This window comes from Planococcus chinensis (assembly GCF_020071995.1).
Taxonomy (GTDB): domain Bacteria; phylum Bacillota; class Bacilli; order Bacillales_A; family Planococcaceae; genus Planococcus; species Planococcus chinensis_A.
Map to the genome: position 1 here is coordinate 57,672 of NZ_JABWTK010000007.1, position 115,343 is coordinate 173,014.

Below are 115,343 nucleotides of genomic sequence, written 5' to 3' on the forward strand. Positions count from 1 at the left end.
GCCGATCAGCATATCTCGGAACAAACGCCAAGAAAGGCGGGATCCTCCAATCAGCAGTAAGTGCAGCATCCAAGTTATGGCTAATGCTCTGAGAAGAACGTCTCCTCTCACTAGCAATTGCACCGCTCCCACAGCAATGATTGAAAATGTAACTGCTTTAAAGATAGATGTGAGTTCTCCAATTGATGCATATTCCCATACTTTCCGATACAATCCATAAGCGAGCGCGAATGCATGGTGAGCAACGAAAATCGTCAATGCGCTCGCCAGCAGAAACTTGTCCTCAAATGGATTAACCAACGGATGCAACAGGAAGTAGCCGACAAAAATTGAAAAGAACACGATAAATGAATCCACCAGGATTAGTAAAGATATCCGGTTTTTTAATGACAAAGCGAGTCAGCCCTTTCCTGCACATTACTTTTCTCCTTATTCCACATTATAATATTCATGGATTGGAAATTTCTGTTCTAATTCTAACATACTACTTTTTGGAAAGAATAGTCTTTTATTATCATTTTTATACTTTTTTTGTAACTTTACAAAAATAAGTTCCACAATTTTCCTTTATTAATTTTCAAAGGCTCCAATATAGTCATCGTTTTGTCCTGAATGATGCATTCATTGTTGAAAAGCAGAATCTCAATCATCTCGTACTGCTTCTTTTTCTCCAGTACAGCGAGCCCTTCTTTAAAAACGAACGGCCGTTTCGACATATTGTGGACATCGGAACCGTAAACGTGGATCAAGTTGGCATTAATGAGTGAAAAAGCCGTCTTTTGGATTGCTTTGCCGAAACAGCCGACGAGAGACCCTGACGTTACTTGGGCTAATGCACCGTGGCGCAGCAGTCCTTCCAGCCTTTCCGGCTTTTCGATGACTCCTTGGTTGCGCTCGGCGTGGGCGATGATTGGCACATAATCTTTAGCAATAAGCTGCTGGATGATTGGGACAGTGTAGGCCGGGACACCGGATGAAGGCAATTCCAACAACACGTAGCGAGAATCGGCGAGCGTCAGAGCTTGTCCTGTTGCTAACCGTTCCGGCAGTTTGTCGGATAAGCGGCACTCATTGCCGCTGTACAATTGGATCGGCAAGTTCTGTTCGTTTATATATTCTTTCGTAAGAGCCAGTTGTGCTTTGGTTTTTTCTATGTCGGTTGGAAAGCTGGGGTGATGGGCATGAGGGGTAGCGATGATGCCGGTCAGGCCTTCTTCCAGAGCTTTATCGAGAAGCCGTTTGGTTTCTTCCATCGTTTCGGCGCCGTCGTCGATACCGGCTAGGATATGCGAATGAGTGTCGATCATTGTTTTTCCTCCTTAACAGAAAAGCGTAAACACCTATCTATCCCCGACAAGCGCTGGAAGGTGTGCCAGTAATGGGACTTTTCCATTATTGGCGCACCTGAAGCGACCTCAAGGGACTGGGCGTTGGAGTCTAGACATACGTCAAAGAAAAAAGTAAAAAGGGAAAACCTTTTTACTTTTCGGAACCGTAGTATTGGTAGTAGTAGCTGTCTTTCGGTGGAACGAAGTTGTTCAAGACAGCACCAATTATGCGACTGTTTGACGTGACAATCGCTTCTTTTGCTTTTGCTGCCTGCTCTTTCTCTGTTTTTCCAGAGTTGACGACAAGGATCGTGCCTTCGCATTTGTTGGCAAGGATTTGGCCATCGGCGACTGATAGGACTGGAGGTGCATCAAAGATGACGAGGTCATACATGCCTTTCAACGAATCCAACATATTATTCATTTGCTGGGAAGCAAGCAGTTCTGCCGGATTGGGTGGAATCGGACCGCAAGTTAGTAGGTCAAGGCGCTCCACTTCTGTCGGACGGACTGCATCTTCGATTCGTGCCTGGCGAGTCAAGACGTTGGATAAGCCAGTGACATTGTTCATATGGAAGGTATGGTGCGTTGTCGGCTTGCGCATATCGCCGTCGATCAACAAGACTTTTTTGCCTTCCTGGGCGAAAACGACAGCGAGGTTCGCTGCTGCAGTAGACTTGCCTTCTTCCGGCGCGGCAGAAGTTACGACGATTGAGCGGATATCCGCATCAGGCGACGAGAAGTTGATATTCGTCCGTAGCGTCCGGAATTGTTCCACAACAAATGAGCGCGGATTGGTATGAGCAACCAGTTTTCTGGCGGTTTGCTGCAATTTTATTCTTTTATTTTTTTTGCGGTTCTTTAGTTTTTCAAACATGCTTAACCCGCCTTTCTGCCAGAATCGGTCTGAGATGCTGTGTCTTCTTTAATAGGAGAAATGACACCAAGCAATGGAATGCCAAGAACGTCTTCAATGTCCTGTTCGTTTTTCAGGCTTGTGTCCAAATACTCTAATAGGAATGCAATTCCGACTCCAAGCATCAAGCCGACGACAGCGGCGATTGCCATATTGAGCATCGGGTTCGGTGCGACCGGTGACGGATTTTCTTTTACGACTGCTGGAGAAAGAATGGATACGTTATCGACTTTCATCAGTTCCTGGATTTCTTCTTGGAAGACGGCTGCAGTGGTGTTGGCGATATCTACCGCGATTGCCGGGTCCGGATCTTGAACTGAGATGTTGACGACTTGCGATTGTTCTGCGTTCGTGACAGTAATCTTATTGGTAAGCGCTTCTACAGAGAGACCTAAGTCGAGCTGTTCTGACACTTGGTCAAGAATAGCGGGGCTTTTAATGATGACGCTGTATGTGTTGATAAGTTGAAGATCGGTTTGGATATTTTGATTGGTCAGTTGAGAAATGTCCGTTTTTTCCTGGTTCACGAGAATCTGGGTGTTGGTTTGGTAAATTGGTGTCAGGAAATTATAGCTAACAACGCCAGCAATGAGAATCGCGATGACGGTTAATCCGATGATCAGGACCAACCTTTTCTTAAGCGTAGCGAACAGTTCCTGCAATGAGATGGTTTCTTCCATTTGATGAGTGGCTCCTTTGTCAGTAAATTGCTTTTTATAGTATAGCATGAAGTAATTCGGTAGATGAGGTTTTTATTGGAAAAAGTTTTTGGGTAATTTTGCATATGGAATATCAAAATTGCCAATGTAACTGGAAGTACTTGTGCTGAAAGATATCCGGAGTAGTCTTATAGTTCGGATTTTAAAGTTTTTTTACAAAATATTACTAAAAAGATTCCTTTTCGCTCTATTTTATGGTATTGTGATTAAAGCAATAGCAATCCTTTTATCGCCTCTGTCTTTTGTAAATTTTTATTTAGCTTTAAAAAAAGTGTACTGCATGTAATAAAGATATGATAATGTAAAAAGTAGGATTTTATTCAGGAGGAATGTAATGTGAAAAAGTATTGGAAACAAATAACACTCGGCTTGACTGTTGTATTGTTGGCGGTCGCAGGTTACCTGGTTTACGCTTTTGAATTCAAGGAATACGAAACAGCGGATAAAGAAGTGGATAAAGTGACGGAAGAGAAAATCGAAGTCGACTTGCCGGACGATTCGAAGATTGTTGTCGATGAAGAAGGCAATGTGACAGAAGAGAAAGACGAAGACAAGGAAGAAGATAAAGAAGCGGATACGACTGAAGATGCAACTGCTTCGACGAATGCTTCCACAACAGCTTCCAACAGCACTAGCGGAACAGTTCAAACTGCTGCCGCTTCTACAAACAGCCAGACTGCAGGCGCTTCTACTGAAGGGAAATCTTCCAACGGAAACAGCGATTTGAATAATGGCAATGCTTCAAATGGCAACAAAGGTACTAACAACGGAAACAACGGCAATAACGGTTCGAACAATGGCAACGGTGGTTCAAACAATGGAAACAACAATGGTGGAAACAACGGCAATAATGGATCTAACAATGGTAAGGAACGTGTAACCGTTACTCAGATCAAAGCTCGTTATGAAACTTCGTTAACTCGTCTTGAAGATACTGCGAATGACAGAATCGATGGATTGGTCAATGTGGCGAAGAAAGAATACTTGGCAGATTCTTCACCAAACTACGCTTACTACTACAATAAATATACTGGTGCTGCTTCGAAGCTTGAAAGCCAAATGGATGCTGCTTTCTACGGCGTGATTGGCGTGATGAAGAGAGACTTGAAAGCCAATGGCCTTGCTGAGTCTCACGTAAAATCCGTGATCAACGAGTATGAAAACACGAAAAAACAACGCCGCAACGCGTTGATGAAAAAAGCCGCTGGGCTTAAATAAGAAATATGCAAAAGACGCTTCCTTTTGGGAGCGTCTTTTTTTGGGTTTATTTTGATTAGCCGAAGCCGTCGTATGTATCATAGACGTCTTCCACTTCCCTTTCGGTCATTGGTTCCGCTGCCCAGCCGTTTAGCAATTCCATCATCGAATACATTGGAATGGAGAAGCCGATGGCATTTCCTTCATTTAAAAGAAGCGCGTTGATGCCGATGACTTTTCCGGAATGGGCGTCAATGAGCGGGCCGCCGCTTGAGCCCGGAGCAATCTGGGCATCGATCTGGTACATGTCCTTGTACAGGAACTGATGTTCAAAGTCGCGGTCAGTGCCGGTCAAATAGCCAATGGCCGCAGTGTTTTCCAAGCCGGACGGGCTGCCGAGTGCGATGACTTCTGTTCCGACTTCGGTTGGATTCGTTTCCACTTCAAGCGGTGCGATGCCGGCAAAGGCATCAACTTGGATAAGTGCGATGTCGTAAGTTTCCGAGATGCCGATGACTTTGCCGGGTTTCTCGACTCCGTCGGTTGTGCGTACGGAAACTTCAATGGTGCCGATAATCAGATGGGCGCTCGTCACAACGGTGCCGGTGTCGGTAAATAGGAAGCCGGAACCGTAGGCGGTATCGGTTTTAATCGTGAATACTTTTTGCTGGGTTTCCTTGATGATGTTAGTTTTGGGTTTGGTGCCGTCTTCGTTTGAAGCTTCGGTGTCTTGTGGCGGTGTGGTGGTTTCTGTGACGGTTTGTTCTAGTGGCGGATTCGTTTGAGGCTGGGTGGCGACTGCTTTTTCTACCGGTACGTTCGGTTGTTCACTTATAGGCTCTTGGAAAATCCGGGCTGAGCCGAATCCTGTTCCGAGAAAGAGAATGGCGACGACAAAGAAGTTCAGACGCTGGCGTCTTTTGTGTTTTTTGATCCGGGTGGTTCGATCCAGTGGCTGGCCGCAGTTGAGGCAGTTTTTGGTCGTTACGCTATTCATGCATCCGCATTTGGAACAGAACATAGCGGCTACCCCCTAGTCGGATTTGTTAGTTTTTGTATACCCGAATGTGTGAAAGCTAGTCTTTTGGGTTTAGGGAATTTTTATAGAGAATGAAATTGGCTTCGCACGGCGAGTCAACTCGGCGGGTTTATATGAAATAAGGGGTTTTGATGGGCCAGCCGTTCGTACTGCTGGCTTTTTTGCGGATTTTGAAGGATGAATTGAATGAGTTTCTTCTATAATATAGTGGTTTTGGGGGATGTATAGAGTTGCGACGAATGAGGGGTGAATTACAAGCCATAAGAAAAAGACATCTGCGTATATGCAAATGTCTTTTTACTCTTATTTCAAGTCGATGCCGTATTTGGCGAATCCGTCTGTGCCGGCACCGATGTAGGTGATGCCGCTGTCAGCCGGAATCAAGTTTTGGGCTGCCGGTGACGATTCGAATGTGGTATTCAAATCGCCCGTGACCGGAGCGAAATCCCAGTTGCCGTCGGCTGTTGGGTTGATGGTCTTTTCTTCTACCATGTAATCGATGATTGCTTGGCGGTTTTCGTAAGCGAAATCAAGCTTTTCTGTTGCGTTGACTACGCCCGGGAACGAGCCGCTTGCGCGGTAGTTGTTTGTAGCGACCAGGAATTCCTGGTTCAAATCGATCGGTGCGCCGTTGAACGTCAAGTTTTTGATGCGGCTGGCTGAAGCGTCAACCACTTTGCCGTCATTATCGTATTTCGCCGGCTGCGTCACGTCGATTTCGTATTCGACGCCGTCAATGACGTCAAAGTTATATGTGCGGTACTCAGTATCGATCAACGGCTGTTCGCCGGTTGCGGATGGGCCCACTTGCAGGAACTGCCCTGCAGACATTTCGAGCCATTCTTTTACGTCAGCGCCTTTCATTTTCAAGGCGAAGACGGTGTTGTCAAAGACATACAAGTCAGCCACATTTTTGATCGCCACTGTGCCTTTTTCGATGTTCGTGTAGTAGTTGCTGTCGCCGCGTGTACCTGCTTTAAACGGAGCTGCTGCTGACAGGAGCGGCAGGTCAGCGTTTGCTGTGCCGGCTACTTTGTTCTTCACGTACCAGGTTTGTGCGTTGTTGACGATTTGGACAGATGGATCGTCTTTCACAAGCGAGAAGTACGAGTTGATCGGAGCCGTCGTTTCAGCTACCGGCTGGCGGACGTACTCAATCGTTGCTTCGTGCGCTTCTTTTACCGCTTCTACCACTTCTTCAGACACTTCGTTTGTGTTTTTATCGATTTCACGGAGTGCTGCTTTTTCTTTGATAACGTTCCAGTCCTGGCCGTGCGGTGCCAGTTGAAGGTCAATAACGCCCAAGTGGCTGCCGAACTTGCCTGGCATGACGACCGGTGTACCGTTGATCGTGCCTTGTTCCTGGTCAACGTTTGGCAGGTCTTTGTAAGCGCCCGGGAAAGTCTGGTGGTTATGCCCGGTGATGATGGCATCGACGCCTTTTAGTTTTGTCAATTGATACGTGATGTCTTCTTCACCGACTTCATGTACCGCGTCCCCCATGCCGGAGTGCGAAAGAACGACGACGATGTCAGCGCCGTCTTTTTCCATTTTCGGCAGGAATTTTTCTACGGTTTGAACCGCATCTTCTGCATAGACTTTGCCTTCAAGGTTGGCGCGGTCCCATTTCATGATGTGCGGAGCCACAACGCCAATGACGCCGACTTGGACGGTGACTTTTTTGCCGCGGCCGTCGACGACTTCTTTGTCGATGATTTCATAGGGGGTGAAGCGGTTTTTCTTTGTTTTCGCGTCGTAGACGTTGGCGTTCAATACCGGGAATTCGGCATCGTCCATCACTTCATCCAAATAATCGAGGCCGTAGTTGAATTCGTGGTTGCCGAGCGTCGTGCCGTCAAAGTCGAGTGCCTCAAGCGCGGAATAGGCCGGGTGCTTTTCGCCTTCTTCCAATGGATCGACATTCGCCGAATAGCTGCCGAGCGGCGTGCCTTGGATCAAGTCGCCGTTGTCGAATAGTAACGTGTTTTGGCTTTCTTTGCGGGCCTGTTCAATGAGGACGCCTGTTTTGGCGAGTCCCAGGCTGTTGGAGATTTTATCCTGGTAATAATCGTAGTTGACGAAGTTCGTGTGCAAATCGGATGTTCCGAGAATGCGCAGCGACACTTGTTTCTTTTCCTGCCCTTTGTTTTGCTGCACCGCTTTGGCGCTGGTGTCATTTGCTGCCTCTGCTGGCACTGCCGACAAGCTGCTTGCTGTTAAAACAAGCGCTGCCAAAGTTATTGCCGCTTTGTTGTAAATGGTCATTGTTCCATCTCCTCTTCGGATGTTTAGGCTACGGGACTTATTATACGCTTCAAAAATGCGGAAATGTATGCGCTTTCTGAATTATTATTATTTAGATTTTTTAGTAAATATCTATCATTTTTACCTTTGATGGCGGAAATTAGAAGTGGAAAAGTTCTTTGCGGACGAGTTGAGGCTGGCGGTTGGGGCTTAAGGGGCTGTTGGATAAGAAAAAGGCATTCGCTTTGGAATGCCTTTTCGGATACTTCTCGTGTATTTATTTGGATTGTGAGACTTTTGCTTCGCCTTTATTGCCGGCTGCGTCGGTGACGATGATGGTTAAAGTCTCTTCTTCAGCGTTGAACTCTTCCAGTTCCACGCTGAATGTGCCGTCTTGTTCCAGGCCGAACGGCACGGCTTCCTGTTCCCCGTCGCTATGCGTTACCACATACGAGGCGTTCAGTTTCGCGTTGAGGTCAAACTGCAGGCCGTATTTTGTGAGTTCGGTGTTGTAGATAAGATACTTGTCCTCCACTTTGCCGCTGAGTTGATTGCCATCGCGGGCTGCAATGATCACCGGGTCGGTCGATTTGACGAATACCGGGAACACATTGGCGCCGACGAACGGCGGGATGGCGGATGCCGGCGTGCCCAGGAAGTCGAACGAGTACATGCCGTCCGGGATGGTCGTTTCCGGTGCGCCGGTCCACGGGCGGTATTTGCCGGTGATCGGGATGGTGATCTTGCCGGCTTTTAAGGAATCGGCGGAATGGATATAGCCGATATAGCCATCTTCAAAGCCGCCGCTTCTCGGGTTCATGATGTCCCAGATTTCAAGCGAGTTTTTTGCTAAAGCACCGGTCAAATTGAACGTGTACTCCGCTTTGTCGTTAAAGCCGTCGCCGTCAAACGACAAATCCAGTTCGCTCATTTGCGGCGTCTGGAGTTCGGTCAGGAATTCGCCGCTGAGGTCCGCTGCGAACGGCAAGGACATTGTCGTCGTGCCGTTGGAGATGCGGATCCAGCCGATGATCTCATCGCCGTAAGCGGCAGCGGCGTTTTTCGGAGCCGTCAAGGTCAGAATCAGCTCCTGCTGTTTCGATAAGGTGAACGCCGGTTTGTCGACGGTGAGTTTGGCGTTCCCCGCATTTTTCTTCACGTCGATCGCCACTTTGTAGTCGCCGCCTTTGCCGGTGATGTCTTTCACCAGGATTTTCTTGGTGGCGGAGATGTTCTTTTCCCGGATTGGCTGCGGACCGAATGTCACGGTGCCTTTCAGGTTGTCCACTTGGGTGCCGCTTTGGTTTTGCACGGCTTTGTCCTGGGAATACGCGAGCGCTTCCGGATGGGCAGCGTTATAGGCTTGGACGCGTCCTGCGCCTTGTGCAAAGACATCGTATTTCGCGGGATCGAGCACTTTCGCTGTGTTCGACAGCGCCACTTTGATGTCAAACGGCGTCCAGTCCGGATGCGCTTGTTTGATTAGCGCTGCGATGCCCGTGATGTGCGGTGCCGACATCGAAGTGCCGGATTCCCGGAAGTAGGCTTCTGTGTAGTCGGCATTCGGAAAATCGGTTTTATACATCGGTTTCACCGACAGGATGTTCATGCCGGGTGCCACGACGTCCGGTTTGATGTCGAAGTTCGGCGTTGACGGTCCGCTTGAACTGCTTTCAGCGATATCATCCCCTGCCGTTTGGGTTGTTTTGATATCGCCGAACGTGACTGTCCCTTTTTCCTTGGCAAGTGCCAGGCGCAGCGCTTCGCCGTCTGCGCGGGACAGATCAAATGCCGGGATAAAGTCGAACAGATCGCCGAAGTAGACGCCCATCGGCCCTTCGCCTTCAAAGGCGTTCCGGATGTTGTGGATCAGCACCGCTTTTGCGCCTTGTTTTTTTGCCTCTTTGATTTTATCCGGGAACGGAATTTCACCGCGCGCCACGACGACGACTTTTCCTTCGACCTCCAGGCCTTTGTAGTCAGCGGCGGCACCGGCGCCCGGAACGGCTGCAAGTTCAAATGTGCCTTTCAATTGTACGGCTGGGTCTTGTTCCAAGGTCGTCGCCATCATATTGTGGGTTTTGGCGAGTTTATAGGTGCCGACAGTGGCGTTGACCGTGCCGCTGTAATGCGTTTCCGGCAGAGTCGAGTTTCCGACGGCAATGCCGAGCCGCGACGTTGCGGGTGTGCCGATCGAGCCGCGGAACAGGCCGTTGTTGCCGGCAGCGGATACGGCAATCGTGCCGCCGAGCATGGCGTTGTTCAAGGCGAATGCCATGGCGTCCGCTTCAGATGCGTTAAAAGAGCCGAGCGACAAATTGATGATGTCCATGTCCTGGATGACCGCTTCTTCGATGCCGGCGAGGATGCTTGAGAATTCGCCGCCGGTATAGGCGCCGAGCACGCGGTACGCATACAAGTCGACTTTCGGCGCGATGCCTTTAAAGCCGAAATCGTTGGCGCCAGTAGCGGCAATGATGCCTGCGACGTGCGTGCCGTGCGTGGTCGCAAAGCTCATGCCGACTTCATTTTTCTCTGGGGTGGATTTTGGCCGTTCGGACGGCTTCGTTTCGGAAGCGTCATCTTTTGCCCGCGGTTTCGCGTATTTGGATGAATTCGGGACGAAATTCCGGCCGCCTTTGTAGATGCCTTTGAATTCCGGGTGGTCCGGGTCGATGCCGGTATCGAGCACCGCAATTTTGATGCCTTCGCCGTCGAGCCCTTCCGCCCATAAGCGTTCAACGCCAAGGAACGATGTGCTCGTGTTGAAGGCGGCTGTCGCTGGCAGCTCTGTCGGCGTTTCCGGAATGGTGTTGATGTGGACGTCCGGTTCGATCAATGTGACGCCTTGAATGGCGAGCAGCTTTTTCAATTCACCGGCTTTCACCGTTGCCGAAAAGCCGTTCAAGACGGTGTTGTAGGAAAAGCCTTGGGTGACCGACAGCTTCTGCGCTTGGATCGCTCCTTTCACCGATGCCTGCTGGGCGAGGACTGCCGCTTTCGCTTCGCCTACCTGTGCGGCGGAAAAGCCTTTTCCTTGCGCTGCCTGGACACCTTGCTCAAGTGCAACAGGGCGCTCCGACAAATGGACGATGACGTTGACGGTTTTGTCTGCCGGCAGGCCTTCCAGGTCTTTATGGAGCTTCGGCCCTCCTTGCAGCAGTTTCGTCTGTTCGGCGATCGCCGAGCGGATTTGGAACTGGCTTTCATTTAGCGCCGGTTTAAGCAGCCCTGTGTCTTTCGCGTAGCTGGATGATGGGAACGGGAATAACAAGGACAACACTAGGACAAGTGCGAGCAATGTGCTGAAAACTTTCCAAAACGTCTGTTTCTCCAAAATCAACTGCCTCCTTCGGTTTGCGTTATGTAGTAATCTGAAATATCAGATAGTTAGATTTTAGCACGTTTTTTTGCTAACGGACGTCTTTACGATAAATAATTACCATTTTTGTCAGGAAAATTTGTAGATAAGGTCGTGGCTTTATTCGGAGCAATAAAAAAAGCGGAGAAAAGGATTCTTTTCTCCGCTCTGTTGATTCATGGTGCTTGTTTTGTAATCGTGAAGTTGATCGGCGTCCGGTGGCCCGCAAGGTCTTCTGCGACGAGTGTGAAGTTATTCGCCCCGTCGTCCGGAACTTGGATTGTTTCGGTGATGGTTTCATCGAACGCGACTTGATCGTTCCGGCTGATCGGGTGGTGGTAGATTTCGCTGTCGATCAGGTAGACCCGGATCTGGTCGAAGTTGTCTTTCACCCGGAACGTGATTTCCGCTTCATCGCTTCCGGCGGGTATGCTCGTCGGCACGTCAATCAGCTCGATAGTTGGACCGACCGTGTCGACAAAGATTTGACGGCGAATTTCCAAGTCGTTGCCGGCTTCATCGACGGCTTTCACGGTGATGTGCCGGGAGCCGTCTTCGAATGTGACCGTGTGTTTGAACACCGAGCCGTTGAATTCTCTCGGGGTTTGTCCATTGACGGTAAGTGACGTGACTTTGGAGGCGTCTTCTACGCGTCCCGTCACTTCGACGGCTTTCGTTTTATGGATGGACAGGACGGCTGGCGTATCGATGAAGATGACCGGTTCGGTTTCATCGGCTACGGGCGCCGGTGTTGCCGTAACTGCGAGCGCCACTTCGGTTTTATTGCCCGCCACGTCGTAGAACACGGCGGTCAGTTTGTCGGTTGCCTTCAGTTCAGCGGTGACGGTGTAGCTGGTTGTGCTTGGTGCCAGTGATTCGTTGGCCGGCGTTGTCGCATTTTCGGTCAGTTCGGTGCCGTTCAAGAACACTTCCCAGCGGTCCGCCGCGGTATTGTCGGTAAAGCTTGCGACTTGGACCGTTTTCGTTTCGGCGCTGAATGTCGCGGTTGCATCTGGTTTCACGGTATCGACGATGATTGGGAAGTCGATTGCTTGCCATTCTGCCTCATCATAATCAATAACGGCGCGCAGCTGGATGCGGTAGTTGCCGTCCGCCGCTTTTTTCCCTAAGATGTTGCCGTCCCAGGCGTAGGCCGGGTTCAGCACATACGGCATATTCGGTGCAGTCGCGGAGAAGTTTTTCGGCAGTTCCTGATCGGTGCGGATCGTCCGCAGTTTTTCTCCGGACTCGCTTAAGATATTCACTTCCAGTTGCTTGGCGTTCCGGAGCAGCGAGAACACCGGAATGACGGCATCCTGCACGCCGTCGCCGTTTGGCGAGAAGGCGAATCGCTCCGGCTGGTAGCCGGTCGAATGGCTATTGCCGTTCAGGATGTTGCCAGCCGGGTCAACCAAAAGCGTGCGGCCGTAGAATGTGTTTGCTTCCCAAGCGAAGCGGTCAAAGATCGGGGCGTCGTCCCAGTCACCGTTAAAGCCGAAGTACGGCACGACGAGCATCGTGTTGCCGGTGACGTCTTCCCTTTCATCGGTGAGGGTGACAAAGCCGTCGACAAAATAGCCGTTCGGGAAGTTGCTTTCGAGCTGTTCTGTTGCTCCGGAGATATTGACGGTGACCGGAATGTCGACGCTGCCGTTCGCCGGTACGGTGACGGTTTCCGGTGCGGTGATTTCAGCGTCTTCTGTAATGTTCAAAGAGCCGGTAGTATTCGGCGCTGTCACAACTTTGCCGTTGGCATTGGTCACGGCGTCGACTTGGACATTGACGGCAACTTTGAATTCGGCCGGCTGGTCGGACAAGTTATCGGCGGTCAATGTCATTGTGAACTGATTGTTGATTTCTTTTAAGGCCACTGTTCCGAGGCCGCTGATTTTATTCGTCACCATGACGCGTGTGGATAAGGCATCATGCAGCTGCATGAGCCCTGCCCCTTGGCGGCGCGGCGATACAAACTGGCCTTCCGCGAATACAACGGGGTTCGCCGTATTCGTCATCAGGTTTTTCGCGTAATCGACGCGGTCGCGGCCGGTCAGGTTCAGGTCTTCGATGCGTTCAAACAAAAGTGCTGCCCCGCCGGAGACATGCGGCGCGGCCATTGACGTACCGCTCATGAGACCGTATTTATCGCCGTTCAGCGTCGAGAAGATGTTGCCGCCGGGTGCCGTAACTTCCGGTTTGAAATCGAGGTTCGGCGTCGGTCCCCAGGACGTGAAGTCGCTCATTTTGCCGGCGGTTTCACTCGGCGCATCGAAATACTGGCCATCAAAGGTCACCGTTACCGGCTGTCCGGCATCAAGTCCCGCTTTCATGGCGAGGCCGACCGATTGCAGCGTCGACATATACGGAATCGTGATGGCCGGATCGCTTTGCATCGATAGGGTGCCGGTCGTGTTGTTGTAGATGATGACTGCGACCGCTCCCGCTTTTTGGGCATTCAAGCCTTTCTCAGTGAACGGAATCGTGCCCCGGGCAACGAGCGCCACTTTGCCGCTAAAGTCTTTTCCTGCAAAGTCGGCAGGCGTCCCGAGTCCGGCATCCATCACTGGATACGTGTCCTGCGGCAAATCGACCGGATCGGCGTTATTGCCCAGGAAATAAATGCCGCGCTCTGCTTCCCCGTTTGCAATGCGGTAAGCGAAGCTTTGGGCGGTGATGACGTCGTTTTCAAACGATGCCACACCGAGTGAATCCGGCGAGACGCTCGGGGAACCGGTCAGCCCATAGTCCGGATTTTCTGCAAACGGATTGAAATGCCCCGAGCCGAACAGGTTCGAGTTCCCGGCAGAAATGGAAACGAGTATGCCGTTATTGGTGGCGCGTTCCACTGCCTGCTGCTCAGGGTCGGTCGAATCAACGAAACCGGCTGTCGCACCGAGCGACATGTTGATGACGTCGGCTCCAAGTTTGATGGCATCGTCCATCGCTTTGATGTAGATGTCGCCGTATGTCGAGTTATAGGACGGGTCGTTGCCGAACACTTTCAGGGCTAAGAGCTGCGTTTCGGGTGCGACGCCGCGGATGCCGCCGTTTTCTTCATTGCCGTTGGCGCCGACAGTTCCGGCGACGTGCATGCCGTGCATCGATGCATTCGGACCAAGGTCGCGGATTTCGTTATTGGCGTCGAAATAGTTGAAGCCGAACGGTACTTTGGCGGTGAAGAACCCTCCGCCTTGCAGCGAACTGTCCGCACGCAGTGCATCCACTTCCGCTTTGGTGATTTCACCGGTGGCGTTGTCAGTGAGAACCATGTCTTTGTGGCCGGGGTCGATGCCGGTGTCGATGACGCCGACGACCATCCCTTCCCCTTTAAAGCCGTAATCATTCCAGACGCGCTGGGCCTGGACGAGTTCTTTCGAATACTTCATCTCGGGCTTCGGTTCCGGGCGCAGGTATTCGGTCGCTTCGTATACGGCTTTCACACCTTTTTGCTCGGCGATTTTTTCTACTGCGCCTGCCGGGACTACCGCAGAAAAGCCGTTAAAGACCGTTGTAAAGCTTTGCTCGTACTGAATCGTTGGGGCGGCTTTCGTGACAGCTGCTTTTACGGTTTTCTGATTGGCTGCGACGGCTGCTTCCAGGTTGTCTTTTGTGGCATTCGGCAGTTCGTTGTACAAAATGCCTTTTTCCGTGGCGCTTTCAATGGCCGGTGCTTTGTCGAGTTCCACGATGATGCGCACTTCTTTCTTCGGCTGCGCGGGCTTCAGCAATTCTTCCGGGACGGTGGCGGGTCTGTTCGGATCCGGGACGCTGGCATTTTGGGCAGTGGCGGTTCGGGATGTGCCGAACGCCATCGAACTGAATACCAGGACGGCGATTAACAGGAACATGAATAAGGCCTGCCGGTTCTTCAAGATTTTTCCTCCTTTAAAATAATAGTAAAAATAAACGAATATTCATAATTTATTGATAACTTTAATTTACCATAGTTATTCATATATGGGGGTAAAATATCTTGCGGAATTGGATTTTATTTTATGCGGGCAGCGAAAAACCGTTCACCTGTTAGGGCGAACGGTTTACGGTACGATTTGCCGGACCACTGGAATCTTCTGCAGCAACCGGATGATGAGGAACGACAGGAAGAACAGGATGAGCCAGGTCAGCGGCAGGCCGATCAGCACGCTTCCTGTGTTTTCATTGATATTGAAGAATTTATTCAAGTACACCTGGAGCAGCGGATGGATGATGTAAATGCCGAGCGTCGCGTTGCTCAGGCGGGTGATCCATAGGTTGCGGCCGATTTTCCCGGCGAGGTGCCGAAAGCCGGCATAGACAAACAATGTGATGGCGAGCGTATTGGGCCGGTAATGCTCGTAGTAGAATTCGTCAAGTTCACCTTGCTGCGTGGTCAGGCTCGATGTCCCGAACACAGTGATCAGGTAGCCAGCGAGGGCCAACACGGCTAAAAGCGGCAGCCGATTTTTCGGGATTGGGTAATAGAACAGGTACGCTCCCAGCATAAAATAGCCGATATACGGTTCGAACAGGCCGGCGGTAATTGCCGGTTCAAAATCGAAGTATTTCGGGGCAAACGGCAAGAGTCCGGAAAAGATGAACCAGAACACCAGGAAGTACAAGAAAGTTTTCTGCGTCATGTGATGCACAAGGATCCGTAAAAACGGCGCCATCAAATACAGGCCGATGATGACGTACATGAACCACAAATGGTAATAGACGTCGTCGCTGAGAAACAAGATGATCATTTCCTGCCAGGTGTAGGATTCTCCGAGTTCGTAGACATTGTAGGCCGTGTAGACCGCACTCCAGAAAACAAGCGGAATGAGCGCTTTTGCCAGCCGCCTTTTCAGGAATTCCCCTACCGGTTCATCGGGGCGCCGCGTTAGGAGCAGGGCGCCGCTCAACATGAAAAAGACCGGGACGCACCAGCGGAGAGCCGAGTCGATGGCATTGGCAAACTGCCATTCCCAGTCTGCCGGCGAGCCGGTATTGATGATTTTCGAGCACACATGGATGCCGACCACGACGAAAATCGAAATCACGCGCAGCCAGTCCATGTAATCGTATCGCTTTGCCATTCCAAAATTCCCCCTGCCCCATCGTTCAGTTGCGTTTAATGATAGCATTCCCCAGAAAGAAAGGAAGTGAAACTTCCAAAGAACTTAATTGGGGTTTGGGTTTGTCGCTTTTCGCCCGGGCGAAAAGCATGTAATTGGGGTTGGGGGTTTGGGGGAAGGAGTGGGTTACGGCCTTTTGTGGGTGAGTTACGACCATTGGCGCATGAGTTACGACCTCTTGGATGTGAATTACGACCTCTCCTTCCCGAGTTACGACGCCCAAGACCAGCAAGTTCATTTTGAAGAATAGGGTGGGATATGGTCTTGGATGACTAGGTTACGACCTTTTATAAGTGAATTACAACCGTTGGCAAGTGAGTTACGACCTCCCGTGTGTGAATTACGACCTCTCCCTCTCGAGTTACGACCGCCATGGCCAACAAGCACATTTTGAATTCCACAAAAAAGCATTCGCACATTTCCTGCGAACGCCTTTCTTCTATATATACTATCTCAGCAATTGCTCACATAATATCTCAAGTTTTGCTTGATTGGCTTTGTCGCGGATGATGCCGATGCCGAGTGCTTCGAGTTTCTCCATATTAAAGGCGTCGGAATTGTCGATGTGCTCTGTGTCTTCTCCCAGTTCCGCCTGAAAACGGTAATAGCGGGCTTCGCCGTTTCTTGGCGTGACGATTTGCCGCAGCTGGTAGTCGACCGAATCGGAGTTGCCGTCCATCATGATGTTCAGCATGCGCCGCGACCAGCCGATATGCCCCCAATTGACCGCTTCTTCGTATGGAATGGGCGCATTGGCTTCCCCGGTGCCGAGCGACACGACGAGAAAATCCGTTTCCTCCTGGAAGATGGCCCGCGCTTCGGCATATGCGCACATCGCCGGATTGTTGGCATAGACGCCGCCGTCGATAAACGCCAATTCGGGCAGAGTTTCGATTTTTTCCGGCGTAAAATAGGTCGGGGCCGCGGAAGTCGCCCGTGCTACGTCTTTCATCAACACGTCAATCTGCGTCGGGTGCTCGGACGTCACTTTGGCACTCTTGAAAAATTCCGGATTGCGCTTCTCGATTTCATACGCCGGAATGAGGACATCCGTCAGCGCATCCGAAATCATGGCATCGCGAAAGTATTTTTCCAGCACAAACTCAATGCCGTCATCCGGATATCTTCTATAGACATAGCGCCCTCCGGGAATCCGGTACAGAATCGATTTATCGAAAATGATATGGGCGTCTTTTTTGATCAGCTCCGCCAGCTGCTTCGCCGTGTACCGAGGTACGAGACTATCCGACTTATGCTGTTCCGGCACCACCAGGCCAAGCGCAAGAATGCCGCCGGCTGAAGTTCCGGAGATCAAATCGAACAGTTCGCAGATTGGCTTGCCTGTGCGCTTTTCAATTTCCGCCAGCACAATGGCCGGAATGATGCCGCGCACGCCGCCCCCGTCAATCGCCAAAATTTTAATCATCGCGTCCTTCCTCCTCCGGTCAATTTTAAATGGAATATTCTGAATAATTAAAGGGTAGTTTATCCGGACCCTTTTGTCAAAGAGACGCAGCATCGCCTTACTATTCAGGTGTTGTACCAACAAAAAGCCTTCGTTATACTAATGTAGAATTTTCAAATTAAAGATATCTTTTTGTTTTATTTATTAATTATTTTAGAAAATGCAGAAATCTTATTAATTACTTTTTATGGAAATAAAGTATTCTTAATATTTAATCATCCGTATAACTTTTTTGCATGTTTTATCACTTTTCCACTTTTTCCTTCAAATAAATTTCAAGCTTTTAGTAAAAATTTTAGGGTCTTTTTTTGACATAAATCGTCATTATACGACTAGAAAATGCATTAAAACGAAAAATAAAACCCGTTTTTCATATTTTTAAACCTTTTTTCGAATTTGGCCTTCCACCCGAAACCCTTGCTGTTACTGGGTTTATTCTCCAGAAATATTTTTGTTATACATTTGTAATATAACTGCAATCGAATTGACGTTGTTATTAATATGCTCTCCCTTTATAGTAAGTAACAGATTGAAAAACAAACTTTAATCCTATTCAGGGATAACAAAAAATGTTAGGAGAAAAACAATGAAAAAATTAGTCTTCACTCTTTTCGCAGCTAGTTCATTGATATTTACTAACTCAGCTGTTGATGCACAGGCAGCATTTAACTCAAATACAGAAACTACATCGGTGATCGAATCTTCTCATACAGAACAAACAACTACTCAGGAAGTTGAGCCAGTTGCAGCAGCAAAAGCGACTGCTAAATCCGGCACTTTCAAAACAAAATACAATTCCAACATCCGCGTGGATGCTGGCACTAAATACAAAGTTGTAACACTTGCTAAAAAAGGCACAAAAGTTACGGCTACCCACCAGAAAAAAGTCGGTTCACAAACTTGGTACAAAGTAAAAGCCGGTTCTAAAACAGGCTGGATCTTAAGCACACTTTTGACATCTACATCTGCTAAAGTTGTAAAAGCGTCTAACTCAGCTTCTAACTCTGCCGTTGTTTCAGCAGCACTTGCCCTTAAAGGCATTCCTTACAAATTCGGCGGCACGACGACTAGCGGATTTGACTGCAGCGGATTCACACAATATGCATTCAAAAAAGCTGGCAAATCGATTTCACGCACAACTGGCACTCAGTTTGCACAGTCAACTACAGTAAGTTCACCGGTACCTGGAGATTTGATCTTCTTCGCAAACACTTATAAAGCTGGAATCTCACACGTTGGGATCTACATCGGCAACGGCCAATTCGTCCATGCCGGCGGTTCTAAAGCTGAAGTGAAAAGCGTCAACGACCCATACTGGGGCAAGAAATTCCACAGCTACAAACGCGTAAACTAATTTAGATAATGAAGCACTCCAGCCGCTTGGCTGGAGTGTTTTTTTGTTTAGGCGGTTTTTTTTATCTGTCGAATATTGTTGAACGCAAATAAGACACTCCTAAGCGCAAATAAAAACTTTTAAACGCAAATAAATTCTTACGAACGCAAATAAATCCTGTCGAACGCAAATAAAAGAAGATGGCTAAAAGAAAAAGCGCTTTTCGCAGATGAAAAGCAACCAGCCAACTTCAACTTTCTTCTATATAAATAGAGAACATAAGAAAGCCCTCTTCGCGGACGAAGAGGGCTTCTTTTTGATGCTGTTTTATTCGCTGACCATATTGTTGATCTGGTAATCGCCGAATTCATCGATGACAACGGTGTAAATTGTCGTTTCGCTTTCAGTATAGGTCTGGTTGGTCGCTTTGTCGTGGTACATGTATTCAGCTTTTGCTTCGACAGTAGACTCTTCATCGCCAATTTCTACGTTGAGGATGTCGACTTTATTGATGTTATAGACTTTATTGGCGTCTGTGCGCGCTTCTACGCGCTTGATGCCTTCCGTCTCCCCTGCACTGCCCGGCAGCAGGTACGACTGGTAGTACGTCAATTCCGGCTCGTTCAGCGAGTACGGGATCAATTCATAGTACGACTGGATGAACGTGCCGAGCAATTCTTTGTCAAAGTAAGCATCTTTGACGTCCGGCAGCACAACTTCGTCGTCGTACTCAATCGGATTGGCTATCCATGCGTTCACTTCGTCCAGCACTTTGTAAATCGGAAGGGCGTAGCCGGTTTCCGGGCTGTCTTCCAGGATGATCGAGTTGATGCCGAGAACTTGTTCGTTTTCGGTGTCGATCAACGGGCCGCCGCTGGAACCTTTTTTCAGGATCGCGGTGCTTTCAATCATATTGGTGTATTCGTAGGCGTCGGAAAAGCTGGCGCCGGTGGCGGTGACTTCACCTTCCGTTGCGGTGTTCGCCTGGTCTTGCGGAGATCCGATGGCGACGACTTTTGTGCCGATTTCCGGATCTTTAGAAGCCATTGGCATCGGCGTTTTGCCGGCCAGTTCCTTCACGCGCACAAGTGCGACGTCTTCCGTTTCCGAAATGCCGATGACATGGCCGTTGAATTCCTGGCCGTCGCTGTTTTTCAGCGTCACATAAGACGCGTCTTTGACGACATGGGCATTGGTCAGGACGTCGCCTTGTTCGTTAAACAAGAAGCCTGAGCCCTGCTCCAGGTCCGTATACAGCGTGTAGACATGCGTCTTGGCATTGGCAATCATCAGGGTCAGGTCTTTTTCCGGCGCTTCAACCGGCTCTTCCGGCGTGACCACGACAGGTTCTTCTTCTACAATGACTTCTTCATCCGGTTCTTCAGGTGCTTCTTCCCGGTGGTCTTCCACCGTGCCTTCCGGCGGAGCCGGTTCGGCAGGCGCTTCAACGGGGTTCGCCTGGAATCCGGAATAGCTTTTGCCGGCGAAGCTTTCTTGTTGCGTGCCGGCCGTTGACGACGAAGTGCTTCCCGGCTGTGCAATAAGGAAATAGCTGCCGACGGCGACTGCCCCGAGCAAAATCAGGAACAGGACGGAAATCAACAAACGTTTTTTGGTTTTGGCAGCCGAGCTGCGCTGTACTCTGCGATTGTCCATAAATTCAACTCACTTCTTTGGATAATATTTATATAAGACGAAAAAGGCGGGGATTGGTTACAGGAAATTTGAACATATGACGGGCACATGCACAACTTCTGTACAATTCTTTCTTATTATAGCAAGCCGCACAGAAAAGTTCCGCTTCGAAGGGGTTCGGGGCAAAAAGAAAAAACCGGGAAAGGATTCCCGGTTTTTGGGTGCAGCATTATTTCAATAGGTCCAGCTTATCAAGGCCGCGGTAAAGGACAACTGCCGTTTCCGCGCGTTTGATCTCTGCAGTCGGTTCAAACATATTGCCTGAACGTCCGTTGATCAAGCCCAGTTCTGCAGCTTGAGCGACAGCTTTCTTGGCATAATCAGCAGTTTTTGCTGCATCTTTGAAGTTGTTCGTGCCGTCAACGCCTTTTAGAAGATCCGCATTTTCGTGCTCAATTGTGCGGATCATCATTACAGCTGTATCCTGGCGGGAAATGTTTGCTTTCGGATTGAATTTCGATCCGCCAACACCATTGATCAGGCCGGCTTTTGCTGCTGCTTCGATTTCTTTATGTGCCCAATGCTTAGCCGTTACATCAGCAAATGTGCCTTTGTAGTTTTCAAGCGGCAGATCAAGTGCACGTACAAGCAATACAGCCATTTGTTCACGCGTCAATTTGTTTTCAGGTGCAAACAATTTGTCTGTTTGGCCTTGGATGATGCCGCGTGATGCTAATTCTTCGATTTCCTTTTTAGCCCAGTGCTTCTGGATATCAGAGAACGTTACGACTGCTTTTGCTTCTTTTGTGATCGTGAATGTTTTCACTGTCTCGTGCCCAGCTGCATCCTTGATCACAAATTTGTATTCGTTCGCTCCTTCTTCCGTAACAGGAACTTTGAACGTAATGTCTTGGTTGAATGATTTCGCTCCGTATGGCTCAGAAAGTTCTTTTCTGAATACTTCGCTGTCATACAAGTAAGCGTAGATCTGATCGAAGTTGTCTTTTACGTTGAACGTAACTTCCACTTCTTTCTGGTCATGCTTCACTGTTTTTGGAACTTTCACGTCTGTGATGGTTGCCGGTTTCGTATCTACCAATACTTGGCGGCGAAGTTCCATTTCGTTGCCGAACTCGTCAACCGCTTTAACGGAAACGTGCTGTGAACCGTCTGGCAATTTGACTGTGTGCTTGAATTTCGTACCGTCGAACTCAGTTGCTTTCTCGCCGTTCACTGTCAGTGAAACGATTTTCGAAGCATCTTCAACCGTTCCGGATACGACAACTTCGTTTGTTTTATGGAAAGAAAGAACTCCCGGTGAATCAAAGAAGATAACCGGTTCTGTTGTTTCAGGTGTTGCAACAGAAAGTGCCACTTCTGTTTTATTGCCAGCTGTATCGTAGAATACTGCTTTCAAGTCGTCGCCTTTTTTCAGCTCCGGTGTTACTGCAAAGCTTGTTGTGGCTGGAGACAGCGATTCAACTGCTGCAGTTGCAGCATTGTTCGAAATCGCTACGCCGTTCAAGTAAACTTCCCAGCGGTCTGTAGCGATATTGTCCGTGAAGCTTGCCACGTCAACAGATTTTGTTGCTGCGTTGTATCTCGCTTGTGCTTGCGGTTTCACTGTATCGATTTTGACCGGGAACTCAACTGTCTGCCATTCAGCGCCTTCGTAGTCGATGACTGCGCGAAGCTGGATCTGGTAGTCGCCGTCTTTCGCCAATTTGCCAAGCACTTTTCCGTCCCATGCGTTAAGCGGTGTGAACGTGTACGGCAAGTTTGGTGAAGTTGCAGAGTAATGCTTTGTGAAATCGTTTCCTGTACGGATTGTGCGCAGTTTGTTGCCTTCTGCATCCAATACATTCACTTCAAAACGCTTCGCATTGCGGAGCAATGAGTAAACCGGGATGACCTGGTCTCTTGATCCGTCACCATTTGGAGAAAATGCGAATTTCTCAGGTGCGAAGTCTTTTTCATGTGTACCGCCATCAATAAAGCTGCCTTTTTCATCCGCCAACAGCGTCATTCCGTAGAACGACTCTTTGTCCCATGCCACTTTGTCGATGACATTGGCATCGTCCCAGCCGCCGTTAAAGCCGAAGAACGGCACGTTCAAGCGCGGGTTGTTCGTCACTTCTTCGTTGTCGTCATCCAATGTAACGAAACCATCTACAAAATAGCCGTTTTCGTAAACATCGTCAAGATCTGCATCCACATCTTCCGGAATCGTGACCGTTACCGGGATGTCGACTGTGCCGTTTGCAGGAACTGTAACGGTTTCAGGTGCAGTGACCGTTACATCATCCGTGATGTCCAAAGAACCGAGAACATTCGGTGCATTGATTAAGTCGCCTGTTGTCGTTTCAGCCGGCTCGTCAACCAGGACGTTCAAGTCCAAATTGTATTCTGCCTCTTCACTGTCGAAGTTCTCAGCCGTCAATGTGAATGAGAATGTGTTGCCGATTTCTTTCAAAGCCACTTTCGCTTCATTTGTTTCTTTGTTCGTCACGACTACATCTGTTGAAAGGGCATCATGCAATTGCATCAAGCCAGCACCTTGGCGGCGTGGTGATACGTATTCGCCTGGTTCTAACTCAACCGGATCTGCCGTGTTCATCATCAAGTTTTTCGCGAATTGAACGCGGTCTTCGCCTTCAAAACCAAGTTCGTTCAAACGTTCAAATACAAGCGCCGTACCACCTGAAACGTGAGGAGCTGCCATCGACGTACCGCTCATTAAGCCGTATTCGTCAGCATTCAATGTCGAGAAGATGTTGCCGCCTGGAGCTGTGATTTCCGGTTTGAAATCAAGGTTTGGTGTTGGTCCCCAAGACGTGAAATCGCTCATTTTCCCGGCTGTCGGGCTTTGTGTTTCCAAGTATTGGCCATCAAATGACACAGTTACCGGGTCACCTGATGCAAGTTCCGCTTTCATCGCCAAGCCGTCTGATTGAAGAGCCGACATGAAAGGAATCTTAATCGCAGGGTCTGAAGCCATGCTGATTGTGCCTGTTGTGTTGTTGTAGACGATTACTGCTGCTGCGCCTGCAGCTTGTGCGTTTTTACCTTTTTCAACAAAGTTGATTTCTCCGCGGGAAACAAGTGCTACTTTTCCAGTCAAGTCTTTGCCAGCGTAATCAGCTACTGTCCCTAAACCGGCATCTACTACTTCATAGGAAGCTGCTGGCAAGTCGCGTGGATCTGCATCGTTAGCCAACAAGTACAAGCCGCGTTGTTGAGACGCGTCGATGGAATAACCGAAGCTAAGCGCCGTAATCACGTCGTTTTCAAATGAAGCGACGCCAAACGAATCTTTAGAGACACTTGGAGATCCAGTCAAGCCGTAATCCTGGTTGGCTGCAGACGGGTTGGCATAGCCGGAACCGAACAAGTTCGAGTTTCCTGCAGAAATCGACACCAAAATGCCGTTTTCCGTTGCGCGTGCTACTGCTTCTTGTTCAGGGTTTGAAGAATCTACAAATCCTGCAGTCGAACCTAGGGACATGTTGATGACGTCAGCGCCCAATTTAATGGAATCATCGATTGCTTTGATGTAAATATCGCCGTAAGTCGATGGGTATTTCGGGTCGTTGCCGAATACTTTCAGTGCCAGGACTTGCGCTTCTGGTGCAACTCCTTGGATGCCGCCGTTTTCTTCATTGCCGTTTGCCGCTACTGTTCCGGCAACGTGCATGCCGTGCATTGATGCTTCCGGTCCAAGATCCAGAATTTCATCGTTGCCGTCCATGTAGTTGTAGCCGAATGGCACTTTTGCTGTGAAGTATTTCCCGTTTTCAAGGGACTCATCTGCAAGAAGGCCATCAACTTCTGATTTTGTGATGGCGCCAGTAGCGTCATCTGTCAAAACCATGTCTTTGTGGCTCGGGTCAATCCCGGTATCGATGACGCCGATGACCATATCTTCACCCGTGTAACCGTAATCATTCCAGACTTGCTGTGCCTGTACTAATTCTTTTGAATACTTCATCTCAGGTTTTACTTCCGGACGCTGGTATTCAGTTGACTCGTAAACAGCTTTGACGCCGTTCAAGTTGGCGATTTTTTCAACTTGCCCTGCTTCTACCGTCGCAGAGAAGCCGTTGAATACGGTCGTGAAGTTTTCTAGATAAGTAATTTTAGGTGCGACTTGGGCAATGCTTGCCTGTACTGATTTCTGGTTGCTTTCAACTGCATTTTCCAAAGACTCACGCTGAGTTTCAGGGAGACTCTTATATAAAACACCTTTTTTCGTAGCTTCTTCAATGGCCGGCGCTTTTTCAAGTTCAATGATGACGCGGACTTCTTTTTTCGGACTTTCCGGATTCACAAATTTAGCCGGCAGGTTAGCAGCCGGTTTTTGCGTATCCAATGTCACTACGTTGATCGGGCTCGTGTTTGCCGCTGAAACGTTTCCAACGCCATACCCCGCGGACGTCAATGCCATAACTGCTGTCATGGTGACCACGGAAAGTGATTTTAACTTTTTCAAACTTTTTCCCCCTCAGGTCTTTTTTTGCAATTACAACAATTGTTGCAATTGCGTAACAACTTAAATTTACCATATTATTTCGAGAATGCAAATATTTTTCAAATACTTTCATCACTTTTTTTTGGAATTACATTACATTTATTTAAGTCACACTATGGAGTAAATAGCGAAGTGAGGGTTTGAGCTTGTGATAAAAGGATTTTTATTCATAAGAGCTACATCAACATACAATTTCGATATTCCAAATCCTCCATTTCAGCCGGACGCGTTCCGCGGGCTCGCGCCGAACTAACTCGGAACTGGCGTCCCGAGTGGATTTCGGCACTTCGCTATCCCGCAGGAGTCGCCGGCTTCCACTTCGGATTCTTTAAGTAGAGGCTATCCAAAGGTATCGCTTTTCATTTACAACTAGATGGTTGAGCGTCAATTGGATGATCGTTCACTTTCTTATCAAAGCCAAACGCCCAATCGGTCTGGCCACGAAGACTCCTGTGGGACAGCGAAAGCTGAAGACCCCGCAGGAACGTTAGTGACGAGGAGACTGAAGCTGAGCCCACGGAAAGCGAAGTGGCCGGTCCGGTTGGTTTACACATCATCTTTCTTTTTTCTACACTTTGGGTTTTATATGTCTTTTTCACAAAAAAATAGCGGACGTGCTTAGCACGCCCACTACTTATTATTACCAGATGGCTTCTGCCCATTCCGGATGATCGACAAATGGATTGCGGTTGCCCTGGATGTCTTCGATTTTTTCATTGCGCTGCTTTTCCCATGCGCTGACGGGATCTTGTGCATGCCATTGCAATAGCACCGAAAGTTTTCCGTGGTATGGCGCAGTTCCATTGTTTAATTGATTGTTCAGTTCCAAATCCACCGGATCGCCCGGTTCGTAACGCACCGCCATGTACAGGAGCATGCGGGCTACGTCGCCTTTTACGTTGTTCGGCGGTTCCCATGAAGTGGATGTGCGCAAGCAGCCGGTGCAGCCGCTCACTGCGCTGCCGCCGTAGTCAAAGTCAAGATTGCCGCGCAGTCCGTTTATCTGCACGTCGCTCGGGCGCACGTGATGGATGTCGGTTCCAGCTCCGTTGGCTGTTCCGAAATCGCCGTGTGATTTCGCCCAGGTGTGCTCGCGGTTCCAGTTGCCGATATTGCCGCCGTTCAATGATTTCGAACGGGATTCGCCGGTGTAAAGTAAAATGACGTTATTCGGATTGTTCGGGTCTTCATCGGTCACTTTAAGCGCATCCCATACTGCTGAATAGCTGAGCTGCTTGTGGTCATCGATGATTTCATGCAGTTCCGCTTTTAATGCCTCTCCCTGCAGACCGGCGGCTGTTGCATAATAGCCTTCCACACTCGGAGCTGACGCACTGACGGTTACGGAAAATGACTGCGTGACGCTCTTGCTGCCGTCGCTCGCTGTCACGCCGACGATATGCGTGCCTTCAGTAAGTTTCAGCGTCAAGGTGGAACCGGCTATTGTCCCTTTTGTCGCTGTAAAGGAAAGGGCTTGCCCTTCCGGATCCGAGAAATAATTGCGCAGATCATATTGCAGCGACGTGCCGGATTGCACTTGCTCATTTGCAAAGGCCTTTGTTGCAACCGGCGCTCCGTTCGGTGCAGTACTTGAACCATTCATCGTGTGCGCACCAAGTTTGCTGAACGTATCTGTTGGATAAACCGTCCACTGTGTCGATGGATTGAATGCATCGTTGATGACACGGTCGCCTGAAGTCACTTCTGCATTCCGCACCAAAGTGACGTCTGCCAGATTGTTAACGCGTTTGCCGGTCTGGCCAATTGAATCGATTGCGGCGCCGGATTTCTCCAGCACCAAGGCATCGTCCCCATTGAAATTGATGACGCCGTCATTCCGCAGGTCGCCTTGGGCTTTTATTGCCGTCCCCGCGCTGCCGTGGTAGACGACAAAGGTTTCTCCGTTCGCGAGCGTTCCGGACAGATTCACTCGGCTCTGCGCGGAAGTGCTGCCATTTGAATACAAGGATAGGGAATAGGAACTCAAGTTTACAGCCGCTCCCGTACCATTATAAAGTTCGACCGCTTTGTTCATGCTGCTGCCTTCAACGTATTCTGAAATAAACAGATCACTTGCCGTGGTCGCCGCTTCCACTTTTTCTGGTGAACCCGGCAGCCACAAACTTGCGACCAGCCCGATTGATAACAGGACTTGCATTCCTTTGTTCCATTTGCTTTTTGGCATCTGACGGTGTGCCTCCTCTTTTCTGTAAAATGGTTGTGAACTGGCAAGCTTGTCTGCGTTTCCCCTGATTTGACGATTTGTAAATTATTAGAAATAAAATATTAATTTACAATTTATACTATTCTTTAAACTAAACTTTAACCATTCCTCTACTCCCCGTCAACGCTATTTTGAAAGAGTTACACAATCTTAATAAAAGCTGCATCCGAGCCGGGACATACGCCACTTTCAAACCCAACATTCATCACCATAAAAAAAAGAGATTGCCCTAAATAATATTCAGGGCAATCTCTTAATTTCTATTTCAGCGAAGCATCCTCTGCTACGAGGTAGTCGATGAAAATATCGAACATTTTAGCTGCTTCTTCACGCGACGTGAATTTAGCCGGCATGAATTTGTTGTTGTAGCCGTGAGCGATTTCCAGTTCGTAAAGGACCGTGATCGCTTCTTTTTCTTCTTTTGTCAGTCTGCTGATGTCTTTGTACGGTGCGTATTTATCCACTCCGTATTCCTCAGTAGTCATTTCAATCAGACGGTGTACAAGCAATGCAAAATGCGCACGCGTAATCGGTTCATTCGGCTTGAACTCGGTTGCGTTGAAGCCTTTGATCAATCCTGCATGATAAGCGGCATTGATTTCCGCCTGGCGCTCCGGATACAGTTTTCCGATGTCTTTGAATTTCGACTTCGGTGCTTTTTCCGGCTCCAAATCAAACATGCGGGTCATGATTGTCACGGCTTCTACACGGGTCAAATTCTTTTTAGGTGAGAACGTGGTTGCGGTAGTTCCGTTAATGATGCCATCTCTATACAAATTGTAGATGTGGCTGTATGACCAGTCGCTTTCAAATACATCCGTAAACGGCATTTCCGGAAGTTCCGGTTCTTCTTCGTTTGAATTGAAATCGATTTGTGCAAGAACCGGGTCATGGTCAGACGCGTGGCCATGATATTCCATGAACATCGAGTTAATGTGCAGCATGTCGATATCGGTGTTGTCCGCCAAATTGTTTGTTACCAAAATGTGGTCGAGCACTTGCGAGTTGCCTTGGTAGTAATAAGAGAAACGGTCTTCAAGCGGCACATCTTCAACTTTGTTCGTCAAGTTGTCGCCTTTTAATGCTTTCAAAGCCGGTGTGAATTCGAAATCGTTCATGTCGCCTGTAACAACGACATTCAAATCCGGATCTTGTTTCTGCCCTTCGGCAATAAAGCCATTGATTGCTTTCGCAAGCTCAATGCGCTCTGGTACTGAACCAAGAACTGGCGGCTGGTTTTTGCCGAACAGCGATTGGTCTCCGCCTTTTGAGTTCAAGTGGGCTGAAATGACAATCACTTTTTCTCCTTGGAAGTCAAATTGTGCTGCTAAAGGCTTGCGTGTGCCTGGCATTGGAATCGGTTGAATGCGTCCAGGGTTCAAGACAAGTTCGCCGTCTTTCCATGAATTTGTTTCAGTCGATGAGCCTTTTGCTCCTTCAACTAGTGATACGCGTTCCGGGTTGTACAAGAATCCGACGCGGATGTTTCCGCCCGGCTCGCCGCCGTCTTTGTTGTATTCAGGGACAATGTCCGTGAATTTGTATTCCGGTCCGCCTGCTGCTTTGATCGCTGCAATCAGACGCTCATAGCTCTTCGTTGCATCGCTGTTGCCGGATGCAATCGGGCCGTCGTTGTCCTGTACTTCAATCAACGAAATGATGTCCGGTGAGTTCAAGTTTTTCACAAACGATTCGCCAAGGCGCGCCGCTTTTTCGTTGCTCGTATGGTTCGGATCGGCTGAGAAGTTTTCCACATTGTAGCTCGCTACAGTCAACTTGTCTTCAGCGTTCTCGATCCATGTTGTTTCCGGTTTAACCTTACCGTCTACTAGAGGCGGAAGATCTTTTTCGTTCGTCCATAATTTGTAGTTTCCGAAGCCGAAGCCCATGACGCCGATAACGTCGCCATCAAATGAGTCGCCCGCTTTCGCGATGAACTTCTCATTGTTAAAGTCGACGGTGATGCGTTCCGGGTTGTAGTCGTTTTCCGAAAGCAGGATTCCGCCTTGCTTATGGAATACCGTGTTCGGCGAGTTTTCCGCTACGACAACCACTTCTCCATAGCCCTGCGGCCCAAGGATTTTTGCGTTCGGCACTGCCAAACGCATCAATTCAAGCGATTCCCAGAAATCTATGCCGTCTTCTTCCGGGTCAAATGAAGTCAACCCATCGTTGTCGATGATTTCAGACGGCGGCTGCACGTCTTCGCCGATGACAATCGGTTCAGGAAGCGGCGCTGTTCCATTCGCCACAGCTTCTGTTGCACGGATGCGCGTAATTGGAAGGTCGACGTCTTTCATATCGGAATAGCCTTCCTGGAAATGCTCTTCCACGGTTCCGCTGACTTTCACTAAGTCACCGACAGCCAAGCCGTTCGATGCTTTATTGACCATGATGGCCTCAGAAGTGGTCAAGTCGTTGTCCGGATTTGTGTCTTGGATGACAAAGTTTGCGGAGTTGTAAAGATGCGTCACGACTCCGACGATGTCATTCACTACGACATTTTTGTAATCCGAATAATGGCCGTCGCCCTGGATGTCACGGATTTTCAAGTCCGCAGTTTTCAGGACGGTGTAATCGAATGAAAATACTTCAGATGTTTTATCGCCAATGGCGATTGCTTTGATCGTTGTATCTTTTGCCAATACGATTGGCGCTGTGTAGCGTGTGCTGCTCGCTGTTGGTTTTGAGCCGTCGAGCGTGTAATAGATTTCCGCATTGTCCCAGCCGGATTGAAGGTCGATTTCCGTTCCTTCAGAAACGACGCCTGGGAAAAGGTTTGTGTAAACGGCTGGTTTGTTGACCAGGTCAAAGCTTTCTGACCCTAGTGTTTTCACTTGGTATGAAGTATTGAATTTCGAAGCGATGCCCGATACATGGATCAAGTCGCCTTCTTTATATTGTTTGGTAAACTGGTCAAACAGGTAACCGTTGCGGTTGTCATTGCGGACAACGACCGTTTCGCCGTTTTCGGCTTTTGCTGTAAACTCAAACGTACCGTAATCGTTCACAGACGTCAGACCTGTAATGACAGCGTTTTCAATTAGAATGTGTTCGCCTTGCGTTTCTTCATTTACGCCAGCTGGTGATACAGTTTGTGTTTCCGGCAATGCGTTGTTTTTTGAAACGACTTCGATGTTTGTAGGCTGCAATTGCAGTTCCCCTGAGTACTCGGAAGTTTTTCCTGTCAATCGCACTTTGTCGCCAGGTGCAACATTCGCGCTGCTTGTGTAAACGTACATTCCTGCAGTATCATCCTGGATGTAAAATGCATTTCCGCCCCAGAAGCCTGTTCCAGTTGTGACGATGCCTTCAACTTGGATCAGTTCGCCGCCAGATGTGCGGGCTTTTGCGATGGAATCGACGATTGTCGCTTCCGGTGCTGGCGGTGGTGTTTCACCGGCAGAAAGAATCGTATATGCTGTTGGAGATTTTAAACCGGATGCTCCAAAATATTTTTCCAGGTTCCCTGTAATGGTAACCTGAGCTTTAAAGTTTTCTGGGTGGTCCACTAAATTCAATGCTGTGCGTATTGAAGTACTAGTCGGTAAAGCTACCGGCATGATTTTAGCTGGATCTGTTTCATCAGGAGAGTCAGCTAAAGCTAAGTTAGAAGGTACAGTAAATGGTCCTTCCTGTTTGTAACTTGGTCCGTTACTAACTGTTCCAACGATATACCCTTTCACTGTAGCTGTACCGCTGTTATTGGCGATCGCTTCCGCTACTGTAATCGGTTCTGCGGCATTTGCTGTTGCCATGGTCGGCAAGACAGCGGACAAAGCCAGAAGAAGGCTTAAGAAAATCTTGGTGAATACGTTTTTCGACACTCGTTTTCCACTCCTCAGGAGATTTACTATGGTACGGGAATAGTATACTTCATAATTGTAAAAAATTATATTTATTTTTTCGGAATAAGATAAATAAATACAATTTTCTATGGAGTCGCTCTATTACCAAAGTTGGAGGCAGAAAAATGGTAAAAAGAGGGTTGATTTGCTTGAAGAAAGTACTTGGCAAATGGGCAACTTGTCCTCAGGTGTCTCTTCTAAGTGCTCCCATTGAATCTCTATCGAAGTTTTTGGAGGTTTTATCGGTGTTTTTCGCTTTTCTATCGAAGTTTTTCGCTTTTCTATCGAAGTTTCCAACGCTTCTATCGATGTTTTTCAACTTTCTTCCGTAGTTCCCCAAACAGATTTCTAAAGATCAAATAGCTTTGATTGGAAAAGCCCTTCGCTTAAGCGAAGGGCTCCTTTAAGACCTAAGGGCGCATTTCGCCTTAGCGAAATGCCGCAGGGACCGTGGAAGTATTTCCTTATCGAAGTTTTATATGAGCTAGACCACTGTCTTATTGGAATCTATCGAAGTTTTTGAGGCTTCTATCGGTGTTTTTTCGATTTCTATCGAAGTTTCACAGCTTTCTATCGACGTTCTTCACTCGCGTACACCCTCAAGCTAATGTGCTGCCTCATCTTTCCCAAAAGAAAAAGGCATTTGCAAGCAAATGCCTTTCTCTTCTTATTGAATTTTCTTCAGCACTTTCCCGATGAGGTAATATGCTTCCGCACCGGTCAATGGCCGGTCTTCTTTCAGCCGGTTTGCAATGGTTCCGTCAATCAGGCCGGCTTTGACCGCTTCGCCCCAAGGGTCCACTTCTTCTATTGTTATCCCGTTGAATGCGAGAATCAGCTTGGCGGCTTGATTGCGGGTCAATTCCTGGTCCGCCGTCACTTGCCCTTGCATCGCTTCCAGATTGGCGCGCATTTTTTCAGCTTCGGGCGTTGAGATGCGGTTGGCGCCGTGCATTAAAATGTTTGCAAATGCTTGTTCCACCATCGGCTCTTCCACTGGCAATTTGTTTTCATATGCGCCTTTGATCAAGCCAAGGTTAAGCAGGGTCCGGACTTCCGGGTAAAACCATTCCCCTTCGTAAGAGTAGCCGAGGTCGAATGAATAGAGATTGGCGCCTTGCTCTTTCAGCGTATGCTGAAGCTTTTTGATGGCTGCTTTGTCTTTGCTCATTTCCCGCAAGCCCATGTCTTCGTTGATTGAAATGGCCGCTGCTGCACCTGCCGCTTCGCCGGCCGTCATGCCAGTCGGCAATACGCGTGCACTGCCGGCAGCGAGCGAGCTGTAGCCGGCGGCTTTGCTTGCGACGAGCAATCCGTCTACGTTCTGCGGCACAAGCGAGCGGAACGGGATGGCGTATTGCACCGGATCGCTATAGATGGCGCCGTAGTCTTCAATGGACGTGGCTTGTTCATCGACCGGGTAAGCACCGAATCCGATTGAATCCCAATGGTCTTTGTTTTCCCAGACATCACTCAATGGCAGTTGGTATTCCGCTTTTATGTGGCGGGTTTCTCTTATATAAAGTTCTTCCGGGTAACTTGCAACTTCCGCTTTTTCAAATCCCGGGAAGTTGTTGCGCAGAAACTCTACTATATAATTGGTTTCCTCTTTCCCCATTTCGATGGCGGCTTTTTTCGACTCCGGATCCAGTCCGTCCACGCCGAAAATTTGCAGTGCATTGATGACAATGGTCCCGTCGCTTTGGCGGACAATGTTCAACCCGCGAAGGCGTGTGTCTTTTGCATGGTGCGCTTTATAATCGAAATGCAAATCGCCGTATCCCCAGGCGACATTGCCGCTTACTTCACCGCCGCCAAAGACGCCTTCTTTCGATGCTTTTTGGAGCCCTTCCCAGTCGACGCCTTTCAAGTGGATCATCAGCGTCACGGCCATTTTCCGGTCTTCAAGGCCCATGTCTCCGCCGCCGGCAAAATAAGGAGCCCCTGCTTTCACGGCCAAATCTCCGTCTTTCGTGCTGTCGATAAAGCGTTTTGCGGTAACCGTCCGGCTTTCTCCCGACGCTTCCGCCAACTTAATGGCTGAGAGGCGTTTGCCTTCTTTCACCGTTTCAGTAATTTGCGTTTCCTTCAGTAAGGTCAGGTTGTCTTCTTCAGCCACCAATTGGTGAAACGCTTTTTCCGCGGTTTCAATGTCAAAGCCCACTTGGCCGCCGACCATCTCATGCCATTCGGCAAAAATCCCGGCATTGGCGGGATTGCCGTTTTTATCCGAGCTGACATCAAGAAAATTCAGCATGCCGTCTGTCATTAAACCGCCTAAGCTATCATCCTCGGAGATCAATAGCGTCTTGCTGCCGTTCCTTGCTGCCGAAACAGCCGCCGCCACGCCTTCCGGTTCACCCCCGAAGACCACGACATCAAAGTCGGTTGCTGAAGCTTCTTCCTTAAAGCCCATCCATCCCGCAATCAACAAAATTGCGAGCAGAAGCAATGCAATAAATCCTATATGTGTCTTTTTCATTATGTCCTCCATTTATGCTTATTCCAAATATGCCTCCTGTAATGGTAGCAGACCCATTGCCTTCTTTCAAACCTCTCCTCGCACACAATTCCGCAGCTACTTGACTTCTTCCGTTCTTTCACGAACAATAAAGGTTGGACAAAAAAAGGATCTAAATTAGGTGGTTAATTTATGAAAAAAGAATCGGTACTTCAATTCTTCAAAAGTCATTTGTTTATTATTTCTCTTTTATTATTATTAAAAGTGGTGCTGCTGCGCTTCTTATTATTCCAGGAAGTCAGTCTGTTGAAAGCAGTTGTCCTGGAGCTGAGCTATATTGTGCTGTTTGCGGCCATCATTGAATTGATTGCCGTGAAATGGAAGCCGTGGACGTTTCTCCTGTTCAGCCTTCTGTTTTCCACACTGTTTTTGGCGGTCATTATGTATCATTCCTTCTTCGGCCGTATCGTAACGTACTTTGCGCTGTTCCAGGTTGGCCAAGTCGGCACCATTTCGGAAAGCATCACGGCGTTGCTGAATCCGGTCTATATTCTGTTCTTCGCAGACATTCTCATTTTGCTCGTCTTGCTGGCGTTCCGGAAATACCCGCTCAGCACAAAGCCTTTGAATGCGAAATATTTGGTTGTGCCGATTTTATTGGCAGCGATTGTTGTGACGCTCGTCAACTTTACATCCCATAAAGATGAACTGATTGCGAACAACGTTATTGCTGCAGAAGAAAAAGGGATCCTGAACTATGAAGCGCTCGAAATCGTTTTTGGCCCTGACAGCCAAGTAAACGCACAAACCAATGTGTCGGTCGAAAACGCAGCCGAGCTGCAAAAAGAAGTGCTGGAATTGAAAGGGTTAGAGGACATTCCGGTTGCGGATCGCAAATTTTTCGGTGATGCCGAAGGACGCAATTTGATTGTCATCCAAGTTGAGTCGATGCAGAACTTCCCGCTCCGCCTGGATGTCGGCGGCAATGAAGTGACGCCGAACATGAACAAATTGCTTGATGAAAGTTTTTATTTCCCGAACACCGCCCAGCAGACCGGGCCTGGAAATACGTCGGATGCGGAATTTATCCTGAACACCTCGCTTTACCCGGTGGCGTTCAACCCGACCTCCCAAACCTTTGGCAATAAACAATTCCCAAGTCTGCCGCGTTTGCTGAACGAGCGCAACTACACGACAATGACGTTCCACGCGGATGACATTTCTTTCTGGAACCGCGATGAATTGTATCCGGCACTTGGATTCAATAATTTCTACTACGGCGAATTCTTTGGCAATGAAGACGTGATCGGCATCGGTCCATCTGATGAAGTCATGTTCGACAAAGCCTTGCCGGTATTGAAAGAACAACACGCCAAAGACAAACCGTTCTTTGCCCATCTGATCGGGCTGACCAGCCACCATCCATTCACGTTGCCAGCAGAAGAACGCCAGTTTGTGCTGCCGGATCAATTCAAAGATTCTTTGACCGGTGATTATTTAGTATCCATGCATTATATGGACCGCGTCATCAACGATTTTATTGAGCAATTAAAAGCAGAAGGCATTTACGAAAACAGCGTCATTGCCATTTACGGCGACCATTTCGGCCTGCAGCAAAGCGCCATCAGCGAACGCGATGTCGATTTGGTCAGCGAATTGCTCGGCCGCGAGTACCAGACACTGGACCGTTTGAATGTCCCGTTCATCGTCCATGCGCCTGGGATTACGGATCAGGGCGAGACTTTCGAGAAAATGAGCGGCCAGCTGGATATGATGCCGACGCTAGCCAACCTGCTTGGTTTGCCGCTCGACGAACAAGTGGTCTTCGGGCAAGATTTGTTGAATCACGATTCCAACTTGCTCGGTGCCCGCTATTACTTGCCAGTCGGTTCGTTCTGGAACGACGACATCCTGTTCATGCCGGAAAAAGGCTTTGAAGACGGCACCGCTTTCGATTTGGAAACGGAAACGCCGCTGGATGATTTCAGCCAGTACAAAGCGGACTACGACCGCATCCTGCAGCTCGAAAGCTTGTCGGATGCTTATCTGGAAAGTTTGCCTGAACGATAAAAAATGCCCCGCTTCCTTAAGTTTAGGAAGCGGGGCATTTTTGTGTGATTTTGGTTGAATTGCGAACCATAAACAAAAATCCCGCCACACCGGCGAACCGGTGGGCGGGGTTTTGCTATTTTATTCGCTTGGTATTTGCTTGATCAGCAACGAGAACATTTTTGCTGTTTCTTCACGTGTTGTGAATTTAGCTGGCATGTAGTTGCCTTTCCAGCCTTCTGAAATCTCGAAATCGTAAAGCATCGTGACTGCTTTTTGCGACTCATCGTTCAACTTGCTGATATCTTTGAACGGAGCCGGTTTAGTCATTGCGTAATCTTTGTCGCTTGCATGGTCATACAAACGGTTCATGATCACAGCAAAGTGTTCGCGCGAAATTTTTTCGTTCGGGTTGAATTTCGTGCTGCTGACGCCTTTGATCAAGCCTGCTGCAACAGCGGCATTGATTTCTGCTTGGCGATCCGGGTGAAGTTTTGAAATATCCGTAAACTTGGATTTTGGTGCATCAGCTACTGGCAAGCCCAGTGTACGTACCATAAGCGTTACTGCCTGCCAGCGTGGCAAGTCTTGTTTTGGCGAGAATGTCGTGCCTGTTGTTCCGTTGATGATGCCTTTTCCGTACAAGTCTTGGATGTATGGATAAGCCCATCCTTTTTCGTCAAGATCAGTAAACGGCATTTCCACTTCCCCTGGCTCTTCAGTTACAGGAGCCGGCACGATGCCGTACGGATTTCCTTCTTGCAACGATGTTACATAATCGATGAACATTTCATAATCGATGTTGCCTGGCTCACTTACACGGCCATCAGCATACGCTTCACCAAATGAAGTGTAGCCGTCTCCGCCTTTTGCAGTGAACGTATTCGTCGCTACTTTATAGTTCTTATTCAAATCAAGTGCTGTACTTGTACCATTTTCCACTACTGTCACTTCTGTAACACGTGACCCTGCTGGCTGTGTATTATCAAACTTGAAATCCAGTCCAGCTGTATGCAGGAAACCGCCGGATTCATTTGGATGATCTTTCACACTGTTTTCAAGAGCTGCTTTAATTTCTGTACCTTTTAGGTCCATAATAGCCAATGCGTTGCCAAAAGGCATAACCGTCAAAACATCACCGACTGTGATGACACCTTCTGTAATAGAAGCACGGATGCCGCCGCCGTTTTGTACAGCGATGACTGTTGCAGGATCAATCTTTTTCGCAGTTGAAAGCATACCTTCTGTAATCAAGCTTCCAAGATTTGTTTCAGAAGCACGGACACCTGTTCCGTCCCCATTTGTTTTGCTGCGGCCGCCGTCAAGCAAAATTGTGGCTTCCGCTCCAATTGATTCGTTTTTAACTGCATCAACTTCTTCAGAGTATTCTTTTAGCTCTTCAGCAACTGCTGCGTCAGGAGTAAGAGTCGATTTCGCCACTTCGTGTAGAGTTCCAACGTGATTTGTAATTACGCCTTCTTCATTGAAAGTAACATCCAATTGGCCGACAAATTTGCCGTATTCGTTCGCTTGAACGATGACAACCGGGTCCACGTTTTCCACTACTACAGGTGGAGATACTTTTGTATGAGTGTGTCCACCGACAATGACGTCAATTCCTTCCACTTCTTTTGCAAGCGTTAAATCGTTGTCGAATTTAATAGAGTCATCAAAACCGATATGTGTCAATGCTACGATTTTATCTACGCCAGCTTCTTCAAAAGCTGCTACTGCTTCTTCAGCTGCTTCCAGGTAATTGGTGAATTCAACATCGGCTGGGCTGGAAATAGAAGCTGTTTCTTCAGTTGTCAAACCGAAAATCCCTATTTCTTCTCCGTTCACTTCTTTAATGATGCCGTTGTAAATCTCGCCGTCCCCGTAATCGGCTGTATACTCTTTATGTTGCCATTCGCCGAGGAATTCATTTGCAGCAAAGTCCACGTTCGCTGAGACGAATGGGAAATCAGCTTCGGCAACAAACTCATCAAGTGCCTGATGGTTGTCCACTGAACCAAGGTCGAATTCATGGTTCCCGAAAGTCATGGCATCGTATTTCATCATGTTCATGAATGTCATATCTGCCTGTCCTTGGAAAGTATTAAAGTAAAGCGTTCCTGAAAAAACGTCACCCGCGTCAAGCAATAAATTATTTGGTTTCTTTCCGCGAATATCATTCACAATTGCTGCACGCGTCGCTACATTATCCAAATTCGCATGCGTGTCGTTCGTGTGCATAATCGTCAGTTCGAAATCTCCCGGTTCAGCTGCTTTTACATCAGCGGGCGCTTGAACTCCAATCACACTAGCTGTCAATGCAGCAGCGATTGTGGCCTTAAACACTTTTCCTTTCATTCTGACACCATCCTTAATAGTTTTTTGAGCAATTGCCGTCTACCCAGCTGCCTGTATCGGATCAATGCTCTGTCTCTTTGAACACAGCAAGTAAGCGCAATCATTCGCTTTTAGTGTAGCACGCCCCCTTTTTTAGAACAATAAGATTTTTAAATGAATTGCCATTTAACTAAATCTTTATACCCCCTTTACAATTCCGTAAATAGCACTAGCAATTGCCGTGGTAAAATGATGGAGGTGTGTTTAACGTACAGGATCCTTTCCAAATCTATAATCGATGAGGCAATCAAAGAAAGCATGGTGATCAAATGTCTTTAAAACGAAAGTATTTGGATGAAGTGCAATACGCCCGGGCGCTCGCTTTGTTCGCCGTATTTGCAGTCCATTCCACTTCGCACGCCGTGGCAACGGCAGATACCGGCTCTATTATGTTCGGCATTTATAATTTTTTGAATATCGCCGGTAAAATCGGGACACCTACATTCATTTTTCTGAGCAGTTTTATTTTGTTTTATACGTATTACCATCGAGACCTGACGGCCAAGTTGTTCCAGCAATTTTATAAGAAACGGCTGTTGTTCATTTTGGTTCCTTATGTCGTTTTCTCGGTTTTCTATTTCCTGGTTTATCAGCGCCTCTACGGAAGTTTTGATGATATTCCCGCGTTGGCGGAAAATTTTCTTTATAAAGTCGCAACCGGCAACGCGCATTTCCATTTGTATTTTGTGTTTGTCAGCGTACAGTTTTACTTGATGTTCCCGGTCCTGCTTTACCTCTTCAAAAAATTCAAGTGGATCCGGAAGTACTCCTTTTTTATCGGGATTGCCATTCAGTGGGCATGGGTGCTGCTGAATGCTGAATACGGCCTTGTCCCATCGAAATCTGTTGTATCGCTTTCTTATATGATGTTTTATTTCTTCGGGGCGTTTCTTGGTGTGTATTATGAAGCGGTTGCCGCTTGGATTCGGGATTGGCGAAAGAACTTTGCGGGGATCGCGTTCATCTTTGCCGGCTTTGCGGCCATGATTTATTTTTATGTCGATATTTATTACAATATCCGCACCGGACAGCCGACATTCAGTAACCGCGTCGTGGAATTTGCGTGGAGTACGCATGCCTTATTTGCATGCGCTGCTATTTTTATCACGGTCCACTTCCTCGCTTCGTTAAAACTGGGTTTCCTTAAGAAACTGCTGACAGAACTTGGCACTGTATCGTTCGGCATGTACTTGATCCATCCGTTTTTCCTGATGGTGTTGAGGCCCATCATGCCGGACAGCGGCGGGCCTTTGGAATTCCATTTCCAGCAATTGGCCGTCCTGCTTATTATGTTTTTCGGCAGCTGGGGTACGGTCCGGTTCTTTTACGAGTTCGTTCCGTATAGCTGGGTTGTGTTCGGAAAAGGAAACCGGCTGCGCAAAACGCCAAAAATCAAAAAAGGAGTTGTCCCTAAATCACTTTAGGGGCAACTCCTTTTTGCTTAACGGTTTCGTACTTTTGCTTGTTCGGAATAAGAGACCATCTGGGTTGAACCGGTTAAAGGCTTGCTCAGCAAATCAATCACTTGTTTGGCTGTATCGCCCGCCCGTTTTTGCAAAGGGGCCACCCGCTCTTCCAATTTTTTCAGTTCTTCCGGATAATCCGTAAAGATTTTTTCTATAGCTTCTATAATATCCTCAGCCGTCCAATTGTCCTCGCTGACATTGCCGATGACCGGCTGGCCGACAATCGAAGCAAATGAGTCGATTTTCGGGTCGTACGACAAAGCGGCAAACGGCGTCATGCCGGTGCTTGCAAAAATCAAGGCATGGAGTCGCATTCCGAGCAGCACGTCCGAGTCTTTGATGGCCGCCATTTTTTCCTGAATGGAACTTTCATATGGAAGGATGTGGACTTCTTCTTTCATCATATCCGTTACGCGCTTCGACGTTTTCCAGTCGTGCTTGCCGTGCATCGGAACCATCACGATGTTATGCCCGTTTTTCGATAAAACATCCAATGATGCCGCCACTTTTTTCAAGTACGACAAATCATCTGTCCAGTCCCGCACCGATACGGAAATGATGCGCCCTGTAAACTGTTTATGCTCCATCCAGCCGCTTTGGAAACCTGTTGCATCGATGCCCATCACCGGATCCGGCACGATCTGGACCGGCTGCTTGATGCCGATTTCTTTCAGCAATTGCCGGGATGATTCATCGCGCACGGTCAACAGCTCGGCTGCCTGCAGCGTGTTTTTCATGATCAGCCGGTTGATCCGGCTCGCCACCGGCCCCATGCCTTGTGCATATACAAAGACCGGCTTTTTCAGGAATTGGGCGATTTTCATGACGCCTGCATAATATGGAATGCTTTTGCGCCCTGTTTCGTCCTGCAGCAAACTGCCGCCGCCGCTGATCAAACCATCCGCTGCTTTGATCACTTTTGCCACTTCTGCAACATTCCATCGGTTTACCGCCTCAACGCCGTAAGTCTGGGCCGTTTTTTCCGGTTTGTTGGACAGCACCACGATGCCGACCTCTGGATAATACTCTTTCAATGATTGGATAATGGCATAAAGAATAGCTTCATCCCCTACATTATCAAAGCCATAATATCCAGACAAAACTATTCTCAACCCTGCCACCTCGCCTTTATCTGATCGACTATCCGTGTGCCGATCCATTTATACAATAAAATAAGTGCTCCGCCAATTATAAATCCAAAAATGATGCTATATACGCTTCTCAGCAATGAAATCGATAAAGGAATGTGAAGATGAGTAAACGTGTTGACCATCGACAAAAAGCCGATGACAGCCGGAATCAACAGGAAGTAACTGGCTTTCACGTTTCGCTTAGCTACATAAAGCGCCACCACGAAAAGCGGGAAGCCGATCAAAAATTCTTTTGTCCGCGGCCGCACGTATAGGATCTGTTCAAGCAATTGCCGCGCCTGCAACTCGATTGCGCTGACTGTTCCGGCATTTCCAGTTCTGCTGATATAGTACAATCCTAACACAGCAATTAACGCAAAAATCATCATATGCCAATATTTCACATTCATATCCATTAGGAATTTAAGGCTTCCCCAGATGGCATATAATGCAATAAATGCCATAGGGACAATGTAAACAAGTTTAACTCCTCTAAACGAGTCTATACCTAATAGGAACTGATTTCCATTGAGCAATACGACTATAAACCAAATACCTACTAAAGTAACAGCCACCGCTTTAGCATACTCTTTGAGCAAGTAGCCTTTAGCGTCCGTCTTTTTGTTCAGCAATACTGCCAGAACAGGGGCTGATACTGCTACAGCCAGCGCCATTGCTTTCAAAATAATGCTTAGGCCAAATAACATATAAATCACTGCAAGCAACCCAGTGCCCGCTAAAGTTAAAATCGTCAGCCGGCGGTTTTTGACCACGTGGTCCACTGCCAAACTTAAAAAGGCGATTGCGCCGATCAAGCCGGCGGCCAATTGCCAAAGAGGCACTTCATAAGAGGCAAACGTAACGGCTTCACCACGAGAATCCGAGGACAATTCGGCATCGACATCTGCGCGAATCGTTTTCAAGCCGTCCATTTCTTCAACGTAATCTTCCCCGTTCGCATTCAGGAAAATTGACCGGATGTTGCGCTCTTTGACAGCCCGCACAATTCGCTCCGACACAACAGACAGTTCTGCCGGGTTAACTGGCACACTGTGAAGCCGGACGACATCCAAGTCCATCGCATATGCGGCATTGTTAAAAGCAGCCTGATCGCCTCCTTCAATTTGAAGCAGCGTAAAACCGGTATCTTTCAGTTCACCAGCAAATTCTTTCAGCAATTCCGGTTCGGTGTAGAACGGCGAATTGATGCCGAGAAACAGCACTTTTTCAATGCCTTCACGCTTTAATGCCAATAGATTTTCTGCCATGCGCCGGGTCTGTTCTTCCTCGCCGTAATCCGCGATGCGAGGAATCACATTAAACCCGGCATCGATTGCCGCATCGACCACTTCTTCATCATAGCCGACCGAAGAAGACAGAATGGTTTCCTGGAAGCCCGGGATAAATACATAATCCACACCGTTGACTTGAATGGCATTTGTTTCTTCAAACATCTCATCGGTTGTTTCTTTCAACGGAAAATCAGGTGACGAAGCAACAAACAGGCCTTCTTTGTTGTAATACTCATCCAGCGGCTCCTGACGGTTAAGCAGCAAATGCTCCCGCATGCGGGCAGAATTTACCGCTGTAATGATTCCTTTGCGTTCCAAGGTCCGCAAAGTATCCGGCTCCAGTGAAATGGATTGGACGCCCGCTTCTTTCAAATCGGCAAACACTTGATCCCGCGTAACGGTGGAATCACTCCCCAACCATTGATGGACCAGTTTATACGGAACAATCGTTTCAACTGTCTCGTTGGACTCTTCTATTTGAACACGTTGCACTATGGAAGGAATCGTCAAAATCATTGCGGCGAGGACTACAGCGATCAACACTTTTTGCACAAATTACACACCCTTAACTTTTCATGGTTTAACCCTTTATTTTGGAGCTTTAGGAATTCGCCTTAAGCTAAGGCTTCCAGCTCGTTTTTCAATATCAATTGCATTAATTGGTTTGATGCATCTGATAGTTTATTTAATTATCCTATTCAAAACCGGAATCCGGCTCATATTGTTTTTATCCAATACTTTCAATGCAAGCAGCAAGCCGAAATAGATGGCTGCTCCTATCGCTATGGCGATTGCAGTGTACAGCAAGGCCAGGATCCGCGACATGTTTTCGAAATCCAGCAGCAAACTTGGCAGCCAGATCACCGCACCCATTATCAGGGATGCACTAGCGATGGCGATGATTTTCTTCGAGAAATATGCGAACGCTGTATATTTCCAGATAAAATACGTATTGATCCCAAACAAAATCAAGTAAACCAACGCAGTGGAAATGGCGGCGCCAGTCAATCCGTACATGTTCACGAGAACCAGATTGAGGACCAGTTTAATCAGGACGCCGACGATGATGATCCATGCGCCGAGCCTGGCTTTGTTGATGCCCTGAAGCACCCCTGTTCCAAGCACTGTCAAGGAAGTGAACAAGGAACTGAAGGAAATAATGGCAACCACTTGGCTTCCTTCCAGATCCGTGAACAGCCCCAGGTTAATGGGCAGCGTCAAGGCCATCAAGCCGACCGCTGCCGGAATCGAAATCAGGTATGTAAGGAAAAACGTATTTTCAATCAGCTGTTTTGAACCGATTAAATCACGCTCAGACAATTTCTTTGAAATCGACGGAATGAGCGGCAATACGACGGAGCTTGCGAACACTGTAACGATTTGCACCAAAGCCAAGCCTCTCCCGTAAATGCCATATAGGTAATTGATTTCATCGCCTGAATTTCCGTAATTCCTCAAACCGGTCGGAATGGTAATGGAATCCACCAGATTCAGCAGCGCCATTGTGATGGCGCCGATGCAAATCGGGATGGAGATTTTAAGAATCGTTTTGGCGGTTTTCCAGAACGCGCCGTCTTTGACCCGCTTCACTTTCCGGATTGGCGTCCGTTCATACAACATACGTAAATAGATGAAAGAGGCAATTGCTCCTATAATCGAACCGATCATGATGCCGCCGCCAACCGCTTCGTCGCTATACAGGTTTTGCACCATGATGACGGCAACCAGCAGAATCAGGCCGACGCGGATAAACTGTTCAATCACTTGGGAAACTGCCGTCGGCGTCATGTTTTCATAGCCTTGGAAAAATCCTCGATAAACAGCCATGTACGGTGCCACTAGCAAGGTGCAGGAGACGACGAGCAGCGCCGGACGGGTGGCGGGCCCACCGAGCACATCGGCAATCGGATGGGAAAATACATAAATCAATAGGAAGCTGGCGACGCCAAAGATGGCAGCCAGCACGCCGGATACGGAAAAAATTGTTTTGATGTGCTGGTCGTCGCCTTTCGCACGGGCTTCTGCGATCAATTTGGAGATGGCAATCGGAATGCCGGCGACCGACAAAGTCAAGGCCACCATGTAAACCGGATACACCAAAGTGAAAATCCCGAGCACTTCGTCTCCTGCAATGTTTTGAAGCGGTATGCGGAACAAGCTTCCGAGGATTTTGGATAATAAGGCAGCGACCGATAAGATTAATGTACTTTTGACTAAGGTGTTTTTCATCCTTTGCTAAAAACCTTCCGCTGGACCACCACTAAAGCGAACTTCGGCAAGACAAGCATCCGTTTCCAGCGCGTCGGCTGCTTCACCAAGCGGTAAAACCATTCCAGGTTCAATTTCTGCCAGGCTTCAGGCGCACGTTTGACGTTTCCGCTGAAGACATCAAAACTGCCGCCGATGCCGATAAAGACCCCTTTATCAAACCCGTCGATATGCCGGCCGATCCATTGTTCCTGGCGCGGAAATCCAAGTGCCACAAAGACCAGGTCGGCTTGGGAATTTTTAATGGTTTGCGGCAAAGCCGGATCCGACCAGTCAAAAAATCCGTTATGATGCCCCGCTATTTGTACACCGGGATATCTTTCTCCGACGAGACGGACCGTTTCGTTCAACACCGGTTCTGAAGCGCCAAGGAAAAAGATGCGCTGCTGTTTTTCATTGGCCATTTCCAGCAAGTCCAGCATCATATCGTAGCCGCTGACCCGTTCAGGCAGCGATTCACCGATGATAGCTGCAGCCTTGACGATGCCGATGCCGTCTGCTGTAATGTAATCCGCTCGATTAAGAATTTGCTTGTACTCCGGATCCTGAAGCGTGTGCATGACAATTTCCGGGTTGGCAGTTACGACAAATGTCTTCTCCTGCTTTTCGATGCGGCCTTGCAGTTTTTTGATAAAATCCTTGCGGGTTGTGTCGATAAACGGCACGTCCAATATATGTACAAATTTATCTGTCATTGTTAAAACTCCTCTATTAAGGGCAAAATATTCTATGACAGTATAACATAAACAAAGAAACCCGTGTTCAAGCAGAAAGCACTTGAACACGGGTTTCTTCTGTAAAAATTATTAAGAATTTATTGAGCCTGTTTTAAGGTTCGGGTTAAAACAATCTTTATTTAACCACCGGCAGCAATTTGATATACGCTCCGTGGACGTATGCTTCGGCATATTTGCTTTCCTCGGATTGTACGCGATACCAAGTAGTGCCTGATGCAGTTGTTGTACCGTTGATGACAACCGGAACCCCTGCAGACGGCATTGTGTAAAGCAATGCCGATGCTGCCGAAGCACTGCTTCGGAAATTCAAAGCGTTAGCTGTGGTCGCCCCTAAATTTTTCTTATTTAGATCTTTGGCGCCAAGCTTCAAATCTGCCCGGTACATATGTCCGGCGATTTTTTCTCCCCAAAATGCGTCAGACGCGTAGCGCACGTTCATGCCGCCGCCTTTATCGCCAAGATACGCCCCGTTGTAAAAGCCGCCTTTTGTCGTAAGGTAATTCGCACTGACTTTTTGGGCAGCATATTCAATGGATTCTCTGAATGTCGCATAAGCGAATGCTGCTTTGTAAGGATCCGCATCCACTGCTCCGTATCCGTAAAGATTGAATTTATCCTGTGCAATTCTGCTCGTTCCCCAGCCGCTTTCGTGGATGGCATGCGCCATCAAGTAAAGGGCGTTGACTTTGTATGTGCTTTCCATTTCTTTAAAGAACTTACCGGTTCCAACAAGCGGACTCGCTGTCCACATTTTGCCGTTTTGGGTTTTTCCTTTATACGGGAAAGCGTCATTCAAGAATTTGTCCAATTCTGCAGCGGTGTAGTTTGATGCCGTGCGAAGCGGCAATTTGTTGAAATACTGATGCGCTTCTGTAACCAGTGCACCGGACGCATTCGTGAATGTTGCACCGTCCCAGCTGTAATACTTCATCCCTGCTACAAATTCTTTCGGCGCTTTGCCGATTTCACCGGTAGAGACAAGGCTGCCGTTCGAATGGTTGTAAATTTTATGGACGAGGTTGCCAGCCGTTGAAACTTCGTAATACGACTGCCCCTTTTTCTGTTGCTCCGGAATCAGCCGGAGAACGCTGTGGCTCACGTAGCCGGTTTTCCCTGCCAGTTCCACTTTGACTGCTTTTTCTGTGGAATCCAGAAACTTCAATTCGGTACTTGCTGGAACATAAGGGCGAAACGTTCCAGTAGAAGCTTTTAAAGCATCGCTCGGATAGATTTCCGTGAATGCGTTTGTAAACGCAATTCCTTCTTTCATCCAAAGAACTTTGTTGTTGCGTTCAACTGCCTGCGTCTTTGAATTGCCTTGAACGTATTTTTTCGCTTCTGCGAAAGCATCAAAGTGTTTTACGACTGTTGTTTTATCTGCTGTTACTGAAACCGCCTGGAATTCTTTGGCTACGGGTACTTCAGGTACATCCGTGTGCTCTTTTGCTCTTAGCATAACAAGCGCCACCATCCATCTTTTTGAACTGTCTTTCGGTTTGAAGGTGCCGTCCGAATTCCCTGTTAAAACTCCTAAATGCGAAAGAATGCGGACATCCGTGACATGGTCTTTCAATATAGTAGATAAATCTTTGAATTCCAAGGCGGCCGTCGTTGCCACATCGACTTTCACACCTTTGGCCGTCAATGCGCGGGATACCATCGTCGCCATTTGTTCACGTGTGATGGAGGCATCCGGTTTGAATGTTTTGTCCGGATATCCCTGGACGATGCCCGCTTGTACCGCATCCATTACCGGCTGATAAAACCACTGGCCGGCTTGGACATCTTTGAAATTTACAGCTGCAGCCGCTACTTCCGGGCTTGCCAATCCAGCACTTTTGAATTGGGCACTTTCTACATCTGTCCCAAGCTCGAAGGTTTTAATGACCATCTTCGCAAATTCCGCCCGCGTCACTTCGCGTTCCGGTTGAATCGATCCGCCTGGATAGCCGGATATTACGCCGAGCGCCATCAATTCCCTCATCTCTTTTTCGTATCGATGCCCGCTCAAGTCATCTGCCGCTTTCGCCAGCGAAGGGCTGAATAAGGATAATGCCAGTACCGCCGTGATTGCCATCAATAATAATTTCTTCATTCTCTATTGAATCCCCCTTATTGGAAATAAAATCCTTTATCCTCAGAAAAACCAAACTCGTTCTTTTGGCCTTCCCTGTAGTAAATACCTTATATGAAAAGCAGAACAATAAATATCATACTTTTTATCTAATTTTTGCATATATTTAACATTAACTCGCACTTAACTTGTTTTCAACGTTATTTCGTATATTACCAAATAGTATATGTATTTTCATTATTTTTACAATATTTTTGCCAATTAGAAAATAAATAGAAAAAAATTATAATTTTAAAGGTAAATATAACTACGAACAAAGGTGCTACCCCAAAATTCAAGTTTTAAACCTAACTATTTTCTCATTTATCAAAAAAAGGGATATTTTAGAACTAAAGTCTGCTAAACTAACTACATGAAATAATAAAAAACTATTAGGGGGAAATACTCGAATTATGAAAAACCTATTAACAAAAGCTAGTCTCTTCTTCGTTGCTATGATTTTAGTGATTACTTCTCTGGGCTCACACAGCGCTTCAGCTGCCGGGGTTCCATTTAAAGATATAAAGACAACAGACAAAGAAATCATCTATTTATGGGAAAAGGGCCTGATCAACGGAACTTCCAAAACGACTTTCGGCCCTGCTGATTCTGTTACCCGTGAACAAGCTGCCACTATGATTGGCCGTGCCATAAAATTGAATGGCACTTCCAGAAAAACTTCCTTTAAAGATGTGGATCCAAAAAGCTACGCTTCCGGCTATATCCAATCAGCGGTAGACAAAGGAATCATTACTGGTGATTCAAACGGCAATTTCCGTCCGAAAGATACAATGACACGCGGCGAGATGGCTTACCTGATCAGCCGGGCGTTCAACCTTACTAAAACCGGCCATGTTTATTTCATGGATATTAAAACAAATACAAGTTCAACCAGCCTTTATACAGCAGTAAACAAAATTGCCGCAGCCGGCATCACAAACGGCACAGGATCTGGAAATTACGAACCGAACAAAAAATTGAACAGAAGAGAGTTTGCAGCTTTTGTAGCACGCGGCCTCAACCCTGACTTCAGAGTTGTTTTCAAAAACGTCATGATTTCCGAAATGAATGTAACTGTGGATAACTTGAATGTCCGCAAAGGCCCTGACGTTAGCTATAGTTCAGTAGGCAAAATCAATAAAGGCGCCAAGTTCCAGGTTTACGGCTATAACGGAAGCTGGGCGTACGGCAAAAGCGGTACTTTGACCGGCTATGTCAGCACTGCTTATCTTTCTAAAACAGTTGTTCCTGTCGTAAACGCAAAAAGATTTGTTGTTCTTGATCCAGGCCACGGCGGTACCGACCCAGGCGCAGTCGCAAACGGGTTGCAAGAAAAAGCAATCAACCTAGATGTTGCAAAACGCGCGCAAGCAATTCTTAAAAATAAAGGCATTTCCGTTTACATGACCCGTACGACAGACGTTTTCATCCCACTTGCAAGCCGAGTAGACTTGGCTGTCAAGAGCGGCGGCAATGCATTTGTCAGCATCCATACGAACGCTGCAACTCCAGCAGCAAGCGGTTCAGAAACCTTCTATTCAGCAGCACTCGATAAACGGGCCCAAGACAGCAAGCAGTTGGCGACATTTATCCAGAACCGGCTTCATAAAGCAATGGACAACAATAACCGCGGCGTCAAAGAAGCGGGTTACTTGGTAATCGGCTCGAACCCTCTTCCTGCTGCATTAGTAGAATTAGGATTTATCACAAACGGTACAGACGCTTCGAAACTGGCTTCTGCGACTTACAAACAGCGTTCTGCTGAAGCAATTGCAGGCGGCATCGAAGATTATTACAAATGGAAAGAGAATAATTAATTATTAAAAAAACGGGCTTTTTAGCCCGCTTTTTTTTATATTGCGCTATACTACAAGAAAACAGTTTGGACACGGAGGGAATCTATTGAAAAAAATGTATATTCTTGCAGCCTTTGCTTTTGCCCTTAGTTCGTTGAACATTTATCAGACAGAAGTCTCCGCTTCTGATAATGAAGCTGAAAAAGTCATCATTTCTTTTAAAGATGAAATCGATTTCGAAGTACTGGAAGAGATGGGGGCAGTTGTTCAGGAGGAATTGAATAGCATTAACGCCGTTGTCGCCACTGTACCAGACCAGCCAGCTGTACAGGCTGCCAGCACAGATTCTTCTATTGAATACATCGAAGACGACCAAACCGTAAAAGCAGCTGCCCAAGTGCAGACTTGGGGTTATAAACACATAAAAGCCAATACCGCCTCAAAGCTTGGCTATACCGGCAAAGGCATTAAGATTGCCGTCGTAGATTCAGGAATCAATAACAAGCATCCGGATTTGAAAATTGCCGGTGGTGTTTCTAAAATTGCAGATTTCAATACGTTCAGCGATAAATTCGGACACGGTACGCATGTAGCCGGCATCATCGGTGCACAGAACAATTCAATCGGCACCGTCGGCGTGGCCCCCGATTCCTCCATTTACTCTGTCCGGGTGCTTTCTGACCAAGGAGTCGGCGATATGACGGACGTGATTTCCGGCATTGAGTGGGCAATCGAGCAAAAGATGGACATCATCAACCTTAGCCTGACAACAGAAACAAACAGCAAAGCGCTTCAGGCAGTCGTTAAAAAAGCTTACGATCAGGGCATTGTCATCATTGCAGCCTCCGGAAATGACCGGGCTAACTTAAAAATCAAAGATGTTTTGTTCCCGGCCCGACTTCCTTCGGTAATTGCGGTCGGTTCGGTATCTTCACTGAATAAACTGTCCTATTTTTCCAATTACGGTCCGAACCAAGAGCTCGTAGCGCCGGGAGAAAATATTAAAAGCACGTTCGTAGATCTCAAGACCACTACTCAAGACGATTATTTGGTATCCGAAGGTACATCTATGGCTGCGCCTTTTGTTGCCGGCACCTTTGCGCAATATATGGAAGCTTATCCGCATTTGTCGAACGGCCAGCTGCGCGCCACCATCAATAGAGCAGCAACGGATCTTGGCGCAAAAGGACGGGACAATCTGTACGGCCACGGCTTAGTCCAATCCCTGTCTTCAAAAGCGGCTTTGTTCCCGGATATGAAGCTGAATTATTGGTACACTCCTGCTATCCAGAAAGTATTTGACTTGAAAATCACCAACGGTTTCCCGGACGGCACTTTCCGTCCAAACAGTTCCATTACGCGCGCAGAAGCGGTCACTATGATCGGGCGGGCATTGAATTTGAATAAAAACAACACCAACCACAAATTCACCGACGTCCCGAAAACATCATACGCTGCCGGCTATATCAACAGCGCTTATGAACTCGGCTATATCGACGGCATTTCGGCAACCAAGTTTTCGCCGGATACGCCGATCAAACGCGGAGACATGGCCATCATTATGCAGCGCATTTATAAGCTGAAGAGCACACAGAAAGCGCCATTCACCGACATAGCAGCTTCCAAATATTATTACGATGCGATTCAAGCGGTGTTTGAGAACAAAATTGTAACTGGATATAACGACAATACGTTCCGCCCGGAAAACCCGATCACCCGTGCAGAAAATGCACAGATTCTGAGCAACGTATTAAAATAACCCATCAAAAAGGCAGTCCGGAACAATATTCCGGACTGCCTTTTTCAATGGAAATAGGAAGGATTAAACGCTTCGCCCTCCAGTGGGTCTGCAGCGTGCAGAATCCCCAGAACGCATCCGACACATGCATAAACCGAACCGGGCCGGCCCATGCGCTTTCCACGGGTTGGGGCTTCATCCCCCTCACCACTGAAAACCTAGTGCTTGTGCTCGTGCTCCGGCTCCTGTTTCTGTTTCCGTTTCTGCATCGCTGTGCTAGCTTCGTCGTAAAAGCCTCCCCCGCATGCTTCGGCCACTGTCGCCGCGCTGCTCCCACGGAACAACTAAGTGCCGAACGCGTCCAGCTGAAACGGAGGATTCAGGATTCCCGTGATGAGTGTTCATTAACTTCCCATGTGTAATAATTCTTTTGTCTACAAGCTCAAAGGAGCTTCCCTCGGGAAGCTCCTTTTTAGTCATTTTATTTATTTTTTAATAGCTCTGTGGATGAAAGTTGCCATTTCAGCGCGTGTAGCGTTGCTGTCAGGTTTGAATGTGCCATCGTTGTAGCCTGTCGCCAGCTTGTTCGAAGCAACTTTGACAACGGACGCCTCTGCCCAGTGGCCTTTCATGTCTTTGAACGTCACTGAACTTGAAGATGCTTTCATGGTGAAGGCTCTTGTTAGCATTGCACTGATTTCCGCACGTGTAACTTGTGCTGTCGGTGCGTATTTGCCGTTACCTCGGCCGTCGATGATGCCTGCTTTTTTCGCAGCATTAATGTAACCTGCCGCCCAGTATTTCGAAGATACATCACTGAACGAACTGCCGCTGATCGGCTTAAGGCCAATCGCTTTAGAAATCATTGTAGCCGCTTCTGCGCGGTTTACCGCATTTTGCGGCTTGAAGACACTTACGTCATATCCTGTGATAATGCCTCTTGCACTCAAATCTTTAATGGCGCTGTATGCCCAAAATCCGGTTGATACGTCATAATATTGGCCCACTGGAAGCTGTTTTTTCGGCGCGGATACTGTAACCGGCGCTGCTTTTACGCTGCTGTAGCGCTTTGCTCCGATGTAACGCGGCGCCCAGTATGAGTTGGTATTAATATTTTCCGTGGCAATCCCTTTGCTTGATGTTGCAGAGATAAAACCACCATTCCCTACATAAATGCCTGAATGGGTGACTTTGGTTGAACCGGGGCTTGCGCCAAAGAATACCATGTCCCCTTTTTTCAAATTGCTTTTTGATACCCATGTGCCTGTTTTATATTGATCCGCAGAAACACGCGGAACGGAAATTCCAAAATGGTTGAATACGTATTGAAGGTAACCTGAGCAGTCAAAACCTGAAGGTGTTGTTCCGCCCCATTTATATGGCACTCCTGTAAATTTGTTGGCGTATGCGACTAATTCATCTGGTGTTACGGTTCCACTGGCTGCTTCGGCTTCATTTGACATGAACGGACTAGCTGTAAAAATCAATACAGCAATCATCATAACTACTAAACGTTTTTTCAATTGGACACCTCTGTTAGTTTGTGGATTCTGGATGTTGATCAGACACCGAATCGTTTATTTTTTCTAAGTAGTACTTAATACACTACTGAGTGTATCAGAAAAATGTACTACTTTTTATTACATTTATATTACAAATGCAAATTTGTGCTCATTTTAATGTTTATCTCTAGGAATGTAGGGAATTATAAGTAATTTAGAAAACTTAATGTAAAATATATACTTTCATTGATTATTGTCTTGCTTTATGTAAATGTCGTTTAAAATCATAATAAAAAGCGGTGCCGGATTGTTTTTTTCCGGCACCGCTTTTATTGATTGGCATATTCGTGCTTTTTCACTTTCTTTTTCCGTCTGTGCCAAAGGGTCCAGGCGCTTAAAAACAACAGTGCCCCGAAACCATCGAGCAGGACATCGTGCGTTGTAGGCGTGCGGCCGCCTGTCAAAGACTGATGGTATTCATCTATCATCGCGATGGCAATCGTAATCACGAAAGCGAGCCAGACGCGCGGCTTCGGCAATAAGTTCAAGAGCGCCAGTGCAATCAACCCGAACATCACGACATGGGCGCCTTTGCGCAGCAGAAATTCGATAAACTGGTAATAGCCCCTTTCTTCGACTGATACATATGTGCCCCAATAAGGGATGTGCAAATGGCTGAGTGTCTCTTTAAAGGGCTGGGAAGGCAAATACTTTTCCAAAGCCGGAATCAAGGTCTGCTCTTCGTAGGTCTGGCCCGAAGATACAAACAAAACAATGAATAAGATAACGAAAACAAGTAATTTTTTCATACAAGGATTGTACCATGATTTTACAAAAAAACACATTCGCTCTAAGGCGAATGTGTTTTCCGATTAGTCTCTGCTATGTTCGCCCCAACATTCCGTATTTTTCAGTCCCGGAATGTTTTTGGCATAAAACTCTGGATTTTTGCCGGCTTTTCGCTGATCGGTGTAATCTTTCAACACTTTGAAAGCCGTCTTGCCGAGTATTGCGATGACTACCAAGTTCAGCACTGCCATGAGCCCCATGAACAAGTCGGCCATATTCCAAACCAGCGCAACTTGTGCCAATGAACCGAACATGACCATTGCCAATACGCCGAAACGATAAACTGTCAACCAAGTTGAATGTGCATTGATAAATTCAATGTTCGTTTCACCGTAATAGTAATTCCCGATGATCGAACTGAACGCAAAGAACATGATGGCTGCAGCCAGGAAGTAAGGCGCCCAGTCGCCAACGTGCACGTTCAAGGAAGCTTGCGTCAGCAAAATCCCTTCCTGTTCGCCTGTTTTGTAGACGCCGGCCAAAATAATGATGAACGCAGTCGCCGAACAAATGACGATGGTATCGAAAAATACCCCAAGACTTTGGACAAGCCCCTGTTTTGCCGGGTGCGATACGTTTGCAGCTGCTGCTGCGTTCGGCACCGATCCCATACCTGCTTCGTTGGAGAACAAGCCGCGGCGTACACCTTGCATGATGGCGGCACCGATTGCGCCTCCTGCTGCTTCTTCAAGGCCGAATGCACTTTTCACGATCAATGCGAATACGGCCGGGATTTCGCTGATGTTTATGATGACCACATAGAAAGCGACCAAGATGTACAATACAGCCATTACTGGGACCAATACTTGTGTAACACTGGCAATCCGTTTGACCCCGCCAAAAATAATCAATGCCGTCAAAATAACGAGGCCGACGCCAACCGTCCATTCCGGAATATTAAATACATCGCCGAATGATTGGGCGATTGTATTGGATTGCACCGAGTTGAAAATGAATCCGAATACTAAGGTTAAGAGAATCGCGAAAATAATCCCCAGTGTGCGGTTGCCGAGTGCTTTTTCCATATAATATGCGGGCCCTCCGCGGAACTGTTCGCCGTCTTTCACTTTATACACCTGTGCCAATGTACTTTCAATAAATGCTGTGGACATTCCGATCAATGCGACCATCCACATCCAGAAAACCGCGCCGGGTCCGCCGATGGCAATTGCCAGTGCCACACCGGTGATATTCCCTGTACCTACCCGGGATGCCGTGGAAATCGTAAATGCCTGGAATGCCGAGACGCCGTCTTCCCCGTCTTTTTTCTCAGTGATGACGCGGAACATCTCGCCAAATAGGCGAATCTGCACGAATTTTGTGCGCACAGTAAAATAAACGCCGAGACCCAAAAGCAGCGCAATCAGAATATACGTCCATAATAAATTGTTTCCTTCGTCGACGATCCACGTCAACCCGTCCAAAATAATGTCCATAAAGTTTCTCCTCGTAGCTGTAGTTTTGCTTACTTGTCCTGCTTCGGCAAAATGCATGTTCATTCTCTTGCCATGAAACTAGGAGCCGATCCTTCATAACTAATGACTGCGTTATTAATTACTTCATGACCCACAAGTCTTTATCTTAGATGTACTTTAACTTTTGTACAATACCCTGAACCTCAAAATGAGAAACCTTTTTAGCTTCTCCGGAGAGTTTCTGCGAGTACGCGCGCGCCGATATCAAGCGCCTCTTTATTGAAGGTCATATCGGGATGATGAAGCCCCGGCACAAGGTCTGCACCGACTCCAAGCATCGCCGCCTTCAATTCAGGCTTTTGGATGGTGTAGAAATGAAAATCATCGGCGCCGGTCGTTTCAAGCGGCGCCGCAGTCCGGTCGTCCCCTACTACGGACCGGATGGCGCTATCGGCAATCTGCATTGCCTCGCCCGATACTTCAGCAGCCGGTGTATAGTCCTCCCATTCCCAGCTGATGTCAACTTCGTGCAGTCCAGCAATTGATTTGAGGCCCGCGTCGATGCGCTCCCGCAGTTCCGCCATCAAGCTATTAGACTGCGACCGCACATCAAGAGCGAACGCTGCGCTTCCGGGGATGATGTTCAACGAGTCGCCGCCTGCCTGGATGTTCGTCAGTTTGGCTGAATACGATTCAAACGGCGAAAAGTAAATCGATTTTACAAATTGATGGATGGCCGCAATCACATCAATGGCATTCTTTCCTTGATGCGGACGCGCACCGTGTGCGTCTACGCCGGTGATTTTGCCTTTCAGGAAAATTCCGGATCCGTGATGGATGGCTGGCGCCACTTGGCCAAACGGCAATTCCTCGATTGGCCGCAAATGCACGCCGTATAAATGCGTCACTTCTTCAATTGCTCCGCGCTCGATCATCGCAAGCGAGCCGTTACCTTTTTCTTCAGCAGGCTGGAAAATAAAGCGGATCCGCTTCGTCAGTGTTTCGTCTTTTAAATAAAGCAGCGCCCCTAGAACCATTGCCATATTTGCGTCATGGCCGCAGGAATGGTTCGCCTGGACTTTGCCGCGCACTTCCTGCCATAAGGCATCGATATCGGCGCGGACCGCAATCACTTGCTCGCCTTTGCCGATTTCCGCAATCAATCCTGTAACATCATCGAAGGTTTTGTGTTTGATTTCGAGTTCTTGCATAATTTCCGCCAGCTTTTTGGTCGTTTCGGTTTCCTGCCAGCTGACTTCCGGATAGGCATGGAAGTGATCAAAGTATTCGAGGATTTTGGTTTTATTGTCCATGTGTTTTGCCCTCTCCTTCTACCGTGCAAGAGGCGACAGTGAGTTTTTGGAGCTGGTTTTCGTCCACTTGAATGCCAAGGCCCGGCTCACCGGAAAGATGGACGTAAGGCAATTGATAGTCGAGGTTGCCAATTTCTTCAGAGAACAGGAGCGGCCCTGTCAGTTCCGCCGATTGGATGTTGCGGCGCGCCATGACCGCATGGTAGCCGGCAGCGGATCCGACTGACGACTCCACCATCGAACCGATTTGGGCAATGATGCCTGCTGCTTCGGCCGCTTTTGCCATTTGGACCGCCGGGAAGATGCCGCCGCATTTCATCAGCTTAATGTTGATGTAGTCGGCCGCTTCCAAGCGGATGATTTCAAGCACGTCTTCCATCGTCTGGACGCTTTCGTCCGCCATAATCGGCGTCGATGTTTTCTTGCGGACATCGGCAAGCCCACGGATGTCGCCCATGCGAATCGGCTGTTCAATCCAAGTAAGATGAACGTCCGCTAATTGGTTGATCGTTTGTACCGCATGCCCGACCGTTTTCCACCCTTGGTTGACGTCGATGCGGATTGGCATAGCCGGCCCGACCGCTTGTCGTACGGCATAAATGCGTGCAATGTCGGTTGCCGAGTCGCTGCCGCCCACTTTGAGCTTTAGGCTGCTGAATCCTTCATCCATTGCCCGTTTCGCTTTTTCCGCCATGATTTCCGGTGCTTCGATGCTCAGCACTTTTGGATACTGCAAATGTTCATGCGCCTGTCCGCCGATCAAGTTGTAGACCGGCTGCCCTGCCGCTTTTCCCATCAAGTCGTAGCACGCCATGTCAATCGCGGCTTTTGCCGCTGGATTGCGGGCAATGGCTGCATTCATAAGGTGGTGGATCTCTTCGATATCGAACGGGCTTTGGCCGAGAATTTCCGGAACGAGTACGTTCTTTAAGATTTCATATGTCCCGCTGACCTGCTCTCCCGTGACATGCTCATCCGGCACCGCTTCGCCGTAGCCAATAATTCCGGTATCCGTTTCCAGCTTCACAATAACTGCCGGCATATTCGGATATGTCGCATAGGAAATGATAAACGGTTCTTTCAACGGAAACTCCACACTGTAAATTTCGGCCTTCACAATCTTCATCTCGATCTCCTCCTAATATGTATAGCTTAAATTGTACATGATTGATGGGGAGTGTTGTAGGACAGGAAGGATTATTTTCGGCTTCTGAAGATCAGGAAGGTGAAGAAGTGCGAAGGGTTTATCTATGTTTTCGGTGGGGTTTATCTTTGTTATTTTTGTTTCTAAAGGAGTTTTTCGGATTTCTATCGGTGTTTTTTGAGTTCCTATCGACGTTCTGGTACATACCACCTGCTTAAAAACCAAGTTCAAGTGATTTGAACGGAAAAGACCTTCGCTGCACGCAAAGGTCTCCTCAAAGACTAAACATGCATTTCGCTGTTGGCGAAATGCGGGGCGGGTTCTATCTGTGCTTTTTCGATTTCTATCAGAGTTTTTAAGTTTTCTATCGGAGTTTTTAGGTTTTCTATCGGAGTTTTCACCGTTTCTTTCGCTGTTCTTGTTTTTGTCTATAGAACCGATGTCTTCTTCCACCGACTTCTTCCAGGTTATTTCTCCGCAATGCATGTTTTGCTGCGTCTGTCGTCTGCACACCCAGAAAGGTTTTGCATTCATTAGTAGTGATGGTCGATTTGATGAGCATAAACCATTCGTCAATCGCTTCTAGGTGCGCGTCCTTGCTAAACAAATTGCACGGCGCACATTCCCATTTGCGGACAATGCGGTTCATTTTTCTCAATCGGCATCGGGGGCAATATACGCCTGGCTGGATATCTCGTGGGTTGATTCTCAAGTTGGGGGCTAGGGGAAACGGCTGGTATTTTTGATTCATGGCGAGCAGTTGTGCACCGAGGGAATGCAATTGTTCTTCAGTTAAAAGCTGATTGCCGATTTCCATGCGATGAAGCTGAAAAAACAATTCATCTGCAATCCAAACCGTTGCGTCCGCCGGCACGTTTTCAATGACTTGCGAAGGATAGGCCATGATGACCGCCGTTTGGACAGGCAAGGTGTATCCAATTTTCCTGAGGACCTTTTCCATTTTTATCTTTGCCGTTTCAGCTTGGACTACGGGGCTTTTAAAATAGCGTTGGTTTCCATTTTGAAAAGTTTGATGCAGTACACTGGGGTTTGTTTGGTGCCTTAACTTTCCTCCCATATTTTTAATTTCCAATATGAATAGGCGGTCTTGAGTAATGATGATCGTGTCGATCTGGCTGCGATCAGGCAGCGACAAGTCTTGGATGACCACAAAGGGATAGTTCGGCTCAAAGAATGAAAGAAGTTCGTCCACCCGCTCTTCCCCTCCTGCACCTGCTCTTTCATAGTTCAACATTTCAAGGACAGTTCCAGTTTTTTCATGGCCGACAGGCAGCCTTTTTAGTAAGGCTTCATAACCGGCAATTTTCTCTGTGCGTTTTCGGTATTTAATGATTATTTCCCTCACCTCCTTGCTCTATTGTAGCAAGCAGCGTATAGATATTCCATAAATATCCAAATCTCGTTTTTGAAGCGTTATTTCGCGGAGAAAATGAGATTTGAAGCTCAAAGTTTTTCAATTGCGGAGAATCCTTATCGATGTTTTTAACAGGTTTTATCTCTATTTTTTTATTTCTATCGAAGTTTTCCGTTTTTCTATCGACGTTTTTCAAGTTTCTTTTCGAAGTTATGAAGCTTCTTATCGATGTTCTTATAAAAACCTGCCTGCCGATACCCAAAATCCTGAACGGAAAAGACCTTTGCACACTGCAAAGGTCTCCTTAAAACAAACGATGCATTTCGCTTACCGCGAAATGCCGGAAAACCCATACCAGCGTCTTCTGCTGTTTCTATCGTTGTTTATTTGATTGCTATCGAAGTTTTTCAAGTTCCTATAGGTGTTTTCGAATTTTCTATCAGTGTTTTCCCGCTTTCTATCGAAGTTCTTCCGAACGCCTTCCACAAAAAAAGACCTCCGCTATATGCGAAGGCCTTCTTTTATTCACTGATCGTGCTTTTAACCGCAATCGACAGGATCATTTCTTCCAATAAAATCGGCATTTCTTCAAAGGTATTTTTGATGTGCAGCCGTTCTGTGCGTTTATGGGCATCTTTGCCGAATGGGCCGACGTTGAACACCGGCGCCTGCAAATGCTTCATTGCCTGGAACGGGATGCTGTAAAGGTCGCCGTAAACCGGCGTATTTTTTTCGTAAGTGATCCAGCCGCCGTTTTGGTCAGCGAAGTTCACATAACTTAAATCAGAAATGCCGTTGAAGTAATGGATCTGTTCCAGTTTCAAACCGAATTTCTCCTTGGCGTTTGCCGTCACTTGCTCCAGGCAGCGCTTGACGAGTTCGTTCTCCGATGAATTCACGGCCGGGTAATACGGCGGCGCATAAAGCAGGACGGTCGCCGGCGTCAATTCCTGGCAATTGATCAACAAAATGTCGACAACTCGCATCGATTTATCGCGGACGTCCCATTCCGGATGCATCATGGTATCGTACAGCGCCGCGTTGACGTAGTCGATGCCGAATTTATTGATGGCGTATTTCATCAGTTCCTCAAAGCGAAGAACCCGGATTTCTCCAAGCGGTTCGATGTTTTCGCGTTCACACATTTCCAAATAATCGCGCGTGCAATGTTCCATCGCTTCAATGGCCACTTTCTCGAATTGCTCGAACACTTCTTCCGCAGTTTTTTCCATAAGGAAGACATTGTACATCGCGCTGGTCCGGTATGGCGTCTGCGCCGAATACTCAAGTTTCATATCGCGCTGCATCAACGTCACCGGCAGCGGCGTCTTTTCCCCGTAGACGGTTTCGCGGAACGAAGTATTCCATTCCATGCGGTGCGTCAAATACGTTGAAATGTAGCTCGACGTGATGCCGGACAGCGGTTCGCCGACATGCGTTTCTTTTCCGTAGAACAACGCCGACGGCATAATTTTTCCGATGGATCCGGTATAGATGTAGTGGGCCATGTCGCCTGGATATTGGGCAAAGACGGGCTCGCCATTCAAGAATAGAATGTACTCGAGGCCGTGTTCACGCTCGAGATCCAGCAATTTCGAAACGCCGTAGCGCATGCCGGCAGAGTTCACTTCTTCATCTGCAACTGTCACCAGCAGCAAATTGATCGGCCACTCTTCAGCCGCCGCTTTTTCAATCAATGCCATATGAAGCGCAAGGCCGGCCTTCATATCCATCGTGCCCCGGCCGAAGAGGTATTCGCCTGATTCCAGGTCTGCTTGCGCTTCCGGATCCAACTCATCCTGCACTTTTTTGAACGCTTCCGCCAATTCCAGCGGGCTGCAGGCAAGCGGCTCCAAATCGCCGTACTCGGAAGTATGCACCGTATCGTAATGGCTGATCAGCACAATTGTTTCCACCGCTTCCGGATGCTTATAAAGCGCCGTCAGGTTTTCGCGCCCCCAGTTTACCGCACTGAGCGACAAGCGCTCCGGGTACTCCTGGAAATACGGCAGCATCTCCAGCTTTTCTTTCAGCTTATAAGCGAATTCGACTTCGCCGTCTGTCAGCGTCATGCTTTTCCAGCTCACCAGTTCAATCAATAATTCCTGCAACTTTTCGGGAGTCCCCCAGTATGCCGTCATCTCTATGCCCTCCTCTAAATGCTGCTCTTCAAGCTCTTTTTACAGTTGCCGTGTTTTCAGCCAAGCGCCCATGCGGTTCATCGCCTCTTCAAGCGTTTCCATGGAATAGGCGTAGGAAATCCGCAGGAAGCCTTCCCCGTTTTTGGTGAACGCCGATCCCGGAACAGCTGCTACTCCCCCTTCTTTCAATAAAGCCGTAGCAAATTCAAAAGAAGTCATCCCGTATTTCGCGATCGAAGGAAATATGTAGAAGGCTCCTGTCGGTTTAACGACGTCCAGACCCATTTCAACCAGTTTCCCGTATACAAAATCACAGCGTTCGCGGTATGCACGGTTCATCACTTCCGGTGCATCGCGGTTGTTTTTCAATGCTTCGATGGCAGCGTACTGGCTCGGCACCGAAGCGCACACCGTATTGTACATATGCACTTTCAATACTTGCTGCACATATTGTTCCGGCCCCAATAAAAAGCCCATGCGCCATCCGGTCATGGAATGGGACTTGGACAAGCCGTGTACCAGGAACGTGCGGTCTTTGATCGAATCAAAACAGGCAAAAGATGTATGTGTGCCTTCAAATGTATTTTCACTGTAGATTTCATCGGTCACGACGAAAATCTCGTGTTTTCTGAGTTCTTCCACAATCGGTTCCATTTGGGCTTTCGTCAAGGTGACGCCGGTTGGATTCGACGGAAAATTAAACAGGATCGCTTTCGTTTTCTCCGTCACCAGCGCCCGGATGGCTTCCACTGTCGGCACCAGCCCGGTTTCTGATGTATCGAGCAAGACCGGCTTGCCGCCGTTCAATTCCACAATCGGCTCGTAGCCCGCAAAGCACGGCGCGGGAATAATCACTTCATCGCCTTCCAAAAGAATCGTCCGGAAGACCGCATCCAGCGCTTCGCTGGCGCCGTTTGTCGCAATAATCTCGGTTTGTGGATTGTATGTAAGTCCATAAGTATCCTGGAAAAACGCCGCAATTTCCTGGCGCAGTTCCAAGAGCCCTGCATTATGGGAATAACCCGTCAAATCAGCTGAAATGGCAGCTTTCCCGGCTTCCTTGACCGGTTCCGGCGTCGGAAAATCCGGCTGGCCGATGGTTAAATTGATGGCATCGGGATAATTCACCAGCTGATTGAAAAACTGGCGGATTCCAGATACTCGAAGCGCTTCTGCGCGTGGATTCAAAGTAAGTGGCATGAACAAAAACTCCATTTCATATTTTGGCTTTCCTCTATTATATTGCAAATTGCCGGAAAATAAAGAGAGACCATTTCCATATAGAAAAAAGCGGCTCATAAACTGAGCCGCTTGATCTTGTAGACAAAAGGATTTTTATGCATGTGAGCTAATTAATGTGCAATTTGGACATCCCGGATCCTCCGTTTCAGCCGGATCCTTAACCTGAAGGCTACCTAGAAGTGTCGCTTTTCTTCTTGAGCTAGCTAGTTGAACGTCATCCGATTTATCGTTCACTTTCAAATCAAAGAGAGTCGCTCCAACCGGTCCGGCCACGGAGACTCCTGTGGGACAGCGAAAGCTGAAGGCCCCGCAGGAGCAGAGCGACGAGGAGACTGAAGCTGAGCCCACGGAAAGCGAAGTGACCGAACCGGTTGGTTTATGCAAGTGTATTTATTTCTTTTATACTTATACTTCTACAATCTGATGTGGCTCATAAACTGAGCCGCTTTCTCCGTTTTTTCAACAAGTCTTCTGCTGCACCCGATCCAAACAGGACGCCAACGATAATCAGCACTAGGCCGAAAAGGTGATTGGTCGTGATTACTTCACCCAAAATGACAGCTGCTCCTACAAGTGAGAAAAAAGTATTCAAGTTCATGAAAATAGCGGCTTTGGTCGGCCCCGCCTGTCCGATGGAATAATTGTAAAGCAAATGTCCGACAGCCGTCCCGAGTACAGCCGAAAAGAAAAACGCTATCCAGAAAGTAGAAGGAACAGTCGCAAAAGCTGCAATTTCCCCGGGTTCTTGGATCAGTGAAATGATGAACAAGACGCCGGCGCCGATGATGAACATATACGCAGTCAATAGACGCGGGTCCATGGAGCCAGCAGCTTTCGAAATGACAATATAGCTAAGCACTTGTACCAAAATGGACAGGAAGACAAAAACATCCCCGATGTTCATGCCCGCCGTCTCACCGCCGCCTACCAGGACAGTTGCAGATACACCGACAAGACCGATTACCACGCCAATCCATTGCAGTTTAGACGGATAGCTGCGCAGAATCAACGAAACCAGTACAGCTGTCAGCATCGGGCCTGTCCCCAGAATCAATCCAGCATTCGTTCCGGAAGTAAGCGCAAGTCCGCTCGACAGGAAATAATGGTGGCCGACTACATTGAGCAAGGCCCCCAGCAAAATGAATTTCCATTCGTTTTTTCGCGGCAGCCGCAGCAATTTCATGCCGGCAAGAATCGCAAAAATCGTCGCCGCGGCTGTGAGAATGCGAAAAGCCGTTAATGTGATAGGGTCCACAAATTCAACCAAGTATTTTACAGAAGGTAAATTAAACCCCCATATGAGCATGACAAAAATTAAAATGGCATAGATTTTCCATTGATTCAATTCAGCTTAGCCTTCTTTCGAGTTCCGAATTATTCACTCATTCTACGCTGAATCGGCAGCAAAGTAAACGGCCATTCTTTATTTAATCATTTTTACATTATAGTCATATGCTTTCCGGCCGATCAGCAGGCTGAAAACGATAAAGGCGATGAACGATAAAACAACCGGAAACGTGACAGTGTGCACGCCGAATAATTCACCGTTGGCGTTGTTATAAAAGTGCAGCGCCACATAGCTCGTGATGCCGACAATCATCGAAGCGAGGGCACCGTATTTATTGCCCCATTTCCAATAAAGGCCAAGCACGACCGGCCAGATAAACGCCGCTTCCAAACCGCCAAAGGCGAACAAGTTCAGGAAAATCAGCAGTTCCGGCGGATTGAGCGCCAGGAGGAACACAATAATGCCGAGTGCACCCGTGATGCCGAATGAGATTCGTTTGACGGCTTTTAAATCTGCATCCGGTTTGATGTAGTTTAAATACACATCTTTTACGATTGTCGAAGAAACGAGAATGAGCAGTGAATCGACGGTCGACATGATGGCGGCCATCGGAGCGGCAAGGACGATTCCCGCGGCCCAAGCCGGCAAAGTTTCCAACGCAATCAGCGGAATGACTTTATCGCCGATGTCGATGCCCGGCAAGATCGGACGCGCAAAAATGCCGATCAGGTGCATATTCAGCATGATAAAGCCGGTCACGACCGTGCCGATAATTAGCGCTCGGTGCATCGATTTAGAATTTTTATACGACATTGCCCGAACTGCGATTTGCGGCAAACCAACGACTCCGACACCCACCAGAATCCAGAAGGACGACACATACGCCATGCTTAAATTGCCATCCGCGCCAAAAGGCGTCACGAGATTCGGGTTTTCAGTGATCAAGTCGTTCATAATGTTCGGAATGCCCCCGCCCGCAATGATGACCGCAATCAAAAGGACGAGTGTGCCGACAAACATGACAGCTCCTTGCACGGCATCTGTCACTGCAACTGCACGGAATCCGCCGATGGTTACGTAGACAAGAACAGAAACGGCAAAAATGAACAACGCTGTATTATAGGACAAGCCGGTCAATGACTCAACAAGGCGTGCACCGCCAATCCACTGGGCTGCCATTGCTGAGAACAAAAAGATGATGATGCTGAGGGCCGATAGGATGACGACCCAATTGCTTTGGTAACGCGCTTTTAAAAAGTCGATCATCGTTACCGCATTATAGCGGCGCGCCATGATCGCGAATTTTTTGCCTAAAATCATCAGGACGAAGTAACCTGTCACGACTTGGGTCATGGCAAGCAGGACCCAGCCGAAGCCCATTGTATAAGCGGTACCTGGACCACCGAGGAAACTGGATGCACTGCCGTAAGTGGCAACCATTGTCATGGCCAGTACAAAGCCGCCAAGCTCCCGGCTGCCAAGGAAATAGTCATTGATAAAGCTGGAACTGGATGACAATTTAGTGCTCGACCAATAACCGATTGCAAAAATGATGGCTAAAAAAACAAGCATTGGAATGATAACTGCAAAATTCATCGTTCATCTTCCTCCTCTTCAAATGGCACTTCTACAAAGAAGAACTTCACGATGACAATGACGAGCACCACAATCAATAGGAAGCCGACGACGCAGCTGTAGAAAAACCAATCCGGCAAGCCGAAAATGTACGTGTATTCTTCTACGGGGCGCGAACCCATTCCATAAGCAAAGCCGAACCACCAAATAAAATTAAAAATTGCTAAGCCCAACCCAATCAGTGCTTCGCGGTTGGCGATTTTAAACCGCCAGTCTGTTTCTTTCAACTCAATCACTCCGTTTCGTTATCTGTGCTTTAACGGCAAAGCTGCCTCTTATTCGCTGAACAGGTCTTTTTATTCTATTATCGTATCAATTGCGCCGGTGCCTGTCACCCACACAATTTCCCGCCTTTAAGTTCGGCCGCAAAAAACCCCCGGAAGCTGACGCTTTCGGGGGTGATTGCTTAAGGGTTACTGTGCCAACAAGAACTCAACATAGTTTCGCCAATTGGTATTTTTGGCAAATTCGTAGTCGGGCCGCTCACTTGGAAATGGCATAAAGATTTGCGGCGCTGTTTTAAAGTTTCTGAGTGTGTCGTCTTTCAGCAAGATTGTGCCTGCTGCTACTCCGTCAGACAAGACTGCTTTTCCATCCACATCAAAATTAATGGTAACTGGAACAGCCGCTCCAAGGCCGGATTCATTCAGCACATAAGTTGAACCGCTCATATCGTATCGGTCAAAAATCCATCGCTGCGGAACCGCTACGGCATCCGCCGCTTCGTTAACAGTAATTTCTGCATTGGCCGTGCTGCCGAACGGCACGCCTTCCGTAATCGGCTCATCCGCCAAAATCTGCACTTCGTAAAAGGCGATCGGATTGGCTTGTTCTTTCGGATCCAGGGCCTGGTATGCTTTCAGCCATCTGGAATCGTCTGCAGGAACCTCGGATACACTTAAGACGGTTCCGGAAACTGCTCCCTTTAAGCCAGCTGTCTGGACGAGCACCCGGTCCTGGGCTGTGACACCTTGCCATTCATCTTCCAGTACATACGTGACAAATAGTTTTTCGGTCGAATAAATTTCCACGCTTAATGGATTGGAATCCCGATTTACTTTTGAAACAATGCCTTCTACTGGACTGACAAGTGCAGGATTGGAAAGGCTTTGGCTCAATTGGGCCCCAATAACGGCCAATTGGGATTCGATTGCCGCCAGGCGCTGGTTGGCCTGCGCAATTCCTGTTGCATAAGAGCCGTCTTGCGGCACTTCAACACCGACAGACAAATCCACGTTAAATTCAATGGTATCGCCGTCTTCATTCGTAATGGTAGAGCGGTCTGTGGCACTTTCAGATTCAGAGCCGCCTTGTGCGGCCAGCGCAGATTCCAATGCTCTTAGTGAGTTTTGGACTTCGCTTTTTTCCGACTCTAAAGCCTGTTTCTCAGATTCCCATAAAGCACGCTGTTCCTCTGATTCTGCTTCGTTCAACAAAGCCAGTTCTGAACCGGCCTGAACCACATCGCCTTCATTCACTACCCATTGGTCAATCGCTTCTCGGTCCTGAACGTAAATCTGAGTGGTGTCCCGAGGCGCGGCGATGGCTTCTTTCGGCAATTTTTCCGTATATGTATTCGGATAAGCCCGTTCGTATTCGCTGACGTAGACATTTTTTGAAATAATGCTTTTCTCCCCAAACATCAACAATGCATTAGCGGCGATAAATGCAGTTATCGCGACGGAAAGTCCGATGAAAAAAAATCTATTCATTGGGAACTCCCCCTCTCGTGAAATCGTTCAGCATTTCTTCGAGCGGTACGTATGCGCTGAAGGCGCCGATGGCTAGTGCCACTGCCGTATGCAATAAAATCAGCAGCAAGAGGATCAGTTTAGGTGAGAAATTCGTAAAACTGCGGACATAGCGATATTGAAACGCGATGATCAATGCCGTAAAAATCGTCACTTGGTTAAAGAAAAACAGAATGAATGTATAGTTGAAAATCGTATTGTCCAAGAACGTTGCGGCCAATGGCCCGAACGAAAACAAGGAAACCGGCATCGTGAATCCGGCTATAGCAAACAGGAGGAACAGCAGCGCTTTTTCAATCAGAAGGATAGCCAATACATAAGACTGCATCACCAAAGCTGCCCGAAACGGCACCTTAGTGAATTTGCTGAACAAGAAAGCCACTCCGTATGTATGAAAAGCCATATAAAAGCCGGCCCACAGCAATGTACCGAGAAGCGAAGTCCACCGGGCCAAAGTATAGGTTTCCCAAGAAGCTTCCGCTAAATAAGGCGTCAATGACTTGGTGTTCATCCCCCAAATTTCACTTAGTGCAAAAAGAAGCAGACCCAGTGCAAAAATCCCAAAAAGCCGCTGATTGAATTTCCGTATATTGTTTTCCTGCAAATTATGTATCAAATCTCCATGGCGAGCAAAATAATGCCAAAATTTAAAGTCAAATGTCATTCGTTGTGATTCCTTTCGGCGCAAATGATGGTTCTGCTCTTTTACTTTACCAAAAAAAACAGCGCTTTGAAACGTTTAAGTTACCACATTTTTCAATATTCGATTCTTTGAACAGAAAGGCACAGGGAAAATCCGTTAAAGCTTTAAAAACAATAAAAAACCTCTGCATTTCTGCAAAGGTTTTCCACGCTTAAACGATTTTGTATTTCTTATGTGAAATTACGGTCATATTGGATGCTGCGCCAATTTCCTTTGCATCTTCAGGTGAAATTTCGACGATCACCGAGTTGTCCATAATTTTATAGATAGTTCCGTTGACTTCCACGCCATTGCGGGTGAAAGAAATCCATTCACCAATTCTGCGAGCTGCTACGAATTCTGATACTTCTTTTTCATGCGGTTGAAATGCCATATTTATCCTCGCCTCTCTTTAGTAGAAACAATATCTATTCATTATAGCACAAATCAACCAGTATTTCACCTCTTAAGCTGACAGCATCCGCAGAAAAATATATGAAAAACTCATTTTTTGCGTATATTCCGCTTACTCCACGCCTGGTAAAATCGTCAGCGTTTTGTCGTCTGCGTCGAGCCGTGCCTGTACGCCAAGCGGCACTGAAAAATGCGGTTCACAATGGCCGATTTTAAATCCTTTGACGACCGGCACTTTCAAGTCTTTAAAATAATCATCAAGCACTTCGTCCAGCGTGAGCGAGCGCTCTTTGTTCTTCGGTTCGGCGTTTTTGAAGTCGCCAATCACAATGCCGGCCACTTCATCGAACTTCCGGGCCATCTTCAGATGATTCAGCAGCTCATCCACTTGATACGGCTCTTCGTCGATATCTTCAATCAACAGGATTTTGCCTTTTACATCCAGTTCGAATTTCGTTCCGATGCCGCTCCGGATCAGCGACAGATTCCCGCCGACCAGCTCTCCTTGGGCTACTCCGCCGGCCAGTGCAGTAAGCGGTGAAATTTCTTCGGAATAATACAATTCAAACGGCCCAAACAATTGCCCGAACATCCGGGCGCTGCGCTCGTGGAACGTTTCCTTGCCAACGTCTGAAGCGAGCATTGGCCCGTGGAACGTTACCAGCTCGGCATATTCCCCGATGGCTGTATGTAAAAAGGTGATATCCGAATAGCCCCAGAATACTTTCGGGTTTTCTTTGATCATCTGGAAATCGATGCGGTCTGTATAGCGCGCTGCGCCGTACCCTCCGCCTGCGCAGATAATGCCTGCAATTTCGGGGTCTTCAAACATGGCATGCAAATCCGTCAGCCTGTCGTCATCAGTTCCTGCCAAATGGCCGTTCTTTGCTTCCACCGATTTCCCCATTTTAATGTTCAAGCCGAGGCTTTCCAAAAAAGGCAATGCTTTTTTCAAGTTCTCCAAATTCGGCGGGCTTGAAGGTGAAATGATTCCCACTGTATCGCCTTTTTTCAATCGTCTTGGTAAGGTCCGCATAATCGATCCACTCCTATTTCCATTAATATCGTTGAAGCCACAATCCGCGTCTCCATCTTTCCCTGCAGATTGGAACACTTTCTTTATCCAAGCATACCGTTTATCCCGAAAAAGTAAAACTTCAATGGAATGCCCGTCTTTAAACGATTGAGTTCTGATTAAGATGGCTTAAGCGATTTTTATAAAACAAACTATAAATTTAGAATTTTTAGTCATTTAGATTCATGACAATCTTTTGATATTCCTCTATAATAAAAAACAAGTTATAAATCGGTTAGCTTAACCTCTATAACTTACCGGGCGAGATCTTCTTTTATCCCCATATTGAAACCTAGAGGAGTGGATCAAGATGAATTTTGACAAAGTATTGGAACTAGAGTGGGAAGATCTTGCAATTGGCATGGCCGGTTCAACCATCTTAATGGTTGCCTTAAATTTCTTCACATTAATGTAAGAGGTGACTTATGCATATCGGCGTATATTAAAAGCCCTTTTCCGGTTAACTGGAAAAAGGGCTTTTATTCATTTTTGGGCATACAAAAACGCCTGCTCTTAAATGATTCGGGCAGACGTTTTATCCTGGGGCTGGTTTCACGTTACAAACCTCCATTAAGTTGTTGTTTTTGTTGTTTGAGCAAGTCGTTGAACATGGCTTCATCATGTAAAGTCAACGCATGGTCTATCATCCGGTTGAAATTTTCCTGTTCCAGAAATTGAATCGCTTCTTCCGCTTCCTGCTTGGCCTGATCGTTCACTTCAAGCAAGCCTTCTCTTTCTTCCTGTAGGATTGCTTGAAGATGCATGTGGATATCAGACACGAGCAATAGCTGATACAATGGCAGCCGAATAAACCGATTGCCTTTTTGGAAGACGAACACTTCAGATAGGTTTTCTACCTGGAATGTATTCAAATTGACAACTATCTCTTTGCCTTCTACCGGGATAAAATGAAACAGTTCATCGTCTTTTAAAATCGAGAAATATTGATAGGCGAAAACAAATCGGACAAGATGATCTTCTTTCTTTGTATAAAAAGGTTTCATCAATTTTACGTGCAGCATGACACTCCCCCCCTTTGCAAAAAGATAGAATATTCTTACTATATTCAGTATAGCATAAATTTGTGATTTCGGATACGAAAAAGCACAAGGATTATTCCTTGAGGCTGAAATCCTCGCGGACCAGATAATTTGGAGAAACGACAAAATGCATCTGATCTTGGCGAATCCGGATAAAAAAGGCATCCAGCAGTGACCTCAAAAATTGTTGAAATTCCCGGTCTTCCATTTCGCCTTTTTGAAAAACAATGCGGTTCGCGGCCAAATCGATTTGCACTGATTCAACAGGGCCGCCTGTCGCAGCCATATTCCGAAGCATGAACCCATGGGAAGACGAAGAAACCTGCCATTTGATTTTTTGGAACCCCTGGCCTGCATGCCGCAGAAAAATTTCCCATTGTCCAATTGAATCTTGACTTATTACATACCCCAAATCCGGAATTTCCAAAACATACTCGTCTATCAACTTTCATTCCTCCGCTCTTTTATTCTTATAGGTCTAATATAATGGAATCATACCATTTTTATACCAATATAATAGTATCGCTTTTCGGACTTGCCAAATTGGCATTTTAACCGGTTCTCCTTTCTTTTTTTCGTAAAGTGAAAGGAAGGAGCGGTGATTCTGATGAAATTCCACGAGCGCTTAAAAGCTTATCGATCCAATTTGAACATCCCACAAAAAGAAGTGGCAAAACGGCTGAATGTCGACCCTTCTGTTATTTCCAGATATGAAGACGGCAAACGCAATATTGTCGTTGACCGGCTCGCCGAAATCCAGCGGGCTTATAATATTCCAGATGAACATTTTTTCGATATGGTGATCCATCCGGATAATAAACATTCGCGGCTGCAGCCGGAACAAACCAAAGAACTTCAAACCCAATACAATGATGCCGTTTATTTTTCCCATCAGGATTTGCTGCATTCTGAACGCTTCCGTTATTTATTCGTTGCGCTGGCTTCCCTGCCTGATGATGTCCGGGAGTCTGTACTGAAGAAAATGACCAAAGAAATCGATGCGCTAAAATCTGCATATCGGCCGAAAGATCACGATTAACTTTCCTTCAACGTCTGTGAGGCGTATAATAGAAGGAAAGTTTTTATTTTGGAGCGATGCATATGGCTACGGTTCAATCCCTGGCAAAAAGGTTCGATGATACGATTTACAATTATATGGCTGCTGTCGAAAAATCACTCATTCCATCGCGTGAGCAGGATGAGGAAATGGTTCGAAAAGCAGTCTTTTTAGTGCGCCATGACGGCGTTCAGATTTTGTCGTTCAATGAAGAACGGCTTCTGCTTGAAGCAATCGTCAAGGATGCCCATACCGTTAAAGTCCTGTTGAATTTTGATAAAATGACTGCAGCCTGCGCCTGCCCGCAAGACGAAATGTGCCGCCATAAGCTGGCGGTCATATTTGCCCTTTACCAGAAAATCGGTTCCTTATCCGAATGGGTCGCAAAATGGCGTTCGCGCCCTTCCGATCCCGTTGCGGCATTAACAGGCAAACGGTCTCCGGAACAATGGACGGGGCTGATCCGGAATGCGTGGCGTGAGCCGATTCCGGATTACACGACCCGCAATTATTTTTATTTTGAACAGATGTACGAAGGGCGCTTGAAAAACGCCCTGTCCTTTGTCCCGCTTGAACGTGAATGGAAAGTGTTTTACCGCACTTATGCCCATTTGATTTCCCTTATGGAAGTTTGGGACACTTATATCGCAGGTACTGAAGAAGTGCACCATTCCTTTTTCAAGACCTGGTTTGATGATGAAATGCATGCGCTCCGTGATTTGCTGGAACAATTGCGGGTCCAGCACCGCACCTTTGAAGCAGACGATTTTTTGAAACATTTGCGGGGGCTGGTCCGTTCGTTTATCCAAGTAAGAGATGGATCGTTTTCCCAGCGCTTTTCGGTATATCGTCTGTTTTGGACCAACCTGTTTACGACCAATAAATTGCGGCTTGATGAAATCGGCGCTTTTGACCGCCCCGACAGCCGCATTGAAGCTTTCTTCGCGATCCTATTGGAAGACGATGTTACCGTGAAAAAAATTGCGCCGGATGAAACCCCGGATTGGGTTCAGCTCGCTGTTTTGGCGGAAGAAAACGAACACTCCCAGGCTTTGTCGGCTATTTTGATGGCGGTAAAGCCCCATGTCAGAACCTTCTTGTTTGAAGGCTTGTATACCCAGTACCGCCATCAGTATGTGCGTGTGCTGAGCCGCCTTTTCTCACAGATTCACTTGAGCGAAGCAGACTGGGAAGACTTGTTCAAACAGTTTGGCCATTACGGGCTGCCAGCCTATTCAACATATTTAATCGAAAAGCAATTATATAAACAATGGGCAGAACTGCACCACCTCCACAACTCTCCGCTGTACTTTGCGGAAGAATGCGGCTTAAAGGCCGTACAGGAAGCTGCACCGGATTATGCCTTGCCGCTTTTCCACCGCTATGCGATGGATTATTTGGAAGAACGCAGCCGGCCAAGCTATAAACAGGCGGTCCGGATCTGGAAAAGGATGAAAGCTGCCTGCAAAAAAAGCGGTCAAATGGAGTTCTGGAAAGCGTATATGACGGAAATCCGTACTCAAAACAAGCGACTGCGCGCACTCCAGGAAGAGATCGAGAAAGGAAATCTTTTATGAACCAGTTCCAAACAGAAGGAAGCCGCACGTATTTCCTGAAGATCAACCGGTCCGATGAGTTTCGCATCCAAGCGATCAACGAAGCCGGAAACCGTATCCCTCCGGAAATTTGGAAATCTTATTTGTATTTTCTTGATAAAGAAAGTTTTTATGGGCTGACGGCACGGGTGGATGGCTTGGACCTGCTCCTGACACCGGCGGATTTTGTTCGTTTGTTTCAGCGGGAGCCCCATCATTACGTGTCGTTCCAAGGGCAGCGCGCCGAAGACGAAGCTTGGCTGAATCTGGCTGGAAGAGTGTCGGATTCACTGAACGATCCCGATTTGTGGAACCATGTCTCAGTAGACGGCGATGACATCGTTATTGCCTCGTCTTTCGGTGATTCTGAAATCCAGGCGTTTCTCAGTGAAACGATTCAGCAGCAGTTAAAGCAAAAAGGCTTGGCACCCGCCCAACTCCCTTATATCCAGCATTTTGTCCAGCAAGCAGGTTGGGAAGGGCTGCCGGCTGCCGACGACTATGTCCTGGCTGCCCAGCTGAGCGAACCAGATACCGATGCGTTCTGGTCATTTAAAGTGGTGCTTCGCTCGAAGCGCGGGACCGTTTACTGGTCGCCTTCAAAACGGCGCATGGACGAACCGATCGATAAAGTGCTTCCTGAAAAATGGCGTCCCCATTCCGAGGAAATCAGCCAGCAGCAGATATTGCTGCTGAGCCTATGCCCCTCTGTGGAAAGCTTCGACGAAAGCCGGCTGTACCATGCAGAATGGACCGACGCCCAAGTACTGGAATTCCTGCGCAATGATGCGGAAATTCTCCAGGCATTCGGCATTGAAGTATCCATTCCATCCTGGCTGAAAGCTGTCCAGGAATCCAAAATCCGTGTGCGGGCCAATATTCACTCCCCTGTCAAGAAAGCGTCGGTCGTAGGCCTTGACCAGATCGTTCGTTTTGATTGGCAGTTTTCATTGAACGGCCACGAACTCAGCATGAAGGATTTCCAGGAGCTTGTGGCAGAAAACAAGGAATTTATCCGAATCGGCAACGAATGGGTCCGCGTGGATTCAAACTTGTTGATGCAATTGCGGAAAATGATTGAAGAAGCCGACGATGCAGACTGGACCATCAAAGATATGCTGTTCCAGAACGTGCCGGAAATCATGCTTGATGACACGGTTGATGAAGAAGACCCTCTTGTCGAATTCCAGTTGAACCGCTCGCTGCGCACGCTTCTCGATAAGCTGCTCGATAAGCGCGACTTGCCGGAAACACCGATTCCGCCGGCCTTGCTTACCGAGCTCCGCCCTTACCAAAAAACGGGCTTTGACTATCTCGTGTTTATGCGCCAGGAAGGATTCGGCCTGTGTCTGGCAGATGATATGGGACTCGGAAAAACGGTGCAGCTGATCGCGTATCTGCTGCATGTGCACGGGAAAAACCCGGAACAGCCATCCTTGATCATCTGTCCGACTTCCGTACTCGGCAACTGGCAGAAAGAATTGGAGCGTTTTGCTCCGAACTTGAACGTAGTGGCACATTACGGTACAAACCGGCCAAAAGCCGATGACTTCGCGAAATTCCTGGCGGAAGAAAAGCCGGATGTTGTGTTGTCGACATACGGCATCGCTTCGTCCGATGCAGAAGAAATGCAGGCCATCCACTGGACCAGCATCACGCTCGACGAAGCGCAAAACATCAAGAACATGTATACGAAGCAATCGCGTACCATCCGCAAATTCAAAGGCGATCATCATATCGCGTTGACTGGAACACCAATTGAAAACCGCTTGTCGGAATTATGGTCAATCTTTGATTTCATCAACAAAGGCTACCTGTACCGCATCAAGCAGTTCCAGGAAAACTTCATGATTCCGATTGAGCGGGATGATTCCGAAGAACATAAAGAAAAACTGCGCAAACGCATCCAGCCGTTCTTGCTGCGCCGGACAAAGAAAGACCCGGATCTGCAGCTGAACTTGCCGGAAAAACAAGAGCAGTTGGAGTATTGTCCATTGACGCCGGAACAGGCGGCCCTTTACGAAGGGCTTGTACAGGATACGGTGCAGAAAATGGAGACGCTCACAGGCTTCGAGAAAAAAGGGCTTGTGCTGAAAATGCTGAGCAAATTGAAGCAGTTATGCAACCACCCAGCACTGTATTTAAAAGAACCTTACAGCTCGGCTGAAGAAATACTGCCAAGATCTCAGAAGCTGGAGCGCATTGTGACTCTCGCCGGGGAAATTGCAGAGCGCGGGGAACAATGTTTGATTTTTACGCAGTATATTGGCATGGGCCACTTGCTGCAACAGGCAATCAATGAGCTGTATGGCCATGAAGTGCCGTTTCTAACGGGGAGCATGCCAAAAAATCAGCGCGATTCGCTGGTGGCTGCTTTCCAGGAAGGTAAATTCCCGATTTTCATCTTGTCGCTGAAAGCCGGCGGCACCGGCCTGAATTTGACTGCGGCTACCCATGTCTTGCATGCGGACCGCTGGTGGAATCCGGCTGTTGAAAACCAGGCGACGGACCGGGCTTATCGCATTGGGCAAACCCAATTTGTCCATGTCCATAAGTTTGTAACGATTGGCACGATCGAAGAAAAAATCGATTCGCTGCTGACTCAAAAACAATCGATGTCTGAAGAATTTATCCAATCCAGCCAGTGGATGACCGAGCTCTCCGACAACGAATTGAAAGAGCTGTTTTCCTTTAACTAATAATGATCCGGCCAGGCCCCCACCTGGCCGGATTCCCCTTTTAGACAGAAAAACCATCACCCTGTTTGACGGAACGGAAGATCTCTTTCAACTCACTTAGTTCCCGCTCCGCCTCTGCCAGTCGCCGGTGCAGCTGAGCGGTCATTTTAATCAATTGCTCCATATGCACTTCCAATTGCAATTGCACGTCTTTCGGCATGACTAAGTGCCTCCTTTTCTAAAGTTTTAAACGTTCACGCCTTCCGTCCCAGGCGGCTGAAAGTCAAAGTCTGCTTCAGACTCGGGCTCCGGCTGCCTGTGGGCGGTTTCTTCTTTTCCTTTTCGCTTGTCGAGAAAACGGATTTGATCGCCTACGACTTCGGTGACATAGACACGTGTTCCGTCTTCTTTGTCGTAATGCCGGGAATGCAGCCGTCCAGTGACTGCAACAAGCGAGCCTTTCGTGCAATACTTGGAAACATTGTGGGCAGGCCTGCCCCATGTTGAACACAGCACAAAGTCTGTTTCCACTTCCCCTTTCTGGTTTTTGTAGTTCCGGGACACCGCGACGATGAATGAAGTATGTATGCGGCCTTCATTCATTACGCGCATGGCCGGGTCTTTCGTTAAACGTCCTACAATTCCGACCTGGTTCATTTACTCACCTCCTTTGGAATACCAACAGCATACTAAGTAAAGCGAATATTGCGCAAAATACCAAAAATAACATTTGGCCCCTTTCGGCTCTTAAAATTTAATTTTTGACGGGATTGCAAAATTTTTTTATGCTGATTATTTATCATATTCAATGGATTTCCCGCCTTTTGTCCCTTATTGCAGAAAATGGATTTTCGCATAAATGCTGATTATTTTTTGCATCTAAGCTCAATAATAATGGCTATGATATACTGGAAAAAAGTGATGTTTGGAGGGACTTACGTGAAGACATTTAAAATGCTGTCGGTTGGAGTCGTAGTAGACAATGAACTGATTACCTATCCATTGAAAGACGGCATCATCATCAACCAGGAGAACAGCCACCGTTCCTGGGTATTGGAGATGCTGATGGATCTCGAGTATCAGGAAACTTTTCAGAAGATGATGAACAGTGGGGAGATATACGATGTGAAGGTAGTCATTTCCTATCCGGAGAACGAACCTGCTCCTTTTGAAGTAGCCATTTACGGTGTTAAAGTAATTGGCGACCAGATTTCCGTACTGATGAAAGGAACCTTAAAACGGGCTCGCCGCGAATATGCAGAAACGTTATTGTCCGAGCTGCTTGAAGACGGGCTTGAAGGCGATCAGCTGCTGGAACGCTTTGAACAAGATATGCGCACGAGACCTGCGCTGCGAAAAGACGAAGCCAAATCTTCATAAAAAAAGAGTCTGGCCGGAGTGATTTTACTCCGGCCAGACTCTTTTTACGTACGCTTTTTATTTCTCTTCGCTTGCAACAGGCCCCAATGCAAAAAGAATGTCGCATTCGCAGACAAGTTCGCCGTCCACTGTGGCAATCGCATGCCCTTTGCCCATCGAGCCTCGAAGTCTTGTCAATTCCACTTCCAGACGCAGCTGGTCGCCTGGAACCACTTGGCGTTTAAAACGGCAATTATCGATGCCGGTGAAAAATGCCAGACGTCCTTTGTTGGCTTCCATCTGCAGAACTGCTGCTGCGCCTACTTGTGCCAGCGCTTCAACAATCAATACACCCGGCATAACCGGGTAACCCGGAAAATGGCCATTGAAAAAGTCTTCATTTGCGGTTACATTTTTTAACCCTACCGCTTTTTTTCCTGCTTCCATCTCCAGAATCCGATCAACCATCAGAAATGGATAACGGTGCGGCAAAATTGCCTGAATTTGTTCAACTGTCAACATCGTATCAACCCCTCATTAAAATAAAGATTTGAGCTATTTCTTTCCGCTCATAATATCAAAAATGTGCTGCCAGGTTTCCCATTTTAGCGCGTCAGCCGGTTCACCGTCTCCAATGACGCCGTACCCGACCATTACTCCTAAAACCATTGCCAAGGCAATAAGCGCAATTACAATAAGAATCCGAAGCCAAATGGGAAACAGGCGAATCTGTACCCAGCCATCTTTTTTCGGTTCCGCTTTCTTAACAGACTCTTTTTTAGCCTGTTGACGAAAATTCAATTTCTTTTTTGTATCAACCATTCGTTCAGTCAACCTTTCCGTTTATCCCGCTTTAACGGTCATTAAGTCTCCCACTTCTTTAAGTGGAAGATCAACTGACCGCTCGAGCACGATTAGTTCAACCAGCACTTAGTGGGGATGAAAACTCTCATTGGGCAAAATTTCTCTTCAGGTACGATGCTCCTTGAAGCAAGGTATTATCCTCGTAAATTAATCACTGTATTGAGTGTACCTATATCAGCATTAAATGTCATTATACTAAATAATTTTCTTCATGACACTTGCCCGGCATATTAACGGATCAATCCGCGGTGATTTTTTTTGAAGTGCCGAATGATAAGTGAAAGCTCTTGAAAAATCCTCTCTTATAAGCGGAAAGCCGGTCCATATTGTCCAAAAGAATGCCGGTGCCGACCGCAACTGTATTCATCGGGTCTACTGCAATGGCAACGGGAACTTCCAATTGTTCCGCAAGCAGCTTGTCCATGCCCTGGAGCATTGCGCCTCCGCCTGCCAAGACAATGCCGCGGTCGATAATATCCGCTGACAGTTCAGGCGGTGTATTTTCCAATACGTTTTTCGCAGCCTGTACAATCATTTGGACCGGTTCTTTCAATGCCTTTTCAACTTCACTTGAATTGATGGTAATGACGCGTGGAAACCCTGTCGCCATGTCCCGTCCGCGCACTTCCATTTTTTCATTGCGGCTATCGGCTAAAACAGAGCCGACCTGAATTTTAATGTTTTCCGCCGTGATTTCGCCGATTAATAATTTATAGTGCTGTTTGACGTAATGCATAATTTCGCGGTCGAAAACATCTCCTGCGACTTTGACGGATTGGCTTGAAACGATGTCGCCTAATGACAAAACGGCAATATCCGAAGTGCCTCCGCCGATATCAATGACCATATTGCCGACCGGCTGGTAAATATCCATTCCCGCCCCGATTGCTGCCACTTTTGGTTCCACTTCCATAAAGACTTTTTTGGCGCCTGATTTTTCAGCCGCTTCACGGATGGCTTCTTGCTCCACACTTGTGATGTTTGATGGATAACAAATCAGTATACGCGGCTTTGTCATAAAGCCTTTTACTTTAAGACGCTCTAAAAAATATTTAAGCATAATTTCCGTAACATCAAAATCGGCTATTACCCCATTTTTCAACGGACGAATGACATCAATATGATCCGGAGTGCGGCCCATCATTTTTCGGGCTTCCTCTCCCACCGCTACAACGGCATTAGCTTTACGATCTATTGCTACTACGGAAGGTTCGTTCAAAACGATTCCTTGCCCTTTTATATGGATAAGAACATTTGCTGTCCCGAGGTCGATTCCAATATCTTTTGAAAACATCTGTTTGCTTCCCTCCACTTTGTATCCACTATCTATTAGATTTTGAAAAAAGCTTTCTTAACTGAATATTTTAACATAGCAATAAAAGAAAAAGAGTTTTCCTTCTGAAAAGATAAGGCCGAGTTCCTGAAAATCTTTGCCTATTTCCAGTAAATGAAAAAGTCTGCCAGCCCTAGGCTGACAGACTCGGAATAAACAGTATTAGACCATTTGCTCTTGTTTAGCTTCTGTTTCTGTGTTGCTCACTCGTTCGATATCTGCGCCTAATGCAGCCAACTTCTTATGGAAATTAACATAGCCGCGATCCAAATGATACAGCTTGTTGACCCGTGTGACACCTTCAGCCACTAAACCAGCCAGAATCAACGCTGCAGCTGCTCTTAAGTCTGTTGCTGCCACTTCTGCGCCCTGAAGCTTAGAAGGGCCTTCCATGATCACTGAGCGTCCTTCGATTTTAACGGAAGCGTTCATGCGACGGAATTCTTCAACGTGCATGAAACGATTTTCAAATACAGTTTCAGTCAAAATCCCGTTCCCTTTAGCCATCAACATCAATGTCATCATCTGAGATTGCATGTCTGTCGGGAATCCTGGGTGCGGCATTGTCTTAATGTCGATTGAACGAAGCGGGCGCGTCGCACGGATGCGAAGGCCTTCTTCTGTCTCCTGGACATCAACGCCCATTTCACCCATTTTGGAAATCAAAGCAGACATATGTTCAGGAACAGCGTTTTCAATGATAACATCGCCTTCTGTAATTGCTGCTGCTACCATAAATGTCCCCGCTTCTACACGGTCCGGAATGATGTAATGTTCTGCGCCGTTCAATTCTTTAACGCCTTCAACACGAAGCGTATCTGTCCCTGCGCCAATAACGCGGCCGCCCATTTCATTGATGTAGTTTGCCAAATCAACGATTTCCGGTTCTTTTGCTGCGTTCTCGATCACTGTTACGCCATCAGCAAGCGCTGCTGCTGTCATAATGTTTTCGGTTGCTCCGACACTTGGGAAATCCAAATAGATTTTTGCGCCGCGCAGACGGCCATTAACAGCCGCTTCCACAAAACCATTGCCGAATGTGATTTGAGCGCCCATCGCTTCAAAGCCTTTTAAATGCAATTCTATCGGACGTGAGCCAATCGCACATCCTCCTGGCAAAGCAACACGAGCGAATCCATTACGTGCAAGCAACGGCCCCATTACCAAAATCGATGCGCGCATTTTTCTGACGTATTCAAACTGCGCTTCGCTTGATAATGTCTGTGATGAATCAATCACCATTTCATTTTTTTCCGGGAAGTATTCAACCGTAGCATTTAAGCTCTTCAGTACTTCTTGAATCGTATACACATCCGCCAAGTTAGGTACTTCTTTGATAATGCTTTTTCCGTTTGAAGCTAGAAGTGATCCGGCAAGAACGGGTAATACCGCATTCTTAGCCCCTTCTACACGAACTTTCCCTTTTAATTTTTGGCCGCCTCTTACAATAATCTGATCCACTGATATGCCCTCCATCTATTAAGTATTCATCTATATGTAAATTCAAAATTTAAAGTCCAATGTCATAAATTAGAAACAAAACCTTTTCTATAATACCTGTTTTATACTAATATAACAAGTATTTATGCCATCTTTCCTCCTTTTAATTCTTTGTACTGTTATATCTTTCGAAAGAACTTCACATTTTATGTCCGTAGGTCCTATATTTTAAGTACATTAGACCTGCCCATATGTATGTATAATTATATATTACATTTAGATTACAGTGCATGTTTTTCCCTTTTTATTTGCACCTAAACATACATTTCCCATTTTATTTCCCGGGAAATAAGAAATTCGGATGTATGCATTTTCGTTTAAATAGGTTTAAAGACTCTGCAGATTTGGTGCTGACCTGAAATGTCCTCTCCTTTATTCCTGCCTAATTTTTCTTTAAGGAGGCAAAAAAATTTGCTCTTTTGCCATATGGGCGATAATCGCCTTCATGGCAAAGGAGCAAATCAAAATAAATACGGCAACTGTCTGGACCATGAAGAAATATTCAAGAAGAAGGTGGATACCGCTGTCCCAATGGCGATGCTTAAGAAAATGTACAATATTTGTGCTTGAAGTACATGTTGTTTGCGAATCCATTTTTCGAACATTACGGCGCGCAGCGCATAAAATGCAACTCCGGTAAAGAAAATGTGGCTGATTATTGAGATTAACGCTGTTTGTCCGATCATTGCTTCCATGCAGATTCCTCCTTATTAATAAAGTAAAAAGAGCGGACAAAAGTCAACTGCCCTTCTGCCCGCTCTTTAAATTTAAAATTAGTGTCTAGCTCAGTGCCCAGATTCGACGGGCGCTTGCGCTTTTCTTTGTCCAGACTCCAACGGTCAACCTCTCGGCCTTAAGCTGCCCTTCCTATGCGGCAAAAAGCGCCGCTTCGGAAGTTCATCAAAGACCTAATGCTCCTGCATCGCTGCGCTAGCTTCGTCGCAAAGATATGGACCAAATCAATTTGGTCCATATCTTGTCTGCCGGAGCTGAACGGCCCTTTTCGCTTTTCTTGTTACACATTACCCTCATAAACGTTGATACGATTCTTTGCACGTCTTAACGCTAATTCTGCTCGCTGATAGTCTACTTCATCTTTGTTCGCCTGGAGCATCGCTTCTGCACGTCTGGCAGATTCTTGTGCACGCGACAAATCGATGTCTGTCGCAAGCTCTGCTGATTGGGCAAGAATTGTTACTTTATCAGGACGAACTTCCAAGAATCCGCCACTTACAGCAGCCAATTCCGTCGAGTTTTCTTTCTTCAATCGGACTGCGCCGATTCCAAGAGGAGCTACTGTCGGGATATGGCCAGGCAAGATACCCATCTCGCCTGTCGCTGTAACCGCTATGACCATAGAGACTTCTGAATCGTATACCGGGCCGTCGGGAGTGACAATATTGACTGTAATGGTCGGCATTTTTTTCCCTCCTGGTCCCTTGTTTTAGACTTCTACGCCCATGCTTTTAGCTTTTTCAATTACATCTTCGATACGTCCTACTAGACGGAATGCATCTTCCGGCAAGTGGTCGTATGTGCCAGCAAGAATCTCTTTGAATCCTTTGATTGTTTCCGCTACTGGAACATACGAACCTTTTTGGCCTGTGAACTGTTCAGCTACGTGGAAGTTTTGTGATAGGAAGTTTTGGACGCGGCGCGCACGGTTAACCGTTAGCTTGTCCTCGTCGCTCAACTCATCCATACCAAGGATTGCAATGATATCTTGAAGTTCGCGGTAACGCTGAAGCGTTTCCTGAACTTGGCGGGATACTGCGTAGTGCTCTTCTCCAACGATTTCAGGCGACAATGCACGTGAAGTCGAAGCAAGAGGATCCACCGCAGGGTAAATACCCATTTCAGAAAGTTTACGCTCAAGGTTCGTAGTTGCATCCAAGTGGGCGAAAGTTGTAGCCGGAGCCGGATCCGTATAGTCATCGGCTGGTACATAGATCGCTTGGATCGAAGTTACGGAACCTGTGCTTGTAGTTGTGATACGTTCCTGCAATTGTCCCATTTCAGTAGCAAGTGTCGGCTGGTAACCAACGGCAGATGGCATACGGCCAAGCAATGCGGATACTTCTGAACCAGCTTGCGTGAAGCGGAAGATATTGTCGATGAACAATAGCACGTCTGCGCCTTGCTCGTCACGGAAGTATTCAGCCATTGTCAAACCAGTCAAAGCTACACGCATACGTGCGCCAGGCGGCTCGTTCATTTGGCCAAATACCATTGAAGTTTTCTTGATAACGCCGGAATCGCTCATCTCGTGGAATAAGTCATTTCCTTCACGTGTACGTTCACCAACACCTGCGAATACGGATAAACCACCGTGTTCTTGAGCGATGTTGTTGATCAATTCCTGGATAAGAACTGTTTTACCTACACCGGCACCACCGAAGAGACCGATTTTACCACCTTTGATGTAAGGGGCAAGCAAGTCAACAACTTTGATACCTGTTTCAAGAATTTCAACTTCTGTGGAAAGGTGTTCAAACGTTGGAGCTGCACGGTGAATCGGGTTGCGCTTTTCAGTCAACGGGATTTCTTCACCTAAGTCAATTACTTCTCCAAGTACGTTAAATACACGGCCTAGTGTAACGTCTCCAACTGGAACAGTGATAGCGCTGCCTAAGTCGGTTACTTCTGAACCGCGTTGCAAACCGTCAGTGGATTCCATTGCAATTGTACGAACGGAATCGTCACCAAGGTGTAGAGCCACTTCAAGTGTCAATTTCACTTGTTGCTGGCCTGGACGATTAATGAATACAGTTAGGGCGTTGTAGATTTCTGGAAGCTGGCCATTGGCAAACTTAACGTCTACAACCGGACCCATAACTTGAAGTACGTGTCCTGTGTTCATGCTGTTCCCTCCTGTCTTACTGTTTTTACTATATAGCTTCGATATTCCGCAAAATAGCTGCGCTTTCCTGCGGGCTTGCGCCGAACTAACTCAGGCTTTTGGGCCTGAGTTGATTTCGACACTTCGCTGTCCCGCGGGAGTCTCCGCTATTTTGCTCCATATCAAGTGATTTCTTAGCGCCGGCGCGTCCAGGGGCTAGGCGGAGCTAGAAGACGAGTGTTCTTCTCGGCTTCTAGCAGGAGCCCTGCCCAAAGCGTCCGAAGCGTTGGGTAAAAAGACAATTCAATGATTAAACTAATAAAAATTATTCTAAAGCGGCTGCTCCGCCGACGATTTCAGTGATTTCCTGAGTAATCGCAGCTTGGCGAGCCCGGTTATATGAAAGTGTCAATCCATCGATCAACTCGCTCGCATTGTCGGTTGCGCTTTTCATTGCGGTCATGGACGCAGCGTGTTCACTTGCCTTGCCGTCAAGAACAGCACCGAAAATCAAGCTTTCTGCATATTGCGGAAGAAGCACTTCTAAAATGGCTTCAGCTGATGGGTCAAACTCGTAAGAAGCAGTTGCTCCAGTCGCTTGGATATCCGTTAATGGCAAAACTTTCTTTTCAGTAACTTCTTGCTGAATAGCTGAGACAAAGTGATTGTAGTACATATAAACTTCGTCATACGTACCGTCTGAGAACATACCAACAGCTTTGCGCGTGATTTCTTTAATGTCAGCAAATGTCGGGTGATCCGGCAGTGCAATCGCACTTTCAAGAATCGTCATTCCCTGCTTGGCAAAGAAATCCCGTCCTTTACGACCAACGCTGAGGATGACAAACTCGTCATTGGATGTATGGCGCTGGCGGATTCTCGCCATTACTGTACGAAGAATATTGCTATTGTATCCGCCGACTAAACCACGATCCGATGTGATCACGAGGTAAGCTGTTTTCGCTACAGGGCGTGTCGTCATCATTGGGTGGGTTTCAGTTGAACCTTGTGCAATAGAAGCGACGACGTCCTGAATTTTATCCATGTAAGGAACGAATGCTTTCGCATTCACTTCCGCACGGTTCAGCTTGGATGCAGAAACCATCTGCATGGCCCGCGTGATCTGGCTTGTTTTCTTGGTTGACGTAATTCGGTTTTTTATGTCGCGTAAAGATGCCACTGGTATTTCACCACCTTATTATTTTTTCTTCTATTTCGAACGAAGTTCTTACTCTGATTTAGCGAATGTGCGTTTGAATTCGTTGATTGCTGCTCCAAATGCTTCGTCAGAAGGCAAACCTTGTGTTTTGCGAATAGTATCCAAAATTTCAGTGTGGTTGGAATCCAGCCAGCTTGTCAATTCCGCTTCGAAACGCTGAATGTCTTGAATCGCAATGTCATCAAGGAATCCGCGAGTCAACGCATAGAAAATAACAACTTGTTTTTCAACTTTAATCGGGTTGTTCAGGTCTTGTTTCAATACTTCAACCGTACGTTTCCCGCGCTCAAGTTTAGCTGCAGTTGCTGCATCCAGGTCTGAACCGAACTGAGAGAATGACTCAAGTTCACGGAAAGCAGCCAAGTCAAGACGCAACGTACCAGCAACTTTTTTCATTGCTTTGATCTGTGCTGAACCACCTACACGTGATACAGAAAGACCAGCGTTGATTGCCGGACGTACACCGGAGAAGAATAGATCCGACTGAAGGAAGATTTGTCCGTCAGTGATCGAAATTACGTTAGTTGGAATGTAAGCAGAAATGTCGCCCGCTTGCGTTTCAACGAATGGAAGAGCTGTAATTGAACCGGCGCCTAGCGTTTCGTTCAATTTCGCAGCACGTTCCAATAACCGTGAGTGCAAGTAGAAAACATCCCCTGGATAAGCTTCACGGCCTGGAGGACGACGAAGCAATAGTGAAAGTTCGCGGTAAGCAGAAGCCTGTTTAGTCAAATCATCATAGACGATCAATACATGTTTGCCGTCAAACATGAATTCCTCTGCCATTGTGATACCTGCATAAGGAGCCAAGTACAATAGTGGAGCTGGCTGTGAAGCAGAAGCTGTTACAACGATTGTGTAATCAAGAGCTCCGTTTTTGCGGAAAGTTTCTACTACGTTACGTACAGTAGATTCTTTTTGTCCGATTGCAACATAGATACAGATCATATCTTGGTCAGCTTGGTTCAAGATCGTATCGATCGCTACAGACGTTTTACCTGTCTGGCGGTCACCGATGATCAATTCACGCTGTCCACGGCCGATCGGCACTAGAGCGTCAATCGCTTTGATCCCTGTTTGAAGCGGTTCATGAACCGATTTACGGGCCATAACCCCTTGTGCAGGGCTTTCGATTGGACGAGTTTTTGTTGTGTTGATTGGACCTAAACCATCAACTGGCTGTCCAAGTGGGTTTACTACGCGTCCGATTAGTTCTGGTCCTACTGGCACTTCCATGATACGGCCAGTTCGACGTACTTCATCGCCTTCTTTGATGTCTGCGAATGGCCCAAGGATGATGATACCAACGTTGTTGGCTTCCAAGTTTTGTGCCATACCCATAACACCAGTTGAGAACTCAATAAGTTCTCCAGCCATGACGTTGTCGAGGCCATGAACACGAGCGATACCGTCACCAACTGTGATTACTGTACCGATATCGTCAACTTTCAATTCAGATTGATAGCTTTCAATCTGCTGTTTAATCAGGACACTGATTTCTTCAGCTTTGATGCTCATGTGTGTCACCCTCTCATAATTTCATAAATTAACCGATTAGTTGACGCTGCAAACGCTCCAATTTGGAAGAAATGCTGCTGTCATAAATGCGGTTTCCGATTTGAAGACGCAATCCGCCAATTAGGGAAGGATCGATAATGTTTTCAATTCGCAAAGATTGTTTGCCGATTTTCTTGGCAAATGTTGAAGAAATGGATGCACGCTCTTCTTCAGTCAACGGACTTACCGAATACACTTTTGCATCTTCAATTCCTTTGGCTTCATTGGTTAAGGAAATATATTGGTCTACTACATCTGCCACTTCTTCCAAGCGTCTGCGTTCTGCCAGCAACTGCAATGTGTTGACGACATACTCATTTCCTTGGGCAAATAGTTCAGAAATAGCATTTTTTCTTTTTTCTGCAGATAATTTAGGCGAACCTAAAAGGTTCAGCAAAACCGGGTTATCCACAAACACTTTTTTGACTTCACGCAAATCCGCTTCCACTTCTTCTGAAGCATCATGCTTGTTTGCAATTTGGAACAAAGCTAGTGCATAACGTTCTGAAGCTTGGCTCATTGTATGTCGCCTGCCTTCGCAATCGTTTCGTTAATCAACTGACGGTTGTCTTCTTCGCTGATTTCTTTGTTCAGTACTTTAGATGCTGCAAGCATAGACAATGCGACAACTTCTTCGCGTACTGCTGCTACAGCTTTTTCCCGCTCGTTCGCGATTTCCTGGACTGCCGAATCTTTCATGCGGCTAGCTTCAGTACGCGCTGTCGCGATAATATCCTGACGCGAAACTTCGCCTTGTTTTTTGGCAGTTTCTACGATTTCCTGCGCTTGAGTACGCGCTTCTTTCAATAAGCTGCGCTGTTCTTCAAGCAATTTCTGCGATTCCTGACGGCTGTTTTCAGCTGTTTCGATTTCGCTTGCGATCAAGTCTTCACGCTGTTGCATTACGCCCATTAAAGGACCCCATGCGAATTTTTTCAATAGCAACATCAATAGAATGAAAATAACGAGTGTTGCTAAGATATCTCCGGTGTTTAAAAATTCCCCGGTTGCACCGAGTACGAGGTGATCAAAAAACACGATTGTTTCACTCCCTTCAAGAGCCTAAAATTCAGTTTCTTCTATAGTAAGATCTTTTTATGCAAAAGAATGGTTTTCCAAAATCAAAGGGTCATACAAACATAAATGGCGAAAATTATGCCGAAGCATTCCCGCCATTCTGTTTAATGTATGAGAAGTACAGACTATTGGTTCATTACGATGAACGCGATTACTACCGCGATGATTGGTAGTGCTTCAACCAATGCTACCCCGATGAACATAGTTGTTTGTAGAACGCCACGAGCTTCTGGCTGGCGAGCGATACCTTCAACTGTTTTAGAAACGATAAGACCGTTACCAATACCTGCGCCTAGTGCTGCTAAACCTACTGCGATTGCTGCTGCTAATAAACCTAATGAACCTGTCATTGTAAAATGTCCTCCTCAGGATAATTGTTTTTTTTTTGCTCAAGACGAGCAATTTATACTCAATGGTCGTCGGCAACTTTGTGCGATAAATAAACCATCGTTAACATAACGAAAATAAACGCTTGGATTGCTCCGATAAAGATTGAGAACCCTTGCCATGCCATCATCGGTACGATGGCGGCTGCAAAACCGAAAGCACTTGCTGATGCAAGCCCTGCCAACAATGTAAGCAAGATTTCACCGGCATAGATGTTACCGTAAAGACGCAGACCGAGTGTCAGCGTATTTGCGAATTCCTCAATGATCTTAAGCGGGAACAAGAATGGCATCGGCTTTAAATAGCCTGCGCTGTATTGTCCCAACCCTTTCAATCTGATGCCATAATAATGGCTCAAAATGATAACTGTAGCGGCCAATGTCATTGTTACCGTCGGATCAGCAGTTGGTGATTTCCACCAAAGATCTCCGTTGACAACTATTGCAAAAGGCAAACCGAGCATATTCGACACGAAAATGAACATGATCAGCGTAATTCCAAGCACGTGGAATCGTCCGCCGTCTCTCCAGTCCATATTGCTCTTGATGAGGCCTTTAACAAAATCCATTACCCATTCCATGAAGTTTTGCATACCTGTTGGCTTCAGCTTCAGGTTCCGGGTAGAGATAAATGCAATTAGGAAAACAATAAGAGCGGCTACAAGAAGCATCATTATGTTCGACAAGTTAAATGACATCCCCAAAAACTCTCTCATTGGTGCGCCATGTTCCACGATAGTTTCACCTCTCTTTCCACTTTATTAATGGTGTTTCACATGATAAACAATCCGCTCTGCCAACAACAGAACATACGGGATCATTAATCCAATTACCGTACTGACCAAGTGAATGTACTCAGCGAAAAGAATGGCTATCGCCACTGCTGCAACACCTGATGCAAACCGTAATGCCGTTCCTAGAGAACGAACCTTCGAGCCTTCTGCCACCGCCCGGTCAAATCCTTCCATCCGCCGAACCAGAATCCACATATTGTAAATGCCGAACAGGGAACCGATAATCAGACCTGCGAAAACTTCTTGATAAGAGGTAAACCCCCAACCAATAGCGAATGCTGCCAGGATGAAGTACATCATCTTTTTAAGTCTTGTATAAATTCCCCTAAGTCCATCCATTTTTTACGGGTCTCCTGAATCGAATTTTCGAATAGTTTGAAGCATCGCCCATATGCCGATGGCTAATCCAGCAAATAGGCCGATGATCAAGAAGAGCGGCGCGGTTCCGAATCGTTCATCGAGCCACATACCTGTGAAAAGACCGATGAGCACGGACCCGACAAGTTGCGAGAGGATGGAACTGTAAAGAACCATCGCTTGTAAGGGACTTTTTGTTGGGCGCATGATAAACCCCTCGAGTTTCGTTTGATTTGACATTTAACCCTTGAAAAGAGCAGTCGCATCAGGCTTTCAGAACAACATCTTCTATGTATGAAAACCTTCTCATGCATACCCTTTGTAAGCATACAATAGGGGTAAAATCATGTCAATTCCTAGAAGTGAAATTGTTCACAAGCGATTTTTCATCTGTCATATTGTTGACAAATTTTCGAACAAACTTCTCTTTGGCCCGATTCTTTCTTTACTTAGCAGAAAAGTATTCCAAAAGAGCTTTCACAATTCTGCGTGAAGCTTCACCGTCTCCGTAAGGATTCGATGCATGTGACATCGCCGCATATGCTTCGCGGTCCGACAACAGCTCGTTGGCCAGTCTGTAAATCGTCTCTTCATCGGTTCCGGCAAGCTTCAGCGTCCCCGCTTCTATGCCTTCCGGGCGCTCGGTGGTGTCACGCAAAACCAGCACCGGTTTCCCGAGTGAAGGAGCCTCTTCCTGTATGCCGCCGGAATCCGTCAAAATAAGGAACGAGCGTGCAGCGAAATTATGGAAATCAAGAACTTCCAGCGGCTCGATCAAATGGATTCTCGGATCGCGCCCAAGAACTTCATCCGCCACTTCCCGGACCGCCGGATTCATATGGACCGGATAAACCACTTGTACATCTTCGAATTCCGCGAGCAAACGTTTGATGGCACGGAACATATTGCGCATCGGAGCTCCCAGGTTCTCACGGCGGTGTGCTGTCAGCAAAATCATACGGTCCGTTCCCAGCTTCTCTAAAATCGGGTGGCTGTAAGTTTCCTTGACCGTCGTTTTGAGTGCATCAATCGCTGTATTGCCCGTCACATAGATGCTTGTCTCCGGCTTGTTCTCTGCGCGCAAATTCTGTGCGGATTTTTCCGTAGGTGAAAAGTGGATATCAGCCAGGATTCCCGTCAATTGCCGGTTCATTTCTTCCGGATACGGCGAGTATTTATTATGCGTCCGCAATCCTGCCTCCACGTGCCCGACGGCAATCTGGTTATAGAAAGCAGCCAAGCTTGCCACAAAAGTTGTCGTGGTGTCTCCGTGCACAAGCACAATATCCGGTTTCGCTTCTTTCATGATGCCGTCCAGGCCATTCAGTGCACGAGTTGTGATATCACTTAATGTTTGGCGGTCTTTCATAATGTTCAAATCGAAATCCGGAGTGATCCCAAACGTTTCAAGAACTTGATCAAGCATTTCACGATGCTGGGCGGTCACAGCGACCAATGGTTCAATGCTTTCCGGATACTTTTTCAGTTCCAGGACAAGCGGCGCCATTTTAATCGCTTCCGGCCGCGTGCCAAAAATCGTCATAACTTTCCACTTTTTCGACAAGCCTATCCCCCACTTCTTCTTATGCGGAATCCACCGGACCATTTTTGCTGCTCATGTGCAGAGGTGGAATCGCTTACGCTTTTCTAATGGCCAAGCTTCTGTGCCCAGCCCCTTTTAGCCGGTCAGACTTTCAAGGGGCTTTTACGGGCACGGCTGCTTATATTATTTTGTTCCGAATAGACGGTCGCCTGCATCTCCAAGGCCAGGAACGATATAGCCATGGTCATTCAGTTTCTCATCCAAGGCCGCAATGTAAACATCTACGTCAGGGTGCGCTTCCTGGAATGCATCCACGCCTTCCGGTGCTGCAATGATGCACATGAAACGAATTTTTGTCGCCCCGCGTTTTTTCAGCGAGTTGACAGCTTCGATAGCGGATCCTCCTGTAGCAAGCATTGGATCGACAACGATGAATTCGCGTTCTTGTACATCGGACGGCAATTTCAAGTAGTATTCAACCGGCTGCAAAGTTTCAGGATCACGGTACAAACCGATATGCCCCACTTTTGCTGCTGGAATCAGTTTTAAAATTCCATCCACCATGCCGATGCCGGCGCGTAAAATAGGGACAATCCCCAATTTCTTGCCTGCAAGCACTTTTGAAGTTGCCAATTGGACCGGCGTTTCCACTTCTATTTCTTTTAACGGCAGATCTCTCGTGATTTCAAAGGCCATTAACGTTGCAATTTCGTCGACCAATTCCCGGAATTCTTTCGTTCCCGTAGATTTGTCGCGGATGTACGTCAATTTATGCTGAATCAGCGGATGATCAAATACATATACTTTTCCCACGTTGCACCTCTCCTTTTCCAAAGTCATCTAAAATAGTATAACAGAATTTTTCTGCCGGCAGGGGCTCACTATCGCATTGCGACTTTTCAGTTTTTTTATTTCCTGGGAAATAAAAAAACCGGACCCCAAGGATCCGGTTAAAGCAAATTGGCTTCATCAAGCGACATCGGCCGATAATAATAGTAGCCCTGCCCGATGCGGCACCCTAAAGCAAGCAGCATTCGCTTCTGCTCTTCGGTTTCAACGCCTTCCGCTACGACACGCATGCCCAAATTCTCGGCCAGTTGGATAATGGTCCGGACAATCGCCAATGTTTGCTGTTCGTGCATATTATTAATGAAGGAACGGTCGATTTTAATTTCCGTCACCGGCAGTTTCTGCAAATAGCTCAACGAAGAGTAACCGGTTCCAAAATCATCGATCGAGCTGGCAAAACCATAGTTGAGCAGCTGCTTAAATACTTTATAAGCGGTTTCAATATCGACAAATCCAATGCGTTCCGTGATTTCCAGCTGAATCCATTTCGGTTCGATGCCGTACTCAGCCGTCTGGTCGACTAAATATGGGATAAACGAATGGTGGAAAAAGTGATCCGTTGACACATTGATTGCCACTTGGCTCAGTTCCAAGCCTTTGTCCTGCCGAGTTTTCAGCCAGCTTAGAACGCGCTTCAGCAGGCTCTGCTCCAGCATACGGATTTTGCCGTTCTTCTCCGCGACGGGAATAAAAACATCCGGTGCGATGGTGCCAAGTTCCGGTGAGTTCCATCGCGCCAAAGCTTCAAAGCTCATAATTTTGCCGGTCGACAGTTCCACTTTCGGCTGCAAATGGACGTCTATTTCTTCCCGTCTTAACGCCGCCGTCAGTTCATTGGCAATCCGCAAATCCTTCATCATCGATTCATCGTGTTCATTTTCGTAATAGCAGGTGGATTCCCCCGCGCGCAGTTTGGCTTTGGAAAGCGCGCTGTCTGCATGGCGGATCAATTCATTCGGATCCTGCTGGTTTGGCGTGATCAGTGCAATTCCCATCTTCATGGTCAAAAACAACTCCATGTCTTCGATGTTGATCGGATCAATTTGGGAAAGCACCTCTAGATAATCAGGCACTTTAACCAGCGGCGTTAAACAAAACAGGGCAATGGTCGAGTCGGAAAAACGGGCAACCAGATGATTGGCAGGCAGTTTCGAACGCAAAAAGCGTTTCCCCATTTCCCGGACCAAGGAGTCCCCTGCCCGGTGTCCGTACTGATCCACCACTTTTACATATTCATCAGCAGAAATAAAAGCGATGAAGCCTTCTTTATGCTCGGACAGCATCTCTTTTACTTCATTCATAAAGTAGTTGCGGTTCGGCAATTCGGTTTCTTTATCCACATAAGCCAATTCCAGTATTTCCGTCTGCTGATGAAAATACTTCATCGTCAACGAAACAATGGGGGCAATCTGTTCGATAAAGGCCATTTGTTTTCCGGTCGGCAGCATAGGCTTTTCAAAATAAATGCCAAAAGTGCCGCTCGGGTTGCCATCCGTATCAAAAATTGGAACGGACCAGCTCGACACGAAGTTCATGCTTTTCACCATCTCCTGGTAGCCGTCCCAAAGCGGATCGGTCAGCATGTTTTCAACAATCACCGGCGCTCTCCGGTGATAGGCAGCACCGCACGTGCCGCCCGTTTCTTCCACTAAAGCGCCATCCACTGTTTCATTAAACTTTTTTGGCATCGAACTTCCTGCGCCTATACGGAAGCGGCCGTTCTCATCCACCAGCATCACGGTGCATTTCGCATCATCCGGAAAGAACGATTCAACCATCGTGCAGGCTTTCTGCAAAAGGACACTCAGCATATAGCCTTTTTCAATATCGTTGTACGTTTCCTGCTGAAGCTTGATCAGCGATTCCGTCTGTTTCCGGTCCGTAATGTCCCGCTGCAGCATTAACGTATATGCCCCAGCATTTTTCCGGACATTGATGGGCTGAACGGTAATTTCGTTCCAAAAAGGAACACCATCTTTGCGGTAGTTGATTAATTCGTATGTACAAGCGGTCTCAGAATCGATGCATTCCCGGATATTACGCACCACTTCTTTATCCGTTTTTGCTCCATGCATAAATCTCCCGTTGTTTCCGATAATCTCTTCTTCTGAAAAACCGCTCATCTCGCAAAAGGCACGGTTGGCATAGATGATCGGGGTGTCCGGGGCGTCATGGTTTAATACGACAAACCCTGTTTGAAATTCAACCCCAAGACGGCGCAGCCAATCCATGATGATGCGCTTTTCTTTATTTATTTGTTGTATTGGCATACGCAAATCCCCCATAAGCTTTGTCCCGCTATAACGGTCAGTATAATTCTGATTGGATCCATTCTCAATCAAGGAGATGCAAATCCTCCATCCGATTGAATCTTCTCTTTATATATAAGAGGAAAAAAACAGCTGCCTGAATTAAATCTTTGGCAGCTGTATTCCCTTATTTGTACAATGGAAAACTAGCCGTTAGCTTAGCCGTCCGTTCTGTAGCTTCTTTTTTCACTGCTTCATCTTCCGGGTTTTTCAACAACAACGCCATGATGGAAGCAATTTCTTTCATTTCCGGTTCTTTAAATCCGCGCGAAGTGACAGCAGGTGTTCCAAGACGGATCCCTGAAGTGACAAACGGGCTTTGCGGATCAAATGGGATGGTGTTTTTATTTGTCGTGATTCCCACTTCATCAAGCACATGCTCCGCCACTTTTCCAGTCAAATTCAGTGAACGAAGGTCGACGAGCATCAGGTGGTTGTCTGTCCCTCCGGAAACGATGTCAACGCCTTCTGCCTTCAAGCCTTCTGCAAGCGCTTGTGCATTTTTAACCACTTGTTCGACATAAGTTTTGAATTCCGGCTTTTGTGCTTCTCCGAACGCTACTGCTTTACCTGCAATAACATGCATAAGCGGGCCGCCTTGAATTCCAGGGAAAATTGTTTTATCGATTTTCTTCGCGAATTCTTCTTTGCAAAGAATCAAGCCGCCGCGTGGTCCGCGAAGCGTCTTGTGCGTCGTTGAAGTCACGAAATGAGCATGAGGCACCGGGTTCGGATGGGCGCCAACTGCAACCAGGCCTGCAATATGGGCCATATCCACCATTAAGTACGCACCGATTTCATCGGCAATTTCACGGAATTTCGCAAAATCCAAAACGCGTGAATAGGCACTGGCTCCCGCTACGATCATTTTCGGTTTATGTTCAAGCGCTGCTGCGCGCACCGTTTCGTAATCGATTAATTGTGTTTCTTCATTAACTCCGTACTCAACGAAGTTATACTGCATTCCGCTGAAGTTGACTTTGCTGCCATGCGTCAAGTGCCCGCCATGGTTCAAGTTCATCCCTAGGATTGTGTCGCCTTTTTCAAGGACTGCTGTGTATACGGCCATATTTGCCTGCGATCCGGAGTGCGGCTGAACGTTTGCATGTTCAGCTCCAAAAATTTCTTTCAGGCGGTCACGTGCAATGTTTTCTACAACGTCTACAAACTCGCATCCGCCATAATAGCGTTTGCCCGGGTATCCCTCAGCATACTTGTTTGTAAGGACTGAACCCTGAGCCTCCATTACTGCTTGTGATACAAAGTTTTCAGAAGCAATTAGTTCTATGTTCGCTTCCTGACGTTCTTTCTCTGCATTCATTGCTTCGTAAACTGCCGGGTCCTGCGTTTTAATCAATTCCATCTGTGTATCCCTCCTGTAATTGGACAAGCTCACGATCGTACCTTGCGCGTTCTCCGCCAATCAACTTCGGCCGGGTAGTTGCAGCTGACACAATCGCTTCACCTACTAGTTTAACAGAAGTTCGCACAGGAACGGCGACTCTTTTTAAATGCATGCCAATCATTGTCTGTCCGATGTCAATTCCGGCATGCGCCTGAATTTCCTCGACGACCACCGGATCATTCATACTCGTGTAAGCAAACGCACTCATTGAGCCGCCGGCCTTAGGAACCGGAACGACGGTTACCGGCTCCCAGCCATACTTTTCCGCCGCCTCGCGCTCAATCGTCAATGCCCGGTTGATGTGTTCACAGCCCTGAAAAGCGAGATAGATCCGGTGGCGCTCCGCAAACTTTTGGAGCGGTTCATACAAATCTTCCGCAATATCCAAAGTGCCGCCTGTACCAATCCGTTTCCCTGCCACTTCCGAAGTGGAGCAGCCGACCACAAACACTTGACCTTTTCTAAATTGAATCTGTTGTTCCAATTCACTTAACGTCTCTTCCAGCTGAAGCTGCCACAAGGTTTGCATATCGACCACTCCTTTTATTATTGTTCGAGGTCTGTTACTTTTTGGACGCGCTTCTGGTGTCTGCCGCCTTCAAATTCTTCCGTCAGCCAAGTGCGGGCAATTTCGCGCGCCAATCCAGGCCCGACAACGCGTTCCCCCATTGCTAAAACATTCGAATCGTTATGGCCTCTTGTCGCTTTTGCACTGAATATGTCATGCACCAAAGCACAACGGATGCCTTTTACTTTGTTTGCTGCAATCGACATGCCGATGCCTGTTCCGCAAATCAGAATACCGCGGTCAAATTCACCTTTTGCTACGGCCTCTGCTACCGGTTTTGCATAGTCCGGATAGTCGACGGAGTCGTCTGTATGCGGCCCGAAATCCTGATACTCTATTCCCATCTCGTTCATTAAATTCACGATTTCTTTGCGGAGATTGTTCCCGCCGTGGTCAGATGATATAGCAATTTTCATGAATAGCCCTCTTTTCTTTTCTGGTGAAGTGAAAACCCTTAAAATAAAATCTTCACTTTTCTTTCATTCTAACATCAATAACTAAAAAATCCTACAAACCCGCTGTTGCGGCAGTTTTATGGGGAATTTGAAAAAAAAGCCATTTGCAGTTGCGCAAATGGCTTTTCTTCAATCAGTTCTTTTCTGTCAACTCTTCTTCGGTGAGCTTCTCTACAACCCGGTCAATCAATGTTTTCAGTTCATTGAATGTCTGCTGGTACGTAAACAGTGAGCCTCCGTATGGGTCGCTGACATCTGCAGCTGTTCCGCTCGCAAATTCTTTCAGCGTGTAGAGTTTGCCGGCAGAGGCCGGGTAGTTCTGCAGCAGAAATTGTTTATGCGAATTTGTCATGGTTAAAATGAGTGTTGCCCATTCCATGTCTTTCGGCAAAAGCTGTTTAGAAGTGTGCTCAAAAGAAATTCCAGCGCCGTCCAAAACAGTTTGGGCATTTGCAGATAAAGGCGCTTCGCCTGCAAAGATGCCGGCGGAACGGACTTCAACGCCCGGCAGCTCTTTCGCAGTCAAAATCGCTTCTGCCATCGGGCTTCTGCAAGTATTGCCTGTGCATACAAAGAAAATCTTCATCGTATCCCCCACCTTAAGAATAGATTAGCTAAACCATTTATGGTCTGCTGCTTTTTCCAATCTGTTCATCATGGCCACATTCCGTTTTGGCGCCGGAGATACTGTAGCCAGAATCAGGTCAACATCCGTGCGGTCGCATTTTCGCAAACTATCGTACAAGGTTTCGGCGGACAACCGATAATAATAATCGGCCAGTGGAAATTCAACTGTGCTTAAAACAGCCACTTTCTTTCCGTCTTTCTGAACATGTTCAATTGCTTTTTCTACCAATGCCTGATCGTTTTCAATCAAATACACCGGAGCTTCAGGAGCATAATGCATGTATTTCATGCCAGGCGACTTCGGTGCATTGCCTTGAATGTCAGAAGACAGGCGCACCGTGCCGATCACTTGTTCCAGATCCTCTTTTGTGATATGCCCGGGCCGTAAAATGACAGGCGGTTCGCATGTCATATCCAGAACCGTCGATTCGATGCCGATGGCAGTCGCCCCTCCATCCAGAATAAGAGGAATGACGCCTTCCATATCATGATAAACGTGTTCTGCAAGCGTAGGGCTTGGTTTGCCGCTGGTATTCGCACTCGGGGCGGCAATCGGCAATTTCACCCGTCTCAGCAAGTTTAACGCAACGGGATGGTTTGGCACCCGAATCCCAACTGTAGACAATCCTGCCGTGACATTTTCCGCAAAAGCTTCCGGCTTGGCTTGCATGATTAAAGTCAGCGCACCTGGCCAAAAAGCATCCATGCATTGAAGTGCTTTATCCGGAACATTTTGCACCCAATCCAATGCACTTTCTTTCGAATCGACATGGACAATCAATGGATTATCCGCCGGACGGCCTTTCGCTTCAAAAATCTTTTCAACGGCTTGTGGATTTGTGGCATCTGCCCCTAAACCATAAACTGTTTCTGTCGGAAAGGCGACAAGGCCCTCATTCCGAAGAGTTTCCACAGCTTGTGAATAAGTTTCCTCTTTATTCACGTTTTTATCCACAAGAATAATTTCCGTTTCCATGTGAACATCTCCTATTTTTACTGGTTTTATATAAATCTATCCACAAATTGTGAATAAATCAAAATATTAAGTCTGAGAATTGTTAGTAATTTAACTGATTATGCAAAAAGCCATTCGGTCGTTGCTGTTGATATCTTTTTTAATATACACCTTGCCGTCCGGAAAAGCTGTTTTCAACAAACTTTCTACTGCAGGACCCTGTTGATAACCGATTTCGAAACCGATAATTCCAGGTTTATTCAGTAAATCCGGCAATTGTTCAGCCATTTTTTCGTATAAGGCCAAGCCATTATTATCTGCAAACAAGGCGCTATGCGGCTCATAGTCATGAACGGTATCCGCCAAATCGGCCGCTTCCTCATGAGCAATATACGGCGGGTTCGACAAGATGATATCCCATTTCCGGTCACGGATCGGTTCGGTCAAATCCCCCAGCTGAAAGTTCACTTCTGCGCCAAGCTTTGCCGCATTCCGTTTCGCCATAGCCAATGCTTTTTCTGATATGTCCGTAGCCGTCACCCGGGAACCGGGAAGCTCGCACTTCATGGTAATGGCAATAATGCCGCTGCCGGTTCCGATATCGGCAATTGAAGGACGGTTATCCGGAAACAGCTCAGCTGCCAATTTCAAGGTTTCTTCCACCAACTCTTCGGTTTCAGGCCGAGGAATCAGCACGTCTTCATTTACCGCAAACGTTCTGCCATAAAATTCTTCGGTTCCGGTCAAATGCTGGACCGGGATTCCGATGGCATGCTGCTCGACTTTGCTCCAAAAACGTTCAAATGCCGCTTCCTCCATTTCATCGCGCATGGAAGACAAAAGCCCGGCATGCGATAAGCCAAGTTCATGCTGCAGCAAGATGCGCGCAACGGCTTCTTCCCGTCCTTTGCTTTTTAAAAAAGAAGAAGCCCCGTTAAGGGCCTCAAAAATTTTTCTGCTTTTAGTCATTGTTCAAACTTTCCATTCTTGCAGACTGCTCTTCCACAACCAATGCTTCAATGATTTCATCCATCTTGCCTTGCATGATTTGATCCAGCTTTTGGATTGTCAACCCGATGCGGTGGTCGGTTACGCGGTTTTGCGGGAAATTATAGGTGCGGATCCGTTCTGAACGGTCACCGGTTCCGACTGCGGATTTGCGGACTGCATCGTATTCCGCTTGCGCTTCCTGCTGGAATTTATCGTAAACACGCGCACGAAGCACTTTCATGGCACTTGCTTTGTTTTTAATCTGTGATTTTTCATCTTGGCAAGTAACTACTGTATTCGTCGGAATATGCGTTAAGCGCACCGCTGACATTGTCGTGTTAACGGATTGCCCGCCTGCACCTGAAGAAGCGTACGTATCCACACGGATATCGTTGTCATGGATCTCCACTTCCACTTCTTCCACTTCCGGCAAACAAGCGACTGTAGCTGTTGAGGTATGGATGCGGCCGCCGGATTCAGTTTCCGGTACGCGCTGAACACGGTGTGCGCCGTTTTCGTATTTCAATTTGGAATACGCGCCTTTTCCGGTGATCATGACCACCAATTCCTTAAATCCGCCTAGGCCTGTCGGGTTGGAATCCATAATGGAAACTTTCCAGCCGTTTGACTCCGCGTAGCGGCTGTACATGCGGTAAAGGTCACCGGCAAACAATGCCGCTTCGTCTCCGCCTGCTGCCCCGCGAATTTCCATGATGACGTTTTTGTCATCGTTAGGGTCTTTCGGAATCAGTAAAATATGGAGGCGTTCTTCTACTGCCGTAACTTGCGCTTCCAGTTCGTTGACTTCTTCTTTGACCATTTCACGCATTTCCGGATCCAATTTCTCGTCAAACATCGCTTTGGCGCCTTCGAGCTGTTCGGTCAAATCTTTATACTCCCGGTAAGCTTCTACCGTTTCCTGCAAATCCGACTGTTCTTTTGAATACTCTCTTAATTTATTCGTGTCGCTGACAACTTCAGGATCGCTTAACAGTTCATTTAAACGGTCATAGCGATCTTCGACAGCTTGCAATCGATCAAACATTTCCAAATCACCTCTGTTTCTGGTTTCTTTTATAGAATTGTCGATATTCCGCAAAGCAGCTGCGAAGCCATTTGGCCGAAAGCATTTCGGCCGATGGCTTTGCGACGAGCTTGCGCACGAGCAGTAAAGGCGTCTCCACTGTTTTGCTCCATATCTAAGTGAATAATCATTAAGAATCTATCTAATTGTTAGTTTCTCTTCTAATAAGCCTCTCTAGCGCCGGTGCGTTCAGGGGCTAGGCGAAGCGGTTTACAAAACTTATCATCTATAAGGAATTTATATAAAAACTTTAATTCGAAACTGTTACACCAGCCGGTACTTCGTGGTGGTGGCGGCAGCGTGGCTCGTAGGCTTCTGAAGCTCCGACTAAGATGGTCGGGTCATCGGAACCGGCCGGTTTGCCGTTGATGAGCCGTTGCGTCCGGCTTGCCGGTGAACCGCATACGGTGCAGACGGCCTGCAGTTTGGTGACTTGCTCTGCAATCGAAAGCAAAGTCGGCATCGGGCCAAAAGGGCGTCCTCTGAAATCCTGATCAAGTCCGGCTACAATTACCCGGAAGCCGTGGTTCGCAAGTTTCTGGACATTGTCGATGATTTGTTCATCGAAAAATTGAGCTTCATCAATGGCAATGACATCGTAATCATCGGTGATAAATTGCCACATTTCTTCTGAATGCTCAATCGGCAAGGCGATAACTGTCGCTCCATTATGGGAAACAACCGCTTCTTCGCTGTAGCGGTCATCGATCTTCGGTTTGAATACTGCAATTTTTTGTTTGGCGAATTGTGCACGCCGCACCCGGCGGATCAGTTCTTCCGATTTTCCTGAAAACATGCTCCCGCAAATCAGCTCTACCCAGCCTGACTGTTTCATAACGTACATAAGTGAGACCCCTTTCAAACGCTCTTTAATCATTATAATCATACCCAAAAACGGACGGCAATACTGTTTTTTTTCTTACTATGTAAGCCAATTATATGGCTATTAAACGAAAAAATACCTGCTTCGCGTTTTCGCGCAAAGCAGGTATATTTTTTACTATTACTGGTTGATTTCTTCTTTGATGCCGTATTTTTTGTTGAAACGGTCTACGCGGCCATCTGCTGCAGCAAATTTCTGACGTCCAGTGTAGAATGGATGACATTCTGAGCAAAGCTCGACGTTGATGTTTTCTTTTACAGAACCAGTAGTGAAAGAATTCCCACATGAGCAAGTTACTGTTGCTTGTTTGTAATCTGGATGAATACCTGTTTTCATTATTGTTTCTCCTCCCGCCCTGAACCATCTGGAACAGAGTTTAATAATCTATTTTACTATTGCCTTACATGGCTCTTTAGGCCATATATGCAATAGCACTGTTTTATTTCACTCTCATTATCATAACAAAATCCTGGCTGCTTTGCAACTATTTAAATCATCTTTTTGTTGCTGCGGTGTGCTTTCATTTCACTGTTCAGCTGTTCGAAAAATTCTTCATTCGTCTTCGTCTGGCCAAGCTTTTTCAGGAAGCGTTCCCCGAAATCCGGCGAATCCGAGAAGGTTTTCCGGATTGCCCAAAGTTTTTCCAGCTGGGCCGGATCAAGAAGCAAATCCTCTTTTCTTGTCCCCGAACGGCGGATATCGAGTGCCGGGAAAATGCGGCGTTCTGCAAGGCTGCGGTCTAAATGCAGCTCCATATTGCCGGTCCCTTTGAACTCTTCGTAAATCACTTCATCCATACGCGAACCTGTATCTACCAAAGCCGTCGCGAGAATCGTCAAGCTTCCGCCTTCTTCGATATTCCGGGCTGCCCCGAAAAAGCGTTTCGGCCGGTGGAATGCAGCAGGATCGATTCCTCCTGATAGTGTACGACCACTTGGCGGAATAACCAAATTATATGCTCGCGCCAATCGGGTGATGGAATCCATCAGGATAATGACGTCCCGTTTATGTTCAACAAGGCGCATGGCGCGCTCTAACACAAGTTCTGCCACTTTCACGTGGTTTTCCGGCACTTCATCAAACGTTGAAGACACGACGTCCGCATCGACAGAACGTTCGATATCCGTTACTTCTTCCGGACGCTCATCAATCAAGAGCACAATTAATTCCGCTTCGGGATGGTTTGTTGTAATCGAATTGGCTATTTCTTTCAGCAGCATCGTCTTGCCCGCTTTAGGCGGCGCTACAATCAGTCCACGTTGGCCAAAGCCGACAGGCGCCACTAAATCCATGATGCGTGCAGACAAATCTTTCGGTGTGGTTTCCAAGCGGATATGGCGATCCGGATAAAGCGGTGTCAATCCCGGGAAATGGACGCGTTCTTTGGCGACTTCCGGGTCTTCTCCGTTCACTGCTTCTACTTGCAGCAAACCAAAATAACGTTCGTTTTCTTTTGGCGGCCGCACTTTTCCTGACACTTTATCGCCGTTGCGCAAATCAAACCGGCGGATTTGGGAAGCAGAAATGTAAATGTCCTGCGAACTCGGCGAATAGTTGATCGGACGCAAGAAGCCGAAACCTTCCGATTGGATAATTTCAAGGACGCCTTCCATGAAGAAGAAGCCTTCTTGTTCCGCTCTTGTTTTCAAAATAGCAAAAATCAATTCTTTTTTCGTTAACTTGCTGTAGTTGGTCAGCTTGTACTCTTTCGCCAAATTGTAAAGCTCTCTTAGCGTCATATTTTCCAAAGCCGAGATTGTTATCGTTGTCATTAATTGGACACCACTCTTATACATTTATTAGGGTTTATTGGTTAGAGGATCAGTCGTTGAATAAATTGGAAAGATCTTTAAAGAAGGAGTCCGGCAAAAATGCCGGACTCAGTTTGAAGTTTAATCATTAATCATGCATAACAAGATCTGGCTTTTTCTTCATGCTGTGGCGCCCTTCTACAAAACGGACAGTGCCTGATTTTGCGCGCATAACCAGTGTATGGCTCTCTGCAAAACCGCCTTTCAGCTGAACACCGCGAAGCAATTCGCCGTCTGTGACTCCGGTTGCCGCAAAAATGGCGTCGTCCCCTTTTACCAGGTCCTCCATTTTTAACACTTTGCTGACATCTAAGCCCATTTTTATGCAGCGTTCTGCTTCTTCCGCTGTTTGAGGCACTAGCTTCCCTTGCAGTTCGCCGCCCAGGCACTTCAGCCCGACTGCCGCGATTACCCCTTCAGGAGCACCGCCTGTACCGAACAGAATATCAACGCCGGTTTTTTCAAAAGCCGTGTTGATTGCTCCGGCAACATCTCCGTCATTGATCAATTTAATGCGGGCTCCTGCTGCCCGAATCTGGTCAATGATGTCTTTATGGCGCGGACGATCCAGAATTGTTGCCACCACATCTTCAATATCTTTGTTTTTGGCTTTCGCCACTGCCCGAAGGTTATCAATTACAGGTGCATTGATATCGATTTTGCCGACAGCTTCCGGCCCAACCGCAATTTTATCCATGTACATATCCGGTGCGTTCAATAGATTGCCGCGGTCAGCAATAGCCAGAACCGCAAGCGCATTCCATCCGCCGGCTGCTACGATATTCGTTCCTTCTAACGGATCGACCGCAACATCCACTTCAGGTCCCTGGCCGGTCCCCAGCTCTTCGCCGATGTAAAGCATAGGCGCTTCGTCCATCTCGCCTTCCCCGATCACCACAACTCCACGCATCGGAATCGTATCAAAAACGTTCCGCATGGCAGTAGTCGCTGCATCATCCGCTTCAATCTTCAAACCGCGGCCCATCCATTTCGCAGAAGCAATTGCAGCTGCCTCTGTCACACGCACCAATTCCATTGATAAACTTCGTTCCATAGTGTCATTTCCTCCAGTTCAGCTTTAAATCTGTCTTCCATATTGTAGCATATTTCGACAAGCTAAAAAGAACTCAATTTGCGCTATGGCTGTTGTCTGCATTAGTGGTCGCAACCGGATCAATCGTTTCTCTCCGGATATCCGCTCCAAGCCCTTGAAGTTTCCGGACGATATCTGAGTATCCCCGTTCGATATGATAAATCTCACGGATTTCCGTTTCCCCTTCGGCAAGCAAGCCCGCAATAATCAAGGCAGCGCCTGCGCGCAAATCGGAAGCGACAACGGTTGCTGCAGTTAATGGCGTCGGGCCGGTAATGACTGCCGCCCGCCCTTCGACTCTGCCGCTCGCGTTCATCCGGCGCAATTCGTCAATATGCTTGAACCGAGCCGAATAAATGGTGTCGGTAATCATCGAAGAACCGGTTGCTTGAGTCATCAAAACTGAAAACGGCTGCTGGAGATCTGTCGCAAAGCCTGGATACACCAAAGTTTTTACGTCGATTGCCTGCAATTGCTCGGATTTCGGTATGTAGATGGACTCTTCGCCTTCCTGTACATCAACACCCATTTCACGGAGCTTCGCTGTCAAAGCCTCCATGTGAAAAGGAATAACATTGTCCACCAATACGCCGTCGCCAATGGCAGCTGCCATAATCATGAAAGTGCCGGCTTCAATGCGGTCAGGAATGATAGTGTGGTTCGTGCCGTGAAGCTCTTCCACTCCGTCAATGCGGATCACATTCGTACCCGCTCCTTTGATTTTTGCTCCCATATTGGTCAAAAGCGTAGCAACGTCGATAATTTCAGGTTCTTTTGCTGCGTTTTCAATAACCGTCTGCCCTTTGGCAAGAACTGCCGCAAGCATAATATTAATCGTCGCCCCTACACTGACAACATCCAGATAAATTTTCGCTCCGCGAAGTTCATCTGCACGCAGGTAGATGGCGCCGTGCTCATTTGTTACTTTTGCTCCAAGCGCTTCAAATCCTTTGATGTGCTGGTCAATTGGGCGCGGCCCTAAAAAACAGCCGCCCGGCAAGCCGATTGCTGCATGTTTGAAACGGCCAAGCATTGCCCCCATCATATAATAAGAAGCACGCAATTTTTTCACATTGCCATTTGGCAATGGCATATCAATCATATGGGTCGGATCAATTTTCATTGTGCCGTCTTCAAACGACACTTCCCCGCCGATTTCTTCCAAAATGTTTTTCAATGTCCAGACATCAGAAATTTCGGGTAAGCCTTCAATTTGCACAGGCGAATTCGCTAAAATAGAGGCTGGAATCAATGCCACTGCGCTATTTTTTGCTCCGTTCACTTTAATTGTGCCAGATAAGCGGTTACCGCCTTTAACTTTATATACATCCATCAGATCAAATTTCTCCTTTACCCCACTTTTAGGGACAGTCTGATTTTCGCTTTTGCAAAAAAACGCTGTCCCTGAAAGTCCGATTGGTTCAAATGGCTAGTCGCAGTTTACTTTACTTCTTCTTCAACAGAGCGTTTTTCCCAGTCTGCAAGGAATGCTTCGATTCCTTTATCAGTCAATGGGTGCTTGAACATTTGCTGCATGACTTTAATCGGCATTGTTCCGATATGAGCGCCGTTCAATGCTGCATCTGTAACGTGCTGCGGGTGGCGGATGGAAGCTGCAATGATTTCCGCTTTGATGTCATGGATTGCAAAAATATCTGCAATGGTTGCGATTAAATCCATGCCGTTGTGGCCGATGTCATCCAGACGGCCAAGGAAAGGAGAAACGTATGATGCACCAGCGCGGGCTGCAAGAAGTGCCTGGTTTGCGCTAAAGATTAACGTTACGTTAACTTTGATGCCTTCTGCTGCAAGTGTCGAACAAGCTTTCAATCCATCTGGAGTCATTGGCAATTTCACTGTGATGTTTGGCGCTAATGCTGCCAATTCACGGCCTTCTTTAATCATGCCTTCTGCATCAAGTGCGATTACTTCACCGCTGATTGAACCGTCAACAAGTGCTGCAATTTCTTTTAGGCGGTCATGGAAAGATACGTTTTTTTCTTTTGCTACAAGTGACGGGTTTGTTGTCACGCCGGATAGGATGCCCCACGAATGTGCTTCTTTGATTTCGTCGAAGTTTGCTGTATCAATAAAAAATTTCATCTTTTTTTCCTCCTGGTATGATGGAAAAGAGAGAAGGCCTGTCGGCAGTTTCTCTCTTTCCTCATTTGTTTTTTAAATTAAGCTTTGTTTGAACTGCCGAATTCGCGCATTTTGCCGATAACCGTTGCTTTGATGGCATCGCGTGCAGGCGTCAAGTATTTGCGCGGGTCATACATTTCTGCATCTTTTGCCAATGCTTCACGCACTGCTTTTGCAGAAGCGATCTGATTTTCCGTATTCACGTTGATTTTCGCTGTTCCGAGTGAAACCGAACGTTGAATATCTTTAACCGGAATCCCTGTTCCGCCGTGAAGAACAAGCGGCACATCGCAAAGCTGCGAAATTTCTTCCATTTCTTTAAAGCCTAAGTTCGGCTCGCCTTTGTACGGTCCGTGAACAGATCCAAGAGCTGGCGCCAGGCAATCAATGCCCGTTTGTTCAACCAATTGCTTGCATTCCTGCGGATCGGCATAAATGACGCCGTCTGCGATTACATCGTCTTCTTGCCCGCCGACTGTGCCTAATTCCGCTTCTACCGATACATTATGTTTATGTGCATATTCCACAACTTGTTTTGTAATTTCAATATTTTCTTCAAATGGATGATGAGATGCATCAATCATCACTGAAGTAAATCCAGCATCGATTGCTTCTTTGCATTTTTCAAAGCTCGAACCGTGGTCCAGGTGGATTGCCACTGGTACTGTAATTTTGTAATCATGCATCAAGCCCTTCACCATATGTACGACTGTAGTGAATCCGCCCATATAGCGCGCAGCGCCTTCAGATACTCCTAAGATAACGGGAGAATTTTCTTCTTGTGCCGCCTGCAGGATAGCCTGAGTGAACTCCAGGTTATTCAAGTTAAATTGGCCGATTGCATAACCTTCTTGTTTTCCTTTAATCATCATTTCTTTCATTGAAACCAATGGCATTACAAAATTCCTCCTCAGTGTATATCTTGCTAAATATCCTTTATACTATACCAAAAACCGCATGATTTCGCTACTTCAGTGTATATCAGTCTCGTAACAATTGCTTTACAGCATCTCTTATTTCAAATACATCAAACGGCTTCGTGAAATAACTTGCTGCGCCGTTGTCTATTGATTCTTCAATCAAGTCCAATTCGCCGTAAGCGGTCATCATGATCACTTGGATCTCCTGGCCCAGCTGCTTTAAATTTTTCAAAATTTCCAGGCCGTCCATTCCCGGCATTTTCATATCCAATAACACTACATCCGGCTGTTTTTCCTCTGCTTTTGCCAATGCTTCACGCCCGTTTGCCGCCATTAAGGTCAAAAAACCCTCTTTTTTAAACACTTCATTCAGCAATAGCCGGATGCCGGTCTGGTCATCGACAATTAATATTGTTTTCAAGAGGACCCATTCCCTTCTTCTTCCATTTACCTACTTGTTTCCATTCTACTAGACATTCGCCGCCTTTTCCACACCGCGGACCCTTCTGATATAATTTGTTAATGAGGTGAAACATGATGAAAATGTTATCGACACAATTAGCCGGTTTGTTTCAGCGGATCGCCGCACAAGAAGAAGCAATCGAAGATACCGCCCGCGTTCTTGCTCAGGCTGCAGTCGGCGAAGGCACGATTTTTCTCGCTGCCTTTGGTGAAATGAAAGCCGTTGCGCTGACTGCAATCGAAGGCGCCGAGCCGCTTCAAAGCGCTGCATATTGGCAGCCGGACAGCGTCATCACCAGCGCGGACCGCGTCTGGATTCTTGCTAAAAACAGCGAAGGCGACGAACTTGCCAACCGCTTGAATGATGCCCACTTGCCGTTTGCGATGCTAGTGGCGGAAAAACGAAGCAACGAAATGGAAGCGGACGCTTTTGTTTCATTAAAAATCGACAAAGGCCTGCTGCCGACCGAAGACGGTGGACGAACCGTCGTTCCGCATGCAATGGGTGCATTATTTGTCTACCATTCCGTCAAAATGGCCGTTGATGAAATGCTGGCCGAATAAATTACTAGAAAAACCGTTTGCAGAACCCTTCTGCAGGCGGTTTTTGTTTTCAGCAAGATGAATTCGTAGTTTGTGCGCGCTTGGCGGAACTTATGCGCGTTCAAAACTTTTTTTGCGCGTTCAGCGAGATTTATGCGCGCTCAGTAGAATTTGCGTGCGATCAGCATTCCCGATATTAAAAAACCTTCCCGCCTGCAGTGCAAACGGGAAGTTTTTCTTGTTTTCAGCATCCAGCTGTTTTTAAGCGCCTTATCAAGACATGACCGGTGCTTCCACTTTTTTCAATGATGCGCCGACAAACTCTCTGAATAGAGGCTGTGGACGGTTCGGGCGAGAAATGAATTCCGGGTGGAATTGGCAGGCTACGAACCAAGGGTGGTCAGCAATCTCAACGATTTCCACTAGACGGCCCTCCGGGCTGGTACCAGAGAAGATAAAGCCGGCTGCTTCAAATTGCTCACGGTATTCGTTATTGAACTCATAGCGGTGGCGGTGGCGTTCGTAAACCACTTCTTCTCCGTATGCTTCATGCGCTTTTGATCCGACTTTCAATTTTGCAGGATATAAGCCAAGGCGAAGTGTGCCGCCAAGGTCTTCGATATCTTTTTGCTCCGGCAATAGATCGATGACCGGATAAGAAGTTTTCGGGTTTAATTCAGAAGAATGTGCGTCTTCGAAGTTCATGATGCTGCGTGCAAATTCCACTGAAGCCAATTGCATCCCCAAGCAAATTCCAAAGAATGGCACATTGTTTTCACGCGCATATTTCGTGGCCACGATTTTCCCTTCAACGCCGCGGTCTCCGAATCCACCAGGAACAAGGATGCCGTCGCAGTTTTGCAATTTTTCTTCTACGTTTTCAGCATTGATGTGTTCAGCGTTGATCCAGTCTACTTCAATTTCAGCGTCGTAAGCGAAGCCGGCGTGTTTCAAAGCTTCAACGACAGAAATGTAGGCATCCTGCAATTCAACGTATTTCCCTACCAATCCAATGCGGACGGTCTTAGACAATGATTGTACTTTTTCAACCAATTCCATCCACTCAGTCATGTCCGCTTCAGGTGCTTCGATGCCAAAGTGATCAAGAACGATTTGGTCCATGCCTTGCTCTTTCAAGCGAAGCGGCATTTCGTAAATTACGTCGACGTCGCGTGATTCGATTACTTCTTCCGGCTTAATGTCGCAGAACAAAGCAATCTTGTCTTTCATGTCTTGAGGGACAGCATGTTCTGTACGAACAACAATCAGGTTCGGCTGAATTCCCAGGCTGCGCAGCTCTTTTACACTATGCTGCGTCGGTTTTGTTTTCATTTCTTTTGCAGCACCAAGGTACGGGATCAATGTACAGTGGATGTACATCACTTCGTCGCGGCCAAGGTCTGAACGCATTTGACGGATGGCTTCAAGGAATGGAAGCGACTCGATATCGCCGACCGTTCCGCCGATTTCCGTGATGACGACGTCAGCTTTCGCAGTTTTTGCAGCGCGCAGCAAACGGTCTTTGATTTCATTTGTGATATGCGGAATTACTTGAACAGTTCCGCCCAGGTAGTCGCCGCGGCGCTCTTTCTTGATGACCGTCGAGTAGACTTTCCCTGTTGTTACGTTCGAGTATTTGTTCAAATTGATGTCGATAAAACGTTCGTAGTGGCCAAGGTCCAAGTCCGTCTCAGCGCCGTCGCCCGTTACGAAAACTTCCCCGTGCTGGTAAGGGCTCATCGTGCCCGGGTCAATATTGATGTACGGATCAAATTTCTGGATGGTTACGTTCAACCCTCTGTTTTTCAATAAACGCCCAAGTGATGCAGCGGTAATCCCTTTGCCGAGTGACGATACTACGCCGCCGGTCACAAATATATACTTTGTCATGCTTGTTCCTCCTCCAATAATAAAAAATAAAAAGCGCCCCGTCTGCATTGTGCAGAAGGAGCGCGTAAACTGTACGAATCAATCTCCTATTTTAAGGAGCCCAATAAAATCTTATCCAGTCTCGTCGCATAAGTCAAGGTAAAAAACGTTCAGATTACTTCAAATCGTCTTCTAAATCGTCTTCCTCTTCTTCTTCATCGTCGATAATATTGCCGTCCAGGTCTTCCACCAGAACGTCTACATCGACTTCATCGTCATCATCGTCATCCACGTCTACATCAAAATCGATGACTTCTTCTTCCTCTTCCTCATCGCCAACCGGCGGGATGATCAATGCACTTGCGTCATCGTCTTCATCATCATCGTCGTCAGCATCATCGAAATCGTCGAATTCCAACTCATCTTCCAATTCAAGGTCCATATCGTCAAAGTCTTCATCGTCCGCCACTTTCGCTTTTTTCTTGCGGGCTTTAACAGTTGGTGCAGACTCTTCTTCAATTTGCTCCACTGGGTACCATTCGCGAAGTCCCCAACGGTTTTCGCCAAGGATCAGGAAACGGCCGTCAATGTTCATGTCTGTGTAGAACTGAACAAGGCGGGCTTTCATGTCTTCTTTTGACAAACCGAGCAAGTTCTCAATTTCTGCGACAAGCTCAGGATAAGTTTTTGTTTCATGTGTTTCTTGAAGCATTGCATATGTTAAGTCAACAAATGACTCTTCGATTAGTTCTTCTCTCGATAATTCACGGATTTTCAATCTGTGCACGTCCCTTCTTCTATCGTTAACTTTATTCATTATATACAAAGATGGTGCACTCCGCTACCGTGTTTTCTTTTTTCTGCTACTAAGCTGTGTCCAGCCGAAATAAAACAAATAAAGCGACAAAATCAAAAAAGGGATTGAGCCCAGTGCTTTATTGTAGAGAAATAAAGTGAGTACGATGCAGAGGATGATGACAATGTAATGCGTGTATTTCGACATGGCTTCTCATCCTTTTTTTGTCTACAGTGAACTTTCTTCTATTATACAGAAAAAATGTGTCCAACGCGACTTGCCGGGTTTCTAGTTTTAAATTTTTCAGATTGCTTGTTTCGCTATCGAATTTCGGTGAACGCACGCAATGACCAAAACCAGGCTCTGCCATTTCAATAAACGGCGCTTTCTTCACTATTTAAAAAGAAAAGCCGGTCGCGGAAACTCCGCAAACGGCTTTTTTCTTGCTTTTGTGCTAAAAATCACATATTTCTTCTATATTGCCCGCCGACTTCATACAAAGCCGTGGTGATTTGGCCGAGGCTTGCCACTTTTACGGTTTCCATCAATTCCTCGAAGATGTTGCCGCCTGATTTTGCTACGTGTTTCAAGCGGGCCAAGGCTTCTTCTGATGAATTGCGTTCCTGGAAAGCACGCAAGTTGGCGATTTGTGTTTCTTTTTCTTCCGTCGTCGCACGCGCGATTTCCATTGCGTTGATGTCGTCGTCGCTTTGCGGGTTCGGATTCAAATACGTGTTCACGCCGATGATCGGCAGTTCGCCCGTATGTTTTTTCATTTCGTAGTACATGGACTCTTCCTGGATTTTGCCGCGCTGGTACTGTGTTTCCATAGCCCCTAATACGCCGCCGCGGTCATCGATGCGGTCGAATTCCGCAAGAACCGCGTCTTCTACCAATTGCGTCAGCTCTTCGATGATGAACGCGCCTTGCAGCGGGTTTTCATTTTTCGACAAGCCGTGCTCTTTGGTGATGATCATCTGGATGGCCATCGCACGTCTTACGGATTCTTCCGTCGGCGTCGTGATGGCTTCGTCATAGGCGTTGGTGTGCAGCGAGTTGCAGTTGTCCTGAAGCGCCATCAATGCCTGCAAGGTTGTGCGGATATCGTTGAAATCGATTTCCTGTGCGTGCAAGCTGCGGCCGGATGTCTGGACATGGTATTTCAGCTTCTGGCTGCGTTCGTTGGCGCCGTATTTATCGCGCATGACAACCGCCCAGATGCGGCGTGCCACGCGGCCGATCACCGTATATTCCGGATCAAGGCCGTTCGAGAAGAAGAACGATAAGTTTGGCGCGAAATCATCGATGTTCATGCCGCGGCTCAAGTAGTACTCCACGTACGTGAAACCGTTGGATAGCGTGAACGCCAATTGGGAAATCGGGTTCGCGCCTGCTTCTGCGATATGGTAGCCCGAAATCGATACGGAATAGTAATTGCGGACTTTGTGGTCGATAAAGTACTGCTGGATATCGCCCATCATGCGCAGTGCGAATTCCGTCGAGAAGATGCACGTATTCTGTCCTTGGTCTTCTTTTAGAATATCGGCTTGTACGGTTCCGCGCACCACTTGCAGCGTCGATTCCCGCACTTCCGTAAATTCTTCCAGCGTCAATGGACGACCGAATTTCTCTTCGTTGATCTTCACTTGCTGGTCGATTGCCGTATTCATGAACATTGCCAAAATGATTGGTGCCGGACCGTTGATTGTCATTGAAACCGATGTCGACGGTGCACATAAATCAAAGCCTGCATACAATTTCTTCATGTCGTCCAGTGTACAAATCGACACGCCCGACTCGCCGACTTTGCCGTAGATGTCCGGACGGTGATCCGGATCTTCGCCGTAAAGCGTTACCGAGTCAAAAGCGGTTGATAAACGTTTTGCATCATCGTCTTTCGACAAGTAATGGAAGCGTTTGTTTGTGCGTTCCGGCGTTCCTTCTCCCGCAAACTGGCGCTTCGGATCTTCCCCTTCACGTTTGAACGGAAATACCCCTGCCGTATAAGGGAACGAACCTGGAACGTTTTCAGCATATACCCATTTCAGGATTTCGCCGTAGTCTTCGAATTTCGGCAAAACAACGCGCGGAATTTTCAGTCCGGCAAGACTTTCTGTGCGCAAGATCGTCCGGATTTCTTTGTCGCGGACCGTCGTGACGAATTCATCGCCGGCATAAGCTTCTTTCAGTGCTTTCCAGTTTTCCAGAATGCGTTTGGATTCCGTTGTCAGCTCTTCGCGGACGCCGTAGGCAAGCGATTGGAGGGATGCCACTAATGCATCATCCGGCGCTTTTTCTTTGACGACTTCGATGGCTCCTTCAAGCTGGAACAAACGGCGGGCAAATGCAGCCTGCTCTTTTGCTTTTGCGTGGTAGCCGCGTACGGTTTCTGTAATTTCACGCAAATAATAGCGGCGGTCATTCGGAATGATCAAGTTTTCTTTTTGCGTTTTGACAAATTGGTCGTAATCCGTTGTCCACTCGGTTCCGCATTTTTCATTGACAATATGGACCAACGCCGCAAACAGCGAGTTTGTCCCTTTATCGTTGAACTGGCTGGCAATCGTGCCGAACACCGGCATTTCTTCCAATTCCTTGTCCCACAACAAACGGCTGCGCTGGTATTGCTTCTGCACTTGGCGAAGGGCATCTTCAGAGCCTTTGCGCTCGAATTTATTGATGGCAATCAAATCGGCATAATCAATCATATCGATTTTTTCAAGCTGCGTCGGTGCACCGAATTCACTTGTCATGACGTACATCGAGACGTCCGAGAAGTTGGCAATTTCTGCATCCCCTTGCCCGATTCCGCTCGTTTCCACGATGATCAAGTCAAATCCTGCTGCTTTTACGACATCCAGGACATCCCCAAGTGCGCCTGAGATCTCCGTCCGAGATCCGCGCGTTGCCAAACTTCTCATAAACACACGTTTATTGAAGATGGCGTTCATGCGGATGCGGTCGCCTAACAGTGCACCGCCCGTTTTTTGTTTTGTCGGATCAATCGACAAAATGGCAATTTTTTTGTCCGGCAGTTCCGATAAGAAACGGCGGATCAATTCATCCGTAAGCGAGCTTTTTCCTGCTCCGCCTGTTCCGGTAATGCCGAGTACCGGTGTGTTTTTTGACTGTGCACGTACCGCCTGCAGCAAGTCGTCTGTGTTGATGTCGCGCGTATGCGCTTCTTCAGCTGTGGTAATCAGGTTGGCCAACGCCACCGGATTTTCTGCAGAAACGGCTTCTGCAGACACATCTTCTTTTACAGTCGAGAAATCACATTCTTTGACGATTTCTTCAATCATGCCTTCAAGCCCAAGCTTGCGCCCGTCTTCCGGAGAAAAAATGCCGGCAATGCCGTACTCTTCCAGTTCTTTGATTTCCCGCGGCAAAATAACGCCGCCGCCGCCGCCGTAGATGCGGATCTGGCCAGCGCCTTTTTCCTGCAGCAAATCGTACATATACTTGAAGTATTCCATATGGCCGCCCTGGTAAGACGAAATGCAGATGCCCTGCACATCTTCCTGGATTGCCGCATTGACTACTTCCTCAACGGAACGGTTATGCCCCAAGTGGATCACTTCCGCACCCGCCGCCTGCAAAATCCGGCGCATGATATTGATCGATGCATCGTGGCCGTCAAAAAGACTGGATGCCGTGACGAAACGGACATGGTTTTTCGGCTTGTACTTTGTTTCTTCTTGAATAGTCGCCATTTTATATTAAGCCCCCTGTATCGTGGTTTTTTCTCCTGCCATCCCCTGCAGTAGAAACTGAGTTTGAAGCTTGGTGAATTCCTGAATGGTAAAATCGCGCAGCGCCCAGCGGCGGAAAGCCCACATCTGGCCCTGTACGAATAAATGATGGGCTGCGAGTTTAATTTCTTTCGGCGACAGCTTGAGTTCTCCGCTGTCGGCACATTCCATAAGCAAGCGCTCGAACAAAGAAACCATTTCGATTTCTTTGTTCAGCACATACTGCAGCGCGTCTTTCGGCAATGATTTCGATTCCTGGTACATGACGACAAATTCGTCCTGCATATCATCAATCAAGCCGTAATAATGTTCAAGCGCGGTCACCAGCACTTCAAGCGAGCCTTTTTCGATATCGAGTGCATCAAGCCGCGCATGCACTTCATCGTAAATCGAGTCACATACAAGATACAGCACGTCTTCTTTCGTGCGGATGTATTCGTATAATGTCCCGATGCTGAACCCTGAAGCTTTGGCAATTTCCCGCGTTGTTGTCCGGTGAAAGCCCTTTTCTTTAAAAAGCATGACAGCTCCCCGGATCATCTGCGCCCGGCGCTTCTCAATCAGGCTTTCGTCTTTTACGGAGGACTGCACTTCACGCTTTTTACTCATGGGCGAATCCCTCCAGTTATTTCGTGACCATACGGGAAATGACCAAACGCTGGATTTCCTGAGTGCCTTCGTAGATTTGTGTGATTTTCGCATCGCGCATGAAACGCTCCACTGGATAATCTTTCGTATAGCCGTAGCCGCCGAACACCTGGACCGCTTCAACGGTCACTTTCATTGCCGTGTCGCCCGCCATCAATTTCGCCATGGCCGATTCTTTGCTGTATGGCAATTTGTTCGACTCAAGCCATGCAGCCTGGTATGTCAACAGGCGAGATGCTTCGATAGAAGTCGCCATGTCGGCCAATTTGAATGAAACCCCTTGGTTCGCTGCAATCGGCTTGCCGAACTGCTCGCGTTCTTTCGCATAGCCGACTGCTGCGTCCATAGCGCCTTGTGCAATTCCGACTGCTTGCGCGGCAATTCCGTTGCGGCCGCCGTCAAGTGTCTGCATTGCAATTTTAAAGCCTTGGCCCAGTTCCCCAAGAACGTTTTCTTTCGGCACGCGGCAGTTGTCGAAGATGATTTCAGTTGTCGGGCTTGAACGGATCCCGAGTTTTTTCTCTTTTTTGCCGACCGAGAAGCCTTCAAAGTCTTTTTCAACGATGAACGCTGTCGTGCCTTTGTGTTTAGAAGTTGGATCGGTTACCGCAAATACGATATAAGTATCTGCAATGCCGCCGTTTGTAATGAAGATTTTTGAACCGTTCAATACGTAATGGTCGCCGTCTTCGCGCGCAGTCGTTTTCATGCCGCCTGCATCTGATCCTGAGCCTGCTTCCGTCAACCCGTAAGCGCCGATTTTTGTTCCTTCAGCCATTGGGCGAAGGTATTTCTGTTTCTGTTCTTCTGTTCCGAATGTGTATACCGGCCATCCTGCAAGAGATGTGTGGGCAGACAAGACAACGCCTGCCGACGCGTCTACACGGGACAGTTCTTCAACCGCGATGCAGTATGCCAGGTAGTCCGAACCGATGCCGCCGTATTCTTCCGGCCAAGGAATCCCCGTTAACCCAAGTTCCGCCATGTGGTCAAACATCGCCCGGTCAAAACGCTCTTCTTCGTCGCGTTCTGCTGCTGTCGGCGCCACTTCGTTGTTGGCAAAATCGCGTACCATTTTGCGGATCATTACATGTTCTTCGCTCAATTGAAAATTCATTGTTTTATTCCTCCAATTAGGTAGTGTTTTATTATTTATAAGTCAATTAGTATTCTGATCCGAAGAACTCGTTTCAGGCGGACGCTTTCCGCAGGCACGGCTTCAGCCGCTTCACTCACTTCGTTCGCTCCAGGGTCTTCAGCTCGCGCTGTCCCGCAGGAGTCGCCGCCTTGCACTCCTTCTTCTAAATGTCATCTAATATCATCTATAAGTTAATAGACATAGAGATTTTAGAAGTTTATTTAAGTATTACTTTATAAGTTTATGAGAAGCAAAAACCCTGTACAGGATATGGAGCAAAACAGCGGAGACTCCCGCGGGATAGCGAGAAAGCAGAGACCCCGGAGACGCGAAGCGTCGAGGAGGCTTTGCGCTCGCCCGCAGGAAAGCGTAGCTGTTTTGCGGAATATCGGAAGAAAAAATTCTCAAAGTATATATACCATTATTTTAATAGTTGCTTGCTGATGACAATGCGCTGTATTTCGCTGGTGCCTTCGTAGATTTCGGTGATCTTGGCGTCGCGGAACAGGCGCTCGACCGGATAGTCTTCCGTGTAGCCGTAGCCGCCAAATACTTGCACGGCTTCAATGGCGTTGTCCATAGCCGCTTTGGAAGCGAACAGTTTCGCAATTGATGCTTCTTTGTTGCAGTCCTTGCCGTTTGCGTAAAG

At 47.2% G+C, this 115,343-nt stretch carries 93 protein-coding genes (2 of these 93 cut by a window edge); 11 read left to right on the forward strand and 82 right to left on the reverse strand.

All coding sequences use genetic code 11. The annotated features are described in order from the left end of the window. From HU147_RS12630 to HU147_RS12645, 4 genes are all read right to left on the reverse strand, one after another. Positions 1 to 393, reverse strand: partial view of a polysaccharide biosynthesis protein gene (locus tag HU147_RS12630; protein ID WP_224076590.1) — the start only. The gene continues 1,446 nt to the left of window position 1, outside the view; the window shows 393 of its 1,839 coding nt (coding positions 1-393); its start codon is at positions 391 to 393; its stop codon lies off the left edge, out of view. Between the two features lie 146 nt (positions 394 to 539). Beyond that, positions 540 to 1,307 (reverse strand): tyrosine-protein phosphatase, encoded by a 768-nt coding sequence (locus HU147_RS12635; protein WP_224076591.1) that lies wholly within the window; start codon positions 1,305 to 1,307, stop codon positions 540 to 542. A gap of 172 nt (positions 1,308 to 1,479) precedes the next feature. Next, positions 1,480 to 2,205 carry a CpsD/CapB family tyrosine-protein kinase gene (locus HU147_RS12640; protein WP_224076592.1) on the reverse strand — a complete coding sequence of 242 codons (726 nt, stop codon included), beginning with the start codon at positions 2,203 to 2,205 and terminating at the stop codon, positions 1,480 to 1,482. 2 nt (positions 2,206 to 2,207) lie between these two features. Continuing rightward, complete coding sequence (locus HU147_RS12645) at positions 2,208 to 2,924, reverse strand: YveK family protein (protein WP_224076593.1); 717 nt, start codon at positions 2,922 to 2,924, stop codon at positions 2,208 to 2,210. Between the two features lie 375 nt (positions 2,925 to 3,299). Here HU147_RS12645 and HU147_RS12650 point away from each other — a divergent pair, with 375 nt between their 5' ends. Then, positions 3,300 to 4,181, forward strand: a complete 882-nt coding sequence (locus HU147_RS12650) for a hypothetical protein (RefSeq protein ID WP_224076594.1) — start codon at positions 3,300 to 3,302, stop codon at positions 4,179 to 4,181. Positions 4,182 to 4,236: 55 nt separating this feature from the next. Here the strand turns inward: HU147_RS12650 and HU147_RS12655 are convergent, their stop codons facing one another. The 6 genes from HU147_RS12655 to HU147_RS12680 form a co-directional block, all read right to left on the reverse strand. Further along, on the reverse strand, positions 4,237 to 5,181 hold the full coding sequence (locus HU147_RS12655) for a trypsin-like peptidase domain-containing protein (protein WP_224076595.1): 945 nt from the start codon (positions 5,179 to 5,181) through the stop codon (positions 4,237 to 4,239). A 321-nt stretch (positions 5,182 to 5,502) separates the two neighbouring features. Next, positions 5,503 to 7,464, reverse strand: a complete 1,962-nt coding sequence (locus HU147_RS12660) for a bifunctional 2',3'-cyclic-nucleotide 2'-phosphodiesterase/3'-nucleotidase (RefSeq protein WP_224076596.1) — start codon at positions 7,462 to 7,464, stop codon at positions 5,503 to 5,505. A 256-nt stretch (positions 7,465 to 7,720) separates the two neighbouring features. Then, positions 7,721 to 10,780: a S8 family serine peptidase gene (locus HU147_RS12665; RefSeq protein WP_224076597.1), complete on the reverse strand. Its 3,060-nt coding sequence runs from the start codon at positions 10,778 to 10,780 to the stop codon at positions 7,721 to 7,723. A gap of 200 nt (positions 10,781 to 10,980) precedes the next feature. After that, on the reverse strand, positions 10,981 to 14,673 hold the full coding sequence (locus tag HU147_RS12670) for a S8 family serine peptidase (RefSeq protein ID WP_224076598.1): 3,693 nt from the start codon (positions 14,671 to 14,673) through the stop codon (positions 10,981 to 10,983). Between the two features lie 165 nt (positions 14,674 to 14,838). Next, positions 14,839 to 15,858, reverse strand: a complete 1,020-nt coding sequence (locus HU147_RS12675; RefSeq protein ID WP_224076599.1) for an acyltransferase — start codon at positions 15,856 to 15,858, stop codon at positions 14,839 to 14,841. Between the two features lie 487 nt (positions 15,859 to 16,345). Continuing rightward, a complete protein-coding gene (locus tag HU147_RS12680; protein WP_224076600.1) occupies positions 16,346 to 17,323 on the reverse strand; it encodes a patatin-like phospholipase family protein in 978 nt (325 codons plus the stop codon). A gap of 625 nt (positions 17,324 to 17,948) precedes the next feature. Between HU147_RS12680 and HU147_RS12685 the strand changes: the two genes are divergently transcribed. Beyond that, on the forward strand, positions 17,949 to 18,716 hold the full coding sequence (locus HU147_RS12685) for a C40 family peptidase (RefSeq protein ID WP_224076601.1): 768 nt from the start codon (positions 17,949 to 17,951) through the stop codon (positions 18,714 to 18,716). Between the two features lie 306 nt (positions 18,717 to 19,022). Here HU147_RS12685 and HU147_RS12690 read toward each other — a convergent pair whose 3' ends face one another. The 5 genes from HU147_RS12690 to HU147_RS12710 form a co-directional block, all read right to left on the reverse strand. Then, complete coding sequence (locus HU147_RS12690; RefSeq protein WP_224076602.1) at positions 19,023 to 20,351, reverse strand: trypsin-like peptidase domain-containing protein; 1,329 nt, start codon at positions 20,349 to 20,351, stop codon at positions 19,023 to 19,025. Between the two features lie 208 nt (positions 20,352 to 20,559). Next, positions 20,560 to 24,819 carry a S8 family serine peptidase gene (locus tag HU147_RS12695; RefSeq protein WP_224076603.1) on the reverse strand — a complete coding sequence of 1,420 codons (4,260 nt, stop codon included), beginning with the start codon at positions 24,817 to 24,819 and terminating at the stop codon, positions 20,560 to 20,562. Positions 24,820 to 25,498: 679 nt separating this feature from the next. Further along, positions 25,499 to 27,043 (reverse strand): endonuclease, encoded by a 1,545-nt coding sequence (locus tag HU147_RS12700; RefSeq protein ID WP_224076604.1) that lies wholly within the window; start codon positions 27,041 to 27,043, stop codon positions 25,499 to 25,501. A gap of 299 nt (positions 27,044 to 27,342) precedes the next feature. Continuing rightward, positions 27,343 to 30,909 (reverse strand): DUF6359 domain-containing protein, encoded by a 3,567-nt coding sequence (locus HU147_RS12705; protein ID WP_224076605.1) that lies wholly within the window; start codon positions 30,907 to 30,909, stop codon positions 27,343 to 27,345. 688 nt (positions 30,910 to 31,597) lie between these two features. Further along, complete coding sequence (locus tag HU147_RS12710; RefSeq protein WP_224076606.1) at positions 31,598 to 33,412, reverse strand: FAD-dependent oxidoreductase; 1,815 nt, start codon at positions 33,410 to 33,412, stop codon at positions 31,598 to 31,600. Between the two features lie 171 nt (positions 33,413 to 33,583). Between HU147_RS12710 and HU147_RS12715 the strand changes: the two genes are divergently transcribed. Beyond that, positions 33,584 to 35,461 (forward strand): LTA synthase family protein, encoded by a 1,878-nt coding sequence (locus HU147_RS12715; RefSeq protein ID WP_224076607.1) that lies wholly within the window; start codon positions 33,584 to 33,586, stop codon positions 35,459 to 35,461. Between the two features lie 120 nt (positions 35,462 to 35,581). Here the strand turns inward: HU147_RS12715 and HU147_RS12720 are convergent, their stop codons facing one another. Then, the gene (locus tag HU147_RS12720) at positions 35,582 to 37,792 is read right to left on the reverse strand and encodes a 5'-nucleotidase C-terminal domain-containing protein (RefSeq protein ID WP_224076608.1); all 2,211 of its coding nucleotides are present in this window, start codon (positions 37,790 to 37,792) and stop codon (positions 35,582 to 35,584) included. Positions 37,793 to 38,100: 308 nt separating this feature from the next. Here HU147_RS12720 and HU147_RS12725 point away from each other — a divergent pair, with 308 nt between their 5' ends. Continuing rightward, positions 38,101 to 39,255, forward strand: a complete 1,155-nt coding sequence (locus HU147_RS12725) for an acyltransferase (protein ID WP_224076609.1) — start codon at positions 38,101 to 38,103, stop codon at positions 39,253 to 39,255. 17 nt (positions 39,256 to 39,272) lie between these two features. Here HU147_RS12725 and csaB read toward each other — a convergent pair whose 3' ends face one another. From csaB to HU147_RS12750, 5 genes are all read right to left on the reverse strand, one after another. Beyond that, complete coding sequence (gene csaB, locus HU147_RS12730; protein WP_317985519.1) at positions 39,273 to 40,418, reverse strand: polysaccharide pyruvyl transferase CsaB; 1,146 nt, start codon at positions 40,416 to 40,418, stop codon at positions 39,273 to 39,275. Continuing rightward, positions 40,406 to 42,271, reverse strand: a complete 1,866-nt coding sequence (locus HU147_RS12735) for a DUF5693 family protein (RefSeq protein ID WP_224076611.1) — start codon at positions 42,269 to 42,271, stop codon at positions 40,406 to 40,408. The genes csaB and HU147_RS12735 overlap by 13 nt, the downstream gene beginning before the upstream one ends. A gap of 129 nt (positions 42,272 to 42,400) precedes the next feature. Next, positions 42,401 to 43,948: a putative polysaccharide biosynthesis protein gene (locus HU147_RS12740; RefSeq protein WP_224076612.1), complete on the reverse strand. Its 1,548-nt coding sequence runs from the start codon at positions 43,946 to 43,948 to the stop codon at positions 42,401 to 42,403. Continuing rightward, complete coding sequence (locus HU147_RS12745; protein ID WP_224076613.1) at positions 43,945 to 44,682, reverse strand: WecB/TagA/CpsF family glycosyltransferase; 738 nt, start codon at positions 44,680 to 44,682, stop codon at positions 43,945 to 43,947. The genes HU147_RS12740 and HU147_RS12745 overlap by 4 nt, the downstream gene beginning before the upstream one ends. A 157-nt stretch (positions 44,683 to 44,839) precedes the next feature. After that, complete coding sequence (locus HU147_RS12750) at positions 44,840 to 46,819, reverse strand: S-layer homology domain-containing protein (protein ID WP_224076614.1); 1,980 nt, start codon at positions 46,817 to 46,819, stop codon at positions 44,840 to 44,842. A gap of 473 nt (positions 46,820 to 47,292) precedes the next feature. On the opposite strand from HU147_RS12750, the gene HU147_RS12755 reads away from it, so the two are divergent. Continuing rightward, complete coding sequence (locus tag HU147_RS12755; protein WP_224076615.1) at positions 47,293 to 48,654, forward strand: N-acetylmuramoyl-L-alanine amidase; 1,362 nt, start codon at positions 47,293 to 47,295, stop codon at positions 48,652 to 48,654. A gap of 94 nt (positions 48,655 to 48,748) precedes the next feature. Next, the gene (locus HU147_RS12760) at positions 48,749 to 50,392 is read left to right on the forward strand and encodes a S8 family peptidase (protein WP_224076725.1); all 1,644 of its coding nucleotides are present in this window, start codon (positions 48,749 to 48,751) and stop codon (positions 50,390 to 50,392) included. A 4-nt stretch (positions 50,393 to 50,396) separates the two neighbouring features. On the opposite strand, the gene HU147_RS12765 is transcribed toward HU147_RS12760, so the two are convergent. From HU147_RS12765 to HU147_RS12855, 19 genes are all read right to left on the reverse strand, one after another. After that, positions 50,397 to 50,570, reverse strand: a complete 174-nt coding sequence (locus HU147_RS12765; RefSeq protein ID WP_224076616.1) for a hypothetical protein — start codon at positions 50,568 to 50,570, stop codon at positions 50,397 to 50,399. Positions 50,571 to 50,856: 286 nt separating this feature from the next. Further along, entirely contained in the window at positions 50,857 to 51,894 is a 1,038-nt protein-coding gene (locus tag HU147_RS12770; protein WP_224076617.1) for a C40 family peptidase, read from the reverse strand. A gap of 308 nt (positions 51,895 to 52,202) precedes the next feature. Then, positions 52,203 to 52,682, reverse strand: a complete 480-nt coding sequence (locus HU147_RS12775) for a VanZ family protein (protein ID WP_224076618.1) — start codon at positions 52,680 to 52,682, stop codon at positions 52,203 to 52,205. A gap of 63 nt (positions 52,683 to 52,745) precedes the next feature. Further along, on the reverse strand, positions 52,746 to 54,158 hold the full coding sequence (locus tag HU147_RS12780) for an alanine/glycine:cation symporter family protein (RefSeq protein WP_224076619.1): 1,413 nt from the start codon (positions 54,156 to 54,158) through the stop codon (positions 52,746 to 52,748). Between the two features lie 200 nt (positions 54,159 to 54,358). Then, on the reverse strand, positions 54,359 to 55,450 hold the full coding sequence (locus tag HU147_RS12785) for an amidohydrolase (protein WP_224076620.1): 1,092 nt from the start codon (positions 55,448 to 55,450) through the stop codon (positions 54,359 to 54,361). After that, entirely contained in the window at positions 55,440 to 56,576 is a 1,137-nt protein-coding gene (locus tag HU147_RS12790) for a mandelate racemase/muconate lactonizing enzyme family protein (RefSeq protein WP_224076621.1), read from the reverse strand. The genes HU147_RS12785 and HU147_RS12790 overlap by 11 nt, the downstream gene beginning before the upstream one ends. Before the next feature lie 415 nt (positions 56,577 to 56,991). Next, positions 56,992 to 57,849, reverse strand: coding sequence for a nuclease-related domain-containing protein (locus tag HU147_RS12795; protein WP_224076622.1), 858 nt, complete (start codon positions 57,847 to 57,849; stop codon positions 56,992 to 56,994). A 91-nt stretch (positions 57,850 to 57,940) separates the two neighbouring features. After that, complete coding sequence (locus HU147_RS12800; protein WP_224076623.1) at positions 57,941 to 58,165, reverse strand: hypothetical protein; 225 nt, start codon at positions 58,163 to 58,165, stop codon at positions 57,941 to 57,943. Between the two features lie 325 nt (positions 58,166 to 58,490). Continuing rightward, complete coding sequence (locus HU147_RS12805) at positions 58,491 to 60,110, reverse strand: M20/M25/M40 family metallo-hydrolase (RefSeq protein WP_224076624.1); 1,620 nt, start codon at positions 60,108 to 60,110, stop codon at positions 58,491 to 58,493. Positions 60,111 to 60,149: 39 nt separating this feature from the next. Then, the gene (locus HU147_RS12810; protein WP_224076625.1) at positions 60,150 to 61,310 is read right to left on the reverse strand and encodes an aminotransferase class I/II-fold pyridoxal phosphate-dependent enzyme; all 1,161 of its coding nucleotides are present in this window, start codon (positions 61,308 to 61,310) and stop codon (positions 60,150 to 60,152) included. Between the two features lie 472 nt (positions 61,311 to 61,782). Then, positions 61,783 to 62,697, reverse strand: coding sequence for a DMT family transporter (locus tag HU147_RS12815; protein WP_224076626.1), 915 nt, complete (start codon positions 62,695 to 62,697; stop codon positions 61,783 to 61,785). Positions 62,698 to 62,775: 78 nt separating this feature from the next. After that, on the reverse strand, positions 62,776 to 64,236 hold the full coding sequence (gene panF / locus HU147_RS12820) for a sodium/pantothenate symporter (protein WP_224076627.1): 1,461 nt from the start codon (positions 64,234 to 64,236) through the stop codon (positions 62,776 to 62,778). Then, positions 64,233 to 64,502 (reverse strand): YhdT family protein, encoded by a 270-nt coding sequence (locus tag HU147_RS12825; RefSeq protein ID WP_176294043.1) that lies wholly within the window; start codon positions 64,500 to 64,502, stop codon positions 64,233 to 64,235. The genes panF and HU147_RS12825 overlap by 4 nt, the downstream gene beginning before the upstream one ends. A gap of 186 nt (positions 64,503 to 64,688) precedes the next feature. Further along, positions 64,689 to 65,987 carry an efflux RND transporter periplasmic adaptor subunit gene (locus HU147_RS12830; RefSeq protein WP_224076628.1) on the reverse strand — a complete coding sequence of 433 codons (1,299 nt, stop codon included), beginning with the start codon at positions 65,985 to 65,987 and terminating at the stop codon, positions 64,689 to 64,691. Further along, on the reverse strand, positions 65,980 to 66,690 hold the full coding sequence (locus tag HU147_RS12835) for a hypothetical protein (protein ID WP_224076629.1): 711 nt from the start codon (positions 66,688 to 66,690) through the stop codon (positions 65,980 to 65,982). Before HU147_RS12835 ends, HU147_RS12830 begins: the two co-directional genes overlap by 8 nt. Positions 66,691 to 66,880: 190 nt before the next feature. Continuing rightward, on the reverse strand, positions 66,881 to 67,102 hold the full coding sequence (locus HU147_RS12840; protein ID WP_036809843.1) for a DUF2187 family protein: 222 nt from the start codon (positions 67,100 to 67,102) through the stop codon (positions 66,881 to 66,883). A gap of 132 nt (positions 67,103 to 67,234) precedes the next feature. After that, positions 67,235 to 68,158, reverse strand: coding sequence for a S66 peptidase family protein (locus HU147_RS12845; RefSeq protein ID WP_224076630.1), 924 nt, complete (start codon positions 68,156 to 68,158; stop codon positions 67,235 to 67,237). A 596-nt stretch (positions 68,159 to 68,754) separates the two neighbouring features. Then, complete coding sequence (locus tag HU147_RS12850; RefSeq protein WP_224076631.1) at positions 68,755 to 69,219, reverse strand: transcriptional regulator; 465 nt, start codon at positions 69,217 to 69,219, stop codon at positions 68,755 to 68,757. Positions 69,220 to 69,310: 91 nt separating this feature from the next. Further along, entirely contained in the window at positions 69,311 to 69,682 is a 372-nt protein-coding gene (locus HU147_RS12855) for a hypothetical protein (protein WP_224076632.1), read from the reverse strand. A gap of 162 nt (positions 69,683 to 69,844) precedes the next feature. Here HU147_RS12855 and HU147_RS12860 point away from each other — a divergent pair, with 162 nt between their 5' ends. The 3 genes from HU147_RS12860 to HU147_RS12870 all read left to right on the forward strand — a co-directional run bounded on the left by HU147_RS12860 (position 69,845) and on the right by HU147_RS12870 (position 74,588). Beyond that, positions 69,845 to 70,276: a helix-turn-helix domain-containing protein gene (locus HU147_RS12860; RefSeq protein ID WP_224076726.1), complete on the forward strand. Its 432-nt coding sequence runs from the start codon at positions 69,845 to 69,847 to the stop codon at positions 70,274 to 70,276. Between the two features lie 62 nt (positions 70,277 to 70,338). Continuing rightward, a complete protein-coding gene (locus HU147_RS12865; RefSeq protein ID WP_224076633.1) occupies positions 70,339 to 71,871 on the forward strand; it encodes a hypothetical protein in 1,533 nt (510 codons plus the stop codon). Beyond that, positions 71,868 to 74,588, forward strand: a complete 2,721-nt coding sequence (locus tag HU147_RS12870) for a DEAD/DEAH box helicase (RefSeq protein ID WP_224076634.1) — start codon at positions 71,868 to 71,870, stop codon at positions 74,586 to 74,588. Before HU147_RS12865 ends, HU147_RS12870 begins: the two co-directional genes overlap by 4 nt. Positions 74,589 to 74,628: 40 nt before the next feature. Here the strand turns inward: HU147_RS12870 and HU147_RS12875 are convergent, their stop codons facing one another. After that, complete coding sequence (locus HU147_RS12875) at positions 74,629 to 74,787, reverse strand: hypothetical protein (RefSeq protein ID WP_224076635.1); 159 nt, start codon at positions 74,785 to 74,787, stop codon at positions 74,629 to 74,631. Between the two features lie 26 nt (positions 74,788 to 74,813). Beyond that, positions 74,814 to 75,224 carry a single-stranded DNA-binding protein gene (locus HU147_RS12880; protein WP_224076636.1) on the reverse strand — a complete coding sequence of 137 codons (411 nt, stop codon included), beginning with the start codon at positions 75,222 to 75,224 and terminating at the stop codon, positions 74,814 to 74,816. A gap of 282 nt (positions 75,225 to 75,506) precedes the next feature. On the opposite strand from HU147_RS12880, the gene HU147_RS12885 reads away from it, so the two are divergent. Next, the gene (locus HU147_RS12885) at positions 75,507 to 75,947 is read left to right on the forward strand and encodes a YwpF-like family protein (protein ID WP_224076637.1); all 441 of its coding nucleotides are present in this window, start codon (positions 75,507 to 75,509) and stop codon (positions 75,945 to 75,947) included. A 57-nt stretch (positions 75,948 to 76,004) separates the two neighbouring features. Here HU147_RS12885 and fabZ read toward each other — a convergent pair whose 3' ends face one another. From fabZ to HU147_RS13055, 34 genes are all read right to left on the reverse strand, one after another. Continuing rightward, entirely contained in the window at positions 76,005 to 76,448 is a 444-nt protein-coding gene (gene fabZ / locus HU147_RS12890) for a 3-hydroxyacyl-ACP dehydratase FabZ (RefSeq protein ID WP_224076638.1), read from the reverse strand. Positions 76,449 to 76,481: 33 nt separating this feature from the next. Continuing rightward, on the reverse strand, positions 76,482 to 76,748 hold the full coding sequence (locus HU147_RS12895) for a DNA-directed RNA polymerase subunit beta (RefSeq protein ID WP_224076639.1): 267 nt from the start codon (positions 76,746 to 76,748) through the stop codon (positions 76,482 to 76,484). 280 nt (positions 76,749 to 77,028) lie between these two features. After that, on the reverse strand, positions 77,029 to 78,084 hold the full coding sequence (locus HU147_RS12900; RefSeq protein WP_224076640.1) for a rod shape-determining protein: 1,056 nt from the start codon (positions 78,082 to 78,084) through the stop codon (positions 77,029 to 77,031). A 201-nt stretch (positions 78,085 to 78,285) separates the two neighbouring features. Continuing rightward, positions 78,286 to 79,584, reverse strand: a complete 1,299-nt coding sequence (gene murA, locus HU147_RS12905) for a UDP-N-acetylglucosamine 1-carboxyvinyltransferase (RefSeq protein WP_224076641.1) — start codon at positions 79,582 to 79,584, stop codon at positions 78,286 to 78,288. A gap of 500 nt (positions 79,585 to 80,084) precedes the next feature. Further along, entirely contained in the window at positions 80,085 to 80,318 is a 234-nt protein-coding gene (locus tag HU147_RS12910; RefSeq protein ID WP_036809815.1) for a DUF1146 family protein, read from the reverse strand. 320 nt (positions 80,319 to 80,638) lie between these two features. Continuing rightward, a complete protein-coding gene (locus HU147_RS12915; RefSeq protein WP_224076642.1) occupies positions 80,639 to 81,043 on the reverse strand; it encodes a F0F1 ATP synthase subunit epsilon in 405 nt (134 codons plus the stop codon). Positions 81,044 to 81,067: 24 nt separating this feature from the next. Beyond that, entirely contained in the window at positions 81,068 to 82,483 is a 1,416-nt protein-coding gene (gene atpD, locus HU147_RS12920; RefSeq protein ID WP_224076643.1) for a F0F1 ATP synthase subunit beta, read from the reverse strand. Positions 82,484 to 82,787: 304 nt separating this feature from the next. After that, the gene (gene atpG / locus HU147_RS12925; protein ID WP_036809811.1) at positions 82,788 to 83,642 is read right to left on the reverse strand and encodes an ATP synthase F1 subunit gamma; all 855 of its coding nucleotides are present in this window, start codon (positions 83,640 to 83,642) and stop codon (positions 82,788 to 82,790) included. Between the two features lie 48 nt (positions 83,643 to 83,690). After that, a complete protein-coding gene (gene atpA, locus HU147_RS12930) occupies positions 83,691 to 85,199 on the reverse strand; it encodes a F0F1 ATP synthase subunit alpha (RefSeq protein ID WP_224076644.1) in 1,509 nt (502 codons plus the stop codon). Between the two features lie 28 nt (positions 85,200 to 85,227). Next, positions 85,228 to 85,758, reverse strand: a complete 531-nt coding sequence (locus tag HU147_RS12935; RefSeq protein ID WP_224076645.1) for a F0F1 ATP synthase subunit delta — start codon at positions 85,756 to 85,758, stop codon at positions 85,228 to 85,230. Next, positions 85,755 to 86,276, reverse strand: a complete 522-nt coding sequence (gene atpF / locus HU147_RS12940; protein WP_036809805.1) for a F0F1 ATP synthase subunit B — start codon at positions 86,274 to 86,276, stop codon at positions 85,755 to 85,757. The genes HU147_RS12935 and atpF overlap by 4 nt, the downstream gene beginning before the upstream one ends. Before the next feature lie 164 nt (positions 86,277 to 86,440). Then, complete coding sequence (atpE, locus tag HU147_RS12945; protein ID WP_006829234.1) at positions 86,441 to 86,665, reverse strand: F0F1 ATP synthase subunit C; 225 nt, start codon at positions 86,663 to 86,665, stop codon at positions 86,441 to 86,443. Between the two features lie 59 nt (positions 86,666 to 86,724). Next, positions 86,725 to 87,435, reverse strand: a complete 711-nt coding sequence (gene atpB / locus HU147_RS12950) for a F0F1 ATP synthase subunit A (protein WP_224076646.1) — start codon at positions 87,433 to 87,435, stop codon at positions 86,725 to 86,727. A gap of 27 nt (positions 87,436 to 87,462) precedes the next feature. Further along, the gene (locus HU147_RS12955) at positions 87,463 to 87,834 is read right to left on the reverse strand and encodes an ATP synthase subunit I (RefSeq protein ID WP_224076647.1); all 372 of its coding nucleotides are present in this window, start codon (positions 87,832 to 87,834) and stop codon (positions 87,463 to 87,465) included. A gap of 3 nt (positions 87,835 to 87,837) precedes the next feature. Further along, positions 87,838 to 88,059 carry an AtpZ/AtpI family protein gene (locus HU147_RS12960; protein ID WP_036809794.1) on the reverse strand — a complete coding sequence of 74 codons (222 nt, stop codon included), beginning with the start codon at positions 88,057 to 88,059 and terminating at the stop codon, positions 87,838 to 87,840. 238 nt (positions 88,060 to 88,297) lie between these two features. Continuing rightward, entirely contained in the window at positions 88,298 to 89,458 is a 1,161-nt protein-coding gene (gene wecB / locus HU147_RS12965) for a non-hydrolyzing UDP-N-acetylglucosamine 2-epimerase (protein ID WP_440137304.1), read from the reverse strand. Between the two features lie 120 nt (positions 89,459 to 89,578). Next, positions 89,579 to 90,208, reverse strand: a complete 630-nt coding sequence (upp, locus tag HU147_RS12970) for a uracil phosphoribosyltransferase (RefSeq protein WP_224076649.1) — start codon at positions 90,206 to 90,208, stop codon at positions 89,579 to 89,581. Between the two features lie 137 nt (positions 90,209 to 90,345). Next, complete coding sequence (locus HU147_RS12975; protein WP_224076650.1) at positions 90,346 to 92,514, reverse strand: sensor domain-containing phosphodiesterase; 2,169 nt, start codon at positions 92,512 to 92,514, stop codon at positions 90,346 to 90,348. A 166-nt stretch (positions 92,515 to 92,680) separates the two neighbouring features. Continuing rightward, positions 92,681 to 93,916, reverse strand: a complete 1,236-nt coding sequence (gene glyA, locus HU147_RS12980; RefSeq protein WP_053167033.1) for a serine hydroxymethyltransferase — start codon at positions 93,914 to 93,916, stop codon at positions 92,681 to 92,683. Continuing rightward, positions 93,903 to 94,487, reverse strand: a complete 585-nt coding sequence (locus HU147_RS12985; protein ID WP_224076651.1) for a TIGR01440 family protein — start codon at positions 94,485 to 94,487, stop codon at positions 93,903 to 93,905. The genes glyA and HU147_RS12985 overlap by 14 nt, the downstream gene beginning before the upstream one ends. A gap of 17 nt (positions 94,488 to 94,504) precedes the next feature. After that, positions 94,505 to 94,942 carry a ribose 5-phosphate isomerase B gene (rpiB, locus tag HU147_RS12990; RefSeq protein ID WP_036809780.1) on the reverse strand — a complete coding sequence of 146 codons (438 nt, stop codon included), beginning with the start codon at positions 94,940 to 94,942 and terminating at the stop codon, positions 94,505 to 94,507. 172 nt (positions 94,943 to 95,114) lie between these two features. Continuing rightward, positions 95,115 to 95,567, reverse strand: a complete 453-nt coding sequence (locus tag HU147_RS12995; RefSeq protein WP_224076652.1) for a low molecular weight protein arginine phosphatase — start codon at positions 95,565 to 95,567, stop codon at positions 95,115 to 95,117. A gap of 24 nt (positions 95,568 to 95,591) precedes the next feature. Next, entirely contained in the window at positions 95,592 to 96,584 is a 993-nt protein-coding gene (locus tag HU147_RS13000) for an L-threonylcarbamoyladenylate synthase (protein WP_224076653.1), read from the reverse strand. A gap of 90 nt (positions 96,585 to 96,674) precedes the next feature. Further along, on the reverse strand, positions 96,675 to 97,532 hold the full coding sequence (gene prmC, locus HU147_RS13005; protein ID WP_224076654.1) for a peptide chain release factor N(5)-glutamine methyltransferase: 858 nt from the start codon (positions 97,530 to 97,532) through the stop codon (positions 96,675 to 96,677). Beyond that, positions 97,525 to 98,598 (reverse strand): peptide chain release factor 1, encoded by a 1,074-nt coding sequence (gene prfA / locus HU147_RS13010; protein ID WP_224076655.1) that lies wholly within the window; start codon positions 98,596 to 98,598, stop codon positions 97,525 to 97,527. Before prfA ends, prmC begins: the two co-directional genes overlap by 8 nt. Positions 98,599 to 98,627: 29 nt before the next feature. Continuing rightward, on the reverse strand, positions 98,628 to 98,768 hold the full coding sequence (locus HU147_RS13015; protein WP_224076656.1) for a hypothetical protein: 141 nt from the start codon (positions 98,766 to 98,768) through the stop codon (positions 98,628 to 98,630). 119 nt (positions 98,769 to 98,887) lie between these two features. Next, the gene (locus tag HU147_RS13020; RefSeq protein WP_224076657.1) at positions 98,888 to 99,481 is read right to left on the reverse strand and encodes a thymidine kinase; all 594 of its coding nucleotides are present in this window, start codon (positions 99,479 to 99,481) and stop codon (positions 98,888 to 98,890) included. A 159-nt stretch (positions 99,482 to 99,640) separates the two neighbouring features. Beyond that, entirely contained in the window at positions 99,641 to 99,856 is a 216-nt protein-coding gene (rpmE, locus tag HU147_RS13025) for a 50S ribosomal protein L31 (RefSeq protein WP_036809761.1), read from the reverse strand. A gap of 152 nt (positions 99,857 to 100,008) precedes the next feature. Continuing rightward, entirely contained in the window at positions 100,009 to 101,292 is a 1,284-nt protein-coding gene (gene rho, locus HU147_RS13030) for a transcription termination factor Rho (protein WP_224076658.1), read from the reverse strand. 127 nt (positions 101,293 to 101,419) lie between these two features. Next, positions 101,420 to 102,385 carry a class II fructose-bisphosphatase gene (glpX, locus tag HU147_RS13035; protein WP_224076659.1) on the reverse strand — a complete coding sequence of 322 codons (966 nt, stop codon included), beginning with the start codon at positions 102,383 to 102,385 and terminating at the stop codon, positions 101,420 to 101,422. Positions 102,386 to 102,458: 73 nt separating this feature from the next. Further along, positions 102,459 to 103,757, reverse strand: a complete 1,299-nt coding sequence (locus HU147_RS13040; protein WP_224076660.1) for a UDP-N-acetylglucosamine 1-carboxyvinyltransferase — start codon at positions 103,755 to 103,757, stop codon at positions 102,459 to 102,461. Positions 103,758 to 103,864: 107 nt separating this feature from the next. Next, a complete protein-coding gene (fsa, locus tag HU147_RS13045; protein ID WP_224076661.1) occupies positions 103,865 to 104,527 on the reverse strand; it encodes a fructose-6-phosphate aldolase in 663 nt (220 codons plus the stop codon). A gap of 77 nt (positions 104,528 to 104,604) precedes the next feature. Beyond that, entirely contained in the window at positions 104,605 to 105,462 is an 858-nt protein-coding gene (locus tag HU147_RS13050; RefSeq protein ID WP_224076662.1) for a class II fructose-bisphosphate aldolase, read from the reverse strand. An 85-nt stretch (positions 105,463 to 105,547) separates the two neighbouring features. Next, positions 105,548 to 105,907, reverse strand: coding sequence for a response regulator (locus HU147_RS13055; RefSeq protein WP_224076663.1), 360 nt, complete (start codon positions 105,905 to 105,907; stop codon positions 105,548 to 105,550). Positions 105,908 to 106,020: 113 nt separating this feature from the next. Here HU147_RS13055 and HU147_RS13060 point away from each other — a divergent pair, with 113 nt between their 5' ends. Continuing rightward, positions 106,021 to 106,512, forward strand: coding sequence for a DUF2529 family protein (locus tag HU147_RS13060; protein ID WP_224076664.1), 492 nt, complete (start codon positions 106,021 to 106,023; stop codon positions 106,510 to 106,512). Positions 106,513 to 106,764: 252 nt separating this feature from the next. Here HU147_RS13060 and HU147_RS13065 read toward each other — a convergent pair whose 3' ends face one another. The 6 genes from HU147_RS13065 to HU147_RS13090 all read right to left on the reverse strand — a co-directional run. Next, entirely contained in the window at positions 106,765 to 108,381 is a 1,617-nt protein-coding gene (locus HU147_RS13065; RefSeq protein ID WP_224076665.1) for a CTP synthase, read from the reverse strand. Positions 108,382 to 108,535: 154 nt separating this feature from the next. Next, positions 108,536 to 109,138, reverse strand: a complete 603-nt coding sequence (gene rpoE / locus HU147_RS13070) for a DNA-directed RNA polymerase subunit delta (protein ID WP_224076727.1) — start codon at positions 109,136 to 109,138, stop codon at positions 108,536 to 108,538. Positions 109,139 to 109,617: 479 nt separating this feature from the next. Beyond that, complete coding sequence (gene icmF / locus HU147_RS13075; RefSeq protein ID WP_224076666.1) at positions 109,618 to 112,869, reverse strand: fused isobutyryl-CoA mutase/GTPase IcmF; 3,252 nt, start codon at positions 112,867 to 112,869, stop codon at positions 109,618 to 109,620. Positions 112,870 to 112,875: 6 nt separating this feature from the next. Beyond that, on the reverse strand, positions 112,876 to 113,517 hold the full coding sequence (locus HU147_RS13080; RefSeq protein WP_224076667.1) for a TetR/AcrR family transcriptional regulator: 642 nt from the start codon (positions 113,515 to 113,517) through the stop codon (positions 112,876 to 112,878). 16 nt (positions 113,518 to 113,533) lie between these two features. Next, complete coding sequence (locus tag HU147_RS13085) at positions 113,534 to 114,673, reverse strand: acyl-CoA dehydrogenase (RefSeq protein WP_036809723.1); 1,140 nt, start codon at positions 114,671 to 114,673, stop codon at positions 113,534 to 113,536. A gap of 442 nt (positions 114,674 to 115,115) precedes the next feature. After that, positions 115,116 to 115,343 carry the 3' end of an acyl-CoA dehydrogenase gene (locus HU147_RS13090; RefSeq protein ID WP_224076728.1) on the reverse strand. It continues 909 nt past the right edge of the window, so only the last 228 of its 1,137 coding nucleotides appear in the window; its start codon lies beyond the right edge, outside the window; it ends in the stop codon at positions 115,116 to 115,118.

What these genes read in the sequence shown, in the direction of transcription:
- HU147_RS12995 (WP_224076652.1), bottom strand. Translation starts at nt 95,567, where the DNA reads ATGAAGATTTTCTTTGTATGCACAGGCAATACTTGCAGAAGCCCGATG.
- HU147_RS12660 (WP_224076596.1), bottom strand. Translation starts at nt 7,464, where the DNA reads ATGACCATTTACAACAAAGCGGCAATAACTTTGGCAGCGCTTGTTTTA.
- HU147_RS13040 (WP_224076660.1), bottom strand. Translation starts at nt 103,757, where the DNA reads ATGGATGTATATAAAGTTAAAGGCGGTAACCGCTTATCTGGCACAATT.
- HU147_RS12690 (WP_224076602.1), bottom strand. Translation starts at nt 20,351, where the DNA reads ATGGACAATCGCAGAGTACAGCGCAGCTCGGCTGCCAAAACCAAAAAA.
- prmC (WP_224076654.1), bottom strand. Translation starts at nt 97,532, where the DNA reads ATGACTAAAAGCAGAAAAATTTTTGAGGCCCTTAACGGGGCTTCTTCT.
- HU147_RS12710 (WP_224076606.1), bottom strand. Translation starts at nt 33,412, where the DNA reads ATGAAAAAGACACATATAGGATTTATTGCATTGCTTCTGCTCGCAATT.
- HU147_RS12685 (WP_224076601.1), top strand. Translation starts at nt 17,949, where the DNA reads ATGAAAAAATTAGTCTTCACTCTTTTCGCAGCTAGTTCATTGATATTT.
- HU147_RS12640 (WP_224076592.1), bottom strand. Translation starts at nt 2,205, where the DNA reads ATGTTTGAAAAACTAAAGAACCGCAAAAAAAATAAAAGAATAAAATTG.
- atpA (WP_224076644.1), bottom strand. Translation starts at nt 85,199, where the DNA reads ATGAGCATCAAAGCTGAAGAAATCAGTGTCCTGATTAAACAGCAGATT.
- fsa (WP_224076661.1), bottom strand. Translation starts at nt 104,527, where the DNA reads ATGAAATTTTTTATTGATACAGCAAACTTCGACGAAATCAAAGAAGCA.
- icmF (WP_224076666.1), bottom strand. Translation starts at nt 112,869, where the DNA reads ATGGCGACTATTCAAGAAGAAACAAAGTACAAGCCGAAAAACCATGTC.
- HU147_RS12810 (WP_224076625.1), bottom strand. Translation starts at nt 61,310, where the DNA reads ATGCCACTTACTTTGAATCCACGCGCAGAAGCGCTTCGAGTATCTGGA.
- HU147_RS12935 (WP_224076645.1), bottom strand. Translation starts at nt 85,758, where the DNA reads ATGAGCCAAGCTTCAGAACGTTATGCACTAGCTTTGTTCCAAATTGCA.
- HU147_RS12680 (WP_224076600.1), bottom strand. Translation starts at nt 17,323, where the DNA reads ATGATTAAAATTTTGGCGATTGACGGGGGCGGCGTGCGCGGCATCATT.
- HU147_RS12805 (WP_224076624.1), bottom strand. Translation starts at nt 60,110, where the DNA reads ATGACGGCATACTGGGGGACTCCCGAAAAGTTGCAGGAATTATTGATT.
- fabZ (WP_224076638.1), bottom strand. Translation starts at nt 76,448, where the DNA reads ATGTTGACAGTTGAACAAATTCAGGCAATTTTGCCGCACCGTTATCCA.
- glpX (WP_224076659.1), bottom strand. Translation starts at nt 102,385, where the DNA reads ATGGAACGAAGTTTATCAATGGAATTGGTGCGTGTGACAGAGGCAGCT.
- HU147_RS12875 (WP_224076635.1), bottom strand. Translation starts at nt 74,787, where the DNA reads ATGCCGAAAGACGTGCAATTGCAATTGGAAGTGCATATGGAGCAATTG.
- rpmE (WP_036809761.1), bottom strand. Translation starts at nt 99,856, where the DNA reads ATGAAAACAGGTATTCATCCAGATTACAAACAAGCAACAGTAACTTGC.
- atpD (WP_224076643.1), bottom strand. Translation starts at nt 82,483, where the DNA reads ATGAACACAGGACACGTACTTCAAGTTATGGGTCCGGTTGTAGACGTT.
- atpE (WP_006829234.1), bottom strand. Translation starts at nt 86,665, where the DNA reads ATGACAGGTTCATTAGGTTTATTAGCAGCAGCAATCGCAGTAGGTTTA.
- HU147_RS12860 (WP_224076726.1), top strand. Translation starts at nt 69,845, where the DNA reads ATGAAATTCCACGAGCGCTTAAAAGCTTATCGATCCAATTTGAACATC.
- HU147_RS12675 (WP_224076599.1), bottom strand. Translation starts at nt 15,858, where the DNA reads ATGGCAAAGCGATACGATTACATGGACTGGCTGCGCGTGATTTCGATT.
- panF (WP_224076627.1), bottom strand. Translation starts at nt 64,236, where the DNA reads ATGAATTTTGCAGTTATCATTCCAATGCTTGTTTTTTTAGCCATCATT.
- HU147_RS12645 (WP_224076593.1), bottom strand. Translation starts at nt 2,924, where the DNA reads ATGGAAGAAACCATCTCATTGCAGGAACTGTTCGCTACGCTTAAGAAA.
- HU147_RS12830 (WP_224076628.1), bottom strand. Translation starts at nt 65,987, where the DNA reads ATGAATAGATTTTTTTTCATCGGACTTTCCGTCGCGATAACTGCATTT.
- HU147_RS12780 (WP_224076619.1), bottom strand. Translation starts at nt 54,158, where the DNA reads ATGGACATTATTTTGGACGGGTTGACGTGGATCGTCGACGAAGGAAAC.
- HU147_RS12960 (WP_036809794.1), bottom strand. Translation starts at nt 88,059, where the DNA reads ATGCGCCCAACAAAAAGTCCCTTACAAGCGATGGTTCTTTACAGTTCC.
- HU147_RS12880 (WP_224076636.1), bottom strand. Translation starts at nt 75,224, where the DNA reads ATGAACCAGGTCGGAATTGTAGGACGTTTAACGAAAGACCCGGCCATG.
- HU147_RS12865 (WP_224076633.1), top strand. Translation starts at nt 70,339, where the DNA reads ATGGCTACGGTTCAATCCCTGGCAAAAAGGTTCGATGATACGATTTAC.
- HU147_RS12765 (WP_224076616.1), bottom strand. Translation starts at nt 50,570, where the DNA reads ATGAAGCCCCAACCCGTGGAAAGCGCATGGGCCGGCCCGGTTCGGTTT.
- HU147_RS12755 (WP_224076615.1), top strand. Translation starts at nt 47,293, where the DNA reads ATGATTTTAGTGATTACTTCTCTGGGCTCACACAGCGCTTCAGCTGCC.
- HU147_RS13065 (WP_224076665.1), bottom strand. Translation starts at nt 108,381, where the DNA reads ATGACAAAGTATATATTTGTGACCGGCGGCGTAGTATCGTCACTCGGC.
- HU147_RS12955 (WP_224076647.1), bottom strand. Translation starts at nt 87,834, where the DNA reads ATGGATGGACTTAGGGGAATTTATACAAGACTTAAAAAGATGATGTAC.
- HU147_RS12720 (WP_224076608.1), bottom strand. Translation starts at nt 37,792, where the DNA reads ATGAAAGGAAAAGTGTTTAAGGCCACAATCGCTGCTGCATTGACAGCT.
- HU147_RS12740 (WP_224076612.1), bottom strand. Translation starts at nt 43,948, where the DNA reads ATGAAAAACACCTTAGTCAAAAGTACATTAATCTTATCGGTCGCTGCC.
- HU147_RS12845 (WP_224076630.1), bottom strand. Translation starts at nt 68,158, where the DNA reads ATGCGGACCTTACCAAGACGATTGAAAAAAGGCGATACAGTGGGAATC.
- HU147_RS12895 (WP_224076639.1), bottom strand. Translation starts at nt 76,748, where the DNA reads ATGGTTGATACAAAAAAGAAATTGAATTTTCGTCAACAGGCTAAAAAA.
- prfA (WP_224076655.1), bottom strand. Translation starts at nt 98,598, where the DNA reads ATGTTTGATCGATTGCAAGCTGTCGAAGATCGCTATGACCGTTTAAAT.
- HU147_RS12790 (WP_224076621.1), bottom strand. Translation starts at nt 56,576, where the DNA reads ATGAAGATTGTGAAGGCCGAAATTTACAGTGTGGAGTTTCCGTTGAAA.
- HU147_RS12745 (WP_224076613.1), bottom strand. Translation starts at nt 44,682, where the DNA reads ATGACAGATAAATTTGTACATATATTGGACGTGCCGTTTATCGACACA.
- HU147_RS12785 (WP_224076620.1), bottom strand. Translation starts at nt 55,450, where the DNA reads ATGGACAATAAAACCAAAATCCTCGAATACTTTGATCACTTCCATGCC.
- HU147_RS13080 (WP_224076667.1), bottom strand. Translation starts at nt 113,517, where the DNA reads ATGAGTAAAAAGCGTGAAGTGCAGTCCTCCGTAAAAGACGAAAGCCTG.
- HU147_RS13085 (WP_036809723.1), bottom strand. Translation starts at nt 114,673, where the DNA reads ATGAATTTTCAATTGAGCGAAGAACATGTAATGATCCGCAAAATGGTA.
- HU147_RS12700 (WP_224076604.1), bottom strand. Translation starts at nt 27,043, where the DNA reads ATGCCAAAAAGCAAATGGAACAAAGGAATGCAAGTCCTGTTATCAATC.
- HU147_RS12655 (WP_224076595.1), bottom strand. Translation starts at nt 5,181, where the DNA reads ATGTTCTGTTCCAAATGCGGATGCATGAATAGCGTAACGACCAAAAAC.
- glyA (WP_053167033.1), bottom strand. Translation starts at nt 93,916, where the DNA reads ATGGAATTGATTAAAACGCAGGACCCGGCAGTTTACGAAGCAATGAAT.
- HU147_RS12910 (WP_036809815.1), bottom strand. Translation starts at nt 80,318, where the DNA reads ATGGAAGCAATGATCGGACAAACAGCGTTAATCTCAATAATCAGCCAC.
- HU147_RS12715 (WP_224076607.1), top strand. Translation starts at nt 33,584, where the DNA reads ATGAAAAAAGAATCGGTACTTCAATTCTTCAAAAGTCATTTGTTTATT.
- HU147_RS12870 (WP_224076634.1), top strand. Translation starts at nt 71,868, where the DNA reads ATGAACCAGTTCCAAACAGAAGGAAGCCGCACGTATTTCCTGAAGATC.
- wecB (WP_440137304.1), bottom strand. Translation starts at nt 89,458, where the DNA reads ATGGTCCGGTGGATTCCGCATAAGAAGAAGTGGGGGATAGGCTTGTCG.
- HU147_RS12635 (WP_224076591.1), bottom strand. Translation starts at nt 1,307, where the DNA reads ATGATCGACACTCATTCGCATATCCTAGCCGGTATCGACGACGGCGCC.
- HU147_RS13000 (WP_224076653.1), bottom strand. Translation starts at nt 96,584, where the DNA reads ATGGAAACGGAAATTATTCTTGTGGATAAAAACGTGAATAAAGAGGAA.
- HU147_RS12900 (WP_224076640.1), bottom strand. Translation starts at nt 78,084, where the DNA reads ATGTTTTCAAAAGATATTGGAATCGACCTCGGGACAGCAAATGTTCTT.
- HU147_RS12760 (WP_224076725.1), top strand. Translation starts at nt 48,749, where the DNA reads ATGTATATTCTTGCAGCCTTTGCTTTTGCCCTTAGTTCGTTGAACATT.
- HU147_RS12985 (WP_224076651.1), bottom strand. Translation starts at nt 94,487, where the DNA reads ATGCAAACCTTGTGGCAGCTTCAGCTGGAAGAGACGTTAAGTGAATTG.
- HU147_RS13050 (WP_224076662.1), bottom strand. Translation starts at nt 105,462, where the DNA reads ATGCCATTGGTTTCAATGAAAGAAATGATGATTAAAGGAAAACAAGAA.
- HU147_RS12975 (WP_224076650.1), bottom strand. Translation starts at nt 92,514, where the DNA reads ATGCCAATACAACAAATAAATAAAGAAAAGCGCATCATCATGGATTGG.
- HU147_RS13020 (WP_224076657.1), bottom strand. Translation starts at nt 99,481, where the DNA reads ATGTACGTTATGAAACAGTCAGGCTGGGTAGAGCTGATTTGCGGGAGC.
- HU147_RS12750 (WP_224076614.1), bottom strand. Translation starts at nt 46,819, where the DNA reads ATGAAGAAATTATTATTGATGGCAATCACGGCGGTACTGGCATTATCC.
- HU147_RS12835 (WP_224076629.1), bottom strand. Translation starts at nt 66,690, where the DNA reads ATGACATTTGACTTTAAATTTTGGCATTATTTTGCTCGCCATGGAGAT.
- HU147_RS12775 (WP_224076618.1), bottom strand. Translation starts at nt 52,682, where the DNA reads ATGAAAAAATTACTTGTTTTCGTTATCTTATTCATTGTTTTGTTTGTA.
- rho (WP_224076658.1), bottom strand. Translation starts at nt 101,292, where the DNA reads ATGACAACGATAACAATCTCGGCTTTGGAAAATATGACGCTAAGAGAG.
- HU147_RS12850 (WP_224076631.1), bottom strand. Translation starts at nt 69,219, where the DNA reads ATGCTGCACGTAAAATTGATGAAACCTTTTTATACAAAGAAAGAAGAT.
- rpiB (WP_036809780.1), bottom strand. Translation starts at nt 94,942, where the DNA reads ATGAAAATTGCTATATCATCTGACCACGGCGGGAACAATCTCCGCAAA.
- HU147_RS13060 (WP_224076664.1), top strand. Translation starts at nt 106,021, where the DNA reads ATGATGAAAATGTTATCGACACAATTAGCCGGTTTGTTTCAGCGGATC.
- HU147_RS12725 (WP_224076609.1), top strand. Translation starts at nt 38,101, where the DNA reads ATGTCTTTAAAACGAAAGTATTTGGATGAAGTGCAATACGCCCGGGCG.
- HU147_RS13015 (WP_224076656.1), bottom strand. Translation starts at nt 98,768, where the DNA reads ATGATTATTCACTTAGATATGGAGCAAAACAGTGGAGACGCCTTTACT.
- HU147_RS12795 (WP_224076622.1), bottom strand. Translation starts at nt 57,849, where the DNA reads ATGTTGAACTATGAAAGAGCAGGTGCAGGAGGGGAAGAGCGGGTGGAC.
- HU147_RS12915 (WP_224076642.1), bottom strand. Translation starts at nt 81,043, where the DNA reads ATGCCGACCATTACAGTCAATATTGTCACTCCCGACGGCCCGGTATAC.
- HU147_RS12840 (WP_036809843.1), bottom strand. Translation starts at nt 67,102, where the DNA reads ATGGCATTTCAACCGCATGAAAAAGAAGTATCAGAATTCGTAGCAGCT.